Origin of the sequence: Brevundimonas sp. (genome assembly GCF_044336875.1) — a bacterium.
Taxonomy (GTDB): domain Bacteria; phylum Pseudomonadota; class Alphaproteobacteria; order Caulobacterales; family Caulobacteraceae; genus Brevundimonas.
Map to the genome: position 1 here is coordinate 1 of NZ_JBIIOP010000006.1, position 109,523 is coordinate 109,523.

At 68.4% G+C, this 109,523-nt stretch carries 111 protein-coding genes, 1 tRNA gene and 1 pseudogene (1 of these 113 running past the window's edge); 60 read left to right on the forward strand and 53 right to left on the reverse strand.

Annotated elements, in window-relative coordinates:
- Positions 1-132 precede the first annotated feature (132 nt).
- The 4 genes from ACIQ1T_RS09325 to ACIQ1T_RS09340 all read right to left on the reverse strand — a co-directional run bounded on the left by ACIQ1T_RS09325 (position 133) and on the right by ACIQ1T_RS09340 (position 3,423).
- Positions 133-1,338, reverse strand: coding sequence for an acetyl-CoA C-acetyltransferase (locus ACIQ1T_RS09325; protein ID WP_395944271.1), 1,206 nt, complete (start codon positions 1,336-1,338; stop codon positions 133-135).
- 106 nt (positions 1,339-1,444) lie between these two features.
- Positions 1,445-1,834 (reverse strand): VOC family protein, encoded by a 390-nt coding sequence (locus ACIQ1T_RS09330; protein WP_395944272.1) that lies wholly within the window; start codon positions 1,832-1,834, stop codon positions 1,445-1,447.
- 60 nt (positions 1,835-1,894) lie between these two features.
- On the reverse strand, positions 1,895-2,116 hold the full coding sequence (locus tag ACIQ1T_RS09335; protein ID WP_395944273.1) for a hypothetical protein: 222 nt from the start codon (positions 2,114-2,116) through the stop codon (positions 1,895-1,897).
- Between the two features lie 59 nt (positions 2,117-2,175).
- Positions 2,176-3,423: a PQQ-dependent sugar dehydrogenase gene (locus tag ACIQ1T_RS09340; RefSeq protein WP_395944274.1), complete on the reverse strand. Its 1,248-nt coding sequence runs from the start codon at positions 3,421-3,423 to the stop codon at positions 2,176-2,178.
- A gap of 183 nt (positions 3,424-3,606) precedes the next feature.
- On the opposite strand from ACIQ1T_RS09340, the gene ACIQ1T_RS09345 reads away from it, so the two are divergent.
- From ACIQ1T_RS09345 to ACIQ1T_RS09355, 3 genes and pseudogenes are all read left to right on the forward strand, one after another.
- Positions 3,607-3,683 (forward strand) — tRNA-Met (locus ACIQ1T_RS09345).
- A gap of 60 nt (positions 3,684-3,743) precedes the next feature.
- Positions 3,744-4,202 (forward strand): annotated as a pseudogene (locus tag ACIQ1T_RS09350) (NUDIX domain-containing protein); the annotation flags it as partial.
- 175 nt (positions 4,203-4,377) lie between these two features.
- Positions 4,378-4,686: a hypothetical protein gene (locus ACIQ1T_RS09355; protein WP_395944275.1), complete on the forward strand. Its 309-nt coding sequence runs from the start codon at positions 4,378-4,380 to the stop codon at positions 4,684-4,686.
- A gap of 9 nt (positions 4,687-4,695) precedes the next feature.
- Here the strand turns inward: ACIQ1T_RS09355 and ACIQ1T_RS09360 are convergent, their stop codons facing one another.
- Positions 4,696-5,352, reverse strand: a complete 657-nt coding sequence (locus ACIQ1T_RS09360; protein ID WP_395944276.1) for a TlpA family protein disulfide reductase — start codon at positions 5,350-5,352, stop codon at positions 4,696-4,698.
- On the opposite strand from ACIQ1T_RS09360, the gene argH reads away from it, so the two are divergent.
- The 5 genes from argH (at position 5,351) to ACIQ1T_RS09385 (ending at position 10,088) form a co-directional block, all read left to right on the forward strand.
- Positions 5,351-6,787 carry an argininosuccinate lyase gene (argH, locus tag ACIQ1T_RS09365; RefSeq protein WP_395944277.1) on the forward strand — a complete coding sequence of 479 codons (1,437 nt, stop codon included), beginning with the start codon at positions 5,351-5,353 and terminating at the stop codon, positions 6,785-6,787. The two genes, ACIQ1T_RS09360 and argH, sit on opposite strands and share 2 nt — an antisense overlap.
- Positions 6,784-7,026: a hypothetical protein gene (locus ACIQ1T_RS09370; protein WP_395944278.1), complete on the forward strand. Its 243-nt coding sequence runs from the start codon at positions 6,784-6,786 to the stop codon at positions 7,024-7,026. Before argH ends, ACIQ1T_RS09370 begins: the two co-directional genes overlap by 4 nt.
- Positions 7,027-7,032: 6 nt before the next feature.
- On the forward strand, positions 7,033-8,307 hold the full coding sequence (gene lysA / locus ACIQ1T_RS09375) for a diaminopimelate decarboxylase (protein WP_395944280.1): 1,275 nt from the start codon (positions 7,033-7,035) through the stop codon (positions 8,305-8,307).
- 73 nt (positions 8,308-8,380) lie between these two features.
- The gene (locus tag ACIQ1T_RS09380; RefSeq protein ID WP_395944281.1) at positions 8,381-9,010 is read left to right on the forward strand and encodes a hypothetical protein; all 630 of its coding nucleotides are present in this window, start codon (positions 8,381-8,383) and stop codon (positions 9,008-9,010) included.
- 91 nt (positions 9,011-9,101) lie between these two features.
- Complete coding sequence (locus tag ACIQ1T_RS09385; RefSeq protein WP_395944282.1) at positions 9,102-10,088, forward strand: cation diffusion facilitator family transporter; 987 nt, start codon at positions 9,102-9,104, stop codon at positions 10,086-10,088.
- A gap of 166 nt (positions 10,089-10,254) precedes the next feature.
- Here the strand turns inward: ACIQ1T_RS09385 and ACIQ1T_RS09390 are convergent, their stop codons facing one another.
- Positions 10,255-11,112: a glutamate racemase gene (locus ACIQ1T_RS09390; RefSeq protein WP_395944283.1), complete on the reverse strand. Its 858-nt coding sequence runs from the start codon at positions 11,110-11,112 to the stop codon at positions 10,255-10,257.
- Positions 11,113-11,230: 118 nt separating this feature from the next.
- Here ACIQ1T_RS09390 and ACIQ1T_RS09395 point away from each other — a divergent pair, with 118 nt between their 5' ends.
- Positions 11,231-13,417, forward strand: coding sequence for a M3 family metallopeptidase (locus tag ACIQ1T_RS09395; protein ID WP_395944284.1), 2,187 nt, complete (start codon positions 11,231-11,233; stop codon positions 13,415-13,417).
- Positions 13,418-13,534: 117 nt separating this feature from the next.
- Complete coding sequence (locus ACIQ1T_RS09400) at positions 13,535-14,500, forward strand: magnesium and cobalt transport protein CorA (protein ID WP_395944285.1); 966 nt, start codon at positions 13,535-13,537, stop codon at positions 14,498-14,500.
- A 37-nt stretch (positions 14,501-14,537) separates the two neighbouring features.
- Here ACIQ1T_RS09400 and ACIQ1T_RS09405 read toward each other — a convergent pair whose 3' ends face one another.
- Together ACIQ1T_RS09405 and ppc are read right to left on the reverse strand one after the other, a co-directional pair.
- Entirely contained in the window at positions 14,538-14,879 is a 342-nt protein-coding gene (locus ACIQ1T_RS09405) for a UrcA family protein (protein ID WP_395944286.1), read from the reverse strand.
- A gap of 139 nt (positions 14,880-15,018) precedes the next feature.
- Positions 15,019-17,718 (reverse strand): phosphoenolpyruvate carboxylase, encoded by a 2,700-nt coding sequence (ppc, locus tag ACIQ1T_RS09410; RefSeq protein ID WP_395944287.1) that lies wholly within the window; start codon positions 17,716-17,718, stop codon positions 15,019-15,021.
- 286 nt (positions 17,719-18,004) lie between these two features.
- Between ppc and ACIQ1T_RS09415 the strand changes: the two genes are divergently transcribed.
- The gene (locus ACIQ1T_RS09415) at positions 18,005-19,195 is read left to right on the forward strand and encodes a divergent polysaccharide deacetylase family protein (RefSeq protein ID WP_395944456.1); all 1,191 of its coding nucleotides are present in this window, start codon (positions 18,005-18,007) and stop codon (positions 19,193-19,195) included.
- 100 nt (positions 19,196-19,295) lie between these two features.
- On the forward strand, positions 19,296-19,772 hold the full coding sequence (locus ACIQ1T_RS09420; protein WP_395944288.1) for an RNA pyrophosphohydrolase: 477 nt from the start codon (positions 19,296-19,298) through the stop codon (positions 19,770-19,772).
- Positions 19,773-19,824: 52 nt separating this feature from the next.
- On the opposite strand, the gene ACIQ1T_RS09425 is transcribed toward ACIQ1T_RS09420, so the two are convergent.
- Positions 19,825-20,313, reverse strand: coding sequence for an Hsp20 family protein (locus ACIQ1T_RS09425; RefSeq protein WP_395944289.1), 489 nt, complete (start codon positions 20,311-20,313; stop codon positions 19,825-19,827).
- Between the two features lie 259 nt (positions 20,314-20,572).
- Here ACIQ1T_RS09425 and ACIQ1T_RS09430 point away from each other — a divergent pair, with 259 nt between their 5' ends.
- From ACIQ1T_RS09430 to ACIQ1T_RS09440, 3 genes are all read left to right on the forward strand, one after another.
- Positions 20,573-21,376, forward strand: coding sequence for a class I SAM-dependent methyltransferase (locus ACIQ1T_RS09430; RefSeq protein WP_395944290.1), 804 nt, complete (start codon positions 20,573-20,575; stop codon positions 21,374-21,376).
- Between the two features lie 89 nt (positions 21,377-21,465).
- A complete protein-coding gene (locus ACIQ1T_RS09435; protein WP_395944291.1) occupies positions 21,466-22,389 on the forward strand; it encodes a class I SAM-dependent methyltransferase in 924 nt (307 codons plus the stop codon).
- Positions 22,386-23,441: an alpha/beta fold hydrolase gene (locus ACIQ1T_RS09440; RefSeq protein WP_395944292.1), complete on the forward strand. Its 1,056-nt coding sequence runs from the start codon at positions 22,386-22,388 to the stop codon at positions 23,439-23,441. The genes ACIQ1T_RS09435 and ACIQ1T_RS09440 overlap by 4 nt, the downstream gene beginning before the upstream one ends.
- Here ACIQ1T_RS09440 and hisN read toward each other — a convergent pair.
- Positions 23,438-24,223 (reverse strand): histidinol-phosphatase, encoded by a 786-nt coding sequence (gene hisN, locus ACIQ1T_RS09445; RefSeq protein ID WP_395944293.1) that lies wholly within the window; start codon positions 24,221-24,223, stop codon positions 23,438-23,440. The genes ACIQ1T_RS09440 and hisN overlap by 4 nt on opposite strands.
- A gap of 55 nt (positions 24,224-24,278) precedes the next feature.
- The gene (locus ACIQ1T_RS09450) at positions 24,279-24,656 is read right to left on the reverse strand and encodes a helix-turn-helix domain-containing protein (RefSeq protein ID WP_395944294.1); all 378 of its coding nucleotides are present in this window, start codon (positions 24,654-24,656) and stop codon (positions 24,279-24,281) included.
- Positions 24,657-24,846: 190 nt separating this feature from the next.
- Between ACIQ1T_RS09450 and ACIQ1T_RS09455 the strand changes: the two genes are divergently transcribed.
- The gene (locus ACIQ1T_RS09455) at positions 24,847-25,089 is read left to right on the forward strand and encodes a GlsB/YeaQ/YmgE family stress response membrane protein (protein ID WP_395944295.1); all 243 of its coding nucleotides are present in this window, start codon (positions 24,847-24,849) and stop codon (positions 25,087-25,089) included.
- Between the two features lie 180 nt (positions 25,090-25,269).
- On the opposite strand, the gene ACIQ1T_RS09460 is transcribed toward ACIQ1T_RS09455, so the two are convergent.
- Positions 25,270-25,767, reverse strand: a complete 498-nt coding sequence (locus tag ACIQ1T_RS09460) for a hypothetical protein (protein ID WP_395944296.1) — start codon at positions 25,765-25,767, stop codon at positions 25,270-25,272.
- A gap of 157 nt (positions 25,768-25,924) precedes the next feature.
- Here ACIQ1T_RS09460 and ACIQ1T_RS09465 point away from each other — a divergent pair, with 157 nt between their 5' ends.
- The gene (locus ACIQ1T_RS09465; protein ID WP_395944297.1) at positions 25,925-27,580 is read left to right on the forward strand and encodes a GNAT family N-acetyltransferase; all 1,656 of its coding nucleotides are present in this window, start codon (positions 25,925-25,927) and stop codon (positions 27,578-27,580) included.
- A 39-nt stretch (positions 27,581-27,619) separates the two neighbouring features.
- Positions 27,620-28,780, forward strand: coding sequence for a class V aminotransferase (locus tag ACIQ1T_RS09470; protein ID WP_395944298.1), 1,161 nt, complete (start codon positions 27,620-27,622; stop codon positions 28,778-28,780).
- A 53-nt stretch (positions 28,781-28,833) separates the two neighbouring features.
- On the opposite strand, the gene ACIQ1T_RS09475 is transcribed toward ACIQ1T_RS09470, so the two are convergent.
- The 3 genes from ACIQ1T_RS09475 to ald all read right to left on the reverse strand — a co-directional run bounded on the left by ACIQ1T_RS09475 (position 28,834) and on the right by ald (position 32,281).
- A complete protein-coding gene (locus tag ACIQ1T_RS09475; RefSeq protein WP_395944299.1) occupies positions 28,834-29,805 on the reverse strand; it encodes a hypothetical protein in 972 nt (323 codons plus the stop codon).
- A gap of 118 nt (positions 29,806-29,923) precedes the next feature.
- Positions 29,924-30,970, reverse strand: a complete 1,047-nt coding sequence (gene obgE, locus ACIQ1T_RS09480) for a GTPase ObgE (RefSeq protein WP_395944300.1) — start codon at positions 30,968-30,970, stop codon at positions 29,924-29,926.
- Between the two features lie 192 nt (positions 30,971-31,162).
- Positions 31,163-32,281, reverse strand: a complete 1,119-nt coding sequence (gene ald / locus ACIQ1T_RS09485) for an alanine dehydrogenase (RefSeq protein WP_395944301.1) — start codon at positions 32,279-32,281, stop codon at positions 31,163-31,165.
- A gap of 147 nt (positions 32,282-32,428) precedes the next feature.
- Here ald and ACIQ1T_RS09490 point away from each other — a divergent pair, with 147 nt between their 5' ends.
- From ACIQ1T_RS09490 to ACIQ1T_RS09500, 3 genes are read left to right on the forward strand one after another with little or no spacing between them, the layout of a single operon-like run.
- Positions 32,429-32,905 carry an Lrp/AsnC family transcriptional regulator gene (locus ACIQ1T_RS09490; RefSeq protein WP_395944302.1) on the forward strand — a complete coding sequence of 159 codons (477 nt, stop codon included), beginning with the start codon at positions 32,429-32,431 and terminating at the stop codon, positions 32,903-32,905.
- 46 nt (positions 32,906-32,951) lie between these two features.
- Positions 32,952-33,446: a hypothetical protein gene (locus ACIQ1T_RS09495; protein WP_395944303.1), complete on the forward strand. Its 495-nt coding sequence runs from the start codon at positions 32,952-32,954 to the stop codon at positions 33,444-33,446.
- Positions 33,447-33,482: 36 nt separating this feature from the next.
- On the forward strand, positions 33,483-33,890 hold the full coding sequence (locus ACIQ1T_RS09500) for a hypothetical protein (protein WP_395944304.1): 408 nt from the start codon (positions 33,483-33,485) through the stop codon (positions 33,888-33,890).
- Positions 33,891-33,893: 3 nt separating this feature from the next.
- On the opposite strand, the gene ACIQ1T_RS09505 is transcribed toward ACIQ1T_RS09500, so the two are convergent.
- From ACIQ1T_RS09505 to ACIQ1T_RS09525, 5 genes are all read right to left on the reverse strand, one after another.
- Positions 33,894-35,348, reverse strand: coding sequence for an NAD-dependent succinate-semialdehyde dehydrogenase (locus ACIQ1T_RS09505; protein ID WP_395944305.1), 1,455 nt, complete (start codon positions 35,346-35,348; stop codon positions 33,894-33,896).
- A gap of 90 nt (positions 35,349-35,438) precedes the next feature.
- Positions 35,439-35,576: an entericidin A/B family lipoprotein gene (locus tag ACIQ1T_RS09510; protein ID WP_008264300.1), complete on the reverse strand. Its 138-nt coding sequence runs from the start codon at positions 35,574-35,576 to the stop codon at positions 35,439-35,441.
- An 80-nt stretch (positions 35,577-35,656) separates the two neighbouring features.
- A complete protein-coding gene (locus ACIQ1T_RS09515; protein ID WP_395944306.1) occupies positions 35,657-37,435 on the reverse strand; it encodes a sensor histidine kinase in 1,779 nt (592 codons plus the stop codon).
- A gap of 6 nt (positions 37,436-37,441) precedes the next feature.
- Complete coding sequence (locus ACIQ1T_RS09520) at positions 37,442-38,053, reverse strand: sigma-70 family RNA polymerase sigma factor (RefSeq protein WP_395944307.1); 612 nt, start codon at positions 38,051-38,053, stop codon at positions 37,442-37,444.
- Complete coding sequence (locus tag ACIQ1T_RS09525; protein ID WP_395944308.1) at positions 38,050-38,253, reverse strand: NepR family anti-sigma factor; 204 nt, start codon at positions 38,251-38,253, stop codon at positions 38,050-38,052. Before ACIQ1T_RS09525 ends, ACIQ1T_RS09520 begins: the two co-directional genes overlap by 4 nt.
- Positions 38,254-38,452: 199 nt before the next feature.
- Between ACIQ1T_RS09525 and ACIQ1T_RS09530 the strand changes: the two genes are divergently transcribed.
- A complete protein-coding gene (locus ACIQ1T_RS09530) occupies positions 38,453-39,247 on the forward strand; it encodes a response regulator (protein WP_395944309.1) in 795 nt (264 codons plus the stop codon).
- A gap of 71 nt (positions 39,248-39,318) precedes the next feature.
- Here the strand turns inward: ACIQ1T_RS09530 and ACIQ1T_RS09535 are convergent, their stop codons facing one another.
- Positions 39,319-39,636, reverse strand: coding sequence for a hypothetical protein (locus ACIQ1T_RS09535; protein ID WP_395944310.1), 318 nt, complete (start codon positions 39,634-39,636; stop codon positions 39,319-39,321).
- A 332-nt stretch (positions 39,637-39,968) separates the two neighbouring features.
- Here ACIQ1T_RS09535 and ACIQ1T_RS09540 point away from each other — a divergent pair, with 332 nt between their 5' ends.
- Entirely contained in the window at positions 39,969-40,997 is a 1,029-nt protein-coding gene (locus ACIQ1T_RS09540; protein WP_395944311.1) for an NADP-dependent oxidoreductase, read from the forward strand.
- A gap of 8 nt (positions 40,998-41,005) precedes the next feature.
- Positions 41,006-41,413 (forward strand): acyl dehydratase, encoded by a 408-nt coding sequence (locus ACIQ1T_RS09545; RefSeq protein ID WP_395944312.1) that lies wholly within the window; start codon positions 41,006-41,008, stop codon positions 41,411-41,413.
- Positions 41,414-41,474: 61 nt separating this feature from the next.
- Here the strand turns inward: ACIQ1T_RS09545 and ACIQ1T_RS09550 are convergent, their stop codons facing one another.
- A complete protein-coding gene (locus ACIQ1T_RS09550) occupies positions 41,475-42,251 on the reverse strand; it encodes a SapC family protein (RefSeq protein ID WP_395944313.1) in 777 nt (258 codons plus the stop codon).
- Positions 42,252-42,499: 248 nt separating this feature from the next.
- Positions 42,500-44,521 (reverse strand): TonB-dependent receptor, encoded by a 2,022-nt coding sequence (locus ACIQ1T_RS09555; RefSeq protein WP_395944314.1) that lies wholly within the window; start codon positions 44,519-44,521, stop codon positions 42,500-42,502.
- 108 nt (positions 44,522-44,629) lie between these two features.
- Between ACIQ1T_RS09555 and ACIQ1T_RS09560 the strand changes: the two genes are divergently transcribed.
- The 11 genes from ACIQ1T_RS09560 to rimM all read left to right on the forward strand — a co-directional run bounded on the left by ACIQ1T_RS09560 (position 44,630) and on the right by rimM (position 54,300).
- Entirely contained in the window at positions 44,630-45,121 is a 492-nt protein-coding gene (locus ACIQ1T_RS09560; protein ID WP_395944315.1) for a transcriptional repressor, read from the forward strand.
- Between the two features lie 2 nt (positions 45,122-45,123).
- Positions 45,124-46,014, forward strand: coding sequence for an alpha/beta fold hydrolase (locus ACIQ1T_RS09565; protein WP_395944316.1), 891 nt, complete (start codon positions 45,124-45,126; stop codon positions 46,012-46,014).
- Positions 46,015-46,306: 292 nt separating this feature from the next.
- A complete protein-coding gene (locus tag ACIQ1T_RS09570) occupies positions 46,307-46,915 on the forward strand; it encodes a nicotinate-nucleotide adenylyltransferase (RefSeq protein WP_395944317.1) in 609 nt (202 codons plus the stop codon).
- A 144-nt stretch (positions 46,916-47,059) separates the two neighbouring features.
- Positions 47,060-47,494, forward strand: a complete 435-nt coding sequence (rsfS, locus tag ACIQ1T_RS09575) for a ribosome silencing factor (RefSeq protein ID WP_395944318.1) — start codon at positions 47,060-47,062, stop codon at positions 47,492-47,494.
- Positions 47,495-47,498: 4 nt separating this feature from the next.
- Positions 47,499-47,963 carry a 23S rRNA (pseudouridine(1915)-N(3))-methyltransferase RlmH gene (gene rlmH / locus ACIQ1T_RS09580; RefSeq protein WP_395944319.1) on the forward strand — a complete coding sequence of 155 codons (465 nt, stop codon included), beginning with the start codon at positions 47,499-47,501 and terminating at the stop codon, positions 47,961-47,963.
- Between the two features lies 1 nt (position 47,964).
- A complete protein-coding gene (locus ACIQ1T_RS09585; protein ID WP_395944320.1) occupies positions 47,965-49,044 on the forward strand; it encodes a murein hydrolase activator EnvC family protein in 1,080 nt (359 codons plus the stop codon).
- 288 nt (positions 49,045-49,332) lie between these two features.
- Positions 49,333-50,706 carry a S41 family peptidase gene (locus ACIQ1T_RS09590; protein ID WP_395944321.1) on the forward strand — a complete coding sequence of 458 codons (1,374 nt, stop codon included), beginning with the start codon at positions 49,333-49,335 and terminating at the stop codon, positions 50,704-50,706.
- Positions 50,707-51,002: 296 nt separating this feature from the next.
- Positions 51,003-51,146 (forward strand): hypothetical protein, encoded by a 144-nt coding sequence (locus ACIQ1T_RS09595; RefSeq protein ID WP_395944322.1) that lies wholly within the window; start codon positions 51,003-51,005, stop codon positions 51,144-51,146.
- A 257-nt stretch (positions 51,147-51,403) separates the two neighbouring features.
- Entirely contained in the window at positions 51,404-52,957 is a 1,554-nt protein-coding gene (ffh, locus tag ACIQ1T_RS09600; RefSeq protein ID WP_395944323.1) for a signal recognition particle protein, read from the forward strand.
- Positions 52,958-52,981: 24 nt separating this feature from the next.
- A complete protein-coding gene (gene rpsP, locus ACIQ1T_RS09605; protein WP_395944324.1) occupies positions 52,982-53,524 on the forward strand; it encodes a 30S ribosomal protein S16 in 543 nt (180 codons plus the stop codon).
- A 245-nt stretch (positions 53,525-53,769) separates the two neighbouring features.
- Positions 53,770-54,300 (forward strand): ribosome maturation factor RimM, encoded by a 531-nt coding sequence (gene rimM, locus ACIQ1T_RS09610; RefSeq protein ID WP_395944325.1) that lies wholly within the window; start codon positions 53,770-53,772, stop codon positions 54,298-54,300.
- On the opposite strand, the gene ACIQ1T_RS09615 is transcribed toward rimM, so the two are convergent.
- Positions 54,297-54,473 (reverse strand): YegP family protein, encoded by a 177-nt coding sequence (locus ACIQ1T_RS09615; RefSeq protein ID WP_395944326.1) that lies wholly within the window; start codon positions 54,471-54,473, stop codon positions 54,297-54,299. The two genes, rimM and ACIQ1T_RS09615, sit on opposite strands and share 4 nt — an antisense overlap.
- 182 nt (positions 54,474-54,655) lie before the next feature.
- Between ACIQ1T_RS09615 and ACIQ1T_RS09620 the strand changes: the two genes are divergently transcribed.
- Positions 54,656-55,357, forward strand: coding sequence for a glutathione S-transferase N-terminal domain-containing protein (locus tag ACIQ1T_RS09620; protein ID WP_395944327.1), 702 nt, complete (start codon positions 54,656-54,658; stop codon positions 55,355-55,357).
- A gap of 70 nt (positions 55,358-55,427) precedes the next feature.
- Positions 55,428-55,826, forward strand: a complete 399-nt coding sequence (locus ACIQ1T_RS09625) for a DUF3597 domain-containing protein (RefSeq protein ID WP_395944328.1) — start codon at positions 55,428-55,430, stop codon at positions 55,824-55,826.
- Between the two features lie 140 nt (positions 55,827-55,966).
- Here ACIQ1T_RS09625 and ACIQ1T_RS09630 read toward each other — a convergent pair whose 3' ends face one another.
- The 7 genes from ACIQ1T_RS09630 to phnC all read right to left on the reverse strand — a co-directional run bounded on the left by ACIQ1T_RS09630 (position 55,967) and on the right by phnC (position 63,098).
- The gene (locus ACIQ1T_RS09630; protein WP_395944329.1) at positions 55,967-57,148 is read right to left on the reverse strand and encodes a benzoate/H(+) symporter BenE family transporter; all 1,182 of its coding nucleotides are present in this window, start codon (positions 57,146-57,148) and stop codon (positions 55,967-55,969) included.
- Positions 57,149-57,190: 42 nt separating this feature from the next.
- Entirely contained in the window at positions 57,191-57,988 is a 798-nt protein-coding gene (locus ACIQ1T_RS09635) for an enoyl-ACP reductase (protein ID WP_395944457.1), read from the reverse strand.
- A 269-nt stretch (positions 57,989-58,257) separates the two neighbouring features.
- Positions 58,258-59,136, reverse strand: coding sequence for a UTP--glucose-1-phosphate uridylyltransferase GalU (galU, locus tag ACIQ1T_RS09640; protein WP_395944330.1), 879 nt, complete (start codon positions 59,134-59,136; stop codon positions 58,258-58,260).
- Between the two features lie 85 nt (positions 59,137-59,221).
- Positions 59,222-60,292: a substrate-binding domain-containing protein gene (locus tag ACIQ1T_RS09645; protein ID WP_395944458.1), complete on the reverse strand. Its 1,071-nt coding sequence runs from the start codon at positions 60,290-60,292 to the stop codon at positions 59,222-59,224.
- Between the two features lie 99 nt (positions 60,293-60,391).
- On the reverse strand, positions 60,392-61,261 hold the full coding sequence (phnE, locus tag ACIQ1T_RS09650) for a phosphonate ABC transporter, permease protein PhnE (protein ID WP_395944459.1): 870 nt from the start codon (positions 61,259-61,261) through the stop codon (positions 60,392-60,394).
- A 17-nt stretch (positions 61,262-61,278) separates the two neighbouring features.
- Positions 61,279-62,292: a phosphate/phosphite/phosphonate ABC transporter substrate-binding protein gene (phnD, locus tag ACIQ1T_RS09655; RefSeq protein WP_395944331.1), complete on the reverse strand. Its 1,014-nt coding sequence runs from the start codon at positions 62,290-62,292 to the stop codon at positions 61,279-61,281.
- Positions 62,289-63,098 carry a phosphonate ABC transporter ATP-binding protein gene (gene phnC, locus ACIQ1T_RS09660; protein WP_395944332.1) on the reverse strand — a complete coding sequence of 270 codons (810 nt, stop codon included), beginning with the start codon at positions 63,096-63,098 and terminating at the stop codon, positions 62,289-62,291. Before phnC ends, phnD begins: the two co-directional genes overlap by 4 nt.
- Before the next feature lie 436 nt (positions 63,099-63,534).
- Between phnC and ACIQ1T_RS09665 the strand changes: the two genes are divergently transcribed.
- Positions 63,535-64,800, forward strand: coding sequence for a type III PLP-dependent enzyme (locus tag ACIQ1T_RS09665; protein ID WP_395944333.1), 1,266 nt, complete (start codon positions 63,535-63,537; stop codon positions 64,798-64,800).
- Positions 64,801-65,008: 208 nt separating this feature from the next.
- On the forward strand, positions 65,009-66,064 hold the full coding sequence (locus ACIQ1T_RS09670; protein ID WP_395944334.1) for a deoxyhypusine synthase: 1,056 nt from the start codon (positions 65,009-65,011) through the stop codon (positions 66,062-66,064).
- Between the two features lie 194 nt (positions 66,065-66,258).
- On the opposite strand, the gene ACIQ1T_RS09675 is transcribed toward ACIQ1T_RS09670, so the two are convergent.
- The 3 genes from ACIQ1T_RS09675 to ACIQ1T_RS09685 all read right to left on the reverse strand — a co-directional run bounded on the left by ACIQ1T_RS09675 (position 66,259) and on the right by ACIQ1T_RS09685 (position 69,918).
- Positions 66,259-67,386: a CobW family GTP-binding protein gene (locus tag ACIQ1T_RS09675; RefSeq protein WP_395944335.1), complete on the reverse strand. Its 1,128-nt coding sequence runs from the start codon at positions 67,384-67,386 to the stop codon at positions 66,259-66,261.
- Between the two features lie 41 nt (positions 67,387-67,427).
- A complete protein-coding gene (locus tag ACIQ1T_RS09680; protein WP_395944336.1) occupies positions 67,428-67,652 on the reverse strand; it encodes an alkylphosphonate utilization protein in 225 nt (74 codons plus the stop codon).
- Between the two features lie 223 nt (positions 67,653-67,875).
- Positions 67,876-69,918, reverse strand: coding sequence for an NAD(+) synthase (locus ACIQ1T_RS09685; RefSeq protein ID WP_395944337.1), 2,043 nt, complete (start codon positions 69,916-69,918; stop codon positions 67,876-67,878).
- A 220-nt stretch (positions 69,919-70,138) separates the two neighbouring features.
- Between ACIQ1T_RS09685 and pelA the strand changes: the two genes are divergently transcribed.
- Positions 70,139-71,443 carry a pectate lyase gene (gene pelA, locus ACIQ1T_RS09690; protein WP_395944338.1) on the forward strand — a complete coding sequence of 435 codons (1,305 nt, stop codon included), beginning with the start codon at positions 70,139-70,141 and terminating at the stop codon, positions 71,441-71,443.
- A 173-nt stretch (positions 71,444-71,616) separates the two neighbouring features.
- Here the strand turns inward: pelA and map are convergent, their stop codons facing one another.
- A complete protein-coding gene (gene map / locus ACIQ1T_RS09695) occupies positions 71,617-72,384 on the reverse strand; it encodes a type I methionyl aminopeptidase (RefSeq protein WP_395944339.1) in 768 nt (255 codons plus the stop codon).
- Positions 72,381-72,593: a ParD-like family protein gene (locus tag ACIQ1T_RS09700; RefSeq protein ID WP_395944340.1), complete on the reverse strand. Its 213-nt coding sequence runs from the start codon at positions 72,591-72,593 to the stop codon at positions 72,381-72,383. The genes map and ACIQ1T_RS09700 overlap by 4 nt, the downstream gene beginning before the upstream one ends.
- Before the next feature lie 209 nt (positions 72,594-72,802).
- Here ACIQ1T_RS09700 and ACIQ1T_RS09705 point away from each other — a divergent pair, with 209 nt between their 5' ends.
- The 4 genes from ACIQ1T_RS09705 (at position 72,803) to ACIQ1T_RS09720 (ending at position 76,241) form a co-directional block, all read left to right on the forward strand.
- A complete protein-coding gene (locus ACIQ1T_RS09705) occupies positions 72,803-73,771 on the forward strand; it encodes a hypothetical protein (protein WP_395944341.1) in 969 nt (322 codons plus the stop codon).
- 108 nt (positions 73,772-73,879) lie between these two features.
- Positions 73,880-74,815, forward strand: coding sequence for a signal recognition particle-docking protein FtsY (gene ftsY / locus ACIQ1T_RS09710; protein ID WP_395944342.1), 936 nt, complete (start codon positions 73,880-73,882; stop codon positions 74,813-74,815).
- 1 nt (position 74,816) lies between these two features.
- Positions 74,817-75,476, forward strand: coding sequence for an inner membrane-spanning protein YciB (locus ACIQ1T_RS09715; protein WP_395944343.1), 660 nt, complete (start codon positions 74,817-74,819; stop codon positions 75,474-75,476).
- Between the two features lie 150 nt (positions 75,477-75,626).
- Entirely contained in the window at positions 75,627-76,241 is a 615-nt protein-coding gene (locus tag ACIQ1T_RS09720) for a MarR family winged helix-turn-helix transcriptional regulator (RefSeq protein WP_395944344.1), read from the forward strand.
- Positions 76,242-76,294: 53 nt separating this feature from the next.
- On the opposite strand, the gene ACIQ1T_RS09725 is transcribed toward ACIQ1T_RS09720, so the two are convergent.
- From ACIQ1T_RS09725 to ACIQ1T_RS09745, 5 genes are all read right to left on the reverse strand, one after another.
- Positions 76,295-76,642: a phasin family protein gene (locus ACIQ1T_RS09725; RefSeq protein ID WP_395944345.1), complete on the reverse strand. Its 348-nt coding sequence runs from the start codon at positions 76,640-76,642 to the stop codon at positions 76,295-76,297.
- Between the two features lie 128 nt (positions 76,643-76,770).
- Positions 76,771-77,532 (reverse strand): creatininase family protein, encoded by a 762-nt coding sequence (locus ACIQ1T_RS09730; RefSeq protein WP_395944346.1) that lies wholly within the window; start codon positions 77,530-77,532, stop codon positions 76,771-76,773.
- Between the two features lie 63 nt (positions 77,533-77,595).
- Positions 77,596-78,201 carry a TetR/AcrR family transcriptional regulator C-terminal domain-containing protein gene (locus tag ACIQ1T_RS09735; protein ID WP_395944347.1) on the reverse strand — a complete coding sequence of 202 codons (606 nt, stop codon included), beginning with the start codon at positions 78,199-78,201 and terminating at the stop codon, positions 77,596-77,598.
- Entirely contained in the window at positions 78,201-79,823 is a 1,623-nt protein-coding gene (locus tag ACIQ1T_RS09740) for a DHA2 family efflux MFS transporter permease subunit (protein ID WP_395944348.1), read from the reverse strand. Before ACIQ1T_RS09740 ends, ACIQ1T_RS09735 begins: the two co-directional genes overlap by 1 nt.
- On the reverse strand, positions 79,820-80,920 hold the full coding sequence (locus tag ACIQ1T_RS09745; RefSeq protein ID WP_395944349.1) for an HlyD family secretion protein: 1,101 nt from the start codon (positions 80,918-80,920) through the stop codon (positions 79,820-79,822). Before ACIQ1T_RS09745 ends, ACIQ1T_RS09740 begins: the two co-directional genes overlap by 4 nt.
- 156 nt (positions 80,921-81,076) lie before the next feature.
- On the opposite strand from ACIQ1T_RS09745, the gene ACIQ1T_RS09750 reads away from it, so the two are divergent.
- Positions 81,077-82,378, forward strand: a complete 1,302-nt coding sequence (locus ACIQ1T_RS09750) for a flavin monoamine oxidase family protein (RefSeq protein WP_395944350.1) — start codon at positions 81,077-81,079, stop codon at positions 82,376-82,378.
- Positions 82,375-83,133, forward strand: coding sequence for an endonuclease III (nth, locus tag ACIQ1T_RS09755; protein WP_395944351.1), 759 nt, complete (start codon positions 82,375-82,377; stop codon positions 83,131-83,133). Before ACIQ1T_RS09750 ends, nth begins: the two co-directional genes overlap by 4 nt.
- On the opposite strand, the gene ACIQ1T_RS09760 is transcribed toward nth, so the two are convergent.
- Positions 83,075-83,617: a MarR family winged helix-turn-helix transcriptional regulator gene (locus tag ACIQ1T_RS09760; protein ID WP_395944352.1), complete on the reverse strand. Its 543-nt coding sequence runs from the start codon at positions 83,615-83,617 to the stop codon at positions 83,075-83,077. The two genes, nth and ACIQ1T_RS09760, sit on opposite strands and share 59 nt — an antisense overlap.
- A 184-nt stretch (positions 83,618-83,801) precedes the next feature.
- Between ACIQ1T_RS09760 and ACIQ1T_RS09765 the strand changes: the two genes are divergently transcribed.
- A complete protein-coding gene (locus ACIQ1T_RS09765; RefSeq protein WP_395944353.1) occupies positions 83,802-85,295 on the forward strand; it encodes a methyl-accepting chemotaxis protein in 1,494 nt (497 codons plus the stop codon).
- Here ACIQ1T_RS09765 and ACIQ1T_RS09770 read toward each other — a convergent pair.
- Positions 85,292-86,164: a RimK family alpha-L-glutamate ligase gene (locus tag ACIQ1T_RS09770; RefSeq protein ID WP_395944354.1), complete on the reverse strand. Its 873-nt coding sequence runs from the start codon at positions 86,162-86,164 to the stop codon at positions 85,292-85,294. The two genes, ACIQ1T_RS09765 and ACIQ1T_RS09770, sit on opposite strands and share 4 nt — an antisense overlap.
- Before the next feature lie 92 nt (positions 86,165-86,256).
- Here ACIQ1T_RS09770 and ACIQ1T_RS09775 point away from each other — a divergent pair, with 92 nt between their 5' ends.
- Positions 86,257-87,273 (forward strand): adenosine kinase, encoded by a 1,017-nt coding sequence (locus ACIQ1T_RS09775; RefSeq protein ID WP_395944355.1) that lies wholly within the window; start codon positions 86,257-86,259, stop codon positions 87,271-87,273.
- Positions 87,274-87,439: 166 nt separating this feature from the next.
- Here ACIQ1T_RS09775 and ACIQ1T_RS09780 read toward each other — a convergent pair whose 3' ends face one another.
- A complete protein-coding gene (locus ACIQ1T_RS09780) occupies positions 87,440-88,552 on the reverse strand; it encodes a Rieske 2Fe-2S domain-containing protein (RefSeq protein ID WP_395944356.1) in 1,113 nt (370 codons plus the stop codon).
- Positions 88,553-88,728: 176 nt separating this feature from the next.
- Here ACIQ1T_RS09780 and ACIQ1T_RS09785 point away from each other — a divergent pair, with 176 nt between their 5' ends.
- The 3 genes from ACIQ1T_RS09785 to ACIQ1T_RS09795 all read left to right on the forward strand — a co-directional run bounded on the left by ACIQ1T_RS09785 (position 88,729) and on the right by ACIQ1T_RS09795 (position 92,505).
- On the forward strand, positions 88,729-89,688 hold the full coding sequence (locus ACIQ1T_RS09785) for an alpha/beta fold hydrolase (protein WP_395944357.1): 960 nt from the start codon (positions 88,729-88,731) through the stop codon (positions 89,686-89,688).
- Positions 89,685-90,302 carry a methyltransferase domain-containing protein gene (locus ACIQ1T_RS09790; RefSeq protein WP_395944358.1) on the forward strand — a complete coding sequence of 206 codons (618 nt, stop codon included), beginning with the start codon at positions 89,685-89,687 and terminating at the stop codon, positions 90,300-90,302. Before ACIQ1T_RS09785 ends, ACIQ1T_RS09790 begins: the two co-directional genes overlap by 4 nt.
- A 106-nt stretch (positions 90,303-90,408) precedes the next feature.
- Entirely contained in the window at positions 90,409-92,505 is a 2,097-nt protein-coding gene (locus tag ACIQ1T_RS09795; protein WP_395944359.1) for a PBP1A family penicillin-binding protein, read from the forward strand.
- Positions 92,506-92,677: 172 nt separating this feature from the next.
- Here ACIQ1T_RS09795 and ACIQ1T_RS09800 read toward each other — a convergent pair whose 3' ends face one another.
- Both ACIQ1T_RS09800 and ACIQ1T_RS09805 read right to left on the reverse strand, forming a co-directional pair.
- Complete coding sequence (locus ACIQ1T_RS09800; protein WP_395944360.1) at positions 92,678-93,394, reverse strand: M48 family metallopeptidase; 717 nt, start codon at positions 93,392-93,394, stop codon at positions 92,678-92,680.
- A gap of 134 nt (positions 93,395-93,528) precedes the next feature.
- The gene (locus ACIQ1T_RS09805; RefSeq protein WP_395944361.1) at positions 93,529-94,773 is read right to left on the reverse strand and encodes a polyhydroxyalkanoate depolymerase; all 1,245 of its coding nucleotides are present in this window, start codon (positions 94,771-94,773) and stop codon (positions 93,529-93,531) included.
- Between the two features lie 147 nt (positions 94,774-94,920).
- Between ACIQ1T_RS09805 and ACIQ1T_RS09810 the strand changes: the two genes are divergently transcribed.
- Both ACIQ1T_RS09810 and ACIQ1T_RS09815 read left to right on the forward strand, forming a co-directional pair.
- Positions 94,921-95,298 carry a hypothetical protein gene (locus ACIQ1T_RS09810; RefSeq protein WP_395944362.1) on the forward strand — a complete coding sequence of 126 codons (378 nt, stop codon included), beginning with the start codon at positions 94,921-94,923 and terminating at the stop codon, positions 95,296-95,298.
- 110 nt (positions 95,299-95,408) lie between these two features.
- Positions 95,409-96,632: a hypothetical protein gene (locus ACIQ1T_RS09815; RefSeq protein WP_395944363.1), complete on the forward strand. Its 1,224-nt coding sequence runs from the start codon at positions 95,409-95,411 to the stop codon at positions 96,630-96,632.
- Between the two features lie 159 nt (positions 96,633-96,791).
- Here ACIQ1T_RS09815 and cysQ read toward each other — a convergent pair whose 3' ends face one another.
- Positions 96,792-97,619 carry a 3'(2'),5'-bisphosphate nucleotidase CysQ gene (gene cysQ, locus ACIQ1T_RS09820; RefSeq protein ID WP_395944364.1) on the reverse strand — a complete coding sequence of 276 codons (828 nt, stop codon included), beginning with the start codon at positions 97,617-97,619 and terminating at the stop codon, positions 96,792-96,794.
- Positions 97,620-97,715: 96 nt separating this feature from the next.
- On the opposite strand from cysQ, the gene chpT reads away from it, so the two are divergent.
- The 3 genes from chpT (at position 97,716) to ACIQ1T_RS09835 (ending at position 99,701) form a co-directional block, all read left to right on the forward strand.
- A complete protein-coding gene (chpT, locus tag ACIQ1T_RS09825) occupies positions 97,716-98,420 on the forward strand; it encodes a histidine phosphotransferase ChpT (RefSeq protein WP_395944365.1) in 705 nt (234 codons plus the stop codon).
- Between the two features lie 91 nt (positions 98,421-98,511).
- Positions 98,512-98,889, forward strand: a complete 378-nt coding sequence (locus ACIQ1T_RS09830) for a response regulator (protein ID WP_395944366.1) — start codon at positions 98,512-98,514, stop codon at positions 98,887-98,889.
- The gene (locus tag ACIQ1T_RS09835) at positions 98,886-99,701 is read left to right on the forward strand and encodes a CheR family methyltransferase (protein ID WP_395944367.1); all 816 of its coding nucleotides are present in this window, start codon (positions 98,886-98,888) and stop codon (positions 99,699-99,701) included. The genes ACIQ1T_RS09830 and ACIQ1T_RS09835 overlap by 4 nt, the downstream gene beginning before the upstream one ends.
- A 22-nt stretch (positions 99,702-99,723) precedes the next feature.
- Here ACIQ1T_RS09835 and ACIQ1T_RS09840 read toward each other — a convergent pair whose 3' ends face one another.
- The 5 genes from ACIQ1T_RS09840 to fliQ form a co-directional block, all read right to left on the reverse strand.
- On the reverse strand, positions 99,724-101,529 hold the full coding sequence (locus tag ACIQ1T_RS09840) for a DUF885 domain-containing protein (RefSeq protein ID WP_395944368.1): 1,806 nt from the start codon (positions 101,527-101,529) through the stop codon (positions 99,724-99,726).
- 84 nt (positions 101,530-101,613) lie between these two features.
- The gene (gene cckA, locus ACIQ1T_RS09845; protein ID WP_395944369.1) at positions 101,614-103,665 is read right to left on the reverse strand and encodes a cell cycle histidine kinase CckA; all 2,052 of its coding nucleotides are present in this window, start codon (positions 103,663-103,665) and stop codon (positions 101,614-101,616) included.
- 63 nt (positions 103,666-103,728) lie between these two features.
- The gene (flhB, locus tag ACIQ1T_RS09850) at positions 103,729-104,805 is read right to left on the reverse strand and encodes a flagellar biosynthesis protein FlhB (RefSeq protein WP_395944370.1); all 1,077 of its coding nucleotides are present in this window, start codon (positions 104,803-104,805) and stop codon (positions 103,729-103,731) included.
- Positions 104,798-105,583, reverse strand: a complete 786-nt coding sequence (fliR, locus tag ACIQ1T_RS09855) for a flagellar biosynthetic protein FliR (protein ID WP_395944371.1) — start codon at positions 105,581-105,583, stop codon at positions 104,798-104,800. The genes flhB and fliR overlap by 8 nt, the downstream gene beginning before the upstream one ends.
- Positions 105,583-105,846 (reverse strand): flagellar biosynthesis protein FliQ, encoded by a 264-nt coding sequence (gene fliQ / locus ACIQ1T_RS09860; protein WP_054764003.1) that lies wholly within the window; start codon positions 105,844-105,846, stop codon positions 105,583-105,585. Before fliQ ends, fliR begins: the two co-directional genes overlap by 1 nt.
- A 66-nt stretch (positions 105,847-105,912) precedes the next feature.
- On the opposite strand from fliQ, the gene ACIQ1T_RS09865 reads away from it, so the two are divergent.
- The 4 genes from ACIQ1T_RS09865 to ACIQ1T_RS09880 all read left to right on the forward strand — a co-directional run bounded on the left by ACIQ1T_RS09865 (position 105,913) and on the right by ACIQ1T_RS09880 (position 108,871).
- Complete coding sequence (locus ACIQ1T_RS09865; protein ID WP_395944372.1) at positions 105,913-106,179, forward strand: hypothetical protein; 267 nt, start codon at positions 105,913-105,915, stop codon at positions 106,177-106,179.
- A 37-nt stretch (positions 106,180-106,216) separates the two neighbouring features.
- On the forward strand, positions 106,217-106,801 hold the full coding sequence (gene folE, locus ACIQ1T_RS09870) for a GTP cyclohydrolase I FolE (RefSeq protein WP_395944373.1): 585 nt from the start codon (positions 106,217-106,219) through the stop codon (positions 106,799-106,801).
- A gap of 71 nt (positions 106,802-106,872) precedes the next feature.
- Positions 106,873-108,030 carry an acyltransferase family protein gene (locus ACIQ1T_RS09875; RefSeq protein ID WP_395944374.1) on the forward strand — a complete coding sequence of 386 codons (1,158 nt, stop codon included), beginning with the start codon at positions 106,873-106,875 and terminating at the stop codon, positions 108,028-108,030.
- A 160-nt stretch (positions 108,031-108,190) separates the two neighbouring features.
- A complete protein-coding gene (locus tag ACIQ1T_RS09880; RefSeq protein ID WP_395944375.1) occupies positions 108,191-108,871 on the forward strand; it encodes a sugar transferase in 681 nt (226 codons plus the stop codon).
- Between the two features lie 63 nt (positions 108,872-108,934).
- Here ACIQ1T_RS09880 and ACIQ1T_RS09885 read toward each other — a convergent pair whose 3' ends face one another.
- A protein-coding gene (locus ACIQ1T_RS09885; protein WP_395944376.1) for a DNA polymerase III subunit gamma/tau crosses the window boundary here: on the reverse strand, positions 108,935-109,523 show its 3' portion. It continues 1,262 nt past the right edge of the window; only the last 589 of its 1,851 coding nucleotides appear in the window; the start codon falls outside the window, past its right edge; it ends in the stop codon at positions 108,935-108,937.

Below are 109,523 nucleotides of genomic sequence, written 5' to 3' on the forward strand. Positions count from 1 at the left end.
ATCACCCTGACCCCCCCCCGGGGGGGGGGGGGCCCGCGGAGGGGGTGGGGGGCCCCCACCGCAGACACCGGCGATGGGGCCGGCCCCCTCAGTCAGCTTCGCTGACAGCTCCCCCAATGGGGGAGCAATGGATCAGACGCGTTCGATGACGGTGGCGGTGCCCATGCCGCCGCCGATGCACAGGGTGACCAGGGCGGTCGACTTGTTCGAGCGTTCCAGCTCGTCCAGGGCGATGCCGGTGATCATGGCGCCGGTGGCGCCCAGGGGGTGACCCATGGAGATGCCGCCGCCGTTCACATTCATCTTGGCGTGGTCGATGTTCAGGGCCTGCATGTAGCGCAGCACGACGGCGGCGAAGGCCTCGTTCAGCTCCCACAGGTCGATGTCGTCGGGCGTCATGCCCAGCTTGCCCAGCAGTTTGCGGGTCACATATTCCGGACCGGTCAGCATGATCGACGGCTCAGAACCGATCGACGCGCCGCCCAGGATCTTGGCGCGCGGCTTCAGGCCCAGGGCCTTGCCGGCCTCCAGCGACCCGATCAGGACGCCGGCCGAACCGTCGACGATGCCGGACGAGTTGCCGGGGGTGTGGACGTGGTTGACCCGCTCGACCTCGGGGTAGCGCTGGTTGATCACGCTGTCGAAGGCAAGCTCGCCCAGCATGGCGAAGGAGGGGTTCAGGCCGCCCAGGGCCTGCATGTCCGTGTTCGGACGAATGGTTTCGTCATGATCGAGGATGGTCAGGCCCAGCTGGTCCTTGACGCCGATGACGGAGTTCTTGAACCGGCCCTCGGCCCAGGCCTTGGCGGCGCGCTTGTGGCTCTCGACCGAATAGGCGTCCACGTCGTCGCGGCTGAAGCCGTATTTGGTGGCGATCATGTCCGCCGACACGCCCTGGGGCACGAAATAGGTCGGGAAGGCCGCCGCCGGATCGGTCGGCCAGGCGCCCATGTCCGAGCCCATGGGCACGCGGCTCATGACCTCGACGCCGCCGCCGACGGCGAAATCGGCCTCGCCGGACTTCACCTTGGCCGTGGCGATGTTCACGGCTTCCAGGCCCGAGGCGCAGAAGCGGTTGATCTGGACGCCCGCCGTGTCCTGCGACCAGCCGGCCGAGAGGACCGCCGTGCGGGCGATGTCGGCGCCGAGCTCGCCCACGGGGGTGACGCAGCCCAGGATGACGTCGTCGACCTTGGAGGTGTCCAGGTCGTTGCGGTCGCGCAGGGCCTCCAGAACCTGGGTGGCCAGGCTCAGGCCGGTGATCTCGTGCAGAGACCCGTCCTTCTTGCCCTTGCCGCGCGGGGTGCGGACGGCGTCGTAGATATAGGCGTCAGCCATGGGAGTCGGTCTCCAATAAGGACGGTTCCAAGCGTGGAGGCCAAGAACCCTACGTTTACGTCAACGTCAAGTAATAAGCCGTGTGACCGGGCGCCAGACCGCCCGGTCATTCCGTCGCGTGGCAGACCGCCTCGACATTGAACCCGTCGGGATCGAACACGAAGGCGGCGTAATAGTTCGGCCCGTATCGGGCGCGCAGGCCGGGCGGGCCGTTGTCGCGACCGCCGACGCCCAGGGCGGCGGCGTGGAAGGCGTCGACGGCGGCGCGGCTGTCGGCGCGGAAGGCGACATGATTGCCCTCGCCCGGTCTTTCGTTGTCGGCGATGACGAAGTCGGGTTCGCCGTCCACGCCGAACATCACCGCCGTCCCGCCGGAGCTGTTGTCCTCGGGCGGAATGACGGCGACGACCGCGTAACCCAGCGGCGCGAGCGCCGTTTCATAGAAGGTCCGGGACCGGGCGATGTCGCGGACGGCGAGGCCGATATGGTCGAGCATGGGGCGTTCCTCCGGCTCTGGAGAACGCCCCATCTCATGTTCGGTGGCGCCGTGCGGCGATCAGTTCTGGGGAATCCGGCTCGCGCCGCCGGTGATCCGGCAGGCGTGGTCGCGGGCGGGAAATCCGCTCTGCGTCCCCGTGGCGATCAATATGCCCTGCCGGGCCGTGCACTCCGCCTCGAGGCGGTTCAACTCGGCGCCATAGGTATTGGTCTTGTCGGTCGCGCCGGTCGCACAGGCGGCGAGGGCGAGCGACGCCATGGCCAGAATGAAGAAACGCAAAACAGTCTCCTGATGCAAGGACGACGACAGATCGTCTCAGGCCCCCCGGCGTCCTCAGCTTACTGCGCGACCGCCAACCTGACCAGCTTGCCGTTCGCCTCGTCGGTGATGGCCCAGACGGCGCCGTCCGACCCGATCGCCACGTCTCGGACCCGTTCGCCCAGATCGGTCAGCAACCGCTCCTCGCCGACCACGCGGTCGTTCTCGATCACCAGGCGGGCGATGTGTTTCTCCTTCAGTCCGGCGACCAGCAGATCGCCGTCCCAGCCGGGGAACATGGCGCCCTGGTAGAAGGTCGCCCCGCCCGGCGCGATGACCGGATCCCAGTAATAGACAGGCTGTTCCGTGCCGTCCTTCCGGGTGGCGCCGCTGTTGATCTGGCCGCCCGCATATTCGACGCCGTAGGCCGCGTCGGGCCAGCCGTAGTTGGCGCCGGCCTTGTCCAGATTGACCTCGTCGCCGCCGCGCGTGCCGTGTTCGATGGTCCAGATCGCGCCCGTGCCCGGCTGGACGGCGACGCCCTGGACGTTGCGGTGGCCCAGGCTCCAGATCTCGGGCAGGGCGCCGGGGCGGCCGACGAAGGGATTGTCCTGCGGGACCGTGCCGTCGGCGTTGATGCGGATGGTCTTGCCCATATGAGAAGACAGATCCTGGGCCTGGGGCCGCATCGGTCTGTCGGAGCGTTCGCCCAGGGTGATGAACAGCTTGCCGTCCGGGGCGAAGGCCAGGGACGATCCGAAATGCTTGTCGCCGTCATAGACGGGCAGGGCGCGGAAGATGACCTGGACGGCCTCGACCCGCGTCCCGTCGTCGGACAGGCGGGCGCGCGCGACCGAGGTGGCGTTGCCGCCGTCACGCGGTTCCGCATAGCTCCAGTAGATCATCCGGTCCTGGGCGAAGCCCGGCCCTGTGATCACGTCCAGCAGGCCGCCCTGGCCGCGCGCATCGACGGCGGGCAGGCCCTGGATCGGTTCGCCGACCTGGCCCTGGGCCGAGACGATCCGCATCCGGCCCGGCTTTTCCGTCACCAGCCAGCGACCGTCCGGCAGGGCCGCCAGGCCCCACGGATGCTCCAGTCCCGAGGCGACGACCGTATGGGTCAGGGCCTGTGCGGTCCTGACGCCCGGCGCGCGGGTCTGACCAGGGAAGGCCGGCTGCTGTTCGGGATTGTTGGCGGGACGGGTCTCCAGCGGCGCGCCGGTCTGGTCCTGGCTCTGGCCCTGGGCGGGGGCGCTTTCTCCACTGGCCCCGCAGGCGGCGGCGAGGACGAGAAGGGAGGTCGAGGCGGCGGCGGCGAACAAACGCATGATGACAAGCTCGGGCAGGGGAACGGGCGGCGCGGAAACGCAGGCTTCCCGGTTACCGTTCCGGTTCGCGCCCGTCTTGCGCCCAATCGCCGCACAATGAGGCGAGACACGACTTGAACCGCAGGCCCGACGGCGATATAGGCACGCCTCTTCGCGCTGGACCTCGGTCGCGCGAGTGCCCGGGACTGGGTAGCTCAGATGGTTAGAGCGGTGGATTCATAACCCACAGGTCGGCGGTTCGATCCCGCCTCCAGTCACCACCTTCCTCTTCGCCCCGGCCGTGCTAAGCCGACGCCATGGCCAAGATCCTCTCCTTCAAGATGCTGCATTCGGGCTGGTCGACCTTTCGTCAGGCGACCATCGAACTGGATGACGGAACCCAGGTCGTGCGCGAGATCGAGGATCACGGCGTGGCGGCGGCCGTCCTGCCCTATGATCCGGAGCGGCGCACGGCCCTGCTGGTGCGCCAGCTGAGAAACGGCGTCCTGTTGTCCGGCGCGCCGGATCCGCGTCTGCTGGAGGCGCCCGCCGGCCTGATCGACCCGGGCGAGGACGCCGAGACGGCCGCACGACGCGAGGCGATGGAGGAGGTCGGCGCCGCACTGACCGAACTGGAGCTGGTCGGGAATCCCTTCTCCATGCCGGGCGTCTCGACGGAACGGCTGGCCCTGTTCGTCGGCGCCTATTCGCAGGCGGCCCGCACCGGCGCGGGCGGCGGCCTGGCCAGCGAGTACGAGAATATCGAGGTGGTCGAACTGTCGCTGGCCGAACTGGCGCGGATGGCGGACTCCGGCGAGCTTACGGATCTGAAGACCCTGGCCCTGGTCCTGCACCTGCGGCTGAAGCGCCCCGATCTGTTCGGCGCGGCGACCTCACGCGGGCGACCGGCGTTCGCGCAACCCGGCGCCGCCTGCGGCGTTCTTCGGCCGACGATCAACAGACCGGAGAAACGCCGTGACCATCCGTACGAAGGCCCTGCTGGCCGCGACCGCCGCCCTCGCCCTGGGCGCCGCCGCCTGCACCCAGTCCGAGCAGGACAAGGCCGAAGTCCATGCCGAAGCCGCCGCCGACCGGACCGGCGAGGTCGCCGCCCAGGCGGGCGAGGTGATCGAGTCCGGCGCGATGAAGGCGGCCCAGGCGGTCGAGACCGGCGCCGGCAAGGCCGCCAACGAACTGGAAGAGAACCAGGCCGAGGCCGCCGCCCAGGGCAAGCCGGGCGCCGTCGATCCGGCGACCGACGAGCGGGTTCCCGACAGGCATTAGACCCTTGGTTCAGGCGGCGGGCGTGCTCGGCGCGCCTTCCGCCAGGACGGCGTCGATCAGGGCGTGGGCCTCGGGACTGTTCCAGTCCGCCTCGCCCGAGAAGGTCGCGCGGATATTGCCCCGGCGGTCCAGCAGTATGGTCTGGGGCATCTTGCCCTTGCCCGGAAACTCGAACGGCAGCTGGAACTTGACGTCGGTATAGAGCGGCAGGGGCTCGTGGACGTCGATGAAGCTCTTGGCGTCGGCCTGGGCGTCGGCCGAGGCGTCGACATTGATCGGCAGGACGATCAGATCCTCGTTGGTCTGATAATGCCGGGCCAGGGCCGCCAGGGTCGGCATTTCGGTGCGGCAGGGCGCGCACCACATGGCCCACAGATTGACCAGGACCACCTTGCCCTGGAAGGTCGAGAACCGCACCGCCGTGCCGGTCCGGTCGCGGAAGACATGATTGGGCGCACGGGTCAGCGCGACCGGCGTATCCAGCGCGGCCAGGGGGCCGACGGCGAACCGGGCCAGATCGCTTTCTTCGACGGGGGCCGACGAGGGTTGCGCGTTCTGGCGATGATTGGCGTATAGCGAAATCGCCATTCCGCCGGCGCCGGCGATGGTGCTGATCGCCACGACCGCGCCGACGACCGCCCAGATCGCCTTTCTCGAGCCCTTCATGACAGACGCCGCCTCCGATATCGCCCAGACCAATGCTTCTAAGGCCCCGGCGAAGCCTGCGGGTCAAGACATGTGGGGCGGTCGCTTCTCGTCCAAGCCGGCCGAGATCATGCAGGCGATCAACGTCTCCATCGGCGTGGACAAACGTTTGTGGGCCCAGGATCTGGCCGGATCGCGGGCCCATTGCCGCATGCTGGCCAAGCAGGGGATCGTCGCCCAGGCCGACGCCGAGGCCATTCTGGGCGGGCTGGATGCGATCGAGGCCGAGATCCTGGACGGGACCTTCCCCTTCCGCGACCAGTTCGAGGACATCCACATGAATGTGGAGGCGCGCCTCAATGAGTTGATCGGCGAGCCCTCGGGCCGGCTGCATACGGCGCGCAGCCGCAACGACCAGGTGGCGGTCGACTTCCGCCTGTGGGTCCGCGACGCCGCCGATCGCAGCGTGGCCCAGCTGAAGGCGCTGCAGGCGGCCCTGCTGGACCGGGCGGAACAGCACGCCGGCGACCTGATGCCCGGCTTCACCCATCTGCAGACGGCCCAGCCGGTGACCCTGGGTCACCATCTGATGGCCTATGTCGAGATGTTCGGCCGCGACGCCGGCCGGTTCGCCGACGCCCGCGCCCGGATGAACGAAAGCCCGCTGGGCGCGGCGGCCCTGGCCGGTTCGCCCTTCCCCATCGACCGCCATATGACTGCGGCGGAACTGGGCTTCGACCGGCCGATGGCGAACTCGCTGGACGCCGTGTCGGATCGCGACTTCGCCCTGGAGAGCCTGGCCGCCGCCTCGATCACGGCGGGCCACCTGTCGCGGCTGGCGGAAGAGATCGTGGTCTGGATGACGCCGATGTTCGGCTTTGCGACCCTGCCCGACGACCTGACGACCGGCTCGTCGATCATGCCGCAGAAGCGCAATCCCGACGCCGCCGAACTGGTGCGGGCCAAGACCGGCCGGATCATGGGCTCGCTGGTCGCCCTGTCGACGGTGATGAAGGGCCTGCCCCTGGCCTATTCCAAGGACATGCAGGAGGACAAGCCGCCGGTGTTCGAGGCCTTCGACGCCCTGGACCTGGCCCTGGTCGCCATGACGGCCATGGTCTCGGCCCTGCAGCCGAACACAGAGCGGATGGCGGCGGCGGCCGGCGCCGGCTTCTCGACCGCCACGGATCTGGCCGACTGGCTGGTGCGCGAACTGAACCTGCCCTTCCGCAAGGCGCACCATGTGACCGGGGCGGCGGTGAAACGGGCCGAGAGCCTGGGCGTGGACCTGTCGCAACTTCCGCTGGAAGAAATGCAGAAACTGGAGCCGGGGATCACCGAAGCGGTTTACAAGGTCCTCACCGCCAAGGCTTCGTGCGAAAGCCGCCAGAGCTTCGGCGGCACCGCGCCGGAACAGGTCCGCGCGCGTATCGCCGACTGGAGGCAGCGCCTGTGAAAGCCCTTGGGAAAAAGACCCTGATCGTCGCGGGCGCGCTCGCCCTTCTGACCTCGGCCTGCGGCCGCATGGCCGACCTGGAATCGCCGGTGCGAGAGACCGAGCGGGCGCCGCGCGGCAGCCGCGCCCCCGGCCTGCCCGAACCGGCCACCATCAACCGCCCGTCCAGCAGCATCCCGATCGACGGCGGCCCCTCCAATCCCATCGGCGGCACGGCCGCCCAGAACGATCCCCGCTAGGCCGCCTTGCACCATTTCGACCTGAAGGACGGCGCCCTCCATGCCGAGGGCGTGCCGCTGGAATTGATCGCCGACGAGGTGGGCACGCCCGTCTATGTCTATTCGACCGCGACGCTGAAGCGGCATTACGGCCTGCTGCGCACGGCCGCCGACGCCCACCGCGACGCCCTGGGCGAGGCCCTGATCGCCTTTGCGGTCAAGGCCAACTCCAATCTGTCGGTCCTGGCCACCCTGGCCAAGCTGGGGTCGGGCGCGGACACGGTGTCGGAAGGCGAGATCCGCCGGGCCCTGGCGGCGGGAATTCCGGCCGACCGGATCATCTTCTCCGGCGTGGGCAAGACCGATATCGAGATGGCCTTCGCCATCAGCGTCGGCGTGCGACAGATCAATATCGAATCCGGCGCCGAACTGGACCGGCTGATCGAGGTCGCGGCCCTGATGGACGCCTCGCCGGCCGTGGCCGTGCGGGTCAATCCGAACGTCGGCGCCGGCGGCCACGCCAAGATCACCACCGGCGGCAAGGGCGACAAGTTCGGCGTGCCGGTCGAGGAGGCGATGGAGCTCTACGCCCGCGCCTCGGCCTCGCCCCATGTGACCCCCGTGGGCCTGGCCTGCCATATCGGCAGCCAGATCACCGACCTGACCCCGCTGGAATCCGCCTTCAGGGTGCTGGTCGGCATGACCCGCGACCTGCGCAGCCAGGGTCACGCTGTGACGCGTCTGGATCTGGGCGGCGGTCTGGGCGTGCCCTACTCCGGCGGGACCGAACCGCCGTCGCCGGCCGAATACGTCGCCATGGCGGCGCGGGTGCTGGACGGTCTGGACGTCGAGGCCGCCTTCGAGCCGGGCCGTCTGCTGGCCGCCAACGCCGGGGTGCTGCTCAGCCAGGTGATCCAGGTCAACGAACGGTCCGACGGGCGCCGCTTCCTGGTGCTGGACGCGGCCATGAACGACCTGATGCGTCCGGCCCTCTACGACGCCTTTCACGACATCCAGCCGGTCAATCCGCGCGGCGGGGACCTGCTGCCGCATGACGTGGTCGGACCGGTGTGCGAGACCGGCGACACCTTCGCCCGCGACCGCGACCTGGCGCCCCTGGAGGCCGAGGATCTGGTCGTCTTCACCGGCGCCGGCGCCTATGGGGCGGTGATGGCCAGCGAATACAACTCTCGTCCCCTGGTCCCCGAGGTCCTGGTCGACGGCGACCAGTGGGCGGTGATCCGGCCGCGTCCCACCTATGAGGAGATGCTGGATCGGGAGCCCTTCGCCGACTGGCTGTGACGAATTCGGCTCGACCGTTATAAAGTAACACGCTATAGGGCCGCTCATGTCGCCCGTCCCCGAACAGTCCGTGATGCTTTCCCTGCTGGGGGGCGGCTTCGTCGCCGCCTTCCTGCACGCGGCCCTGCCGACCCACTGGCTGCCCTTCACCCTGGTCGGGCGGGCGCAGGGCTGGCGGGCGCCCAGGGTGCTGACGGCGGTCGTGGCGGCCGGTCTGGCCCATATCGCCACGACGGCGGTGGTCGGCGGCCTGATCGTGGCGGCGGGTCTGGCGCTGGACCAGTGGATCGAGGGTCTGCTGCCCCATCTGGCGGCGGTGCTGCTGTTCCTGTTCGGCGCCTTCTATCTGGCGCGCGCCACGCTGAAACGGCCGGCGACGGCGGGCGGGCCAGCGATGGATGTCGCCGATCCGGCCGTGTCGGACAAGACGGCCTTCCTGGGCCTGGTGGCCATGATGGCCGTGTCGCCGGGCGAGGTGCTGCTGCCCATCTATCTGTCCTCGGCGTCCGAGGGTTTCGCCGCCCTGGCCCTGCTGACCCTGGTCTTTGCGGTCGGCACCATCGCCGGCATGGCGGTGTTCACGGCCCTGGCCAGCGCCGGCGCCTCCATCCTGCGGCTGGAGCGGTGGGCGCGCTATGAAGGGGCGGTGCTGGGCGTGGCCCTGATCGGCCTGGGGCTGATCGTCGCCATGCACCAGCACTGACGCCCGTGTCGGCGAATATTATACGATAACATTCAAGGCGTTATCATGTAGCGGCTTGGCCGTTCCTCGAAAGGGCGTATAGCCGAACCCCATGAGCGCCTCGCACGATCACGCCCACGACCACCACGATCATGGCCACCATCATGATCACGGCCAGGGTCATTCGCATGGGCATCATCACGGTCACGGCCATCATGGCCACGCCCACGGTCCGGTGGACACCGGCGACTGGCGCTACGCCGTCGGCCTGGTCGTCAATCTGGCCTTCGTCGCCTGCGAGTTCGGCGCCGGCCTGATCGCAGATTCCACCGCGCTGCTGGCCGACGCGGGGCATAATCTTTCGGACGTGCTGGGTCTGGCCATGGCCGGAGGCGCGGCCTGGCTGGCGCGGCGCGGGGCGCACGGCGCGGCGGGCGGCCGTCGCACCTACGGCTTCGGCAAGGCGACGGTGCTGGCGGCCCTGGGCAACGCCCTGCTGCTGATCTTCGCCTGCGGCGCCATCGCCTTCGAGGCCGTGCGCCGCTTCGCCGAGCCCGCCCCGGTCGGGTCGGGCCTGATCATGGCGGTGGCAGGGATCGGCTTCGTCATCAACCTGGGCACGGCCCTGCTGTTCATGAAGTCCCAGCACGACCTGAACGCCCGGGGCGCCTATCTGCACATGATGGCCGACGCCGGGGTGTCGCTGGGCGTGGTCCTGGCGGGCGGCCTGATCATGATGACCGGCTGGTCGCTGGTCGATCCGATCGTCAGTCTGGTGATCGTCGCCGTCATCCTGTGGTCGACCTGGGGCCTGCTGAAGGACTCGGTCAATCTGGCCATGGACGGCGCCCCGGCCGAGGTGGATGTGGCGGGGCTGGAGGTTGCGCTGACGGGGCTGCCCGGCGTCCGGGCGGTGCACGATCTGCACGTCTGGGCCCTGTCCACGACCGAGACGGCCCTGACCGCCCATCTGGTCCACGACCGCGAGGACGGCGCGGCCCTGCTGATGGAGGCTCAGGCCGTGGCCAAGCGCCATTCCATCGGCCACACGACGCTTCAGCTGGAGAGCGAACCCCTGCCGGATTGCCCGGGCTGTTGAGAGTGGCGCATCTCTCTTTATCACGTCGTCATCCTGGGCCCTGCGCCTAGGATCCATACGCCCGGTGCATGATTTGGAAGACCGGCGTCGCCGTTCTTCTTCGCGCGGGTAGGTCCGCGTCTCTGGATCCTAGGCCCAAGGCCTAGGATGACGGACGACTAAGAGATCAGGCGCGCTCGAACGTCAGGGGCGCGCCCCAGAACTGGGCCACCATCTCCGACTGCGGTCCGGCGGCGCCGGTGGTCAGGAAGTCGCGGCGGCCGCTGTCGCCCAGTTCGTATTCCGGGTGTGCCGCGAAATAGCGTTCCAGGGCGTCGGCGACGGCGGTCGGCTGGTTGATCAGCACCGTGCCGGCCGGCAGGGCCTGAGCGAACAGTTCGGCGACGATCTCGTAGTGGGTGCAGCCCAGAATGGCCTTGTCCGGATGACGGCCGATGCGACGGCGCAGGGCGTCGACATGGTCGTCGACCACCACCTTCAGCTCCTCCGGCGGGGCGCCCAGTTCGATCAGGCCCGCCAGACCGGGGCAGGGCTCGCTGAAGACGGCGATGTCCTCGCGGCGCTTGTCGATCTCGATCTCATAGACGCGGCTGATGGCGGTGGCGGCGGTGCAGAAGACGCCGGTGACAGCAATGGCCTCGACTTTTTCCCCTTCCACCGGGCGCTCGGCCTCGAAGCTCCAGGGCTTGCCGGTGGCGGCCTCAATGGTCGGGACGATGATGCCCAGAATATTGACCGGACGGCCCAGGCGTTCGCGCAGGCCGGGCAGCCAGGTCTGCTGCAGGCGACGCAGGGCGATGGCGCTGGCGGTGTTGCAGCCCAGGACGACCAGGGAGGCGCCGGCCTCGAACAGGCGCTCGCACCCGGCCTTGGTCAGTTCGACGATATCCTCGCCGCCGCGCCCGCCATAGGGGGCGTGGGCCTGGTCGGCCAGATAGATGAAGTCGCGTTGCGGAAAGCGCCGCGTCAGTTCGCGGTGGACGGTCAGGCCGCCCACGCCGGAGTCGAAAACACCAATGGCCATGACCGGGCTTTAGAACAGTGCGACGACGCATCCAACAGAGATTACGGCTCCGTCAGGTGACGATCCTGTTTCGGGGGCCTAAGTGTATATCCGACATGATTTTCCTACGGAGCATTCCATGCACAGACGCCAGCTTCTCATCGCGGGCGGCAGCCTGATGGCCCTTTCCGCCTGCGCTACGACGGGGGCCTCGACCGGCGGGACCGCCACGGGCGGCGCCGCCCCGATGGACATCGCCGAAGAGGCCCGTCTGGCCCGCGCCGTCTTCCCGGCCGCCACGCCCAAGGCCGAACTGCTGCAGCCCTGGACCGGCTCGTATGACGGCACCCCGCCGTTCGACAAGGTGACCCCGGCCAAGCTGCGCGAGGCCATGCTGGAAGGCATCGAGCTGCAGCGCGCCGACATCGCCGCCATCGCGAACAATCCGGAAGCCCCGACCTTCGCCAACACCATGGCGGCGCTGGAACTGGCCGGCGAGCCGCTGGACCGCGCGTCGAACATCTATGGCGTGATGACCTCCAACATCGGCGGCGAGGCCTATGACGCCGTCGACACCGAACTGTCGCCGATCCTGTCGGCCGCCTCGGACGAGATCACCTTCAACGAAGCCCTGTTCCAGCGCATCAAGACCGTCGCCGACACCGCCGATGCGGCCGGCCTGAGCGCCCAGCAGAAGCGTCTGGCCGAGCGTCGCCGCGACGCCTTCGTCCGTTCGGGCGCCAATCTGGACGCCGCCGGCAAGGCCGAACTGGGCCGGATCAACACCGCCCTGTCCAACGCCTTCACCCGCTTCGGCCAGAAGGTGGTGGCCGACGAGAACAGCTGGACCCTGATCGCCGCCGAAGCCGGCCTGGCCGGTCTGCCGGCCTCGAATAAAGCCGCTGCGGCCGGCGCCGCGCGCAGCCGCAACCTGCAGGGCTGGGCCATCCTGAACACCCGTTCGGCTGTGGATCCGTTCCTGACCTTCGCCGACGACCGGGCCCTGCGCGAGCAGGTCTGGAAGAAGTTCGTCAATCGCGGCGACAACGGCGACGCCAACGACACCAATTCGACCATCGCCGAGATCGTGAAGCTGCGCGATCAACGGGCGAAACTGCTGGGCTATCGCAACCACGCCGAACTGCGGATGCAGGACACCATGGCCAAGACGGCGTCCAACGCCCAGGCCCTGATGGACCGCGTCTGGGCCCCGGCCAAGGCCCGCGTCGCCGAGGAGGTCGCCGATATGAAGGCGATCGCCGGTTTCGACATCGAGCCGTGGGACTACCTCTATTTCGCCGAGAAGGTCCGCAAGGCCAAGTACGACCTCGATCAGAACCAGTTGAAGCCCTATTTCGAGCTGAACGCCGTCCGCGCCGGCTCCTTCGCCATGGCCGAACGCCTGTACGGCTTCACCTTCAAGAAGCTGCCGAAGGGGACGATCACCACCTTCGAGCCCGACGTCGAGGTCTATGAGGTCCACGACAAGACCAAGGGCCGCCAGATCGGCCTCTATTACACCGACGACTACGCCCGTCCGGGCAAGCGTTCGGGCGCCTGGATGACCACCTACCGGTCCTTCTCGACCCTGGACGGCTCCAAGATCATCCTGGGCTCGAACAACAACAACTTCACCAAGCCCGAGCCGGGCGAGCCGGTGCTGATCTCGCTGGACGACGCCGAGACCCTGTTCCACGAGTTCGGCCACACCCTGCACTACTTCTCGTCGGTGGTGACCTATCCGTCCTACGGCAACACGCCGCGCGACTTCGTCGAATATCCGTCGCAGGTGCACGAACACTGGGTGCTGAGCCGGCCGATCCTGGACGGCTATCTGAAGCACTATCAGACGGGCGCGGCCATGCCGGCCGAACTGGTCGCCAAGATCGAGGCGTCCAACACCTTCAACCAGGGCTATGCGACCGTCAGCTATCTGTCGTCGGCCATCGTCGACATGGATCTGCACACCCAGGCCGTGCCGCCGACCGACATCGACGCCTTCGAGCGCGAGAGCCTGGCTCGGATCGGCATGCCCAAGGAGATCGTGATGCGGCACCGCCTGCCGCAGTTCAATCACCTGTTCACGAGCGACGCCTATTCGGCCGGCTACTACTCCTACCTCTGGTCGGAGACGATGGACGCCGACACCTGGGCCTATTTCGAGGAGTCGGGCGACGTCTTCAATCCGGACATCGCCGGTCGCTTCAAGTCGATCATGCTGGCGCCGGGCAACACCACGGACCGGGCCGAGGCCTATCGCGCCTTCCGCGGTCGCGACCCGGATGTGGCGGCCCTGCTGAAGGTTCGGGGCTTCCCGGTCTCCTAAGAGGGGTTGAGGCTCGAGAGCTTCATCTGACAGACGGCCGGCGGAGCGATCCGTCGGCCGTTTCGTTTGACGACGATCTGCCCTAAGTCTGGCGCAGCAATCGCCGTGAGATCGCCCATGACTGTCGTCGCCTCCTACGTCTATGCCGACGGCCGCCGCGTGCGCGAGGCGACGCTGACGGACGAAGGGCTGAAGCTGGGGCGGGGCGAGTTCGTCTGGATCGGCCTGTACGAACCGACCGACGCCGAGTTCGACATCCTGGTGAAGCGATTCAAGCTGCACCCCCTGGCGGTCGAGGACGCCCTGTCCGCGCACCAGATGCCCAAGGTCGAGGTCTATGGCCACGAACTGTTCGTCGCCGCCCGCACCGCCGAGAAGATCGACGACCATATCAGCTACGGCGAGACCCATATCTTCATCGGCGACGACCACGCCATCAGCATCCGCCACGGCTCGGCCCGGTCGCACAAGGCGCTGCGGACCCAGCTGGAAGCCTCGCCCGAGCAACTGGCCGCCGGGCCGGACTTCGTGCTGCACGGGGTGCTGGACTTTATCGTCGACGCCTATGTGCCGATCGTCGATCATTCCGAGGACGCGGTGCTGGAGATCGAACAGAGGGCGCTGGAGGCCTTCCTGTCGCGCCACGAGATCAAGCGCCTGTTCACCCTGCGGCGTGAACTGCTGAAGTTCCGCCGCATCCTGGGGCCGATGGAGGAGGTGGCGGGCAAGCTGCAGTCGCTGGACCTGCCCTGTATCGACCCGAATGTCCGCCCCTATTTCCGCGACGTCGGCGACCATGTGCGGCGGGTCAACAGCCGGTTGAACGGGCTGACGGAAATCCTGTCCTCGGTGTTCGAAGTGGCCAATCTGCTGGAGCAGCAGAGGCAGGGCGTGATCACCCGCAAACTGGCGTCCTGGGCCGCGCTGCTGGCTGTGCCCACCGCCATCGCCGGCATCTACGGCATGAATTTCGAATTCATGCCGGAGCTGCATTGGCGCTACGGCTACGCCTATGTGCTGGGCCTGATCGCGGTGGTCTGCGCGGGTCTGTATGTGACCTTCAAGCGCACCAAATGGCTGTAGGCCGGCGAAGGACGAGCGCCCTTCGCCGGACCCGAGATCAGCTCTGGACGTACAGGCCGACGACCTGGGCGACCTGACGGGCGCCGCGCGGGGCGCGGGCGTAGTCGATCTGACGCGAACGCGGCAGTTGCTGCATCACTTCGGCCTGAACCGCGGCGCGGCAGGCCTGGCGGTTGATGATGCGGCTGCCCGGTGCGGCGTAGTTGCGGCACAGGTCGGCGGCGGCCTGGTCGATGCGGGTGTCGAGTGCGGCGGCGCCGGCGGCCGAGGACAGGTCCAGGTCCCTGAAGGCGATCCGGGCTTCCTGAGCCATGGCGGGGGCAGCGACGGACGCGGACAGGGCGGCGACGGCGAAGAGAACGCGGGGGAGAACCTTCATCACTTTGCTCCTGGTGTGAAACATAATCGCTCGAGGCGGCGACGAAGGCGCAATAGACGTGTTGTGCGACAGGGGCGTGAGGGTTCGACCGCTGATCCGAGACAGGCGGATTAAATCTCCGTTAGAGTTGTGTCTCGGATTAGCCGCTGTTGCGCAGTCCCGCCGCCACGCCATTGATGGCCAGCAGTATGCCTTCGCGGACGCGCGGGTCCTCGTCCCCGGCGCGACGGCGGCGGATCAGCTCGATCTGGACGTGGTTCAGCGGCTCGACATAGGGCATCCGCAGGCGGATCAGTCGGTCCAGCTCCGGCTGGCCGCCCAGCAGGGCGTCATGGCCGGTGATGGCCAGGATGGCGTCGTGGGTGCGCTGCCACTCGTCGCGGATCTCGCCGTAGATGCGGGCCGCCAGCGACGGATCGGGCACCAGGGTCGAATAGCGGCGGGCGATGGTCATGTCCGACTTGGCCATGACCATTTCCATGTTCTGGACCAGGGTGCGGAAGAAGGGCCAGGCCTCGGCCATGCCCTTCAACTCGGCCATGTCCTTGCCCTGGACCGCCGAGCCGAAGCCGAACCAGCCGGGCAGCATGACCCGGCTCTGCGACCAACTGAACACCCAGGGAATGGCGCGCAGATCCTCGATCCGGGTCGAGGCGGTCCGCGACGACGGGCGCGAGCCGATCTTCAGATCGGCGATCTCGGCGATGGGGGTGGCGGCGCGATAATAGTCGACGAAGCCCTCGGTCTCGTAGACCAGCCGGCGATAGGCGGCCATCGACCGGGCCGACAGGTCCGACAGGGTGGCGCCGTGTTCGGCGGTGAAGGCCTGGTCCTTGCCCTTGCCGAGCGAGGCCAGAACGGCGCCGCAGGTCAGGGCGTCGAGGTTGCGGTGGGCGATCTCGGGCTCGCCGTATTTGTTGGCGATGACCTCGCCCTGTTCGGTGGTGCGGATCCGGCCCTGGACCGTGCCCTCGGGCTGGGCCAGGACGCCGGCGAAGGACGAGCCGCCGCCGCGCCCGACCGTGCCGCCGCGACCGTGGAACAGCTGCAGCTTCAGCCCGGCCTTTTGCGTCACCTCGACCAGGGCGCGCGAGGCCTCGTGCAGCTCCCAGCCCGAGGTCAGATAGGAGCCGTCCTTGTTGGAGTCGGAATAGCCGATCATCACCTCCTGCACGCCGCGCGCCTGGGCCACGGTCAGGGCCGAGGGTTCCTGCAGCAGGCGTTCGAGCGTCGGGCGGGCGGCGCGCAGATCCTCGATGGTCTCGAACAGGGGGGCGGCCTGGATCGGGCAGGCGGCCGGATCCTCGGGGCGATAGAGGCCGACCTCCTTCAGCAGCAGATAGACCTCCAGCAGGTCCGAGGCCGCGTCGGTCTTGGAGACGATATGGGTGCGGATGGCCTGGGGGCCGAAGGCGGCCAGGGCGGCGGCGGCGGCCTGGAGGATGCCGCGCTCCTTCAAGGTCTCGTCGGCGTAGTCGGCATAGGGGCTGAACAGCAGCCGGCCCGAGGCCAGTTCGGCGGCCAGCACCTTCAGCCGGCCTTCCTCGTCCAGGGCGCTGTAGTCGGGGCAGACGCCCGCGACCTTCAGCAAGTCGCCGACGACCCGTTCGTGGACGTCGGAGTTCTGGCGCAGGTCCAGGGTGGCCATGTGGAAGCCGAAGATCTCGACCGCCGTGATCAGGTCGCCCAGCCGGTCGTCGACGAAGACGCCGCCGTGGTGGGAGACCAGACTGTCGTGCAGGATCTTCAGATCGGCCTCGAAGGCGTCGGGGCCGGGATAGGGGGCGGCCTCGACGGCGGCGCGGCGCGGCGGAGGCGTGCCGCCCAGTTTTTCGTAGGTGGCGGCGAGGCGGGCGTAGACCCCGGTCAGGGCGCGGCGATAGGGCTCGTCCGCCCGGTGCGGCGACGGGTCGTGGGCGGCGTCGGCCAAGGCCGCCAGTTCCGGCGAGACCTGGGCCAGTTCGGCGGCGAGGCTGAGCTCGGCGCCCAGGGCGTGGGTCTCGTCCAGATAATAGGCCAGGACGGCGCGCGACTGGGTGCGGAAGGCGGCGGTCAGGACCGAACCGTCGACGTTCGGATTGCCGTCGCGGTCGCCGCCGACCCAGGTGCCGACGCGCATGAAGGGCTGCAGGTCCGGCGCCTCCAGCAGGCGGCGCCAGGCCGACAGCTGTTTCGGCGCGACCCGCAGGAAGATGCGGTCGAGGAAGGAGACGACAGTGTCGATCTCGTCCTGCACCACCAGCCCCTGGGTGCGGACCAGGCGCGTGGCCCACAGGATCAGGATCTGGCGACGCAGCGGGGCGTCGAGCAGGGCGGGGGAACAGGCGTCGCCGGCCCGGTCGCAGGCGTCCAGAATTTCAGAGATGGCGGCGATCCGGTCGATGACGCTCTTGCGCCGCACCTCGGACGGGTGGGCGGTCAGGACCGGCGAGATCAGGGCCTCGTCCAGCAGGGCGCGAACGGCGGCCTTGTCGATCTTCTGTTCCGCGAGACGCTGAAGGGCGCCTTCGGGGGTGTCGGGGCGGGCGCCGGCCTCGGCCTGGTCCTGGGCGCGCCTGCGGGTGGCCCGGTCCTCGGCGATATTGGCCAGCAGGGAGAACAGGGCGAAGCCGTGGGCCAGACCCGCCGCCTGATCGACCGACATGGCGGTCAGCAGCTTCTCCAGTCGTTTGGCCGGATGGGAGGCGGGGTCGCGGTGATAGGCGATGGAGGCCTGACGCACCGCCTCGACATGGTCGAACAGCTCCTGCCCGCCCTCGTCGCGGATCACGTCTCCCAGCAGTCCGCCGAGCAGGCGGACCTCTTCGCGCAGGGCGTCGTCGGCGACCGGGTTCATCATGTGGAACGTCCTGAAGCTTGGCGGGAGAAATCGCATCTGGAACGGTCGAAACGCCCCGCGTCAACGCACGATCCGTGACAGCCGCCGATAGGGACGGTGGCGGGTGGAGCGCCAGGGGTGATGAGTGCTAGTGCTAGTGAGTCGAAAGGCGTGGGCGCTGCTGGCCGTCTCGAACGACTCACCAGCACCAGCACTCCTCACCGACCCGAGATCATGGTGAATCCGCGTTAGGCTTTCTTAACCGGCTCGGCGCCACAATGGGGGTGAAGGATTCCGCCCCGTGCCCATGTTCGCCAAACGCCAGTCCGCTCTCGCCGCCACCGCAGGCTCCGCGCCTTCGGCGCGCGGCAAGCCGAGCCTGAAGCCCGTCGTCGCCGCGCTGAAGAAGCCGCCGGTCATTGCGGGCCTGGCCGGTCTGTTCCTGCTGTCGACCAGCGCCCTGTTCCTGACGGTGCTGGGCGATCCGCGCGCCGGCACCCCCTCGGCCCGCATCGCCCTGCATAGGGAAGAGGCCGCGCCAGCGCCGGCGCCGACCGGGTTCGAGGCCTTCTCCATGGGAGCGATGGGCCTATATCAGGACCTGACCGGAACCGGCGATCCGTCCGGGGCGGCGGGCGGCGAGGCCGTCATCACCCTGCCGGACGGGGCGACCGTCGCCGGCGGCGCCAACTACACCGCCCCGGTCCACGTCGCCTCGCCCCTGACCAAGGCGCCGATCGCCGGCCTGTCCCAGCCCGGACCCAGCGGCCCCCTGCCGATCATCGCCCCGGACGGCCGCGTTCCGGCCCAGGCCTATGCCCGGCCGTTCCGCTCGAACGGCAAGCCGCGCGTGGCCCTGATCGTCGGCGGCCTGGGCCTGAACGCCGTGACCACCCGCGCGGCCATTGAACGGTTGCCGCCGGAAGTGACTCTCAGCTTCGTGCCCTATGCCGACAATCTGCAGTCCTGGATCGACCAGGCCCGCGCCCAAGGCCACGAGGTCATGCTGGAAATGCCGATGGAGCCGAGCGGCTATCCCGACAATGATCCCGGCCCCTACACCCTGCTGGTCAACGGCGGGCCCGACGACGTCAACGCCAAGCTGGACTGGCTGCTGGGCCGGGCGACCGGCTATTTCGGCGTGACCAACTATCTGGGGGACCGGTTCGCGACGTCCGACGTCGGCATGGGCGCCTTCCTGACGGCGCTGCGCCAGCGCGGCGTGGCCTTCCTCGACGACGGTTCGTTCCAGCGCCGCCCCGGCGCCTGGGCCAGGGCCAGCGCCGACAAGGTCATCGACCAGACCCAGTCGCCCGCCGCCATCATCGCCGCCTTGAACAGTCTGGAGGCCCAGGCCAAGCTGCGCGGCTCGGCCCTGGGGACCGGCTTCTCCTATCCGGTGACGGTCGAGGCCGCCGCCCGCTGGACCGCCGGTCTGGAGCAGCGCGGCCTGCAGCTGGCGCCCGCTTCGGCCATGACCCAGCGTCCGGGACGGTGACGGGATTGGGGTGAAGAGTGCTAGTGCTAGTGAGCGCTGACATAGATCCGCCCCATCCTTGCTCACCAGCACCAGCACGCTTCACTGACGCCCCACCGCCATGACCGACCTGACCCTCTATCGCCCCAACGTCGGGGTCGTGCTGTTCAATCGCGACGGCCTGGTCTGGTACGGCCAGCGCCACGCCACGCCCGGCCCGCATAACTGGCAGTTCCCGCAGGGGGGCGTCGACGAGGGCGAGGATTTGGCGGCCGCCGCCCTGCGCGAGCTGAAGGAGGAGACCGGCGTGACCTCGGTCGAATTCCTGGCCCGGACCGAGGACTGGATCCTGTACGACTTCCCGCCCGAGGCGATGAACAACGCCAAGGCCTGGCGCGGCTTCGTCGGCCAGAAGCAGCAGTGGTTCGCTTTCCGCTTCACCGGCGACGAGGCCGAGATCGATCTGGGCGCCGACGACGAGATCGAGTTCGACGCCTGGCGCTGGGGGCCGCTGACGGACGCCTGCGACCTGATCGTGCCGTTCAAACGGCCGGCCTACGAGCGGGTGGTCGCCGCCTTCGCGCACCTGGCGGCATAGAAAAAGGGCGGCGCGAACGCCGCCCTTTCCGGTCGTCTGGCCTGAAGACGGCTTAGGCCGCCTTGGCCTTCTTCTCGGCCTTGGCCTCGATCAGGGGCTGACCCGTGCCGATCTCGACGCGGCGGGGCTTCAGGGCCTCGGGCAGTTCGCGCTTCAGGGAGATCGACAGCAGGCCGTTGACCAGATTGGCGTCGGTGACGATCACATAGTCGGCCAGCTGGAAGCGACGCTCGAAGTCGCGCTCGGCCAGGCCGCGATGCAGATAGGTCTTCTGCGGCGTCGTCCCGTCTGCGTTCACGTCGTTGGCGGTCTTGCGGCCGGTGACGGTGAGCAGGTTCTCCTTCACCTCGATGTTCAGCTCGTCGGAGGTGAAGCCGGCGACGGCGATCTCGATGCGATAGGCGTTCTCGCCCGTGGTCTCGATATTATAGGGCGGATAGCCGCCTTCCGAGCTCGTGCGCGCGGCGCTTTCGAGCAGACCGGCCAGACGGTCGAAACCGACGGCCGAACGGTACAGCGGCGAGAAATCATAGGTACGCATCAGCATCCTCCTGAGGATCAGCAAGGTTGAGCCGCCCGGCGATTCAGCCCGGACGGTGGGAGTGCGGATGGACGGCCCGACATCGGCCCCGTCTGTCCGGAGAGCCCGGGATCGGCGCTCTCGAATGATCAGATGGGAAGCGGAAACGCCGCTTCAAGGGGCGATTTTCGGGGTGACAAATCGTCGGCGTCTCGGGATCGTCATTTGCCTGAGCGGCGACGCCCCCTAAGGAGGATCGACCCTGAACGAGGAAAACCCCATGCGTCTCGCCGTCGGCCTCGCCCTGCTGCTTTCGACCGCCGCCGTTCCGGCGCTGGCCCAGACCCAACCGCCCCAGACCGAGGGGAACTGGACGCCGCCGCGTTCCGCCCTGTCCAGCGCCATCCCGACCTTCGCCGAGGATACCGCCCTGCAGGCGGCCGTCGCCGCCGACAGCCGTCCCGCCGCCGACCGCGCCCGCGACGCCGCCCGCCATCCCTATGAGAGCCTGACCTTCTGGGGGCTGACGCCGGGCATGACGGTGGTCGAGATTGAACCGGGCGGCGCCAGCTGGTGGCGGCATATTCTTGAGCCCTATGCGGCGGCGACCGGCGGCCGCTATGTCCCGGTCAACCGGCCTCTGGAGGGGATGGGGGTCGAGCCGGGCTCGGCCGACCTGATCCTGGTGGCCCGCGCCTTCCACAACTGGTCGCGCGACGGCCGGGTCGAACCCTATCTGAAGGCCTTTTTCGCGGCCCTGAAGCCGGGCGGGATCCTGGCGGTCGAACAGCATCGCGGCGCCGAGGGGATGAACCCGGCCGTGACGGCGCCGACCGGCTATGTGTCTGAATCCTATGTGATCAAGGCCGCCCAGGACGCGGGCTTCGTGCTGGAGGCGCGCAGCGAGCTGAACGCCAATCCGAAGGACGATCACGACCATCCGTTCGGCGTCTGGACCCTGCCGCCGGTGCGCCAGTCGCAGAACCGCGACGGCTCCGGCGCCCTGACGCCGGCCCAGCGTGCGGAATATGACGCCGTGGGCGAAAGCGACCGCATGACCCTGCGTTTCCGCAAGCCGGAATAGTCCCGTTTTGACCCGCGCGACGAACCTGAGTAAGCCCGTTCGACCAAGGTTCGTCGTCGTGGGGCGCGGCGCGCCGACGGGGTGTGTCCATGACTGATTCTTCTGCGACCTTCGGCGGTTTTTCACGCCGGTTCCTGCTGGCCGGCGCCGCCGGGCTGGCCCTAACCGGAACCATGGCCAGCATGGCCGCCTGCGGGCGCAAGGAAGAAGCCGCGCCCGAAGCGCCGCCCGCCCCCGCCGGACCGCCCGAAGGTTCTCTGGAATGGGCCGTCGCCGGTCCCTGGCGCGCCCAGGACCGGCCGCGCGACCCCTTCCGCCATCCGATGGAGACCCTGCGCTTCTTCGGTCTGCAGCCGAAGATGACGGTGGTGGAGTTCTGGCCCGGCAGCGGCTGGTACACCGAAATCCTGGCCCCCTATCTGGCCAAGGGGCAGGGCGTCTATGTCGCCGCCCTCTTCCCCGAAGGTCCGACCGCCGACCCGGCCCAGGCCGCGCTGAACGCCGCCTTCCAGACCCGGTTCAGCGCCGACAAGAAACTGTACGGCGAGCCCCAGTTCAGCTTCTTCGGCGCGGGCACCGGCCCGGTGGCGCCGGCGGGCACGGCCGACCTGTGCCTGTTCATGCGCACCCTGCACGGCTGGATGGCCGCAGGAATCGCCGAGAAGGCCTTCGCCGACGCCTTCGCCGCCCTGAAGCCCGGCGGCGTCCTGGGCGTCGAACAGCATCGGCTGGCGCCCGAGGACGATCAGGATCCGGTGGCGGCGAACGGATATGTCCAGGAAGCGTTCGTCCGTCAGTTGGCCGCCGAGGCCGGCTTCGTCTATGTGGCCTCGTCCGAGGTCAACGCCAACGAGAAGGACACCAAGGACCATCCGTTCGGGGTCGACACCCTGCCGCCGATGCGTCTGACGGCCCCCCGCGGCCAGCCCGCCGACCCTGCGTTCGACCGCTCGAAATTCGAAGAGATCGGCGAAAGCGACCGCATGACCTTGAAGTTCAGGAAGCCCGAGTGAACCGCGCCCAAGCCTTCGCCGCCAACGCCCCCCTGATGGGGGTTCCCGGCGCTTCCTCCCCGCCGGGCGGCAAGGGCGACTGGTATCGCGGCGCGGGCGGAATGCGGCTGCGCGCCGCCCTGTGGAAGCCCTCGGCCCTGATGGCGGACAAGCCGCGCGGCACGGTGGTGCTCAGCCCCGGCCGCACCGAGCCGATCGAGAAATATTTCGAGATCATCGGCAATTTCCTGGCGCGCGGCTGGTGCGTCCTGACCCACGACTGGCGCGGCCAGGGCCTGTCGGCCCGCCTGCTGCCCGACCGGCTGAAGGGCCATGCCCGGGCGGTCGAGGAATTTCTGGACGACTACGGCCGGCTGCTCGACGCCTTCGAGGACCAGTGCCCCAAGCCCTGGATCATGGTCGGCCATTCGATGGGCGCCTGTCTGAACCTGCTGACGCTGGAAGCCGGCGAGGACCGGTTCGCCGGGGCCGTCCTGTCCAGCCCCATGCTGCGGATCAAGACCGGCAAACGGTCGATGTGGTCGGTCAAGCTGGCGGTGCGCTGGAACATCCGCCACGGCCATGCCGGCGACTATATCCTGGGCGACCCGGACGATCCGTTCGACCACAGCTTCGTCGAGGACGCCCTGACGTCCGACGAGACCCGCTACGAGATGTGGCGTCAGCAGCTCTACGCCTGCCCCCACCTGGCCATCGGCGGTCCAACCTACGGCTGGCTGGCCTTCGCCCTGGATGCGGGCGAGCGGGCGTTGAAGCCCAAGGCGCTGAAGACGGTCAAGATTCCGGTCTCCATCGTCCAGGCCGACAACGACGACGTGGTGTGGAAACAGACCAGCCGCTGGGCCGCCAAACGGCTGGGCCGGGGCCGCTATGTCGAGGTCGCCGGCGCCCTGCACGAGGTGATGATGGAGGCCGACGACATGCGGGCCGTCTTCCTGCGCGAGTTCGACGCCATGGCGGACAGCGTCTCGCCGGTTCAGGATCCGATGATCATCGCCGACCCTTCGGCCCGGACCGAGGACGTGACGGAAGAGGCGCCCTCGGTCGCCTAGACCGCAGCCCGTTTCAGCGTCACCAGGGCCTGGTCGATCAGGCGGGCGTCGCCGACGGCCAGGATCTGGCCGTTGTCGTCGGGCGCGGCGCCGCGCCAGTTGACCACCTTGCCGCCGGCGGCCTCGATCACCGGGACCAGGGCGGACCAGTCCCAGGGCTTCAGACTGGTCTCGGCCACCAGGTCCATCCTGCCCGCCGCCACCATAGCATAGGCATAGGCGTCGCAGCCCAGGCGGGCGAGGCGGGCGGTGGCGCGCACCTGGGTCCAGGCGCCCAGTTCGGCGCCGTTGAAGATTTCGGGATCTGTGGTCGAGATGACCGCGTCGGTCAGTTTCTCGCACGACCGGACGGCCAGGGGCGTCTCGGTCTCGCCGCGCAGCAGACGGGCGCCGGACGGGCCGCCGATGAAGATCTCGTCCAGATAGGGTTGGGCGATGACGCCGACGGTCGGCTTGCCGCCGACGCGCAGGGCGATCAGGGTGGTCCACAGCGGCAGGCCCGAGATGAAGGCGCGGGTGCCGTCGATGGGGTCCAGAACCCAGACGTGATCGGCGTCGGGTCTGTCCTCGCCATATTCCTCGCCGATGACGCCGTGGTCGGGATAGCGGGCGGCGATCAGTTTCCGGATCGCGGCCTCGGCCTGTTTGTCGGCCTCGGTGACGGGATCGAAGCCCGCCGCCCCGCCCTTGTCCTCATGCCCGATGTCCGAGCGGAAGAAGGGCAGGGTCACGCGCGCGGCTTCTCGCGCCAGTTCGACGGCGAAGGATTCGAATTCGGTCATGCAGGGCTCTTAGCGCGGATCACCGCGTCGCGAGAACCCCGTATGCCGGATCGGATCAGGCGGCCACGTCGGTGTCGTGCAGGGACTTGGCCAGGTCCAGCAGGCGGCGGCGCGGACGTTCGCCCAGCTGGTAGTAGGCCTGGATCAGATCCAGGGTTTCCTTGCGCGAGAACATCTCGCCGCCGGCTGCGGCGGCGTCGGTGCGTTCCAGAGCTTCGGTCACGCCGTCGTAGAAATAGCTGACGGGCGTCTCCAGCGCCTCGGCCAGCTGCCACAGGCGGGCGGCCGAGATGCGGTTGGCGCCGCATTCGTACTTCTGGATCTGCTGGAAGCGGATGCCGACCTGTACGGCGAGCTGCTGCTGGGTCAGGCCCAGCAGGCGGCGGCGGCGACGCAGGCGGCGGCCCAGGTGGAGATCGATGTCGGTGGCCATGGCCCCCAATTCCTCATCTGACGCCTGTCCCGACGTGGGACGGCTCGCCTGATACGTCGCAATCCGCATGCCGGGATCGCGCTTTAGGGGAGTTGCGTAGTTCTTCGAACCTCGCGCGACGGCGGGCGCAACCCGATGACGCGGCGCGCATTTAGTCCGCAGCTTGGCTTTTGAAGGAAGGGAATACACCATGGGCATTATCGCCTGGATCATCATAGGCATCGTCGCGGGCTGGCTCGCGGAACAGATCATGGGCCGCAACCACGGCCTGATCACCAATCTGATCGTCGGCGTCATCGGCGCCCTGATCGGCGGCTTCATCGCCGGCGCCCTGGGCATCAGCTGGGGCGGCTGGATCGGTTCGACCATCATCGCCACCATCGGCGCTGTGATCCTTCTGTTCCTGCTGGGTCTGGTCAAGCGTCGCGCCTGATCGACTTTCGGGTCATTCGACACCAGAAAGGGCGGCTCGCGAGAGCCGCCCTTTTTGCGTCGTCCGATCATCCCCGGCCCTGACGGAGGCGCTGCCGACATGGGAAAGGCGGCCGGGGCATCCCGACCGCCTTCCAGAGTTCAGCATCCGTGGACGTCGCGTCCGCGGGTCAAGCCGTGATCAGGCCTGGGGCTGGTCGCCGGTCGGCGGCGCCATCGGGTCGCTGCTGCCCGACGGATCGACCGGTTCGGTGGTGGCGGGGTCGGTCGCCGGCATGGTCGCCGACGGATCGGCGACAGGCGCGGCTGCGGGCGCAGCAGGGGCGCCCGGGATCGGGGCGGCGGCGTCGAACTCGACCTTGGTGTAGGCCACGACCACGTCGGCGCCGTCCTGGCGGATGCCGCCCAGCGGCACGGCCTTAAGGGCGCCGGCGGCGTCGCGCACGGTCAGCTCCTGGCCCGAAGCGCCGTTCTGGACGCCTTCCAGCTTGCCGAGCTCGCCATCAGGACCACGAACACTGGTGCCGGGCGTCAACGAAAGGCTCTGCTGGGCCGGGGCGGCCGTCGACGGGGCGGCGGCGGGATCCTGGGTCGCGGGCGCGGCTTCCTGGGCAAGGGCGGGCGAGGCGATCAGGAAGGCGGCGGCGGCGCTGGTCAGAAAGGCGGTCTTGAAATTCATCTGGGAATATCCCCGGGTTGCGCGGGCCCGACGCCCGCAAAGACCAAACTCGCGATGTTACGGATTGTTTCGCCTGCCCCGAAATGACCTCGAAGCCGCCCCGGATGGACGATTCCTGGTCTATGATCCGACCCTCACCGAATCGGCAGGAGGCCGCTTGAACCGCCGAAACGCCTATGTTCCCGGATTGCTGCGCAGGCTGATGGGGCTCGCCTACGAGCTGACGCCCCAGGTCTTCGCCGTTCTGGCTTTCGGCGCCGGCGCGCTGATGCTGACTTCGGCGGTGACGCCCGAGTTCGACGGCCGCTTGCGGCAACTGACGGGCGTGGTCTCGCCGGTCCTGATCGACCTGTCCCATTTCGTGGCCAGCATCGCCGGCTTCGTACTGATGCTGCTGTCGGCGGGCCTTTGGCGAAGGCGACGCGGCGCCTACTGGGCGGCGCTGGCCGTGCTGGGGGTGGGGGCGGTCTTCTCCCTGCTGAAGGGACTGGATTGGGAGGAGTCGATCGATCTGGTCATCGTCGCCGCCTTGCTGGCGCCCTGCCGCACGGCCTTCAACCGCCGTTCGCGCCTCAGCGAACCATTGCGGCCCAGCTGGCTGCTGCTGCTGATCGCCGTGGTCGGATCGATGCTGTGGCTCGGCTTCTTCGCCTATCGCGACGTGGCCTATTCCGACGAGTTGTGGTGGCGGTTCCTGGTGGATCGCCAGGCCTCGGGCTTCCTGCGGGCGGGCCTGGTCCTGGCCATACTGACCCTGCTGGTCGCCGGTCGGTCCCTGCTGAGCTCGCCCGGCGCCCACAGCCACGGCCCGGCCTCGCCCGAGGAGATCGACCGCGCCCGGCTCGCGCTGGAGGCGGCGGACGAGGCGACGCCCGAGGCCTGGCTGGCCATGTTGGGCGACAAGGCCCTGCTGTTCAGCCCCAGCGGACGCACCTTCCTGGCCTATCGCGTCCAGGGCCGGCGCTGGATCGCCATGGGCGAACCGGCCGGCGCGCCGGAAGAGCGTCAGGAGCTGTTGTGGGCCTTCGCGGAAATGGCCGACTCCTATGGCGGGGCGGCGGTCTTCTATTCGGTGGGCGACGACATTCTCAGCGAGCTGGCGACCATGGGCCTGGCCATGCGCAAGGTCGGCGAGACGGCGGTGATCCGCACCGAAGCCTTCAGCACCGAGGGCAAGGGCAAGCAGAACCTGCGCACCGCCGTGAACCGGGCCGAACGCGAGGGCGCGCGGTTCGAGGTCCTGCCGCCCGGCGCGGCCAAGCCGCTGAAGGCCGAGTTGAAGGCCGTGTCCGACGCCTGGCTGGCCATGCACAACGGGGCGGAGAAGTCCTTTTCTCTCGGTCGGTTCGACATCGACTATCTGGACATGACGCCGCTGGCCCTGGTGCGCGAGGGCGACCGGATCGTGGCCTTCGCCAATCTGCTGGTCACGCCGGGCGAGGCGGCGGTCGATCTGATGCGCTACACCCCCGACGCCCCGCATGGGGTGATGGACTATCTGTTCATCCGCTGCGTCCAGTGGGCCAAGGCGGAAGGGATCGCCACCTTCGACCTGGGCATGGCGCCCCTGGCGGGTCTGGAGGACCGCCGCATCGCCCCGGTCTTCGCCCGCGTCGGCGCCCTGGTGTTCGAGGAAGGGGGCGCCCTTTACGGCTTCCAGGGATTGCGCAGCTACAAGAACAAGTTCGGGCCGGACTGGAAGGCGCGCTTCATCGCCGCTCCGGTCTCGACCCCCCTGCCTCTGGCCCTGCTGGACGTGGCCCTGCTGACCAGCGGCGGCTGGCTGGGGATGTTGGGGCTGCGCAAGGGCTAGGCGGTCGACGGGCGGGGCCGAAGTCGCCATGGTGCGTCCATGTCGTTCAAGTCTCTCTTCTCCCGCGCCCTGGCCCTCGCGCCGGATCGGCTGCATTTCGCCGCCCACAGCCACCACCTGTGGCCCGACGCCAGTTTCGAGGCCCAGCAGCAGGCCTGGCTGGACGCCAATCTGCACGCCGACCGCAAGTGGGACCTGATCTTCGGCGAGACCATCCCCAGGGCCCAGGCCCATGTGGTCGCCGAACTTGGGCTGGCGTCGCCCGACAGTCTGGTGTTTTCCTCCAACACCCACGACCTGCTGCTGCGGGTCTTCTCGGCCTTCGAGCGGCGGCCGGTCCGCATCCTGTCCACCGACGGCGAATTCCACTCGTTCCGGCGCCAGGCGGATCGCTGGGGGGAGGCGGGCGAAGCCGTGGTGACGCGCGTGCCCCTGGCGCCCTTCGACAGCTTCGCCGAGCGGTTCGTGGCCGCCGCCCGGGCCGGGGATCACGACTGGATCGTGGTCAGCCAGGTCTTCTTCCGCACCGGCGGCCTGTTCGACCGGATCGAGGACCTGGCGGCCCTGGCCCGGCCCGAGGGGCCCTGGGTGCTGGTCGACGGCTATCACGGCTTCATGGCGACCCCGACCGACCTGTCGGCCGTCGCGGACCGTATCTTCTATGTGGCCGGGGGCTACAAATATGCGATGGCGGGCGAAGGCGCCTGTTTCCTGCACGCCCCGGACGGGTTCGCGCCCCGACCCGTGATCACCGGCTGGTTCGCCGAGTTCGGGGATCTGTCCGGTCCGCCGGGCGGGGTCAAGTACCGGTCCGACGGCGGTCGGTTCTGGGGAGCCACCTTCGACAGTTCGGCCCTGTACCGCTTCAACGCCGGGCGCGAAATGCTGGCGGACCAGGGCCTGAGCACGGCCGACGTCGCCGACTATGGGCGAACCCTGGCGATCCTGTTCGAGGCGGCGGTGCGGTCGGGTTCGGCCGGGGTTCTGGCTGAGGTGGAAATCCTCAACCCGGTCGAAGGCGACGGTCCTCGCGCCCGCTTCCTGGCCCTGCGCCATCGCGACGCCCAGGCCTGGCGAACGAAACTGCTGGCGGCCGGCGTGGTGACCGATGTGCGCGACGACGTGATCCGCTTCGGCTTCGGCCTGTACCAGGACGCCGAGGATGTGGACCGGCTGATCGCGGCGTGCCGGAGCATCTGACGCCCTCTCCGTCCGTCCCCGCAAGAGCGGCGGTGCGTGGCTCGCGATGAGGCTCAGAAGAAGGTCGTGTCGTCCTGCTTCTTCGGCACGGGCGCGGCGCGGGGTGTCGCCGGTTGCTGCGGCCGGGTCTGCTGTGGGCGGCTTTGCTGTTGCGGACGCGAGGGGGCCGGTCGGCTCTGCCCGGGCGCCGCATAGGGCGGCTGGCTCGGTGACTGACCGTTCGCGGGCGGAATGGCCGGCAGGGTCGGATAGGGCATGGCCGAGGGCTGGCCCGGAATCTGGACGGGGCCCTGGGGATCGGCCGCATCCGCCGGCGTGCCGTCGCCGGAATAGGTCTCGGGCGCTGTGAAGTCTCCGGCGGGCGCGCCCGGATCGATGCGGTCCGGCGCGTTCAGATCATCGCGAATGAAGGCCCAGGACCGGCTGTCGGCGCAGCCGCAGGCCTTCAGGAAGCCGTCCCTGTCGCGCCACAGGATCAGCGGATAGGTGATCTGGACGCCGGCGTCCCTGAGCAGTTCGGTCAGACGGGCGTCGAACTGTCGACTGGCGTCGACCACGGCCGATCGGGCCAGATTGCCGTCCGCCTGGGGAATGCCGGCGGCGGTCCAACTGCGCGCCGGGGTGGCGGTCCAGCGCTGATACAGCGACCAGTCGCGGGTCAGCCACAGTTCGGCGACCGTGGCCCGTTCGGCGGCGGTGGACTGGGCCAGACCCTCGCGGTCGGCGCGGGCGAAGACCACCAGGCGCGGGTCGACCCCGGCGGCGCGCAGCTTGTCGGCCTCTTCGCGCTCGTAGCGCTGGCTGGAGGCGCTGTCGCGATAGCCGATGATATACAGGGGTTCGCCGCCCCCGCCGCCGGACACCCAGGACGCCTCGTCGAGCAGCTGCTGGATCTGCGCCTGGTTGCGGCCGACGAGCACGGGCTGGAACCGCGAATAGAAGTTCCAGTAGGCCCAGTAGCCCACTCCCGCCAGGATCAGGCCGACCAGGGCGGCCAGGGCGGACCATATGAAGAATCGACGCATCGGGGAGGAGTGCTCCAGCTTCACCGTTGGCACAGGTTAACGCATAGCATCGAAAACCGTTGTCCGCTCAATCGCGGAAGGATTTCGCCCGCCTGTGTCCCGGTTGCGTCGGGCGGCCTTAGGGCTGCCAGCCCGAGACCTGATCGACCTCGCCTTCGCCGGCCAGGGCGCCCCGGGTCTTCTTGACCTCGGCCCAGGCAGCGCGCAGCAGGGCGGGCACGCCCTCGCCCGACACGCCCGAGACCAGCATGGGCCGGCGACCGGCGACGGCCTCCAGTTCGGCCGCCTTTTCCTCGCGGGCCTCCGGCGTCAGGGCGTCGATCTTGTTCAGGGCCAGGATTTCGGCCTTGTCCGCCAGGCCCTCGCCATAGGCCTCCAGCTCGCCCCGGATGATGCGATAGGCCTCGACCACGTCGTCCTGGGTGCCGTCGATCAGGTGGATCAGGCTGGCCGAACGCTCGACATGGCCCAGGAAACGGGTGCCCAGGCCGGCGCCTTCGCTGGCGCCCTCGATCAGGCCGGGAATGTCGGCGATGACGAACCGCTCGGACGGCGACAGATCCACCATGCCCAGGTTCGGCGCCAGGGTGGTGAAGGGATAGTCGGCGATCTTGGGCTTGGCGGCGCTGGCGGCCGACAGGAAGGTCGACTTGCCGGCGTTGGGCAGGCCGGCCAGGCCGATGTCGGCGATCAGCTTCAGCCGCAGCCAGATCCAGCGCTCCTGACCGTCCTGGCCGGGGTTGGCGTAGGCGGGGGCCTGGTTGGTCGGGCCCTTGAAACGGACATTGCCCCAGCCGCCGTTGCCGCCCTTCAGCAGCAGTTCGACCTTGCCGGCCGTGTCCATGTCGAGGAGCACGGTCTCCTTGTCCTCGTCCAGCACCTGGGTGCCGACCGGCACCTTCAGATGGACGTCGTCGCCCTTGCCGCCGTGCATCTGGCGGCCCTGGCCGTGGTGGCCGGTCTGGGCCTTGAAATGCTGTTGGTAGCGATAGTCGATCAGGGTGTTCAGCCCGTCGACCGCCTCGATCCAGACGTCGCCGCCCTTGCCGCCGTCGCCGCCGTCGGGGCCGCCGTTGGGAATGAATTTCTCGCGTCGAAACGACACGGAGCCCGCGCCGCCGTTGCCGGAGCGGATATAGATCTTGGCCTGGTCGAGGAACTTCATCGCGGGCTTATGCCGCAGATGCGCGGAAATTTACAGACGCCCTCTCCCCTTGCGGGAGAGGGAGACCGCGCACGGCGGCGCAGCCGTCGTTCCGGCGCGGTCAGCTGAGGGGTTTCGTCGAGGTTCAGGTCCACGTCACCCCTCATCCGGCCCTGCGGGCCACCTTCTCCCGCAAGGGGAGAAGGAAAAGACTTACCCCTTGGTCCAGACGCCGAACGGATCGCTGTATTCGAGCCCCAGGGCCTCGGCGACGGCGGGATAGGTGATCTCTCCCTTCAGCACGTTCAGGCCGCGCGCCAGGTGCGGATCCTTCTTCAGGGCGTCCAGGCCGTGATCGGCCAGGGCCAGACCGAAGGGCAGGGTGGCGTTGTTCAGGGCTTCGGAGCTGGTGCGCGGCGCGGCGCCCGGCATGTTGGCGACGCAGTAGTGGACCACGCCGTCGATGACATAGGTCGGGTCTTCGTGGGTGGTCGGCTTGGAGGTCTCGAAACAGCCGCCCTGGTCGATGGCCACGTCGACCAGAACCGAACCCGGCTTCATCTTGGACAGATGCTCGCGCTTGACCAGTTTCGGGGCCGAGGCGCCGGGCACCAGGACCGCGCCGATGACCACATCGGCCTTGACGATCTCTTCCTCGATCGCGCCGATCGAGGAATAGCGGGTGATGACCCGGCCGTTGGTGACCTCGTCGATATAGGCCATGCGCGGGATCGACCGCTCCAGCACAACGACTTCAGCGCCCAGGCCCATGGCCATCCGCGCCGCGTTCAGACCGACGACGCCGCCGCCCAGGACCAGCACCCTTGCAGGGGCCACGCCGGGCACGCCGCAGAACAGCAGACCCATGCCGCCGTTGTGCTTCAGCAGGGTCTCGGCGGCCGAGAAGACGGCGATCCGGCCGGCGACTTCCGACATGGGCGCCAGCAGGGGCAGGCCGCCCCGCACGTCGGTCACGGTCTCATAGGCCACGGCGGCGCATTTGGACGCCAGCAGGCCCTTGGTCTGTTCCGGGTCGGGGGCCAGGTGCAGATAGGTGTAGAGGATCTGGTCCTCGCGCAGCATCTCCCACTCGACCTTCTGCGGCTCCTTGACCTTCACGATCATGTCGTTGTCGGCGAAGACGGTCGCGGCGTTGGCGACGATGGTCGCCCCGGCCTTCTGATAGTCGGCGTCGGTGAAGCCGGCGCCCAGGCCGGCGCCGGTCTGGACCGACACCTGATGGCCGTGGGCCACATATTCGCGCACCGCCGTCGGCGTCAGCCCGACCCGGTGTTCGTTCTTCTTGATCTCGCTGGGAACGCCGACGCGCATGGGAACCTCTCCGTGGATGTGTGGGAGACGCCTACCTCTCCGGGCGGTCGCCTTGGATCGACATATAGCGCCGAGCGGAACGCAGAATCCTGTTCATTTCGCGATCTGATCGCCGTACATGCGCAGCATCTGCGAAGGATCGTCACGATGAAGACCGTTTCCGCCGTCGAACTGGACGGAACCGACAGAAAGATGCTTCGCCTGCTGCAGCAGGACGGGCGTATCACCAACGCGGACCTGGCCCGTCAGGTTGCGCTGTCGGAAAGCGCCTGCCTGCGACGGTTGCGCGCGCTGGAGGCGGCGGGGGTGATCGGCCGCTACGCCGCCGTGATCAATGAACGGGCCGTGGGCCTGCCGATCAGCGTCTTCGTCACCGTGACCCTGTCGTCCCAGTCCGAGGCCGTGCTGACCGCCTTCGAACAGGCGGTCGCCGCCGCGCCGGAGGTGATGGAATGCTATTTGATGACCGGGGGCGCCGACTATCTGCTGCGGCTGGTGGTGCGCGACGTGGACGATCTGGAGCGGATCCACGCCAAGACCCTGACCCGCCTGCCGGGCGTGCACCGGGTGTCGTCCAGCGTGGCCATGCGCTCGGTGGTCAAGCGCGGGGCCTTGCCGGTCTGACGAGCGGTCCCCAGATCGAACGGCGACGCTGGGTCTGGGGGACAGGATGAATCGCGACGCTCTTCTCTGGTTCGGCTTAGGCCTGATCGCCGCGCTTGCCGCGACACCGGCCCTGCTGGCGGGCGGATTTCCCTGGCTGCTGCTGTTTGCTGCGGGCGTGGGCCTGACCTGCGCCGTTCACGGCGGCAGTCGACGGCTGGTGCTGGAGAGCGGCTTGCGGCTGCTGTCGCGCGGCGTCCTGAAGACGCTGTTGATCGTGTTCGGGGCCCTGATGCTGATCCAGCTTCTGCCGCTGGAGATCGCGCTGCTGATGGCCGGCGACGTCCTGGCCTATGTCGAAGTCGTCGCGGCGGTCGGCCTGATCGCCGCCAATACTCGTCTGCGCGTGATCCGCACGGTCGTGACCGAGAAACTCGGCGGCTGGATCATGGTCTTGCGCCTCCGTCCCGGCCGGAGGGCGGCGCGATCCGTTCGCTCGCGCGCGCCGCGTCGACCGCCTGCCGCCGACGATGACCCGGCGGGAGCCTGGGCCTTGGCCTGATTTGACTCGCCGGACGGAGCGTGGATCATACGACCTATGGGTGTCGAAGAAAGCATCGCCGTCTGGACCGATCGCGAGCCCACGCTCGACGAGGAATTGAACGCGCTCGGAGAGGAGGATGTCTTCGAGATGGCGAACCTCGGCGAGGATCAGACCGGCGTGCCCGGCGTGATCATGATCTCGACGGCGATGGGCCAGCACGGCCCGCGCGTGAAATACTTCCTGAAGCCCGGTCGCCATCAGCCCAGCTTTTCGGTGGCGGTTTCCGCCGAGCCCCGCGTGGTGGCCAACAGCCTGCCGGATCGTGACATGACCCGGATGGCGCCCGTTGTGATCGCCTGGGTCGCCGCCAACCATGTCGACCTGACCCGGTTCTGGTGGGACGGCCCGGATTGGATGCACGCAGAGGTCGAAGCCTTCATCGCCGAGCTGAAGCGCGTCTGACCCCTATTTCAGCGCCAGGGTCACTGTCTTCACGTCCACATATTCGTCGATGCCGTGGATCGAGCCCTCGCGGCCGTAGCCGGATTGCTTGACCCCGCCGAAGGGGGCGACGGCGGTGGAGATCAGGCCGGTGTTGACCCCGCACATGCCCGCCTCGATGCGGCGGGAGAACCGCATGGCCCGGTCCAGGTCGCGGGTGAACAGATAGGACGCCAGACCGTAGTCGCTGGCGTTGGCCTTCTGCAGAACCTCCTCCTCGGTGTCGAAGGGGAAGACCGGGATCATCGGGCCGAAGGTCTCCTCCTCGCGGAACAGGGCGTCGTTTCCGCCCAGGGTCACGGTCGGCTGGAAGAAGCGGCCGCCGAGCGCGTGGCGCGCTCCGCCGGTCAGGACGCGGCCGCCGTCGGCCTGGACCGCCGCGACGTGTTTCTCGACCTTGTCTATGGCCTTGTCCTCGATCAGGGGGCCGACCTTCACGCCGTCTTCGAAGGCGTTTCCGACCGGTATCTTCGCCACCTCGGCCGCCAGTTTTTCGGCATAGGCCTCGGACACCGAACGCTCGACATAGACGCGGTTCGGGCAGACGCAGGTCTGGCCCGAGTTGCGGAACTTGCCCTTGATGGTCTCGGCGACGGCCAGATCCAGATCGGCGTCGGCGAAGACGATCAGAGGGGCGGCGCCGCCCAGCTCCATCGACACCCGCTTCAGGGTCGGGGCGCATTGCTCCGCCAGTTTCCGCCCCACCCCGGTCGAACCGGTGAAGGACAGTTTGCGGATCAGCGGGCTGTCGGTCAGCACCTTGCCGATCACCGCCGCCTCGCCCGTCACGATGGACAGGGCGCCGACCGGCAGGCCGGCCTGATAGGCCAGTTCGGCCAGGGCGATGGCGGTGAAGGGGGTCTGGCTGGCCGGCTTGACCACGGCGGTGCAGCCGGCGGCGAAGGCCGGGCCCAGTTTGCGCGTCAGCATGGCGGCCGGGAAGTTCCACGGGGTGATCAGGGCGCAGGGGCCGACCGCCTCGCGGTAGGTCAGCAGCAGGTGGCCCAGGGGACTGTCCTGGGTCTCGCCGATCAGCCGCTCGGCCTGGCCCGCGAACCATTTGATGAAGCCGTTGGCGTAGACGACCTCGCTCTTGGCCTCCTCGAACGGCTTGCCGTTCTCCAGCGCCATCAGGGCGCCCAGACCCTCGACATTCTCGTCGATCAGCTCGGCCCATTGGCGCAGGAAGGCGGCGCGCCTGTGCGGATCGGATCGCGACCAGCCGGGGAAGGCGTCGGCGGCGGCCTGGATGGCGGCTTCGGTTTCCGCCACGCCCAGGTCGGGGATGTGACCGATGATTTCGCCCGTCGCCGGATCGTCAACCGCGATCCCGCCGCCGTTGGCGGGGATGGGTTCTCCGGCGATCAGGGCGTGCTGGCGCAGCAGGGCGAGGCCGGCGTTCCGGGCGGTCTGGTTCACGGAAATCTCCTGATGAGGTCCTGAAACGAACAAGGCCCCGACGAAGCGGGGCCTTGCAAGCGTCGTCTGTGCGGCCAGAGCCGCGGACGATCAGTTCTTGGCGTCTTGGGCGGCGCCCGAAACGGCCGAGCCGGCGGCCTGGGTGTCGCGGCCGACACCCTCGACGGTGTTGCAGGCGGCGGTGGTCAGGGCGGCGGCGGCGGCGACCAGTACGAAAATCTTGCGCATGAGAAAGCTCCGGTTGAGCCGACATGGGAGTGTGTCGGTCTTGCCGTATCAACGCGACGGCACTGCTCCGGTTCCGTGCTTCAGGCGCCGGCCTTGTCGGTCGGATCGACCGGCGACAGGGCTTCGGGCGTGGCGAAGGTCATGCGGGCGATGGCGCCGCCGCCCGGAGCCTCGACGAACTCGGCCTCGCCCCGCAGCTGTTTGGCGAAGGCGCCCATCAGGGTCCGCCCCACCCCGGCCTCGGCTCCGGCGGAAGCGCCCGGCCCATCGTCCTCGACCTCCAGGGTGGAGGTGTCGCCGTGGACCCGGAACCGCACCCTCAGCTCGCCGCCACGGCCGGCGAAGGCGTGCTTCTGGGCGTTGGTCACGGCCTCGACCAGCCACAGGGCCAGGGGCGCCAGCTTGTCGGGATCGACGTAAAGGGAGTCCGCATCCACCGAACTGATCACCACGGGACCGCGCCCCGCCTCGCTGGCGATCAGCTGGCCGACCAGCTCGTTCAGGAAGTCGCGGGCGTCCGCGTGGCGGATGTCGTCGCTCTGGTAGAGGGTGCGATAGATCAGGGCCAGGGCCGAGATCCGCTGGCGCGTGTCGCCCAGGGCCGCCTTGGCCGGGGCGTCGGTCAGGGCGCGCTGCTGCATCGACAGCAGGGACGAGATGATCTGCAGATTGTTCTTCACCCGGTGGTGGATCTCGCGCATCAGCGCGTCCTTCTCCGCCAGGGCGTCGGTCAGCTCGCGGTCGCGGGCGGTGATGGCTTCGGCCATCTCGTCGAGGGTCCGGGCCATGGTGCGGATTTCAGACGGGGCGTTCATCGCCTGCAGAGGCCGCACCGAGAACCGGCCCCGGGCGTAGATGGCGGCGACCCGCTCCAGATAGTCCAGCCAGCGGATGAAGATGCGTTCCGACAGCAGCATGACGGCGGCGAAGGCCGTCAACCAGGCGCCCAGGGGCAGCAGCAGGGTGCCGATCGGATTGAGCCGCGCCCAGGACAGCAGGCCCGGCGCGGGGGCCGACAACAGGGCGTAGAGGTCGCCCCCCGCCAGCACGGCGCCGGCATAGTCGCGACGCTGATTCCGGCTGTCCTTGGCGCCGAAGACGGCCGAGCCCTGGTCGCGGGCGCGCGCCACCCAGCCGGCCACGTCGCCGCCGCCCGACAGGCGGAAGGCGGCGGGATCGCTGGCGACCAGAATCTGTCCGGCGCCGTCGGTCAGGGCGGCCTCGGACGCAGCGGGCAGGGCGGGGTCCCGGGTGTCGGGCTGCAGCGCGGACAGGGGAATGACCGCCGCCATGGCGCCGTCGAACCGGCCCATCGGCCGTTCGGCGCGGATGGCCACGATCAGGGCCGCCGGATAGCCGGCGCCGGCAGGGGCGCGGACCACGACCAGATCCTCGCCGCGTCGCAAACGCTGGAACCAGTCCGAACGTGTGGCGGGCGCCACGCCCGAACGCAGGCCGTCGGGCCGGCCGGATGAACAGACGGCGTCGCCCGTCGGGCTGAGGCGATAGAGGCCCTCATAGCCTTCGAGCTGGTCGACCAGGGCGGTCAGACGGGGCGCGCAATAGGGACCGAGGGCGTCGGGACTGAGCGCGCGCAACAGGACCTGGGCGCTGTCCAGTCGCGCCTTGGCGCTGCTGGCGCTGCGTTCCGCGGCCAGCTGCAGGCCGACCTGACGCGCCTCGGCCTGCTGGCTGAAGTCGGCCTGGGTCTGGATCAGGCTGAGGATGAAGATCGGCAGCAGGGCCAGACCCATGGCCATGCCCAGGCGGAAGCGGATCCCCTGGAACCGAGCCGTGTTCCATTTTCGGCCGAGACGAATCCGCGAGGCGGCGTCGCCGGATCTGGTCCCGTCCGTCACTCTAGGTCAGGACCGGGCGCCGGCCAGCCTGTCGGCCTCGCCCAGGATGGTGCGCATCGCGTCGCCCGCCGCCTTGCCGTCGCGGCCGTAGCCGCCCTTTTCCAGCGTGGCCTGCAGGGCCCGGCGCGCGCGGCTGACGCGGCTCTTCACCGTGCCGACGGCGCAGCCGCAGATCTCGGCCGCCTCTTCATAGGCGAAGCCGCCGGCGCCGACCAGGATCAGGGCTTCGCGCTGTTCTTCCGGCAGGGTCTTCAACGCCTGGCGCAGCTCGTCCAGGGCGACCGGCGCCTCGGGATCGTCCACGGCGACCAGGGTGCGTTCGGCGGCCTCCTGGTCCAGTTGCGACTGGCGCCAGGACCGGCGTTTCTCTGAATAGAACTGGTTGCGCAGGATCATGAAGGTCCAGGCCTTCATATTGGTGCCCATCTGGTACGAGGCGCGCGCGTCCCAGGCCTTCATCATGGCGTCCTGCGCCAGATCGTCGGCCGCGGTCGGATCGCCGGTCAGGGTCCGCGCGAAGGCGCGCAGATGCGGAATCAACTGCACCAGTTCGCGCTTGAAGCCTTCATCGTCAGCCGACGGGGGCTTGGGCGCTGCGCCGAGACGAGACGTGCTCATGCGCCACCGCCCGACGCCTTGGCGTCGGCGCGCTTCAAGATCTCCAGGAATTCGTCAGGCACAGGTTCGTTGACGACCTCATCGAACATGTGGCGCAGTTTCACGCCGATAGCCTGTTGACGGAGCCGAGCTTCCTCGAGCCCCGCCTCCCCCTTCTTGTCGGCGTCTTTACGCCGCGAGGAGTCGGAAGAATCAATCATAGACAGAACACCGCCCACCCAACTGCAGTGCAGAAATGCGGACTGGATAACGTCGCCCCCTCTCGCGGGTTCCCCTCGCAGAGGGATTTAATGCTCAAGCTTTTGTCGAGGATGCGGAACCGTGATGCATTTGATACGTTTGCATCTCCTGTAGCGCTGCGCCTCCTTGGGCGAGCGAATTTGTCGGGGACTACCTAGAATGAGCCTTCTGGCCAGACTTGCGCCGCATCTGCCGTATGTCCGTCGCTATGCGCGGGCGCTGACCGGCGACCAGGCGACGGGCGACAACTATGTCCGCGTCGCGCTCGAGGCGCTGGCCGCCGGCGAGCAGCAGCTGTCGCCGGACATGACGCCGCGCGTCGCCCTCTATCATGTCTTCCACGCCATCTGGTCCTCGACCGGCGCCCAGCTGGAAGACGGCAGCGGCGTCGAGGCCCGCGACGACGCCTCGCGTCGCCTGATGCGCATCGCCCCGCGTTCGCGACAGGCCTTCCTGCTGACCGCCCTGGAAGGCTTCACCCCGTCCGAGGCCGCCCAGATCCTGTCGGCGGATCCGCGCGACGTCGAACGTCTGATCGCCGACGCCCAGTCCGACATCGACGCCGAACTGGCGACCGACGTCCTGGTCATCGAGGACGAGGCCATCATCTCGGCCGATATCCAGAGCCTGGTGAAGGAACTGGGTCACCGCGTGACCGGCACCGCCACCACGCACGACGAAGCCATCGACGCCGTCGCCCGCCACAAGCCGGGCCTGGTCCTGGCCGACATCCAGCTGGCCGACGGTTCGTCGGGCATCGACGCCGTGAAGGAAATCCTGAAGGGCATGGACGTGCCGGTGATCTTCATCACCGCCTTCCCGGAGCGTCTGCTGACCGGCGAGCGTCCCGAACCGACCTTCCTGATCACCAAGCCCTTCCAGCCGGAAACGGTGAAGGCGGCGATCAGTCAGGCGCTGTTCTTCCATCCGTCGCGCCAGAAGGAAGCGGCGTAAGCCGCCTTTTTCCCGCGACACTGCACGGGCCCCGGTCGCGCAAGCGGCCGGGGCCTTTGTCTGTCCGTCGTCTAGTTGGACGGCGTGGTCGGGGCGTTCACGTTCGGCGTCTCGCCCGTCGGCGTGGGCTGGGGCTCTCCGGTCGGACCCGTGGGCGCATCGGCGGCGGGCGGCGTCTGGCCGTCGCCCTGGAAGGCCTGGGCGTTCGCGGCCTGTTCGCCCAGGGTGGGGTCGGTCTTCGACAGACTGTCCTGACTGAACAGCCACAGCGCCGTCAGCAGAACGACCGCAGCGCCCGCCGAAATGATCAGCAACCACAGGATTCGCGTGCCGGGACGGCCCTGGCGCACGTCCTGCGGCGTCTCTGACTGCGGGTCTTGATGGGTCATCTTCGGGCCTCCCGCCCCTTTGCTTTTTGCTGGCGGGATCAACGCCGGGGCGGCTGCGCCGTTCCGATTCGTGTCGGACGCGAAAAAAATGCGAAAGTCGGGGAACCACTGTTCGGACGTGCCGTTATCGGCTTGCGGAGGCGGCGACGCCCCCCCGACTTGAGATTGGCGACAGCCAATCTGTCGCCTCCGCGCCTCATTCTCGATGATGCCACTTCAAGGGCGGCCCACATGGGTCGCCTTTTTCTTTGACCATTCCCCGTGCGGCCTCTCGACCGTCGGCTCAGGGCGGGCCAGGATGGTCTCCAAAGAAAACCCAGGGAGAAGGACGCATGGCTGCGAACGGCAAGATCAATCGTCAGTGGGTGCTGCGCCAGCGGCCCAAGGGTCTGATCCAGCCCGGCGATCTGGAGCTGGTCGAGGCGCCGATCCCGGACCTGAAGGAGTCGGAGGTTCTGGTCCGCACCGTCTATCTGTCGCTGGACCCGACCAACCGCACCTGGATGAATGATTCCGAGGGCTATCTGCCGCCGGTGGGCCTGGGCGAGGTGATGCGCGGCCTGACCCTGGGCGTGGTCGAACACAGCCGGTCCGACCGGTTCAGGGTCGGCGACGTGGTCATGCCCGCCTCGGGCGGCTGGGCCGACTACGCGGTCGTGGCCGAGGGTGGTCTGCGCCCGGTCCACCGCGCGCCCGGACTGCCGCTGACGGCCAATATGTCGGTGCTCGGCATGACGGGACTGACGGCCTATTTCGGCGTCACCGACGTGCTGAAGGCCCAGGCGGGCGAGACCCTGGTGATCTCGGCTGCGGCCGGCGCCGTCGGCTCCATCGCCGGCCAGATCGCCAAACAGCGCGGCTGCCGCGTCATCGGCATCGCCGGCGGGCCCGAGAAATGCGCCTGGCTGACGGGCGAGCTCGGGTTCGATGCGGCGATCGATTACAAGAACGAGGATGTCGGCGAGGCCCTGGATCGTCTCGCCCCCGACGGAATCGATCTCAATTTCGAGAATGTCGGCGGCGACATCATGATCGCCGTCTTCAACCGGCTGAAGGTCCACGGCCGGATGGCCGTCTGTGGCCTGGTCTCCTCCTACAACGCCACCAAGGCGCCGCCGTCGCCGAACTTCGCCCGCATCATCACCCACCGGCTCGACGTCCAGGGCTTCCTGGTGCTCGACTACGCCCATCGCGCCCGGGAAATGGTCGCCGAGATGGGCCCGTGGCTGGCCGACGGCAAGGTGAAGTGGAAGGTCCATGTCGACGACGGCCTGGAAGGCGCGCTGGACTCGTTGAATCGCTTGTTCACCGGCGATCACGACGGCAAGCTGCTGGTTCGCGTCTCCGAAGAACCGGCCTGAGGATTTCCATGAGCGACCCCTTGCTCGTCCATTTCGAGGATCTGGAAACGGGACAGGTCGTGCCGCTCGGCGCCTGCGCGGTGGACCAGGCGGCGATGGACCTGTTCGTCGAACGGTTCGCGCCCGGCTGGGACGCTTCTTACGGGGCGCCGGACGCCATGGTCTACGCCCTGTGGAGCCGGCTGGCGGCGGAGAAGGCCGGCGGCTGGGCTCAGACCAAGGTCCTGGCCGTCGACGGGCTGCGCTACATGCGCAATCCGCCGCCGGGCGAACTGCTGCGCGGTCGGATGACGGTGATGGGCAAGGATCCGGTCGGGGACGAGAAGGGCATCGTCATCGCCTCGCACGACCTGTTGGACGAAGGCGGGCGGCTGGTCTTCTCCTGCCTGACCCGAGCCGTCTTCTCGCGTCGCTGAAACGACAAACGCCCCGCCGGCGAACCGGCGGGGCGTTTGTTTTCGACCGGATGATCGCGGTTTAGTTCACCGTGCCCGGCGCCTGGCGCAGGAAGGCCAGGGCGATCAGGCGGTCCCAGCCCAGCAGCGACACCAGGTGGGCGTAGATCTGGCCCAGGGCGCCGTTGTCGCGCAGTTCCGCCAGTTTTTCGGCCGGCAGCAGCTTCAGCTTGTCTTCCGAAACGGCGTAGTATTCGGCCAGCTTCTGCGGCGTGCCCGGCGTGCCGTCCGGGTTGCGCGGGGTGAAGACGGCTTCACGCACGTCCAGCAGATCCAGGTCGGTGACCAGTTTGACGAAGGCCTCGGTGCGCTGACGCTCCTGCTCGAAGTTGTTGCAGAACTCCATCGCCATATTGGTGTAGTCGCTGGCCTGGCCGTCGACGAACAGGGGGTTCTGGCCGCCTTCCGTCACGATGGACGCGCCGCGGTCGATGCACAGGATCAGGCGCTGGTTCTGCTTGTCGTCGGCGAAGACGAACGGATAGCGGCGCACATAGGCGGGGATGTAGGCGTCGGGACGGAACTCGCCGTCCGCGGCGACGAACAGGTTCTCACCCTGGCGCAGGCCCATGACCACGACCGGCTGCTTGTTCTCGCCGGTGAAGATGACCGGATAGGACAGGGCGGCGGCGGCGAATTCGGTCACCGTCAGCGGCACGATATTGGTCTGGCCCACGAAGGCGTAGGGCTTGTCCGCCGGATTGACGCCCAGGCCGCCGTGCAGGGCGGGATCGAGCGGCTCGGGGTTCGTGTAGAAGAGGACGTTGCCTTCGAGCGGCGAATTGTTCGTGTCGGTCATGAGTAGCCAGGCACTCTGGAATGGATTGAGGCGGGCCTTCTAACCCAAGCCCGCCTCAGCGGCAAACGGCGTGACGGTTGGGGGGAATGGCCGTCACGCCGCCGCCGATCTCCTGGAGCCTGATCGGCTGAGCAGGAATCGCCTCGCGATTCCGCAGATGCCTTGAACTCAGGCTCCAGCATGAATCGAGAGCCCGATTCACGCTTCAGACGGAGCCGTTGAGCGGCTCCGTCCAGAACGATCATGCTCTAGAAGGCGTAGGTCACGCCCACGCGCAGGTTGCGTCCCGGCAGGGGCGCGATGTCCTTCAGGAAGGAGGTGTGCTCGCGCGCCTCCTCGTCCGTCAGATTGTGCGCCTCGGCGAAGACGGTGACGTCGCGGTTCTGGAACGGACGGATGGCGCCGCGCAGATTGACCATCGTGTAGTCCTGGGTGCCCAGCTCGCCCTCGGCCAGGCGGTCCTGTTCGCCGACGTGGCGGACTTCGCCGGCCAGATCCCACAGGGTCGAGGTCCAGGCCAGGCGGGCGGTGGCCGACCAGGGCGGGATGCGGGCCGCCGGACCCAGGTCCGTCTCGGCGCGGACATAGTCGGCGGCGCCTTCCAGCGACAGCTTGCGGTCGCCGTCCTGCCACAGGGCGTAGGCGGCCTCGGCCTCGAAGCCGTGGAAGTCGGCGTCGGTCTGGACGAACTGATAGACGGGGAAGGTGTCGCCCTCGTCGGTGGTGAAGTCGGCGCCGGTCAGGCGCTCGTCGATGAAGCCGTCGTACCAGGACTTGTAGACGTGCAGGTCGCCGGTGAAGCGGCCGCGGTCATAGTGGACCGTGCCCTCCAGGGTGGTGACCTTCTCGCTGTCCAGGTTCACGTCGCCGGTCTCGTAGGCGGCGGTGGCGATATGGACGCCGTCGGCGAACAGTTCGACCTCGCTGGGCGCCCGTTCGGTGCGCGACAGGCTCAGGCCCAGGAACAGGCCGGCCTGCGGACGCAGGAAGGCGGCGGCGCTGGCCGACCAGTTGTCGAACTGGCGCTCGACCTCGGCCGTTTCGCCCAAGGGGGTGGCGGTCAGGGTGCGGCGGTCGTAGCGCAGACCGCCCTCGAAGCCATAGCGGTCGCGGTCGTAGCGCTGGATGGTGTAGAGGCCCTGCTCCTCGATCTTGACGGTCGGGACGAAGGCCTCCTCGCCGATGGCCTGGAAATTCCGCTCCAGGGCCTGGACGCCGATGGCGCCGTTCCAGCCGTCGCGGGCGCGCTGGACCAGTTCGCCGCGCGTCTCCCAGCCGTCCGAGTTGAAGATGGTGCCCGGTTCGCCCGGTCCCTCGAACTCGGTGTGGGTATAGTCGGCATGGCCGTAGGAGCCGCGCACCTTGGCGAAGGGGCCGCTGTCGAACCGGTATTCGCCGCGCGCGTCCCAGCGTTCCTGTTCCAGATCGATGAAGACTTCGGGCTCGGCCACCGTGCCGTACTGGCTCTCGGTCGACTTGTAGGAGACGCCGGCGAAACCCTTGTCGCCGATATAGGAGCCGCCCACGCCCCAGGCGTTCAGTTCGGACCAGGAGTTGGGCTGTTTGCCGCCCTCGCCGCGTTCGATCCCTTCGGCGTTGGCCAGGGTCGAGGAGATGGCGGGGGAGGGGATGTCGTAGTCGTCGGTCTTGCGGGTCACGCCGCTGACGTTCAGGGCGAAATGGCCCGCGCCGATGGTGGCGTGGCCCGAGGCGCCGCGTCCGTCGTCAACGCTGGAATACTGGGTCGAGACCCGGCCTTCGAGGCCGCCTTCCGGCAGGGCTTCGGGGATGCGGTCGTCGATGATGTTGACCACCCCGCCGATGGCGGAACCGCCATAGACCAGGGTCGCCGGGCCGCGCACGATCTCGATACGGTGGGCTTCGCCGGGATCGGTGGCGACGGCGTGGTCGGGCGAGACCGAGCTGGCGTCGATCTGGCCCAGGCCGTTGGTCAGGACCTGGACGCGCGGGCCGGACAGGCCGCGGATCACCGGACGGCTGGCGCCGGGGGCGAAGTCGGTCGAGCGGATGCCCGGCATGCCGTTGACCATGTCGCCCAGCGACACGGCCGGGGCGACGGCCAGCTTCTGCTCGTCCAGCACGTCGGTGGCGATGGTGGTGGCCCGCTGGGTCACGCCGAACGGGGTCGCGGTGACGATGACGTCGTCCAATTGAGAGGCCGGAGACTGGCTCTGGGCGAAGGCGACGCCGCCCAGCGCCGTCCAGGCGACGGCGGACAGGAGCAGCGGGCGGGTGACGTTCTGACGCATGGACACGCTTCTTTTCGGGGAGAGAGGATTATCTGTTATGAGATAACATCACTTGTCGTCAAGCCGTCATCGGTTGCGACGAGGGCGCTCTGCCATTAGCTGTGGCCCATGAGCTCCGCCTGCGATCACGATCACGACCATTCGGGCCTGCACGGCGGGGCGCTGGAACGCGCCCTGGCGGCGGCGGAGGCGCGCATGGTCGAGGCGGGCGAGCGGATGACCGCGCCGCGCCGCCGCGTCCTGTCCCTGCTGCTGGAGACCGGCGGGCCGGTGAAGGCCTATGACCTGATCGCCCGCTTCGGCGAGGACGGCCAGGCCGCCAAGCCGCCGACCGTCTATCGCGCCCTGGAGTTTCTGGAGCGTCAGGGCATGGCGCACCGGATCGCCTCGATCAGCGCCTATGTGGCCTGCGCCGGGCATGAAGACGAGGCGGCCCACGCCGCCGCCTTCCTGATCTGCGACTGCTGCGGCTCGACCAAGGAGATCACCGGCCCGGATCAGGCCGCCATGGCCGCCGCCGCCGCCCAGGCCGGCTACGCCATCGCCCGCACCACGATCGAGGCGCACGGCCGTTGCGCCGCCTGCCGCGAGGCCGCGTGATCATGGACGCCGCGCTGATGTCGCCGCCGCGTCGGCTCAGCGTGCCGATCCATAACCGCTGGGGCGCGGGCCGGATGGCGGTGATGGATTTCGGCGATCCGAAGCGGCCGGTCGATCTGATCTTCTCCCACGCCAACGGTTTCAACGCCGCCACCTATCGCAGCCTGTTGTCGCCCCTGTCGGCCTCGCTGCGCATCTGGGCGCCCGATCTGCGCGGCCACGGCGGTTCGGACCTGCCGGTCTTCGCCCGGCCCAAGACCAGCTGGCTGGACCATCGCGACGACCTGCTGGCCCTGATCGCCACAATCGACGGACCGCCTGTGGTGCTGGCCGGCCATTCGATGGGTGGGACGGCCTCACTGCTGGCCGCCGCCGAACGGCCCGACCGGGTGTCCAGCCTGGTCCTGTTCGATCCGGTGATCTGGAAACGGTCGGCGGTCCTGGCCTTCAACCTGCCCTTCGCCCATCGCTTCATGACGGCCATCCCCATCGCCAAGGCGACGCTGCGCCGCCGCAGCCTGTTCGAAAGCCGCGAACAGGCCCTGGCCGCCTATCGCGGACGCGGCGCCTTCAAGGGCTGGCCCGACATGGTGCTGGCCGACTACCTGTCCGAAGGCTTGGCCGAGACGCCGGAAGGTCTGACCCTGACCGCGACCCCCGTGTGGGAGGCCGCCAACTACGCTTCGCAGGCGCATAATCCGTGGCGGGCCCTGCGCCGCTATCCCGGACCTGTCCGCATCCTGAAAGCCGAGCACGGCGCCTTGACCAGCGTGCCGGCCGCCCCGCGCGGCCTGCCCAATGTCACGGTCGAGGTCGTGTCCGGCGGCGGCCACCTGTTCCCCATGACCCACGCCGACGTCGCCCGCGACGCCCTGTTCGAGGCCGCCGTCTAGGCGCCGCTCTTCTCCCTCCCCGGCACGGGGAGGGTGGTCGAGCCGCAGGCGAGACCGGGTGGGGACGGCCCGGCGACACGCATCGGGTATAAGCGACGACCCATCGCGCGGCCGCCCCCACCCGACTTCGCTTCGCTCAGCCGCCCTCCCCTGAAGGGGAGGGAGAAATCGGTATGCGGACCATCGCCGCCCATGATAAGGGCGCCGCTGAGCATAACTCCCCGAGACGCCCCGCTTGTCCTTCTTTCACGCCGGTCCCGCGCCCAGAGGCGCCGGTCCCCGCCCAGGGGGCTTGCGTGACGGCCTGATCCTGGCGCCGGGGATGAAGGTCGGCCTGTTCGGCGGCTCGTTCAATCCGGCCCATGACGGACACGCCCATGTGGCCGAGACGGCGATGCGTCGCCTGGGCCTGGACCGGGTGGTCTGGCTGGTCTCGCCGCAGAACCCGTTGAAGGACGCCCGCCACAGCGCGCCGCTGGACGACCGCATGGCCTCGGCCCGCGACCACGCCCACGGCCCGTCGATGATCGTCTCGGATTTCGAGACCCGCGCCGGCGTGGCCTGGACCGTCGACACCCTGCGGCTGCTGGTCGCGCGGCACCCCGGCGTCCATTTCGTCTGGCTGATGGGATCGGACAATCTGGCCAGCTTCCACCGCTGGAGGGGCTGGACCGACATCATGCGGCTGATGCCTGTGGCGGTCATCGCCCGGCCCGGTTCGCTGCTGGACAGCCGCACCGCGCCCGCGGCCGCGCGGTTCGCCCCCTTCCGCGTTCCGGCCGAACAGGCGGGCCTGCTGCCCACCCTCGAAGCCCCGGCCTGGACCTATCTGACGGCGCCGCTGAATCCCCTGTCCTCGACGACGATCCGGGCCGGCAAAGGGCGACGCTCGGTCTCGTGATGGGCGGGTGAGTCGGGCGCCGGTTCACGTTCCGGCCCATCCGTGCTAGAGGGCTGCTTTAGTCAATGCTCCCGGAGCCCTCCGCTGACCCCCTCGCCCGCGTATGATACGCAAGACGCCGCCGTCTCGAACACGGCGCACGAGATGGACCCTATCGAACCTCTCCATTCCGAAGACGGCTATGATAACGACGACGCGATCCCCGCGTTCGGCGACGCCGTTCCGCGCCCGATCGGCGCGACCCCGCTCGAAGAAGCCCTGCTGAGCCGCCTCGACGAGGACAAGGCCCAGGACATGGTCCTGATCGACCTGAAGGGCAAAAGCGCCATGGCCGATGCGATGATCATCGCCTCCGGCCGCTCGCATCGTCACGTCGGCGCCATCGCCGACCACCTGCTGCGCACCCTGAAGGAACAGGGTCTGGGCAAGGCCAAGGTCGAGGGCCTGCCGCATTGCGACTGGGTGCTGATCGACGCCGGCGACGTGATCGTCCACCTGTTCCGCCCGGAAGTCCGCACCTTCTACAATATCGAGAAGATCTGGGCGGTCGATTCCGCCCACCGCACCCCGCGCGACTGACACCATGAAGCTGAGCATCGTCGCCATCGGCCGACCGGGCCGGGGGCCGGAAGCGACGCTCGCCGACGACTACGCCCGGCGCGCCACCCTTGCGGGACGCGCGCTGGGCCTCGGTCCCCTCGACCTGATCGATCTGGAAGCCCGCAAGCCGGGCAAGGCGCCGGAGGCCGAGTTGATCCTCGCCGCCGCAGAAGGCGCACACCTGATCGCCTGCGACGAGCGGGGCAAGACCTATTCCTCCCGCGCCTTCGCCGACCATGTGGCGAAGCTGCGCGACCAGGGCGAACGTCGTCTGGTCTTCGCCATCGGCGGGGCGGACGGGCTGGACGAGAGCGTGCGCGCGGCTGCGTCCTCGACCCTGGCCTTCGGTCCCCAGACCTGGCCCCACGCCCTGGCCCGCGCCATGCTGGCCGAACAGCTGTATCGGGCCGTGACCATCCTGGCCGGATCGCCCTATCATCGCGACTGAGATGCGTCGCACAACCGTCCTATCGCTCGCCCTGCTGACGGGTTTCGTCTGCGCCGCCCCGGCTGTCGGTCGACAGGCGCCGGAGAGCGAGCTGTCGCGCATCCAGGCCGAATATCGCGACGAGGCCGTGCGCGCCCGTCGCCTGCGCGCCGACGCCGAGGCCGCCAAGGACGAACTGGCCCAGCTGGAGCGCCGTCTGGCCTCGCTGCGCGCCGACGAACGGACCGACGACCGCCAGATCGACGATCAGCGCGCCCGGCTGCAGCAGCTCAGCGAACGCGAGGCCGAGCTGGTCACCGAGATGGCGCGGGATCGCGGCGCCCAGGGCCGGTTGCTCAGCGCCCTGCAGATGATGAGCCGCCGTCCCCCGCCGCCCCTGCTGGTCCCGGCCGACAAGGCGGTGGACACGGTGCGCGCCTCCATCCTGCTGAAGGCCATGACTCCCGATCTGGAGAAGCGGGCCGAGGCCTTGGCCGAGCGTCAGGCCGAGATCATGCGGATCCGCCGTCTCGCCGTCCTGTCGTCCGAACGTCTGCTGACGACCGAGAGCGCCCAGGGCGACCGTCGCGCCGAGATCGAGGGGCTGACCGCCCGCAAGACCGCCCTGACCGCCGTGCTGAACGCCGAGGCCCGCGCCGCCGAACGCGCCGCCCGGGTGCTGGAAAACCGTATCCGCGAACTGGGCGGAACCGTCCCCGCCGCCGAGGCGCCCGAGGCCCAGACCGCCCGCCTGCCTGCCGGGCGCAACCGGCTCAGCGCCCCGGTCCAGGGCGACCCGACCCAGACCTGGGCGCCGGGAACCTCGGGCTGGCGCTGGCGCGCCGACCGGGCGGCCGTGGTCGCCCCCGCTGACGCCAAGGTGGCCTATGCCGGCCCCCTGACCGGCTGGGGCCAGGTGGTGATCCTGGACCTGGGGCCCGGCTGGCGCGCCGTGATCGCCGGTCTGGAAAGCGTCGACGTGGCGCCCGACGCCCGCGTCTCCGACGGTCAGGCCCTGGGTCGCAGCGGCCCCGACGGCGACGTCTATTTCGAGCTGCGGCGCGAGGAGCGGCCTATCGATCCAGGGCCGTGGCTGAAATAGTCCATTCAGCCGTCATCCTCGGCCTTGTGCCGAGGATCCATAATCCCGGTGTTTGGCGTTGAGCCCGGCTTTCGATACCGGGCGTCTGGATCCTCGGCACAAGGCCGAGGATGACGAATAGGGAGAGGGACGGCGGGAGTTTGGAACCCAAGGCTGCGATAAGCCTTGCTTTCCCCTCTGACGCTGATTTTATCGGCGTGACGCTGCGTCGCCACGATTTCGTCGTGACTGCGAGGCCTTACCTCCCAACGGGCGCCTTCCATGATCGGCCCGACCGAAAGAGACCGAATGCGTAAACTGCTCCTCGTCGGCTGCGCCGCCCTGGTTCTCGGCGGCTCGGCCGCCGTCGCCACCAGCCAGACGCCCCGCAACGAAACCTTCCGAATGCTGGAGCTGTTCGGCGACGTCGTGGGCATAGTCGAACAGGCCTATGTGGTCCCGGTCGACAACAAGAAGCTGATCGAGGCGGCCCTGGCCGGCATGATGACGGCGCTGGACCCCCACTCCAACTATCTGCCGCCGTCCAACTATGACGAACTGCGCGAGCGGACCGAAGGGCAGTATTCGGGCGTCGGCCTGACCATCACCTCGGAAGGCGGCCTGGTGAAGGTCATCTCGCCGATGGACGAAAGCCCCGCCGCCAAAGCCGGGGTCCAGGCCGGCGACGTCATCTCCTCGATCGAGGGCCAGAACGCGGCGGGCCTGACCGTCAGCCAGGTGTCCGAGAAGCTGCGCGGGACCGTCGGCACCAGCATCCGCGTCACCTTCCTGCGTGACGGCGAGGAGCCGCGCGAGGTGGCCCTGACCCGCGAGATCATCAAGGTCCAGTCGGTCACCGGTCGGGTCGAGGGCGACTTCGGCTATCTGCGCGTCTCGACCTTCAACGAGAACACCGGCCGCGAGCTGACCGAGGCCATCAACAAGATCAAGGCCGAGAAGCCGGGCGTGAAGGGTTATGTCCTGGACCTGCGCAACAATGGCGGCGGCCTGCTGAACGCCGCCATCGACGTGTCCGACGCCTTCCTGGAACGCGGCGAGATCGTCAGCCAGCGCGGCCGCAAGCCCGAGCAGATCCAGCGCTATTCCGCCAAGCCCGGCGACCTGACCGGCGGCCTGCCCGTGGTGGTCCTGGTCAACTACGGCTCGGCCTCGGCGTCGGAAATCGTCGCCGGCGCCCTGAAGGACCACGAGCGGGCGACCATCGTCGGCCTGACCAGCTTCGGCAAGGGATCGGTCCAGACGGTGATCCCGCTGCGCCAGGGCCAGGACGGCGCCCTGTCGATCACCACGGCCCGCTACTACACCCCCTCCGGCGCCTCGATCCAGAAGATCGGCATCGAGCCGGATCTGGAGGTGGCCCGCTCCGAGGCCGAGGCCCGGATCGTCTCGCGCTCCAGCTTCATCTATTCGGAAGCCGCCTACGCCACGGCCCTGGACTCCTCCATCGGCGCCGAGCGCAAGGGGCCGCACACGCCGCGTGAAGCCCCCGGCGAGGGCTTCGACAAGGAGAAGGACTACCAGCTGCAGCGCGCCCTGGATGTCCTGCGCGCCGGCGGCGACCTGTCGAAACTGTCCGCTCCGCCGGAGAATGTCGTCGTCACCGAGCCGGGCTCCGCGCCCAAGCCGGACGAGACCCCGGCCGAGACGCCCGAAGAGCCCTGATTTCGGCATACGGGTTGCAGTCTCTTCCTGCAGGGGTCGCCGTCGCGATCCTTGTGGGAGGAGATTGTCATGTCGATTTCGTCCGTTAGCGGTTTTCTCGGCGCCATGGGCGTGGGGGAACGCCCTATCTTGCCCGGCAGGAAAAGCCGCCCTCGACCCTGGATCGCGATCTGGACCAGATCCGCGAGAAGGGATTTCAGGCCTGGGCGAAGGAACAGCAGCTCGAGAAGCTGAAGGAAAAGCTTCGCGCCGACGTCCTTGAGGACAAGAACCTCACGGAAGATCAGGTGGCGGCGATGCCGGAGAAACAACGTTTGTCGATCGAGGCGGAGGTCGAGCAGATCATCGCCAAGATGATCGAGGAGGCGATCCGCACCGCCGTCGAGGAGGGCGCCAAACAGGGCAAGACCCAGGGCGTCGTTCTGGATATCTCCGTTTGAAGGTCTTTCTTCCCGTCATCCTCCGGCTTGACCCGGGGACGACGGAGGGGAGTGGGGCGGGGCGCGACTCGTCCGAGTTGCCTTTCCCCCTGTTTTCCTTCATAAGCCGCCGCTTCCGACGCAAGTGAACCTCGCGTCTCCACCAGCACGACCCCATCTCTGATGGACGAGGCTGGCGAGAACCCTCCGCCGACGTGATCGTCGCCGGGGGCCGTTGTCGTATGGAGCCGTTTCACCTGCGCCACACGAGGTAGTGAATGTTCGAGGCTCTGAACGAGCGGCTGACAGGCGTCTTCGACCGGATCACCGGCCGCGGCGCCCTGTCCGAAAAGGATGTCGCCGAGGCGATGCGCGAAGTGCGCGTGGCCCTGCTCGAGGCCGACGTCGCCCTGCCGGTCGTCAAGGAATTCATCGCCTTCGCCACCGAGCGCGCCACCGGCGAAGAGGTCATCCGTTCGGTCAAGCCGGCCGATCAGGTGGTCAAGATCGTCTATGACGGCCTGATCGAAATGCTGGGCGGCGAGGAGCCGGTCCCGCTCAACACCAACGCCAATCCGCCCGCCGTGGTGCTGATGGCCGGCCTGCAGGGCTCGGGCAAGACCACGACCTCGGCCAAGCTGGCGCTGCGCCTGACCAAGTTCGATCGCAAGAAGGTCATGATGGCCTCGCTGGACACGCGTCGTCCGGCCGCGATGGAACAGCTGGCGACCCTGGGCAAGCAGATCGAGGTCGCGACCCTGCCGATCGTGGCGGGCGAGAGCGCGGTCCAGATCACCCGCCGGGCGCTGCAGTCGGCCAAGCTGCAGGGCTTCGACGTCCTGATCCTCGACACCGCCGGCCGCATCACCCTGGACGAGGGGCTGATGAACGAGGTGGCCGAGGTCGCCGAGATCTCCAAGCCCGTCGAGACCCTGCTGGTCGCCGACAGCCTGACCGGCCAGGACGCCGTCCGCACCGCGGCCGCCTTCCATGCGCGCCTGCCCCTGACCGGCCTGGTCCTGACCCGCGCCGACGGCGACGGGCGCGGCGGGGCCATGCTGTCGATGCGGGCCGTCACCGGCCTGCCGATCAAATATCTGGGCGCCGGCGAAAAGGTCGACGCCCTGGACGTGTTCGACGCCCGCCGCGTCGCCGGCCGCATCCTGGGTCAGGGCGATATCGTCGCCCTGGTCGAGAAGGCCAGCCAGGACCTGGACCAGGCCAAGGCCGAGAAGATGGCCCGCAAGCTGGCCAAGGGTCAGTTCGACCTGGACGATCTGGCCGGCCAACTGCAGCAGATGAAGCGGATGGGCGGTCTTCAGGGCATCATGGGCATGTTGCCCGGCGTGGCCAAGATGAAGAACCAGATGGCCGACAGCGGCATCGACGACCGGATGATCCTGCGTCAGGAAGCCATCATCTCGTCGATGACCAAGGCCGAGCGCAAGAAGCCCGACCTGCTGAACGCCAGCCGCAAGAAGCGGATCGCCGCCGGCGCCGGCGTCGACGTGCAGGACGTGAACCGGGTTCTGAAACAGCACCGCCAGATGGCCGATGTGGTCAAGTCGATGGCGCGCGGCGGACCCAAGAAGATGCAGCAGATGGCCGCCATGCTGGGCGGTCTCGGCGGCGGCGGCGGCATTCCCGGCATGGGGGGCGGCGGCCCCGACATGGCCCGCCTCAAGGCCCTCGGCGGCGGCAAGATGGCCGAGCCCTCGGCCGACGAACTGAAAGCCATTCAGGACCGGCTTGCCGGCCTTGGAAACCCTCTCGGGGGCGGCGGACAACTCCCGGGAGGCCTTCCGGGTCTGCCCGGACTTCCCAAGAAATAACGACTTCCTAGAAAGAGACCTGAAATGCTGAAGATTCGTCTGGCCCGCGGCGGCGCCAAGAAGCGCCCCTACTACCACATCGTCATCGCCGACTCGCACTCGCCCCGCGACGGCAAGTTCATCGAGAAGGTCGGTTCCTACAACCCGATGCTGCCGAAGGACGGCGCCACTCCGCGCGTCGCCCTGAAGGTCGAGCGTATCGCTGAATGGCTCGGCAAGGGCGCTCAGCCGACCGACCGCGTCGCCCGCTTCCTGTCGCAGGACGAGACCCTGGGCGCCAAGGTGAAGTGGACCCAGTCCAACAACCCGAACAAGGCCCAGCCGGGCAAGAAGGCGCAAGAGCGCGCCGCCGAACGCGCCCAGCGCGAAGCCGACCGCCTGGAAGCCGAAGCCGCCGCCAAGGCCGAGGCCGCTGAAGCCGCCGCCGCCGCCAAGGCTGAAGCCGAAGCCGCCGCCGCCGCTCCGGCCGTCGAGGAAGCTCCGGCTGAAGAGGCTCCGGCCGCTGAAGCCGCCGCCGAAGAAGCCCCGGCCGCCGAAGAAGCGACCGAGGAAAAGGCCGAAGGCTAATCCCTTCGTCTTGACGATGATCAGGGCGGCGTCTTCCGGCGCCGCCTTTTTCATGCGCTAACAACAGACCCTCTCCCGCTTGCGGGAGAGGTGGCCCGTCGATCGGCCCAGCCGATCCAGGGTCGGAGAGGGAGTGTTCTTCCAAGTAAGAGGACTTCCCCCATCGTCAGGCGTGCCGCTTCGCGTCACGGCCTGACACTTCCCCCGCAGGCGGGGGAAGGTCTCAGGACGACGGACGCAGAACAATGACCAACGACAGCAGCAGACTCATCCTCGTCGGCCAGATCGGCGGCGGTTTCGGGGTGCGGGGCGAGGTGCGGGTGACCGCCTTCACCGCCGATCCCCTGGCCCTGACCGCCTATGGCCCGCTGCTGCGCGCCGACGGCACGGTCGCCCTGACCCTGACCTCGACGCGGCCCGACAAGAACGGCGTCGTCGGCCGGGCCAAGGAGATCGAGACCAAGGAACAGGCCGACGCCCTGCGCGGCCTGAAGCTGCACGTCCCCCGCGACCGCTTCCCGGAGCCGGAGGAGGACGAATTCTACCTCGCCGACCTGATCGGCGTGGAGGCCCGCGACACGGCGGGCGTCGTCATGGGGAAGGTCAAGTCGGTTCAGAACTTCGGCGCCGACGATATGCTGGAGATCGCCCCGTCGACCGGCGGTCCGACCTGGTATCTGCCCTTCACCAAGGCGGCCGTGCCCGAACTCCACCTGGCCGACGGCTGGCTGGTCGCCGCGCCGCCGACCGAGGTGGGCGAGCGAGAGCCCGACTAGCTGTTGTCTTCGACGGGGGCGTCGGGGCCGTTCTTCTTGATCGAGTCGATGGCGTTCTGGGCCGAGGCCTTCGAACTGTAGCTCTCGGTCGAGAACATGGTCTCGGAATTGTATTTGAAGCGGACGCGGAACTCGCCCGCCTTGTCCTTGTAGATTTCGAACTTGTGCGCCATCGCGGGCGTCTCCATCCAGCGACCCGTGATCGGGCCAGGGTCAAGCTGGCACGACCACGCGGATCGTCAATCCTTGAAAGTACGGTGCGCGACACAAGACCGCGAGAGATCCTTGAAACGGACGCGGTTGCGGAACCGGCGGGGCGAACCACATAGGGCCATCACTCCACGGGGCTCCGACCATGACCGACCTGTCCGCCTTTCCGATCACCACGCGCTGGCCCGCTCAGCATCCCGATCGGATCCAGCTCTATTCGCTGCCGACGCCGAACGGGGTGAAGGTCTCGATCATGCTGGAGGAGGTCGGTCTGGCCTATGAGCCCCACCTGGTCGACATCACCAAGAACGAGACCTGGGGGCCGGAATTCCTGTCGCTGAACCCCAATGGCAAGATCCCCGCCATCCTCGATCCGAACGGTCCGGGCGGCCAGCCGCTGGCCCTGTTCGAATCCGGCGCCATCCTGATCTATCTGGCCGAGAAGACCGGTCAGCTGCTGTCGGCCGATCCGGCGACCCGCTACGAGACCCTCCAGTGGGTCATGTTCCAGATGGGCGCGATCGGCCCGATGTTCGGCCAGCTGGGCTTCTTCCACCGCTTCGCCGGCAAGGAGTACGAGGATAAGCGACCGCGCGACCGCTACGTCGCCGAGAGCCGCCGCCTGCTGGGCGTGCTGGAGACGCAGCTGGAAGGCCGCGACTGGATTGTCGGCGACTATTCCATCGCCGACGTCGCCACCCTGGGCTGGGTCCGCAATCTGATCGGCTTCTACGAGGCGGGCGAGATCGTCGGCTTCAAGGACTTCCCGCGCGTCGCCGCCTGGCTGGAACGCGGCCTGGCCCGTCCGGCCGTGCAGCGCGGTCTGAACATCCCGGCGCGGGACTGATCTGAACTCCCAATTCTGAACCCTGGCCCATCGGTCGCGTTGTCTGCTGACACCAACAGGAGCGCGACCAATGGGCATCTTCTCTTCGATCTGGAACAAGATCACCGGCCACAAGCCGAAGACGGTCCCTGCGCCGACTGCGGCGCCCGCAGGCGTTGCGCCGACGCCCGCTCCGACCGCGGCCGCGACAGTCGCCAGCCCCATCCTGCCGCCGGTCGACGTCGAGGCGGTGCTCGGCGACCTGGCGGACTCCAAGGGCGGCGGCGGCAACTGGCGCACCTCTATCGTCGATCTGCTGAAGCTTCTGGACCTCGATTCCAGCCTGGCCGCCCGCAAGGAGCTGGCTGAGGAACTGAACGTCCACGCCGGCGAGCATGGATCGGCGGAACAGAACATCGCCCTGTCCAAGGCGGTGTGGACGAAGCTGGCTGAGAACGGCGGTCAAGTGCCGGCCTCGTTGCGCGACTGATCCGCCTCAAGTCATGAGCCTCAAGCAGCGCGAAGCGCGGTAGGCGACAGGTCGAGCCTCAAGCAGCGTGAAGCGCGGTAGGCGACAGGTCGAGCCTCAAGCAGCGCGAAGCGCGGCAGGCTCAAAAATGAACCGCTGGGTCAGGCCTTCGGTCGGATCCAGCGGCCCGCAGCCAGGACCGCGAATCCGACCACCAGCCCCCAGAAGGCCGAACCCACACCGAACAGGGCCAGGCCCGAGGCCGTCGCCGCGAAGGTCAGGACGGCGGCCTCGCGTCCGGCGGTCTCGACCATCATCCCTTGCAGCGCGCCGGTCAGGGGGGCGACCAGGGCCAGGCCCGTCACCACCGCCAGAACGGCCGGGGGCATGGCGATGAACAGGCCGGCCAGGGGCGCGGCGAACAGGGCGACGATCAGATAGAAGCCGCCGTAGATCACGCCCACGACCCAGCGCCGGTTCGGATCGGGATGGGCGTCGGGCCCGGTGCAGATGGCCGCCGTGATGGCCGCGAGATTGACCCCGTGGGCGCCGAAGGGGGCGGCGACCAGACTGGCGATTCCGGTCGACAGGATCAGCCTGCTGGCGGGCGGCGGATAGCCGGCGGTCTGCAGCACCACCAGGCCCGGAAGGTTCTGGGCGGCGAGCGTCACCAGGAACAGCGGGAAGCCCAGGCTGACGGCCGCCTTCCAGTCGAACGTCGGGACCACAGGCTCCAGATGGCCGAACAGGCCGGTCCCGGCAGGCAGGGCCAACTGGCCCCTTGCCGCCAGAACGGCGAAGGCCGCCGCCAGCACGGCGGGCAGGGCCCAGACCGGCCACAGCCGGCGGAAGACCAGAAAGATCGCGATCAGACCCACCACCAGCAGGGTCTCGTCCGGCACGACCTTGAACAGGCGCAGCACGAAGGGCAGCAGCACCCCCGCCAGCATGGCCGAGGCTATGGCCGGCGGGATCCGCCCGGCCAGACGCCCCAGGGCCGGGATCAGGCCGGTCAGCACCATCAGGACGGCGGCGAAGACGAAGGCCCCGATCGCCGTCGCCCAGGACAGGCCCAGCGTCGAGGCCGCCAGCAGGGCCGCGCCAGGCGTCGACCAGGCCAGGACGACGGGGATCCTCAGCCGCCAGCTCAGCAGGGCGCCCGGCAGGCCGATGGCCAGACACAGGGCGGTCACCATGGACCCGATCTGTCCGGCGTCGGCGCCCAGCGCCTGACCCGCCTGCACCACCAGGGCCACGGTCCCGCCGAAGCCGATCACCGTGGCCACGGCGGCGGAGGAGAAGGCGGACGGGGGCGTGCGCATGGAAAAGGCCGGAGCGGTCATGCCCCGGCCTTAAACCTTAGCCTTGGAAGGCGGAAGGGCGGATCAAGCCTCGACGTCGTCCGGCAGGCCCACGGCGTGGAAGCCGGCGTCGACATGGACGACCTCGCCCGTGGTCGAACGCCCCAGGTCCGAGCACAGCCACAGGGCTGCGCCTGCGACGCCCTCCATCGAGGTCTCTTCCTTGATCAGCGAGAACTGGGCCGACTTGGAGTGCAGGCCGCGCCCGCCCGAGATGCCGGCCAGGGACAGGGTGCGCATGGCGCCCGCCGAGATGGCGTTGACGCGGATGTTCTTCGGACCCAGGTCGCGGGCGATGTAGCGGGTCGCCGCCTCCAGCGCCGCCTTGGCCACGCCCATGGTGTTGTAGTTCGGAATGACCCGCTCCGACCCCAGATAGGTCAGGGTGATCAGGCTGCCGCCGTTCGGCATCAGCTTCGATGCGCGCTTGGCCACGTCGACGAAGCTGAAGGCCGAGATGTTCAGGGCCAGCAGGAAGCTGTCGCGGGTGGTGTTGTCGACGAACGAGCCCTTCAGCTCGTCCTTGTTGGCGAAGGCCACCGAATGGACGACGAAGTCGATCGTGCCGAATTCCTTCTCCAGCTCGGCGAAGGCGTGGTCCATCGAGGCGTCGTCGGTGACGTCGGCCTGGATCAGCAGCTTGGCGCCGACGCTTTCGGCCAGGGGGCGCACGCGGCGCTCCAGGCTCTCGCCCAGATAGGTGAAGGCGAGTTCGGCGCCCTGGGCCGCCAGTTGCGAAGCAATGCCCCAGGCGATGGAGCTGGAGTTCGCCACACCCATGATCAGGCCCTTCTTGCCCTTCATGAGGTCGCCGGTCGGCATGTCCCAGCCTTCGGAAGTGGCCATGGTTCGTCTCCTGATGATTTGCGCGGAGGGTTAGCAGGCGGAGGAGGCGCACTCAACGCCTCTCCCTCCCCCAGCGGGGGAGGGTGGTCTCGCCGTAGGCGAGACCGGGGGGGGGAGGGCAGGGCGAAACCCACAGACTTGCGTGAAGTCAGGTCGGTGCGGCCTTGCCTGGCCGCCCCCACCCGACCTCGCTTCGCTCGGCCACCCTCCCCGAACGGGGAGGAAGAGGCATCGTCCTTCGTTTCTTAAAGCAGGGCCGAAACGGCCGCCCGCGCGGCCTCGCCCAGGTCGGGGCGTTTCAGGGCCAGGGCGACATTGGCCTTCAGCAGGCCGATCTTGTCGCCGCAGTCGTGGGTCACGCCCTCGTATTCGACGGCGGTGAACAACTGGTCGGCCATCAGTCGGGCCATGGCGTCGGTCAGCTGGATCTCGTTGCCGGCGCCCCGCTCCTGCGTCGCCAGCAGATCGAAGATCTCCGGCTGCAGGATGTACCGGCCCGAGATCGACAGGTTCGACGGCGCCGTGCCCTTGGCGGGCTTCTCGACCATGCCCTTCATGGTGATGCGGCGGCCGTCGCGGGCCGACGGGTCGACGATGCCGTATTTGTGGGTCTCGCTCTCCGGCACGGCCTCGACGCCGATCAGATTGCCGCCGACCTCGTTATAGGCGTCGATCAGTTGTTTCAGCGCGCCCGGCTGGCTGTCGACGATCACATCGGGCAGCAGGACGGCGAAGGGTTCGGCGCCGATGATGTCGCGGGCGCACCAGACGGCGTGGCCCAGGCCCTTGGGCGACATCTGGCGGGTGAAGCTCATCTCCCCCGGCGTCGGCAGTTCGGCGCGCAGCTGGTCCAGGATCTCGGTCTTGCCCTTGGCCTCCAGCTGGGCCTCCAGCTCGATCTGGTGATCGAAATAGTCCTCGATCGCGCCCTTCGACCGGCCGGTGACGAAGACGATGTGCTCGATCCCGGCCTCGCGGGCCTCCTCGACGATATACGAGAGGATCGGCCGATCGACGACGTTCAGGAGTTCCTTCGGCGTGGTCTTCGTGCCTGGGAGGACGCGGGTGCCGAGGCCGGCGACAGGCAGCACGGCCTTGCGCAGACGCGCGGGCTGAGAGGTCATATGGTGTTCCTGATTGCTATCCCGCCCCATCATAGCCGAGGGATCGGCCGGGGAAAGGGGCGGGATGGCTTTCTGGAAAGCGTCGTTACTTCGCGGGGCGCTGCATCGGCGTCATGGCCGAGGCCAGGGCGCGCTGGGCGACCAGTTGATCTTCCGGCAGCGGGATCAGGCCGCGATCCTGCAGATAGCCGCCCTTGCCGGCCGAACCTTCCGACAGGAACTCCTGCACGAACTGCTGCAGGCCCGGGATGACGCCGATATGGGCCTTCTTCACATAGATGTAGAGGCTGCGCGACAGCGGGTATTCGCCGCTGGCGATGGTGTCGGCATTGGGGGTGACGCCGTCGATGGTCTCGGCCTTCACCGTGTCGAGGTTCTGCTCCAGGAAGGAGTAGCCGAACACGCCCAGCGAGCCGGGGGTGCGGGTCAGGGTCTGGACGATGGCGTTGTCGTTTTCGCCGGAATCGATCCAGGCGCCGTCCTCGCGCAGCGTATGGGCCAGGCCCATGAAGCGGTCGGTGTCGGATGCGATCGCGGCGACGGCCGGAACCAGCTTGGCGCCCGGCTCCATGCCCAGTTCCAGGAAGGCGTCGCGCGTGCCCGAGGTGGGCGGCGGGCCATAGACCTGGATGCGTTGGTTCGGTAGGCCGGCGTTGACCTGGTTCCAGGTCTTGGACGGGTTGGCGACGAACTGGCCGTCGGCGCCCGGCACTTCCTTGGCCAGGCCCTCATAGAGGTCGTTCAGTTCGAAGTTGAAGCCGTTGCCGTTGCGGGCCGTGGCGATGACGATGCCGTCGAAGCCGATCTTGATCTCGACGATGTCGGTGACGCCGTTCTTGGCGCACAGGTCGAACTCGGACGCCTTCATCGGACGCGAGGCGTTGGCGATATCCGGAGTGGTCGGGCCGACGCCCTGGCAGAAGGCCTGGATGCCGCCGCCGGTGCCGAGGGATTCCACGCGCGGGGCGGCGCCGCCCGAGGTGCGGGCGAAATTCTCGGCCACGCGGGTCGAGAAGGGGAAGACGGTCGAGGAGCCTGCCGCCCAGATGCCCGAACGGGCGCCGGAGCTTGCGCCGCCGCCGGATCCGCCGTCGCCGCAGGCCGCCAGGGCCAGAAGGGCTGCGGCCGAGGTCGCGAGTTTCAGTATGCGGATCATCATGCGCTCTCCCTGAGCATCGTTTTCACGACGCTTAGACCAGAGGATTGTGAAGGTTTTTCCGGCGCCGGGATGTCGGGAACAGGGCGGTTGAAACCGTTACAGCAGGCGTTTGCGCATCACCTGGGACAGGGTGTCGATCAGGGTGACCGCGACCACGATGACGATGGCGATGGCGGCGACACGGCTGTAGTCGAAGGCCTGGATGCTCTCGAACAGGGTCTGGCCGATGCCGCCCGCGCCGATCAGGCCCAGGACGGTGGCGGCGCGGCTGTTCGACTCGAACCGGTACAGGGCGAACGAGGTCCACAGCGGGGCCACCTGGGGGAAGACGCCCCAGACGATCTCGTGCAGCTTGCCGGCGCCGGTGGCGCGCACGCCCTCGACCGGTCCCTTGTCGATCGACTCGACGGCTTCCGAGAACAGTTTGGCCAGGACGCCGCCGGTGTTCAGGGCCAGGGCCAGGACGCCGGCCAGCGGGCCCAGGCCCACGGCGACGATGAACAGGGTGGCGATGACCAGGTCGGGAATCGAGCGCAGCAGGTCCATGACCCGGCGCACGCCGAACACCATCCAGCCCGGGGCGATGTTGCGCGAGGCCATCAGGCTGAGCGGCAGGGCCAGGAAGACGGCCAGGAAGGTGCCCCACAGGGCGATCTGCACCGTCAGCCACATCTGGCCGGCCAGGCTGGTGGTCGGCTGGGTGAAGATGTGGGTGAACGAGGTCCAGAAGTCGCCGGCCGGGAAGATGGCGCCCCAGTCGGGCCGCAGCAGGTCGGCGCCATAGGTGGAGATGTTCGACGAGCCCGAGAAGAGCCGGCCGAAATTCTGCATGTCGACCTTGCCGAAGCTGGCGATCAGGATGATCGCCAGACCGCCCCACAGCATGACGTCGAACAGGGTCGAGGACAGCGACTTCTTCGGCGCCGACGGGATGGCCCCCAGGGCCACGCCGCCCTTGGCCGCCATGTCTACGGTGGCGTCGCTCAAGGCTGGACCTCACGCTTGGCGCGCAGAGCCGCCAGGTCGCGCTCGGCGGCGGCGACACCGGCCTGGTCGTTCTTGGCCTTGGCCTCGGTCAGCTTCTGGTCGGCGACCATCTCGCGCACCGGATCCAGGTAGGAATCATCGGCGGCGCGGAACATCGAATAGTTCAGACCGGCCAGAACCTGGCGCTGGCGGTCGGCCTCGGGGCCCTGGCCCTGGCCGTAGGTCAGGAAGAAGCTGCGCAGTTTTTCCTTCAGCGCCGGGTCCAGATCCTCGCGGATGACGATGCCCGATTCCGGGATCGGCGGCGAAACCCAGATGTCCTCGATCTGGGCGGCCAGCTGCGGGTTCTCGCGACGCATGAAGACGGTGTTGACCGAGTTCGAGGTGGCCACGTCGACCACCCCGGTCGCCACGGCGAAGGCGTTGGCCTGGTGGCTGGCCGAGCGGACGGTCTTGAAGCACTGGTTCGGCACGATGCCGCGCGGATTGAACAGGAAGGTCAGCGGGGCCAGGGTGCCGGACGTCGACTGGGCGTCGCCGATGCCGAAGTCGTACTGCTTGCCGCAGGCCAGCACCTTGTCCAGCGTGACGCCCGATCCCTTACGCACGATCAGGGTCGAGGTGTAGCTGTCGCGGCCCTCAGGGTCGACGATGCGGGCGATGACCTCGCCCTGGGCGCGGTCGACGGCTTCCAGCGCCGGCTTGGCCGAGAACCAGGCCACCTGGGTCTGGTTGAAGCGCATGGCCTCGATCAGGACGTTGTAGTTGCCCGCGAAGAAGGGCTTCACCGGAACGCCGACGGCCTTGGACATGTCGTCCAGAAGCGGCTGCCACAGCGGGCCCGACGAGGCCTGGCCCTCGGCCGACAGGATCGAGAAGGTCAGTTCCGACGGGGTGGCGCCGGCGGCCTTCTTCTCGTCGCCGCCGCCGCATGCGGCGAGGCCCATGAGCATGGCGGCGCCCAGGGCGGCGGCGCCGGCCCTGGAGATGAAACGACGGGACAGGCTCATGCCTTGGTCTCCCAGAACGCGTCCTCGAATTCGGGACCGTAGATTTCGATCAGGCGCTGTTGATCCAGGCCCGTGGAGGGACCGTCATAGACGATCTTGCCGCCCTGGAGCGCGATGACGCGGTCGCAGTAGCGGATGGCGTAGTCGACCTGGTGCAGGGTGACGATCACGCCCATGCCGTCGCGCTTGTTCAGCTCGACCAGCAGCTCCATCACCTTGCGCGCGGATACCGGGTCCAGCGAGGCGACGGGTTCGTCGGCCAGGATGGCCTTGGCGCCCTGCACGATGGCGCGGGCGATGGCGCCGCGCTGCTGCTGGCCGCCCGAAAGCGTATTGGCGCGCTGCCCGGCGTAGTCGGACACGCCGACGCGGTGCAGGGCGGCCATGGCCTTGTCCTTGTCGGCCTGGGGCCAGAGGCCCAGCAGGCCCTGCCACGACGGGATACGCCCCAGGGCGCCCAGCATGACGTTTGAGAACAGGCTCAGCCGGCCGACCAGATTGAACTGCTGGAAGATCATGCCCAGCTTGCCGCGCGCCTTGCGCACGGCGCCGGTGACGCGACCGTCCTTCTGCACCGTCTCGCCGAAGACGGCGATCGTGCCCTTGCCGCCGTCGATCGACTGCAGGCCGGTGATGGAGCGCAGAAGCGTGGACTTGCCCGATCCCGACGGGCCGATCAGGGCGACCATCTCGCCCGAGGCGACGGAAATCGAGACGCCGTCCAGCGCCTTTCGCGATCCGAAGGTCTTCGACACGTCACGCGCCAGGACTAGCCCGGGGGCGACGGCGGCTGCGGATGAACTCATGAACTCGCTAGGAGGCTGTGGCGAAAGGGGCGCCGCATGACGCGCCGGAGGCGTTTGGGCAAGTCCTTAATCGCATGGCGGGCGCGATCTCGTCCAGACCCGACCCGATTCTGTCGCAGTCGGTCGTGACTCGCGCGGAGACGCCCCGACGCTACAGGCCGTCGAGGGCGGCGCGGCGGCGCTTGCGGCGGCAAGGGCGGGCGAACATGATCATCCGTGTGCGGCGTGACTTCGTGCTTCGATGGACGGGTCGTTGCAGCCTCTCACGGGCTTCGGGGGATTTGTGACAGTCCAAACCCAGGCCCCGCCACGAAAAAACCCCTTTACATGACAGTCCGATGCCCCCATATCGCGCCTTCCGGCGGACCCCGTGGTCTAACCGTTAAGCGCTGCTAACGCCGGTCTGGGTTTAACAATTAGCAGGGGGTTACGTGAATTGCGCACGTACCAACTTCCCCTGGACCTGGTCCGTGAGCGGTCCCCTGAACGTCCCGTCGCCCTCGTGCGGCCGCGTTCGGTTTCCGTAGCGGCGCGCTGGTTCCAGGATAATCTGAACGCCGACGTCTTCTATGCCGTGAAGGCCAACCCGTCGCGCTGGGTCATCGAGACCCTGATCGAGACGGGCGTCCGCAGCTTCGACGTCGCCTCCATCGCCGAGATCGAACTGGTGCGTTCGGTCAGCCACGACGTGCGGCTGGCCTTCATGCATCCGGTCAAGAGCCGTTCGGCCATCACCAAGGCCTATTTCGACCACGGCGTGCGAACCTTCTCGCTCGACTGCGTGGACGAGCTGAACAAGATTCTCGACGCCACCGGCGGCGCGGACGATCTGAACCTGATCGTGCGCATGGCCGTCTCGGCCGACGGGGCCGCCTACACCCTGTCGGGCAAGTTCGGCGTGCCGACCGACCAGGCGCCGGCCCTGCTGCTGGCCACGCGCCAGGCGGTCAAGAACGGCCTGATGGGCGTCAGTTTCCATGTCGGCAGCCAGTGCATGCGTCCGACCGCCTTCCAGGCCGCCATGGCCCAGGTCGGCCGTTCGATCAGCCGCGCCGGCGTGATCGTCGACATCGTCGATGTCGGCGGCGGCTTCCCCTCGGTCTATCCGGGCATGGTCCCGCCGGACATGAGCGAATACGCCGACGCCATCCACCGCGGCTTCAACGAGATGCCGGTGTCCGAGACGACCGAACTGTGGTGCGAGCCCGGCCGGTCGCTGGTCGCCGAATCCTCGTCGATCCTGGCCCGCGTGGACCTGCGCAAGGGCGACGCCCTGTATCTGAACGACGGCTCCTACGGCTCGCTGTTCGACGCGACCCACTCGCGCTGGCCCTTCCCGACCAAGCTGGTCCGGGACGGCGAGGCTTCGGGCGATCTGAAGGCGTTCCAGTTCTACGGACCGACCTGCGACTCGATCGACCATATGCCGGGACCCTTCTGGCTGCCGGCCGATGTGCGCGAAGGCGACTTCATCGAGATCGGCATGCTGGGCGCTTATGGTGTCGCCATGTCGACCGGCTTCAACGGCTATGGCGAACACGACATCGCCATCGTCGAGGACGCCCCGATGGCCTCGCTCTACGGCCTGGCCCCGCGCTCCATCCCGACCGTGCGCACCACGGCCGAGGAGAACGCCCGCAAGGTCGTGCGCCTGTCACGTCCGAAGGGTAAGGCCGGCCAGCGCAAGTCGCGCCGGAAGTAGGTATCCCTATCCGTCATCCTCGGGGCTCGACCCGAGGATCGGGGCCGTCCGCGACTCCCTTGCGGGAGGTTCGCGACGGCGCGTCTGGCCCTCGGATCAAGTCCGAGGGTGACGGGTTGATGCTGGGAGTCTATCGGTCCTGTCGGTCGCTCCGTCCCGGCATGTCTGTGTGTTCGACGGGCGCTCAAATCACAGGGAAACCTCCGAAATGAACGCACCCGCCATGTCCAACACCAAGGCCCAGCTGCTGCAGAATGTCGTCGAGCACGTGGACATCACGTCCTTCGATGCCCGCCCGATCATCGACTCGATGCGCAAGATGAGCTTCTCGTCGCGCGACACCGCTCGCGCCGCCGACATCTTTTCCATGGCCATTGAGGATGCGGACTGCTCGCCCTGGCTGATCCTGGCCGGCTCGACCTCGGCCGGCGGCTGCATGCATGTGTACCGCGACATGGTGAAGTTCGGCATGGTCGACGCCGTGGTCGCCACCGGCGCCTCGATCGTGGACATGGATTTCTTCGAGGCCCTGGGCTTCAAACACTACCAGGCCGCCGGCGAGGTGGACGACAATGTCCTGCGCGAAAACTACATCGACCGGATCTACGACACCTATATCGACGAGGAAGAGCTCCAGGCCTGCGACCACACCATCCTGGAGATCGCCAACCGTCTGGAGCCGCGCGGCTATTCCAGCCGCGAGTTCATCTGGGAGATGGGCAAGTGGCTGTCGGAAGGCAACGCCAAGAAGCCCGGCTCGCTGATCCAGACCGCCTATGAAGAGGGCGTGCCGATCTTCTGCCCGGCCTTCGTCGACTCCTCGGCCGGTTTCGGCCTGGTCAAGCACCAGAAGGAACGGGCCGCCGCCGGCCAGCCCTATCTGATGCTGGACGCCATCGCCGACTTCCGCGAACTGACCGACATCAAGATCGCCGCCGGCGTCACCGGCCTGTTCATGGTCGGGGGCGGCGTGCCCAAGAATTTCGCCCAGGACACGGTTGTCTGCGCCGAGATCCTGGGCGTCGAGGCCGAGATGCACCGTTATGCGGTCCAGATCACGGTCGCCGACGTCCGTGACGGCGCCTGCTCCTCGTCCACGCTCAAGGAAGCCGCCTCGTGGGGCAAGGTCCAGACCACCCACGAGCAGATGGTCTTCGCCGAGGCGACCACGGTCGTCCCCCTGATCGGCTCCGACGCCTATCACCGCGGCGCCTGGAAGAACCGCGACAAGCGTCGCTGGCAGAAGCTGTTCGAGAAGGCGTAAGCCAAAGAAAAGGCCGCCGGAGCGATCCGGCGGCCTTTTTTCTTACCCTCTCCCGCTTGCGGGAGAGGTGTCGCGTCGATCGCGAAGCGATCCAGTGACGGAGAGGGAAGTCTCGCGAGACTCCCCCCATCGTCAGGCGTCTCGCTGCGCTCGACGGCCTGACACTTCCCCCGCAAGCGGGGGAAGGTCTCTGATCAGGCCGCGCACCCCTCGAAGCCCTTGCGCAGTTCGGCCTCGTCCAGATCGCGGCCGATGAAGACGGCGCGGCTCCAGCGGCGTTCGGCGACGCCCCATTCGCGCTGCAGGTCGCCTTCCAGGATCATGTGAACGGCCTGGAAGACCAGGCGGCGGTCCTCGCCCTTCACGTCGATGATGCCCTTGGCGCGCAGGATGTTCTGACCCTGCTCGCCCAGCAGCTTGTCCAGCCAGGCGGTGAATTTGGCGCCGTCCAGCGGCCGGTCCAGCGACAGGGAAATGCCCTTGATGTCGTCCTGGTGCGCATGGCCGCGCGCCCCATGGCCGTGATCGTGGTGATGATGACCGTGGTCGTGCCCATGATCATGATCGTCGTGGTCGTAGTGATGGCTGCAGGCCTCGTCGTGGACATGCCCGTCCGCGCCGTGCGGCGGGTTCACGAAGTCCGGCTTGACCTCGAGAATCCGGTCCAGGTCGAAGGCGTGCAGGCCCAGCACCTGATCCAGCGGCACGTTCGACCGCTCGGCCCGCACGATGGGGGCCAGCGGGTTCAGCGCCCGCAGACGGGCCTCGACCGCATCCAGTTCGTCGGCCGTGGCCAGATCGACCTTGTTCAGGATGATCCGGTCGGCGAAGGCCACCTGTTCGCGGGCCTCCTTCGAGTCGTCCAGGCGGGCCATGACGTGTTTGGCGTCGACCAGGGCGGTCACGCTGTCCAGCTGGGTCTTGGCCTTGACGTCCTCGTCGACGAAGAAGGTCTGGGCCACCGGGCCGGGATCGGCGAGGCCCGTGGTTTCCACGATGATGGCGTCGAATGCGGGCTTGCCGGGGCGCTGGCGCTTCATCAGGCCGGCGACGACGCGGATCAGATCGCCGCGCACCGTGCAGCAGACGCAGCCGTTGTTCATCTCGAACACGTCCTCGTCGGCGCCGACCACCAGGTCGTTGTCGATGCCGATCTCGCCGAACTCGTTGACGATGACGGCATAACGCTTGCCGTGGTCCTCGGTCAGGATCCGGTTCAGCAGGGTCGTCTTGCCCGCGCCGAGATAGCCGGTCAGCACGGTGACGGGGATCTTGCCGTTGGCGGCGGCAGTCGAGACGGGGGCGGCGAGGGTGTCGGTCATAGGCCGCTAGATGGCGGCTGCATCGCCCGTTGAAAAGGGGGCTATGCCTTCTTCACGAACTCGACGCGCAGGACCAGGCCGCGCACCTTCTCGACGTTGGCCTCGATCTCGTCGGTGTCGCCGGTCAGGCGGATGTTCTTGACCAGGGTTCCGCGCTTCAGGGTCACCCCGCCCGATCCCTTGACCTTCAGGTCTTTGATCAGGGTCACGCTGTCGCCGTCGGCCAGGATGTTGCCGTTGGAGTCTTTGGTCAGGTCTTCGCTCATGGCGAGGCTTCTAGCGAGCGTCGCTACGATTATCCATGCTAAATATGTGGCTATTTACATCGTCTCCTCCCCATCGCAGATGGGGAGGGGGACCGCGAAGCGGTGGAGGGGTTCTTGAAGCCCCACCCACGTCGGTTCTTCGCGCTTGAAGAACCTCTCCGTCTCTCCGCTACGCTCCGAGCCACCTCCCCGCGAAGCGGGGAGGAGACGCCGTGCCTGGCCTTCAGTCCGGCACGTTCGCGTCCAGTTCGTCCACCCAGACCCGCGCAGTCCCGTCCGACGGCGCGCGCCAGTCGCCGCGCGGCGACAGGGATCCGCCGGTCACCACCTTGGGGCCGTTCGGCAGGGCCGACCGCTTGAACTGGGCCGTCTGGAAGAAGCGGAACAGGAATTTCCGCAGCCACCCCTTGATGGTCGTCAGATCGTATTCGACCTTCTCGTCCTCGGGCGTGCCGGCGGGCCAGTCCCCGGCCGCGGCGTCGCCCCAGGCCTGGTGCGCCAGATAGGCGACCTTGGAGGGCTTCAGCCCGAACCGGCTGATGTAGAACAGGAAGAAGTCGTTCAGCGCATAGGGGCCGACCGTCCCCTCGGTCGACTGGATCACCCCGTCCCTGGCCGGCACCAGTTCCGGCGAGATCTCGGTGTCCAGAATGGCGTGCAGGGTCGGGGTCGCCTCGGCGCCGACCAGTTCGCGCCCCGCCACCCAGCGGATCAGATGGCGGATCAGGGTCTTCGCCACCCCGCCGTTGACGTTGTAATGGCTCATATGGTCGCCGACGCCATAGGTGGCCCAGCCCAGGGCCAGCTCCGACAGGTCGCCGGTGCCCAGCACGAAGCCGTTGTGCTGATTGGCCAGACGGAACAGATAGTCGGTCCGCAGTCCCGCCTGCACGTTCTCGAAGGTGATGTCGTGGACCGGCTGGCCCTCGGCATAGGGATGGCCGATGTCTTTGAACATCTGTTCGGCCGCCGGGCGGATATCGATCTCGGCGCCGGTCACCCCCAGGGCCTTCATCAGGGCCCAGGCGTTGGATTTTGTCCCGTCCGAGGTGGCGAACCCCGGCATGGTAAAGGCCAGTATATTGGTGCGCGGCAGGTCCAGCCGGTCGAAAGCGCGGCAGGCGACCAGCAGGGCCTGGGTCGAATCCAGCCCGCCCGAGACGCCGATGACCAGTTTGGTCGCCCTGGTCGCCGTCATCCGGCGCATCAGCCCCTGCACCTGGATGTTGAAGGCCTCGTAGCAGTCCTGGTCCAGCCTTGCCGCGTCGTCCGGCACGAAGGGGAACCGGTCCAGCGGCCGGATCAGCTCGCTCTCGGTCTCGTCCTCGCGCGCCATGAAGGGCACGACCGTCGCCGCCTCGCCCTCGTTGCGGGCGCATTCGCTGAAGGTGCCGTTCCGCAGTCGCTCCAGACCGATCCGGTCCACGTCCACGTCGGCGATCGTCAGATGGCCGTCCAGGGCGAACCGCTCGCCCTCGGCCAGTTTCGCGCCCAGCTCATGGATGGTCGCCTGACCGTCCCAGGCCAGGTCGGTGGTGCTCTCGCCCCAGCCCGAGGCGGCGAAGACATAGGCCGACAGGGTCCGCGCCGAATGGCTGACGCTCAGCATGGCCCGTTCGTCGGCCTTGCCGATGACGATGTTGGACGCCGACAGGTTCAGCAGGATCCGCGCGCCCGCCAGGGCCGCGCGCGTCGAAGGGGGCAGGGGCGCCCAATAGTCCTCGCAGATCTCGACCGAGAAGACGAAGCCCGGCCGGTTCACCGCCTCGAACACCAGACCCGGCGCGAAATCCACCGTCTCGCCGTTCAGCAGAACCGTGTCCTCGGTCCGCGCCGTCGCCGGGGCGAACCAGCGTTTCTCGTAATATTCCCGGTAGTTGGGCAGATAGGTCTTGGGCACGACGGCCAGGACCTCGCCCGCCCCCATCACCACGGCGCAGTTGAACAGGGCGTCGCCGCTGCGGATCGGCGCCCCGATCACCGCCACCAGATCCGCCTCGGCCGTCGCCTCGGCCAGGACCGCGATCTGGCGCTCGACCTCCTCCAGCAGAGCCGCCTGCATATGCAGGTCGTCGATGGCGTAGGCCGACAGCGACAGTTCCGGGAAGACCATCAGGTCCACCCCCTGCTCGCCCGCCTGACGGATCAGGGCCAGATGCTCCTCCGCATTGGCCTTCGGATCTCCGACATGGGCCACCGGCGTCGCCGCCGCCACGCGCACGAAGCCGTGGGTCCGGGGAGAGAAGAAGGGAAGGGGCTCGGCCATCGGATCGTCCTTTGCCCGGCCTGCGCCGGTCGTCGGCCTCCATATAGGCGCGAAAGATGAAGGGACGGAATCCTTCGCCGGGTCGGGAGATTTCATGGAGTTCGCATGACGCTTCGATCAAACCGTTCCGCCCGCCTTGCGAAGGTGATTTCAATATGTAGAGTGACGAACAAATAATGGGACTGACGACAAGGCCGGTCCGCACCTCGGGAAACGCCTCATGAAACACGCCCTTCTCGCCTCCGTCCTGACGGTCGTTCTCGCCACCGGTGGCGCCGCCTCGGCCGAGGTCATTCGCGCCAACACCCCGGCGGTCGGCCTGACCATCGACCGCATCGGCGCCCTGCCGGATGCGGAGCGCGGCGCCTGGGCCGATTATCTGGCCCGGTCCCAGGCCGCCCATCAGGCGGACCGCGCCGCCCTCGCCTCCGAACTGCCCGCCGGCGCGACCCCGCCCCCGCCGCCCCTGGCTATTCGCGGCAACAGTTCGCACATGCCGCTGGATCGCCCGGCCGCCTGGTACGGCTCGGCCGAGGCCCGCGCCGTCGCCGACGCCATCGTGACCTTCCAGACCCCGTCCGGCGGCTGGAGCAAGAACCAGGACCGCTCCATCGCCCGTCTGCCGGGCCAGCGCTTCTCGAACGACGCCGAGACGATGGAGCAGAACCCGGCCAATTTCGACGCCCCCGCCGACCGCTTCTGGACCTTCGTCGGCACGCTCGACAACAATGCGACCTGGACCGAGATGCGCTATCTGGCCAAGGTCGCGGCCCGCGCCCCGGGCCGTCAGGGCGACGCCTGGCGCGCCAGCGTGATCAAGGGCGTCAACTATCTGCTGAACGCCCAGTATCCGAACGGCGGCTGGCCCCAGATCTGGCCGCTGGAAGGCGGCTTCCACGACTCCGTCACCTTCAACGACAATGCGGTCGCCGAGGCGGCCATGATCCTGCGCGACGTGTCTAACGGCGCCGAGGGCTTCGACTTCGTCCCCGCCGATCTGAAGGCCCGCGCCGGCGAGGCGACGCAGAAGGCGATGGCGGTCACCCTGGCGGCTCAGGTCCGCAAGAAGGACGATAACGGGGTCGAGCGCCTGCTGGGTTGGCCGCAGCAGGTCGAGCCGATGCGTCTGGTCCCGGCCAGCGCCCGCAACTACGAGCCCCGCTCGATCGCCAGCGGCGAGACCACCGACATCCTGCTGTTCCTGATGGGCGAACCCGATCCCTCGCCCGAGGTCCAGGCCGCCATTCGCGGCGGGATCGCCTGGCTGGAGGCCAATCGCACCTACGACAAGTCGTTCGAGATGACCGACGACGGCCGCAAGCTGATCGACAAGCCCGGCGCCGGCCCGATCTGGTCGCGCAACTACGACCTGGTCACCGGCCGCCCGATCTTCGGCGACAAGGACCAGACCATCCACGACGACGTCAACGGCATCTCCGTCGGCCGCCGCAACGGCTATTCCTGGTGGCTGGCCCAGCCCCAGACGGCCCTGGACGCCTATGCCGCCTGGTCGGCGGCGCGGTAAGTCCATCGTCTCCTCCCCATCGCAGATGGGGAGGGGGACCGCGAAGCGGTGGAGGGGTTCTTGAAACCCCACCGACTTTCGTTCTTCGCGCCCTAAGAACCCCTCCGTCACGGCGCGAAGCCGCGCCGCGCCACCTCCCCATCTGCGATGGGGAGGAGACTTCGAGGTGCGCCTCACGCCGCCTTCATCTCCTCCGGCCGCAGCGTCAGCACCCGCACCCCGTCCTTCGTCACCGCCACCGTGTGCTCGAACTGGGCCGACAGTTTCCCGTCCTCGGTGACCACGGTCCAGCCGTCGTCCTCGGTCCGTACGGCCCGGTGGCCCTGGTTCAGCATGGGCTCGATGGTGAAGGTCATGCCCTCACGCATGGTCAGGCCGTGGCCGGCGCGGCCGAAATGCAGGATCTGCGGATCCTCGTGCATCTCGCGGCCAATGCCGTGCCCGCAATAGTCGCGCACCACCGAATAGCCGGCCAGTTTGGCGTGGCGTTCGATGGCGTGGCCGATGTCGCCCAGATGGGCGCCGGGCCGCACCGCCCGGATCCCCTTCCACATGGCCTCGTAAGTGGTCCGCACCAGTTTGCGCGCCTGCGGCCCCACGGTTCCGATCATATAGGTCTTGGAGGAATCGGCGATGAAGCCGTTCTTCTCCAGGGTGATGTCCAGATTGACGATGTCGCCGTTCTTCAGCACCTCGTCGGCGTTGGGCACGCCGTGGCAGACGACCTGGTTGCGGGAACTGTTCAGCACGAAGCCATAGCCGTACTGCCCCTTGCTGGCCGGCCGCGCCTTCAACTCATCGACGATGAAGGCCTCGACCCGGCTGTCGATCTCCAGCGTCGACATCCCCTCCAGCGCCAGCCCGTCCAGATGGGTGAAGACCGAGGCCAGCAGACGGCCGGACTCGGCCATCAGCTCGATTTCCTGCTGCGTCTTGGTCATGCCGTCGCGCCGACGGCGATCGGCGCATTCACGCCTGCCGCCTTCAGTTCGCGCGCCACCAGCTCCTGGAAGCTCAGGCCGGGATTCAGTTCGCACAACAGGCCCAGCCTTATCCAGAAGGCCGCCTGTGCGTTGATCGACCGGCAGGACGCCTTGCTGGCGCGGCGTAGCTGCTCATGCAGCTCGTCCTCGATATTGACGATTCCCACGAAGACTCCGGGTGTATACGATACGTATGCGTTTTGTATAATTTGTTCCGGCGCCCTGCAAGCGGCGGCGCGCTTTCGGGGCGCTTGCCTGTCGCCCGGGCGGGGGTTAAGCACGATGTGTGGAGAAATCTCCACACTAGGAGCGGCTCCGAGCGCCGGCTTCTCGCATCACTTGCGCCGTCACGGCGGGAACAGGCGACGTCCGTCAAATGCCGACCTCTCTCGCGGCGCGCCTGCAAGGCCACGACATGGCGTCGGCCGAGCGCCCTGTTTCCGGCCCTGTCGCCGAACTGGGCGTCCGTCTCAGATCCCGTCTGCCCGGCGACCGCCGCTTCGGGGCGCCGATCCAGGCCTGGTATCCCGTGGTCAGGGCGTCGCGCAGCCGAGGAGTCTCTCGTGTGCGGCTGCATGACGAGTGGATCGATCTGCCCGGCGCAAAGGGCGAGACGCCAGGGCTGACCAACTGCGGCCGCTGGCGGCTGACGGAACGGTTCGGCCTGGTCTGGGCCTGTCCGGCCGGGTCGGCCGCGCCCCCGGATCTGCCTTCGCCGCCAGGAGCTCCGCTGACGCTGATCGCCTATTCCGAGGCGCCGGCGCGGGCCGACTACGACCAGGCTGTCCTGGGCCTTCTGGATCCGGCCCATGTGCCGATGATCCATGACTCGTGGTGGTGGCGAAGTCAGGCGCGCCGCACCAAGACCAAGGCCTATACGCCGTCGCCCTTCGGCTTCACGGCCGTCGCCGCCGACGCCTTCGCCTCGACCCCCGCCTATGACTTGGTCTCGACCGACCGCAAGGTGACGATCGAATTCCGCCTGCCGTCCATCCGGCTGGAACGTGTCACGGCGCGGGATTTCGACCTGATCAATCTGACGACCGTCACCCCGCTGGCGGACGGCGAGGTGGTGCTGCGCAATCTTATCCTCTGCTCCGCCGGCGCCTTGCGTTTCGCCATGCCGATGCTGTCCGCCCTGGGCCGGACCTTCCTGCGCCAGGACATCGCCATACTGGAGCGACTCGAGGGGCGAAGTCCGCACCTGCCCCTGGTGTTCGCCGGCGATCCCGACCGGCCCTCGGCCTTCTATTTCGCCTCCAAGGCCGCTCTGTCGAAGGCGCAGCGCGAAGACGGCGACTATCGCAATCCTGTCGCCCCCGAGGTGCTGAAGTGGGTCACGTGAAGGGCGCGTGACCGGACGGAGGCGGTTTTCGGGCCTGGGTCGATCAGTCCGCCCCCTGTTCTTGCGAATGCGGATGACGTTCGCCTCCGCCCCCGCTAAAGCCATCCCATGACCGATACGCCGAAAAAAGGCTGGTTCCAGCGTCTCTCAGACGGCCTGTCCCGCTCCTCGAAACAGATGACCGACCAGGTCGTCGCGACCTTCGTCAAGGAACCCCTGTCCGAGGCCTCGCTGGAGCAGCTGGAGGAGCATCTGCTGGAAAGCGATCTCGGCCCTGCCGCCTCGGCCCGGATCGTCGAACGCTTCCGTTCGCTGAAGTTCGGCAAGGACGCCCAGGAGCGCGAGGTCAAGGAGGCGCTGGCCGAGGCCGTCGCCGCCGAACTGTCGCCGCGCCAGGCGAGCTTCGATCCGCTGAACGGAGCCAAACCCTATGTCGTCCTGTTCGTCGGGGTGAACGGCTCGGGCAAGACCACGACCCTGGGCAAGATCGCCGCCGACCTGACGGGCAAGGGCGCCAGGGTGATGATCGTCGCCGGCGACACCTTCCGCGCCGCCGCCCGCGAACAGCTGAAGGTCTGGGCAGACCGGGCGGGCGCCCATTTCGAGAGCCGCCGCGACGGCGCCGACGCTGCGGGGCTCGCGTTCGACGCCTATACCAAGGCCAAGGCGGAAGGCTTCGACGTCGTCCTGATCGACACCGCCGGCCGGCTGCAGAACAAGTCCGCCCTGATGGACGAACTGCTGAAGATCGTGCGCGTGCTGAAGAAGGTCGATCCGGAGGCTCCGCACGACACGCTTCTGGTGCTGGACGCCACGGTGGGCCGCAACGCCCTGGCCCAAGAACAGATCTTCGGCCGCACCGCCTTCGTCACCGGGGTGGTGATGACCAAGCTGGACGGCACCGCGCGCGGCGGCGTCCTGGTGCCGGTGGCCCAGGCCTCCGACGCCCCCCTGATGCTGATCGGCGTGGGCGAGGGGGTCGAGGACCTGCAACCCTTCGACGCCCGCGCCTTCTCCCGCTCTCTGGTGGGACTGGAAGACTGACATGACCGACGCCGCCAAGGCTGGGCCCGAGCCGAAGAAGAACCGCCAGTGGATCCGTCAGGTCGTCGACTTCGGCGCCCTGGCCGCCTTCATGATCAGCTATTTCGTCACGCGCGACATGATCCTGGCCACCTGGGTCCTGGTCGTCGCCTCCGCGCTCGCCCTGATCGTCGGCTATGCGGTCGAGCGGCGGTTCGCGCCGCTTCCGCTGATCACCGGCCTGTTCGCCCTGGTCTTCGGCCTGCTGACCGTCTTCACCCACGACGACCTGTTCATCAAGCTGAAGCTGACGGTGCAGAACGGCCTTCTGGCCGTGATCCTGCTGGGCTCGATCCCGCTGAAGAAATATCCGTTCAAGATGCTGCTGGGTTCGGCGATCAAGGTCAACGACGCCGCCTGGCGCAAGCTGACCTTCCGTTACGGCCTCTATTTCCTGGCCGTGGCCATCCTCAACGAGATCTTCCGCAGCCCCGCCGCCGTGACCGCCCTCTGGCACGCCCTGGGCCGCGACACGCCCAACCCCAACGATGTCTGGACCAGTTTCCGCGGCGTGCTCTGGATCGCCGCCTCGGTCTTCGGCCTGTCCCAGGTCCCCTTGATCATGAAGAACATGACCAAGGACGAGGAGCCGGGCCCGGTTTCGCCCGACACGGGGATGTAGCGTCCGGCGTCAACCGCGCCCTGACCGAGGGGTTGCTTCTGCATCCGGGCGCGCCCACTGAAAGAATGTCGCGCAACCGACACACTTCTCGCGTCAAATCGTAAAGCACCGCTGATACGCGTTCGGACGAAAGAAATCGGGGGACGTCCTATGGTCAAATCCGGCAAGTCGGTTCGCAAGGTCGGTCCTCTGGCCACCTCGCCCAGCCACCTGATGCACCGCGCCCTGCAACTGGCGCTGGACATATATTCCGAGGAAATGGGCGCCGACGGCCTGACCCAACGCCAGTTCGCCGTGCTCGAGGCCGCCTCGCTGAAGGCCGGTCTGACCCAGACGGAACTGGTCCGGATGACGGGCATCGACCGCTCGACTTTGGCCGACCTCGTCACCCGCATGACCACCAAGGGCCTGCTGGAGCGGGAACGTTCGACCCTGGACGCCCGGGCGAAGGCCGTTCGTCTGTCCACGGAAGGCGCCGCCCGGCTCGAGGCCGCCCGCCCGCTGGTCGAGGCCGCCGACAAGCGGATCATGGCCCTGCTGCCCAAGGGCCAGCGCGACACCTTCCTGGCCCAGCTGGCGGAACTGGCCGCCGCCGCCGACGCCGCCCCCGACGCCGCCAAGGCCGAAGCCAAGGCCGCCAAAAAGGCGCTGAAGCTGGCCGAGAAGGAAGCCAAGAAGGCCGAGAAGGCCGCCAAGAAATCGGTCCGCCCGGCCAAGTCCGCCAAGGTCAAGAAGCCGAAGCTGAAGGTCGTCGAGACGGCCTGACCCGCACATTCCCGTCCTCCTCATAGCGAGGCGGAGAATGACGAATCGGGTGGCTATCCCTTCCTCAGCCGCTTCGCATTGGCCGTCGCCGCCTTGTGGATCGGGGCCAGGGCGTCGGCCTGGGCGCGGGCCATCTCGTCGTTCAGGGCCAGCCACTGGGCGCCGGCCCGGCCCCACCAGCCCATCGCATAGCTGAACTGGGCCTCGGCCGCCTCGGCCGGGGTGCGGGCCTCGGCGACGGCGCGGGCGGCCAGGCTCGCCAGCCGGGTCTCGTCGGCCGTGGCGCGGGCCAGCCGCTCGCCCATGGCCCCGGCGTGATCCGCCAGGACATTGGCGGAGGCGGTCATCGCCTCGGCCTTTTCGGTCCCCATCAGGCTCATCTCCGCCAGGTCCGCCGTCATCGGATCGGCCAGACCCTGGGCGATCAGCAGGCTGCGTGCGGCGATGACCTCGGCCGAGGCGGTCAGCAGTTCCGCCCCGGTCTCGGCCGCCTGTTCGACGCTGGATTTCCGGCGGCCCGGTCGCGGGGTCAGGGCCGTTGCTCCGCCGCGAACTCCGCCACGTCCTTCAGCAGGGCCGGGACCGCCAGGTCGATGATCTTCTGACCCTTCTCCGGGCTGGCCTGGGCCGGGTCCGAGCCGATGCGCCCGTCGGGGAAGCGGGCGCGATAGTCCAGGGCGTCGCGGATCGGCCCGTTGGGCGCGATCTTCGGCTCATAGGCGGCGGTCTTGATCCGGTCGGGATAGGCGGCCTGGGTCACGGCGATCTCGGACGGGGTGGCGTGCGAGCCGTGGCCCGTGGGGAAGATCTGGTTGCAGAGATTGTGCACCCCCGGCAGGTCCCACCAGTTGCGCAGTTTCAGCACGAAGGGCGGGGCCTCCTCGACGAAGCTCCACTCGGCGTAGATCTCCGAGAAGGTCGCCTCGATGGTGGCGACATTGCCGCCGTGGCCGTTCAGGAAATAGATCCGCTCGAACCCGTGCCGCGCCAGGGACGAGACCCAGTCGGTGATGGCCGCCATGAAGGTCGAGGGGCGCAGGCTGATGGTGCCGGCGAAGGCCAGGTGATGCTGGGCCATGCCGATGTTGAAGGTCGGCGCCACGACCAGGCCGTCGTCCGAGGCCTCGGCCGCATGGGCGATGATCTCGGGGCACAGCCAGTCGGTGCCCAAGAGGCCCGTCGGCCCGTGCTGCTCGTTGGAGCCGATCGGCACCACCACCGTCTTCGACAGGGGCTGGCCCGCCGCGATGCGGGCGTCGATCTCGGGCCAGGACGACAGGTGGATCAGCATGGGCGAACCTTGCAAGCTTACGGAACCGAAGCCCTTCCTAGCGCGATTGCGGCCGGGTCGTAATCAGGAAGTCTTCGGAGGATGGGCGGCGACGAAGATCCGGGCCGCCTCACTGGCCCGCGCCGCGCGCTTCTCGGGCGCCAGTTGCGGCACGTCCAGCATGGCGCGCAGATGGCCGTGGCCCAGCACCAGGCCCGAGAACATCTCGGCCGCCTGTTCGGGATCGGCGACCTCCAGCCGTCCCAGCCGCGTCTGTTCGGTCAGCCAGGCCGCCAGTTCCCTCAGGCTGCGGCGCGGACCGGCCTCGTAGATGGCCCGGGCGATCTCGGGCGCCTCGGTCGAGACCAGGGCGACGCCGCGCATCGACCCGACCTTGTCCGCGCTGCACACCTTGTTCAGCAGGGTCAGGGCCAGGGATTCGAGCACAGCCTGCGGATCGCCGGCGCCGCGAAGCGGGGCGATGATGTCCTCGACCCGCTTGTTGGCCAGGGCCTGGGCGATCTCCAGCTTTGAGGCGAAACGGTTGTAGACCGTCTGTTTCGACACCCCCGCCAGCCGGGCGATCTCCTCCATCTTGGCCTGCAGGCCCTTGTCGGCGAACAGGGCGGCGGCGGCGTCCAGGATCGCCTCGCTCTTGCGTTCGTCGACCTGTCCCTGACGACGGGCCATCAGTGGGCGTCCGACGGCGGAGCGCCGGCCTGGGCCTTTACCGGTTGGGCCATCAGGGTGACGAAGGCCGCCAGCCCGCACAATATGCCCAGCAGGGCGAAGGCGTCGCCAAAGGCCATGGTCGTCGCCTGTTTCTGCAACAGACCATAGACCGCCTTCATCGCCGAGGCCGCCGGGTCGATGGATCCGGCGAACCTCTGGCTCATGCCGGCCATCATCTGGCGCATGGCCTGGTCGCCCTCGCCGATCCGGCTGGTCAGCTCGCCCATGTGGATTGCGGTGTTGGTCGTCAGGCTGGTGTTGAGGATGGCCAGACCGAAGGCGCCGCCGACGTTGCGGGCCAGGTTCACCAGGCCAGAGGCGTTCTTGACCATGTGCGGCGGCAGGGTCGCCATGGTCACCTGCTGCGAGGCGATCATGGCCAGCATGACGCCGACGCCGCGGAAGGCCTGGACGGAGGCGAACTGCCAGAAGCCCCAGTCGTCGGTGACGATCCGCGCCTCCCACATGCCCCAGGCGCACAGCATGAAGCCGCCGAACATCAGGACGCGGGCGTCCAGCTTGCGCACCAGCCGCCCGGCGAACGGCCCGGTGGCGAACATGGCCAGGCCGGAGACGACCATCGTCGTGCCCACTTCCGCCGACGAATATTCCCGCACCCGTCCCAGGAACAGCGGCAGCAGGAAGGTGCCGCCGAACAGGGCGAAGCCGACGATGAAGGTCATGATGAAGCCGACCAGGAAGTTGCGGTTGCCGAAGGCCCGCAGCTCGACGATCGGCTGGCGATAGGTCAGGGACCGCCAGATGAAGACCGGCCCGGCCACGGCGGCGACCACCGCCAGCAGCAGGATATGGGTGTCGTCGAACCAGTCGTTCTTGGCGCCTTCCTCCAGCACGAACTGCATCGACATCAGGAAGGCGGCCATGAAGCCCAGGCCCCACCAGTCGAATCCCTTGGCCAGGGACGGGTCGCCCTTGTCGAAATTGCCGTAGCGGCCGACCAGGAACAGGACCAGCAGGCCCGGCGCGACATTGATGAAGAACAGCCAGCGCCAGCTCAGCCACTCGGTCAGGTGTCCGCCCAGGGTCGGGCCGACGGTCGGCGCCAGGGTGACGATCAAGCCCATGACCACGCTGGCCGTGACCCGCTTGTCCGGCGGGAAGGCGGTGAAGGCCACGGCGAAGACGGTCGGGATCATGGCCCCGCCGACGAAGCCCTGGATGGCCCGGAACAGGATCATCATGTCGATCGACGACGACAGGCCGGTGGCGATGCTCATCAGCACGAAGCCGGCGCAGGAGGCCAGGAACAGCCGCTGCGTGCCCCACAGCCGCGACAGGAAGCCGGACAGGGGGATCATGACGACTTCGGGGATCAGATAGGCGGTCTGGATCCAGCTGATCTCGTCGGCGGAGGCGCCGACCCCCGCCTGGATCTGGGGCAGGGAGGCGGCGACGATCTGGATGTCCAGGATGGCCATGAACTGGCCCACCACCATCCCGGCGAAGCCGAGCAGCAGCATGGTCCAGTTGATCTCGGGGTGGCCGGCGACGGGGCCGCCAGCCGCAGCGGGGGCCGCAGCAGGGGCCCCGCCGGTTTCGGCGGGGTTGGCGGCGGTCACTGGCCTGCGGCCTCGTTCGAGGCCATCTGGGCGCCGACGGCGGCTTCGGCGAAGCTCTGGCCGCCCTCGCTCTTCAGGTCGACCTTGACGTCGACCGACAGGCCGGGACGCAGGGCCAGGTTCCGGTCGGCGCCGCCGACGACGATCCGCACCGGCACCCGCTGGGTGATCTTGGTGAAGTTGCCGGTGGCGTTCTCGACCGGGATCAGGGCGAACTCCGAACCGGTGGCGGGGGCGAAGCTGTCGATCCGGCCCTCGATCTTGCGGCCGGGGAAGGCGTCGGCGGTGATCTCGACCGTCTGGCCCAGACGCATCTTGTCCAGCTGCGTCTCCTTGAAGTTGGCGACCACATAGGTCTGGGTCAGGGGCACGATCGACAGCAGCTGGGTTCCGGCGTTGACGTACTGGCCGGACCGAACGCTGCGGGCGCCGACGACGCCGGCGACGGGCGCGCGGATCACGGTGCGCTCCAGGGCGATACGGGCGGTGTCGACTCCGGCGCGGGCCTGTTCGACGGCGGCGACGCTCTGTTCGCGGGTCGAGCCCAGCACGCCGGCGGTGCGTTGCTCGGCGACCAGGGCGGCCTGGGCCTGCTGCACAGTGGCGGCGGCGGTGGCGGCCGAGGCGCGCTCGGTCTGAATCCGTTGCTGCGAAACCCAGCCCTGCTCGGCCAGCTTGCCGTAGCGATCGACCTCGGCGCGGGCCAGGCCGGCCTGGGCGTGGGCCTGGGTCACGGCGGCGGCGCGGGCGGCGATGGTCGCCTGTTCCTGTTCGGCCTGGGCGTCGACATTGCCGACGGCGGCCATGGCGGCCTGAAGATTGGCCTCCGCGCGGGCGAGTTCGGCCCTCTGGTCGGAATCGTCCAGCTTGACCAGGACCTGACCGGCCTCGACCCGCTGGTTGTCGCCGACCAGAACCTCGGTGACCCGGCCCGACAGCTGCGGGCTGACCAGGGTGGTGTCGGCCTGGACGAAGGCGTTGTCGGTCTTCTCGAACCGTTGGCCGTTCACCCACCAGATGACGCCGCCCACGATGAGCAGCAGGCCGACGAGGGCCGCGACGAACAGCGGCAGGCGTTTCTTCAGTTCAGGCGACATGAGAGCGGTTTCCGGGGGAGGAAGAGGTGCGACGTTTTGAAGCGGCCGCTAAAATGGACGCATAAGTCCAAAAATCAATCGGCAATCGTGTGAATCTTTTTGCGGGGCCGCATGGGCTGAGTTCCGGCGACGGATTTCGTGTATCTTTCCCGCAGCATGACCGACATCACCCGCGCTTCGAATCCCCTGCCGTCCGAGGTCGATGTCGTCGTGATCGGGGCGGGCGCCGCAGGCATCGCCGCCGCTCGACGGCTGATGCGCCCGGGGCTGTCCGTTCTGGTGCTGGAGGCGCGCGAGCGGATCGGCGGCCGCGCCTGGACCCTGTGGGCCGAGGGCGAGGGGCTCGACATGGGCTGCGGCTGGCTGCACTCCGCCGACGACAATGTCCTGGCCGGACGGGTCGAGGCCGAGGGTCTGACGCTGGACAAGACCCCGCCGCCCTGGCGTACCCAGGCCTTCAATCACGAGACCACCCCCGCCGACCAGGACGCCTTCCGCGGGGCCTTCGACGCCTTCGACCAGCGGGTGTCGGAGGCGGCGGCGCGGGGCGAGGACCGGCCGGCCTCGGACTTCTTCGATCCGGACAGCGCCTGGAATGCGCGGATGGACGCCATCTCGGGCGCCCTGAACGGGGCGAAGTTCGCCGAGGTCTCCAGCCTGGACTACGACGCCTATGGCGACACCGGCGTGAACTGGCGGGTGCGCGAGGGCTATGGCCGGCTGATCGCGCGTTTGGGGGAGGCGGTCGCGAGGATCACGGTGACCGACTGCGCCGTACGTCGGATCGACCGGTCCGGCCCGGTGCTCCGGCTGGAGACCAGTCGGGGCGAACTGACGGCGAGGGCCGTGATCCTGACCACGCCCAACAGTCTGATCGCGACCGAGGTCGTCCGCATAGATCCGCCGGTTCCGGCCTTGCTGGAAGCGACGGCGGGCGTACCCCTGGGGCTGGCGTCCAAGGTGCATATGACGGTGCGCGGCGCAGGGGACTTTCAGCCCGACACCCAGCTGTGGACCCGGACCGACACGGCCCAGACCGGCGGCTATCATCTGCGACCGTTCGGTCGGCCGATGATCGAGGCCTATTTCGGCGCCGACCTGGCCTGGGGGCTGGAGGCGCAGGGGCCGGCCGCCCTGTTTGACTTCGCCCTGTCCGAACTGGTCGCGGCGCTCGGCTCGGACATGAAACGGCGGCTGGAACCCGTGGCGACGACCGGCTGGGGCGTCGATCCCTGGTCGCGCGGGGCCTATTCCCACGCCCTGCCGGGGCATGCCGCCGATCGGGCGCGACTGAGGGTCGCCATCGAGGACCGGATCTTCCTGGCTGGCGAGGCCACGGCGCCGGTCTATTACGGCACGGCCCACGGCGCCTGGATGGAGGGGTGGCGGGCGGCCGATGCGACCCTGACGGCCCTGGGTCTTGACCCGCGCCGTCACGACGGCGACAGCGAGGCATGAAGCCCGCCAAGGTCCGGAAACCCGCCTCGACGTCCGCCGCCAAGCCGGGCGCCAAACGTCCATCCATCATGACCGGCGCTTCGATCCCCATACTGCGCTGGCCGCCCGACGGGGATCGGGTCGAGACAATCTTCGAGCGTCTGTCCGGCGTCATGCCCGATCCGAAGACCGAGCTGAACTTCTCCAACCCCTATACGCTGGTCGTGGCGGTCGCCCTGTCGGCCCAGGCGACGGACGTGTCCGTCAACAAGGCGACTGAAAACCTGTTCAAGGTCGCCGACACGCCGGAGAAGATGCTGGCCCTGGGGGAGGAGGGGCTGGTCCCCTACATCGCCTCGATCGGCCTCTATCGCGGCAAGGCCCGCAACGTCATCGCCCTGAGCCGGATCGTGCTGGAGCAGCATGGGGGCGAGGTTCCGCTGAACCGCGCCGACCTGCAGGCCCTGCCTGGGGTGGGGCGCAAGACGGCGTCAGTGGTGCTGAACGAGCTGGGGATCGAGGCGGCCATCGCCGTCGACACCCACGTCTTTCGCGTCTCGCACCGATTGGGCCTGGCCAATGCGGCGACGCCGGACAAGGTCGAGGCCCAGTTGTTCAAGGTCGTGCCGGAAGAGTGGCTGCCCAAGGCGCACCACTGGCTGATCCTGCACGGCCGCTACACCTGCACGGCGCGCAAGCCCAACTGCCTGGCCTGTATTATCGCCGACCTGTGCCCGTCGCGCGCAGGGCTTCTGGCTCTGGGTGAGACGCGCTGAGGGCGGCGGACAACAGACCCGGGTCGGTGACCAGCCGCGCCGACAGGGTGTCGAGCACCCTCTGGGTGGCGTCCAGATCAGCCTCCGAAATTCCCTCGAACAGCCGATCGCGCATGGCGGAGGCCATGATGTCCATTTCCAGCAGGGCCTCGCGGCCGGCCTGTTCCATGACGATCAGTCGGGCGCGGCCGTCGCCCAGCATGCGACGCCGGCTGACCAGGCCCAGGGCCTCCAGCTTGTCGAGCTGCCGGGTCAGGCTGGGGCCGGAGATCTGCAATCGCTTGGCCAATTCCGTCTGCGTCAGTCCCTTGGGCGAGGTCTCCAGGAAATAGAGCGCGCTGATCCAGGCGCCGCCCTTGCCTGAGGTGCGTCGAGCGTCTGCGAACAGGCTCTGCCACCGACGCGCCGTCTGGGTGATGGCGAAGGCGATTTTCAGTTGCAGGGCCTGACGGGGGGACGACCCGGCGGAAAGCAGATTGAGCAATGCGAAGCCTTGGGGGAGGGGAAGGATCGTCGTTTACCAACAATCTATTGCGCCGTTTAGTCTGTGCACCAAGTACGGGAAAACCGCAGTATTGGATGCTTGACGGTGCTAAATAGAGCGGCGCCGGGATGTAATGAATTTCCGGCAGATTTGACGCTCCCCCATCTTCGTACAGACGCGCCATATGAAATCCCTCTTCAGGAACCGGCCTTCCACCGATGTGGTGGAGAGCGCGGAGCTGCGCAGCATGCTGGCGGCGGTCCAGCGGTCACAGGCCGTGATCGAGTTCGAGCTGGACGGCACGATCATCACGGCCAATCCGAATTTCCTCGCCGTTGTCGGCTATGGGCTGGACGAGATCCAGGGGCGCCATCACCGCATCTTCATGGATCCGGTCGAGGCGGCCTCGCCCGAATATGCGGCCTTCTGGCGCCGGCTGAACGCAGGGGAATTCATCGCCGACAAATTCACCCGCTATGGCAAGGGCGGGGGACGCGCGGTGATTGAGGCCACCTATAATCCGATCTTCGACGCCGCGGGAAAACCCTACAAGGTGGTCAAGTTCGCCACCGACGTGACCGCCGCCGAGATCGAGCGCGAGCGGCGCGCCGAGGCCGATCATCAAGCGGCCGAGGTGCAGGCGGCGGTGGTCCAGGGCACCGGGCGCGGCCTGTCGGCCATGGCGGCGGGCGACCTGTCCTACCGGATCGGCGAGGCCTTCCCCGGCGATTACGCCCAACTGCGCGACGACTTCAACCGGGCCATGACGGCGCTGGACGAGGCTGTCGGCGTCATTCGCGGCAACGCGGGATCGATGCAGTCGGGGGCCAACGAGATCAGCAGCGCGGCGGAAGACCTGTCGCGGCGCACCGAACGCCAGGCGGCGGCGCTGGAAGAGACCTCCGCCGCCCTGGACCAGATCACCGCCACCGTCCGCAGGACGGCGGAAAACGCCCAGGCCGCCGACGCCGTCGTGGGCCAGACCCGCGGCCAGGCCGAGACCGGCGGCGCGGTGGTCCAGCGCGCCATTTCCGCCATGGGCGAGATCGAGACGTCTTCCGATCAGATCGGTCAGATCATCGGGGTGATCGACGAGATCGCCTTCCAGACCAATCTGCTGGCCCTGAACGCGGGCGTCGAGGCGGCCCGCGCCGGTGAGGCGGGTCGCGGCTTCGCCGTGGTCGCGTCCGAGGTCCGGGCCCTGGCCCAGCGATCGGCGGACTCGGCGCGCGAGATCAAGACCTTGATCTCGACCAGCAGCAGCCAGGTCAAGGACGGCGTGGTCCTGGTGCGCGAGTCGGGCGAGGCCCTGATCGGCATCGCCGCCCGGATCAACGAGATCACCCATCTGATGGGCGAAATCCGCGCCTCGACCCAGGAACAGGCCATCGGCCTGGCCGAGGTCAATACGGCGGTCAACGACATGGACCAGGTTACGCAACAGAACGCGGCCATGGTCGAACAGTCCACCGCCGCCAGCCTGAGCCTGAGCCGCGAGGCCTCGGATCTGGCCGAACTGGTCGGCCGGTTCCAGGTGACCGGCGGCGGGGCGGCCCGCGCCCCGGCCGCGATCCGTCAGGCCCACGCCCGGATCGAGGCCTTCGCCGCCAATCCCCAGCCGCAACGCCCGCGCCTGGCGGCCTTGGGCGGTCGGACAGGCGACTGGCAGGAGTTCTAGGCCGCCAGTCTTTCCCGAACGGCGCGGGCGAAACCGGCGCCGTTCGCCGGGTCGTGGTCCAGATAGAAGTCCGGCTCGATCAGTTCGGCCTCCATCAGCACCCAGGCCCCGGCGTCGTCGCGGGCCAGGTCGATGCGGGCGTAGAGCAGGGGCTCGTCGATGGCCGCCAGCACCTGTTCGGCCAGGGCCGTCGCTCCGGCGTCCGGCGTCACGGTCGTATAGAGGCCGCCGAACTGCATCTGGATGCGGAAGTCGCCGTTTACAGGGCGCTTGTTGACCGCATGGCTGAACCGGCCGCCGAAGAAGAGCAGCGAGGTCTCGCCCTCGGTCTCGATGGACTTCAGATAGGGCTGGATCATCGCCGGGCCGTCCGGCGCCTCGGTCATCGCCTCGCCCGGCGACAGGCGCAGGGTGCGGAAGGCGCCGGCCGAGACGGTCGGCTTGACGATCAGCACCGGCGCGCCCGTGGTGGCGAAGGCGGCGTCCACATCGGCCTGGGTCGCGGCCTGGGTCCAGATCGTCGGCGGAATCGGCACGCCCTTCTGCGCCAGCCGTCCCAGATAGGTCTTGTCCGAATTCCATCCCAGGACGGAGGCGGGATTGGCGATCTTCACGCCGGCCGCCGTCCAGGTCGCGCAGGCCGCCAGCCATTGGGCGTGATCGCGGTGATAACCCCAGGCGATGACCGGCAGGACCAGATCGAAGGCCAGAAGCGCCGAAGCGTCCAACACATGGGTGGTCCACGGCGTGGCGGTGACGACGGCGCCGGCGCCCTCCAGCGTCGTCTTCAGCCGTTCCAGCACCTCGGGCCAGCGGCCGATGTAGGACTTGTCGGTGGGGTCGGGGATCAGGATGGCGATCTGGGTCATGGCGTCTCCTAACCCAGGGCGAGGCAGCATATAAGGTCTTCCTTATATGATTTCGGGTGACGGGGGCGGGCGCGTCGGCTAAGGGCGAAACCATGACCCAGAACACCGCCCAATACGACGTCTGCGCCGTCGGCAACGCCATCGTCGACGTGCTGAGCCCCTGCGACGCAACCTTCCTGGCCGCCCAGGACCTGGCCCCCAATTCGATGCAGCTGGTCGACGCCGAACGCAGCGCCGCCCTGTATGAGGCCATGGCGGCGGGCGTCGAGGCCTCGGGCGGTTCGGCCGGCAACACCGTGGCGGGCGTCGGCTCTTTCGGCGGCCGCGCCGCCTATATCGGCAAGGTCGCCGACGACACCTTGGGCGAAGTCTTCAACCACGACATCCGCGCCGCCGGCGTCCACTTCGACACCCCGGTCCTGAAGGACGGCGCGGCCGCCGGCTTCGGCACCGGCCGCTGCCTGATCAATGTCCTGCCGGACGGGGCGCGGACCATGGCGACCTTCCTGGGCGCCGCCAACCAGCTGTTCGCCGACGACATCGACGAGGCCCTGATCGCGTCTAGCGAGATCGTCTATCTGGAAGGCTATCTGTTTGACCCGGCCCCGGCCCGCGCCGCCTTCGAACGCGCCGCCGCCGCCGCGCACAAGGCCGGCCGCAAGGTGGCCATCACCCTGTCCGACACCTTCGTCGTCGCCCGCTGGCGCGCCGAACTGCTGGACTTCATCACCCAGTCCGCCGACATCGTTTTGGCCAACGAGGCCGAACTGGGCGCCCTGTTCGAGACCGAGGACTTCGACGCAGCCGCCGCTCAGTTGGCCGCCATCGTCGAGATCGCCGCAGTCACGCGCGGCGAGCACGGCTCGGTGGTGATCAAGGGCGAGGAGCGGATCACGGTCGCCGCCTATCCGGTCGCCAAGGTTCTGGACACCACCGGCGCCGGCGACCAGTACGCTGCGGGCTTCCTGCTGGGCGTCGCGCGCGGCCTGACCCTGGAAGAGTCCGGCAAGCTGGGCTCGCTGGCGGCGTCCGAAGTCATCGCCCACTGGGGCCCGCGCCCGATGGTGAAACTGGCCGATCTGGCCAAGGACACCGGGCTGAAGCTGTAAGGCGATAAAGACCTTCCCCCGCTTGCGGGGGAAGTGTCAGCTCGTCGAGCGAAGCGAGACGGCTGACGATGGGGGGAGTTTCGCGAAACTTCCCTCTCCGACCCTGGATCGGCTGCGCCGATCGCCGGGCCACCTCTCCCGCAAGCGGGAGAGGGTCTTCAGAGCCTCAGCTCTTCCACCGCAGCGTGACCGGCTGGATCGGGTTCTTGAACACCCGGTCCTCGGCGCGGCTCTTCAGCCATTCACGCTTCAGCTGCTGATACCATTTGGCCTGTTTGTCGGCGTCGTCGATCCAGATCAGGGCCGGGTCGTAGCGCAGGCCCTCGTTCTGCAGGTTCACCATGCCGCCGTCCTGTTTCAGGAAGGCGACCACCCCCATCCGCAGGAAGGGTTTGGCCAGGTCGAACACCCAGTGGTCGGACCAGAACATCTGGGTGATCCGGGTCTTGGTCTCGGTGATCGGGGTCAGGCAGGTCAGGGCCAGGACCTGTTTCTCGCCGACCTGGATATGTTCCCAGCGATAGCCGGGCAGGCGGAAGGTGATCTCGGTCGCCGGTGCCCCGCCCAGGATCTTGTAGAGGCGGCTGTTCGACGAGGGGGCGTGGCGCACCATGGCCCAGCCGTGCTCGACCGGGGCGAAGGCCTTGGCCTTCTCGTGCATCGAATGTTCGCTGCGCCACCACCATTGCTGGTGGACGTAAGGCCCGTGGGCGGGGTCCATCAGGCCGACGACGGCATGGTCGATATGGCTGTCGAAATCCATCCATTCGACCAGTTTGGCCTCGCCGCCGACCACGCCGGGGAAGACCGGCGGCTCGTGGTCGGGCTCCATCGGATTGCGGGCGTCCGACGCCATCCAGACGAAGACGATCCCCTGGCTCTCGCGCACCGGATAGGACCGGATGCGGATACGCTCGGCCTCGAACGCCTGGTCTTCGACCAGGGACGGGATCTTGGCGCAGACGCCGTCGGGGCGGAAGCGCCAGCCGTGATAGGGGCATTCGACGGTCTCGCCCTCGCCCGGTTTCTCGACCAGCTTCCCGGCCGACAGAGGGGCGGCGCGGTGGGGGCAGATGTCGCGCATCGCATAGACCTGGCCCGCGCGGGTGCGGCCGACCAGAACCGGCTCGCCCATGATCTCGTAGCGCTTCAGGCTGGCGGGGGCGACGTCGCGGCCCAGGGCGACGAAATACCAGGCGTCGGTGACGAAGCCCTTGCCGAAGGCGGTCGGCGGAGCCTTGGCGGCGGGGACGGAGGGCTGGGCGGGTTCGGCGGTCATGACGGCTGTTTATCAGCGGGCGGGGCGACGCCATAGACCCCACGCCGGTTGCAAGCTGGACCGTTTGTCCAATCTCGCGCCGCGCCGGAGCCTTGACGGCTTTCCTCCAACGGCAGGGCAGGGCAAGGTCCCGGTCAAAGAACGCCGCTCGGGTCGTCATCAAGGGAAGTCACGCCATGTTCCGCATCCTCGCCGCCGCCGCAGCCCTCTGCATCGCCCCGGCCGCCCAGGCCCAGGACGGCCACGGGGTTCATTCCGAACACGGCCATGCCCACGGCCACCAACATGCCGACTTCGCCTCGGACCGAATCCATGTTCGGGTGGACGGGGATATGGGCGGGCGCGACATCATCCTGATCCCCGGCCTCAGTTCCTCGCCGGAGATCTGGCAGGAGACGGTTGATCATCTGACGGCTCAGGACGGCGTGGGCTGGCGCGTCCATCGGATCCATGTCCAGGGCTTCGCCGGGGCGCCGGCCGAGGGCAACGCCCAGACAGGCGCGACGCCGGGTCTGGTCGCCGCTCCGGTCGCCGAGGAGATCGCCCGCTATATCCGCGAACAGGGGCTGTCGAAGCCCGCCGTGGTCGGTCATTCGATGGGCGGGACCATCGGCCTGATGCTGGCGGCGCGGCATCCGGATCTGGTCGGCCGGCTGATGGTGGTCGACATGGTGCCCTTCATGGGGGCGATGTTCGGCCCTCCGGGAACGACGGCGGAAGGCGTGACGCCGGTTGCGGACCAGATCTGGGCCGTCCAGTCCAACGCCCCCCGCGACGCCTATGTGGCCCAGGCCGCCACGGCCATCAATGGCATGATCAATACCGAGAGCCGCCGCGAGGCGGCGCTGGAGGACATGCGGGCCAGCGACCAGAAGGTCTCGGCCGCCGCCTTCCGCGAACTGGTGACGACCGACCTGCGTCCCGAACTGTCGCGGATCACCGCCCCGACCGAGGCTGTCTATGTGAAGTTCAACGACGCGCGGATGACGAACGAGGTGACCGACATGATCTATCGGGCGTCCTACGCCACTCTGCCGAACGTGACCCTGAAGCGGATCGACGACAGCGCCCACTTCATCATGTTCGACCAGCCCCAGGCCTTCCAGGCCGAACTGGACGCCTTCCTCGCTCGATGAACCATCCGGCGGCGGATCGGATTGTCGGCCTGTACGACGACAAGGCGGCCGACTGGATTCGCGACCGGGGCGAAGACCTCCAGGTCGGGACCAGCGATCCGGACGAGGCGGTCTGGCTGGACCGGCTGCTGGACGGGTTGCCCGCCGGGGCGACCGTGCTGGACGTCGGCTGCGGTTCGGGCTGGCCCATAGGGGTCGCGCTGTTGCGACGCGGCTTCGGCGTGACCGGTCTGGACGCCTCGCCAGGCCTGATCGACCACGCCCGCACCACTCTGCCGCAGGGCGACTGGAGGCTGGGCGACATGCGCAAAACCCTGCCTGCGGGGCGGTTCGACGCCGTCCTGGCCTGGCACAGCCTGTTTCATCTGACGCCCGAGGCTCAGGCGCGCCTGCTGCCCGAACTGGCGGGCCGGGTCGCGGACGGCGGGCGGCTGATGTTCACCGCCGGCCCGGCGCATGGCGAGACCCTGGGCGAATGGCGGGACGAACCCCTCTATCACGGCAGTCTGGATACGGACGTCTATCGCCGCCTGCTGACCGAGGCCGGGCTGAGCGTCGAGGCGGCGGAAAACGGCGTCTGGCTGGCCCGCCGCGCCTTTCTTTCGGCGAAATAACCGCTCACGGTCGCGTGAAGTCGGCGGGGCCGTTTCGGCGGCGGTTCATACGCGATACAGGTGCGTATGGGTTCACTCCGCCTGAGCGCGGCATCTGAGGATATTCATGGCGGGTCCAGGGTTCGGGGGCGGACAACAGGGCGGCGCGAAGCCGGCCCGCACGCCGTTGCAGCGCGTGCTCTACTGGGGCGCTGTGCTGGCGGTGTGGGGGCTGATCTTCCTGGTCGTCTTCTTCGCCGTCTTCGCCCGCGGCCTGCCGGACACCTCGACCCTCTATAATGTCGATCGCCAGCCCTCGATCACCTATTTGGACCGCAACGGGGCCCTGATCGCCACGCGGGGCACCCAGATGGCGCCCCCGGCCGATCTGGACAGCCTGCCCGACTATGTGCCGGCCGCCTTCATCGCCATCGAGGACCGGCGCTTCTATCACCACCCGGGTTTCGACCCCATCGGCATGATGAGGGCGGCGGTGCGGAACATGCGCGCCGGGCGGGTGGTCCAGGGCGGTTCGACCCTGACGCAGCAGCTGGCCAAGAACCTGTTCCTGACGCCCGACCAGAACATCCGCCGCAAGGTGCAGGAGCTGATGCTGGCCGTCTGGCTGGAGATGAAATTCTCCAAGAAGGAGATCCTGGCCCTCTATCTGAACCGGGTCTATTTCGGCGCCGGCGCCTATGGGATCGAGGCGGCGTCTCAACGCTATTTCGACAAGTCGGCCAAGAACCTGACCGTGGGCGAGGCCGCGCTGCTGGCCGGTCTGCTGAAGGCGCCGTCGCGCTATTCGCCGGTGTCCGAGAGCGAGCGGGCGGCGACCCGCGCCACCGTCGTCCTGAACGAGATGGAAGAGGCCGGCGTCATCACCGCCGCCCAGCGCGAGGAGGCCGTCACCCAGCCGGTCATCGTCTCGCGCACCCTGGCGACCCAGCACGCCCAGTATTTCATCGACTGGCTGGACAAGTCGATCCGCGGCCTGGTCGGCGAACCGACCGAGGACATGGTGGTCGAGACCACCCTGGACCTGACGCTGCAGACCTCGGCCGAACGCTCGGTGCGCCGCATCCTGGACCGGGACGAGGGCAAGGGCGTGCAGCAGGCTGCCCTGGTAGCCCTGGACGGCGACGGCCGGGTGCGGGCCATGATCGGCGGCGCCTCCTATGCCGACAGCCAGTTCAACCGCGCCACCGATGCGCGGCGCCAGGCGGGGTCGTCGTTCAAGCCCTTCGTCTATCTGGCGGCGGTCGAGGCCGGCTATACGCCCCAGACCCCGGTGGTCGACCAGCCCATCACCATCGGCAACTGGTCGCCCAAGAACTATTCCAACACCTTCAGCGGAAACATGACCCTGGCCCAGGCCGTGGCCCAGTCGACCAATACGGTCGCGGCCTATGTCGCCGACCAGATCGGCCGCGACAGCGTGGCCCGCGCCGCCCGCCGCCTGGGCATCGAGAGCCGCATCGGCCTGGAGCCCGCCATGGCCCTGGGCGCGGTCGAGGTCTCGCCGCTGGAAATGGCCACCGCCTATGACGCCTTCTCGAACGGCGGGCGCCGGGTCGAGGCCTATGGCATCAGCCGCATCCGCACGCCCCAGGGCCGGGTCATCTATCAGCGCTCGGGCGCCCAGAACGGCCAGGCGATCAACAATCCCTCGCTCTACTATATGAACGAGATGCTGCGCGGGGTGATGACCTCGGGCACCGGGCGCAGCGCGGCCATCGCCGGGCGCGATCTGGCCGGCAAGTCGGGCACGACCTCGGACTACAAGGACGCCTGGTTCGTCGGCTACACCGGCGGCTTCGTCACCGCCGTCTGGGTCGGCAAGGACGACAACACCGCCATGCGCGGCGTGACTGGCGGCTCGTCGCCCGCCGCCATCTGGAAGGGCTTCATGGAGGCGGCCCTGCCGCGCCTGAACGCGCCCCGCATCCCCAACGGCCCGCCGATGCCCGAAGGCTGGACCCCGCCCGATCCGGTCGGCGACCTGCTGTCCGGCATGGGCGAGGGCGGCGTCCCGGTCGAGCCGGTAGATCCGAACATCGGCGAACCCTATGTCGAACAGTCGGGTCAGCCGATTCCGCAACAGCCGGCGCCCAGGCAGCCGGTGGTCCGTCCGACCTCGCCCCAGCCGGGCCGCGACGCACCGGACCAGCAGCCGGAAGGCCGTCAGCCGGCTGAGAAAAAGTCGGACCCGCTGTTCTTCTGACGGTTGAGATGCATCGTCTCCTCCCCATGAAATGGGGAGGTGGCTCGAAGCGCAGCGGAGAGACGGAGGGGTTCTTCGCGCATCACTGGCGTCTGTGGGGCTTCAAGAACCCCTCCACCGCTTCGCGGTCCCCCTCCCCACTTTGTGGGGAGGAGACGATGCCGGCAGGCGTTTATCGCCCCACGGCGTGCAGGGCAGCGCCGTAGTCTCTCAGCCATTTGCGCCACGGCCTGTGGTCGCCGACCAGGCGTTCGACCACCGACCAGTAGGCCGGGCTGTGGTCGGCGTGGACCAGGTGGGCGACCTCGTGGGCGGCCAGGTAGTCGATGACCGGGGGCGGGGCCATGATCACCCGCCAGGAATAGCGGATGGTGCGGTTGTGCGGGCTGCACGAGCCCCAGCGTGACCTGGTGTCGGCAATCGCCATCTTGACGGGCTTCTGGCCCAGGGCGTGCAGGTGGTGGTCGGTCCGTTCCTGCAGGGTGTCGCGGGCCTCGCGTTTCAGCAGGTTCTCGACCCGGCGGGCGTAGGCCTCGCCCTCGCCGCCCGAGCGGATCACGGTTCCTTCTTCGACCAGCCGCGCCGCCCCGGCGCCGGGCACGGCCTCCAGCCGCACCGGCTTGCCGCGCAGGGAAATGACCTGGCCCGGCTCCAGCGGTCGGCTTTTCGGGCGGACGGCCAGACGTTCGGAAATCCACACGGCCCTGGTGCGGGCGAAGGCCACGGCCTGGGTCAGGCCGCGTTCGGTGGGGGCGATGACCACGGCCTCGCCCGCGCGCGCGTCGATTCGCACCGACAGACGTCGGGCGCGCGGATTGACGGACAGTCTGAGGATGGGGCCGCTGCCCCCCTCGTCAAGCGGCAGCCGCTGACCGTTGTGGTACGCCACTAGAGCCTGATCCGCTGAGGAGTAATCGCTTCGCGATTAAGCTGAAGCGGTGGATCAGGCTCCAGATTAAAGCGAGAGCGTGCTTCACGCTTCTGTCGGAACCGCGAAGCGGTTCCGTCAAAACCGATCATGCTCTAGGCCTCGTTTTGGGCGATGAAATCGCGGACGCGGGGATAGATCTCGTCGCGGAAGCGACGGCCGTTGAAGACGCCGTAGTGGCCCACGCCCGGCTGGACGTAAAGCACCCGTCGCGCGTCGGGGATATTGGGGCACAGGCCGTGCGCCGCCTGGGTCTGGCCGACGCCGGAGATGTCGTCCTTCTCGCCCTCGACCGTCATCAGGCCGATGTCGGTGATCCTGGACAGATCCACCTTGCGGCCGCGATGCTCCAGCAGGCCCCGCGCCAGAAGGTGCTGCTGGAAGACGATGTCGATGGTCTGGAGATAGAATTCTTCGGTCAGGTCCAGCACCGACAGATATTCGTCGTAGAACTCCTCGTGCTTCTCGACCCCGTCGCCGTCGCCGTCGATCAGGCTGTTGAAATAGTCCCAGTGGGCGTCGCGGTGGCGCGCCTCGTTCATCGACATGAAGCTGTAGAGCTGGACGAAGCCCGGATAGACCCGCCGCCCGAAGCCCGCATAGGGCAGGGGGACGGTGTGGATCATGTTCGACCGGAACCAGGTGAAGGGCTTGTCCTCCGCCAGCTGGTTGGTCACGGTCGGCGACAGGCGGGCGTCGATGGGCGAGCCCATGAAGGTCATGGACAGGGGGCGGTTGGCGTCGCCGTCCTCGGCCATCACGGCGCCGGCCGCCAGCACGGGCGGGCCGGGCTGGCAGACGCCGACGACATGGGCGCGGCCGCCCACCTGGGCCAGCATCAGGCGGATGTGGTCGATATAGTCGAAGAAGTCGAACTTGCCTTCCAGCGCCGGCACCTGACGGGCGTTGATCCAGTCGGTGACATAGACGTCGTGGTCCTGGAGGAAGGCTTCGACCGTACCGCGCAGCAGGGTGGCGTAGTGGCCCGACAGGGGGGCGACGATCAGGACGGCGGGGCCGGACGGCGGCTTCCCGACGCGCTTCAGGTCGCCGATGTTGCGGGCGAAGCGGACCAGGCGGCACCAGGGGCTCTGCCAGATCACCTGTTCGACGGTGCGGACCGGCTGACCCTCGATCGTGACCACCTCCAGCCCCCAGTCGGGCTTGCCGTAGCGGCGGGTCATGCTCTCGAACAGTTCGGCCGAGGCGTAGGCGGTGCGGCCTATGGCCGTGTCCGCCGCCGGGTTCAGCGGCGAGGTCCAGAACTGACGGGCCATCTGGGCGCCGACCCGCAGAGGCAGCGCCGACTGGTAGGCGAGTTCGTGAAACGCGTAGAGCATGACGATCCGGTATGGACGCCGCCGGGGCCGGCGGGCCGTTTGCTGCAGAGCAGCATACAGGGTTTCCCCGCCATCCGTCACTTATTCGCAGTTACGTCCAATCCTTGATCTCACGGCGCCTTCTCGCCGCCCCACGGACGTGGTCAGATGGCTGTGGATGTCCGGGGGGACGTCGTGGAGCAATCGATGCTGGTCACCCTGACCATCGCCGGCCTGATGGGCCTTCAGACGCCGACCGTCGGCCTGGTCTCCTACGAGGAGGCGGTGCGCTGCGCCGGCCTGACCCAGGCTGCGTCCGAACTGGAGGGCGGCGAGAGCGCCGAGGGCAAGAGCCTGTATGATTCCGCCCTCTACTGGTCCCTGGCGGCCATGCAGGCGGCGACGGCGGCCGGCAAGCCGACCCGTGTGGCCGAGGCTGACCAGACCCGCGCCCGGATCGAGGCGGTGCGCCAGTTGAACGCAGAGGCGCCGGCCGCCCGCACCGCCCTGCAACGCTGTCGCCAGAAGACGCCGGACCTGGACTGAAGATACCGCCGGTATGGTCAAGCTGAACCGGCCGGGCGGCGTTGCGTTTGCATCAGGACCATGGGGGGACGCGTCTTTCGTCCCGAAGCGGGATTTCAGAGGCGTCTGGCATGTTCGAATTCGGCCGTGATCTTCGCAAGCTGTTCGCCCAGGCGCGCGAGAGCGAGGATCTGGGCTGGATCGAGCTGATCGGCGTCGACTTGCTGGGCGCCGAGGCGCGGCGAGAATCCATCGACGCAGGCCGTGTCTCCTGCGCCCGTCCCTTCGAGACCGAGAGCCGCGCCGCCGCCCTGTGGCGAGAGCACGCCCGCCGCAGCGGCGACGCCGACAGCCTGGACCGGGCCGACCGCTGCGCCGAAAGCCTGTTGCGCGCCGCCGTGGGCGAGGACCAGGTGGCCCTGGCGGCCATGGACAAGGCCCTGGCCCTGATGCTGCGTTTCGACCTGTGCGGCGATCCCGCCTGCCTGGACCGCGCCCTGGCGGCGCTGGAGGCCGGGGGGCGCGTGCGCCGGTCACGCATTTCCGGTGAGATCGCCTCGGTTCACGCCCGGCTGCGCGCGCGCAAGGCGCGACTGTCCGGCGATGGCGCCGCCCTGATGGACGCCCTGGCCCTGATGGACGCGGCCCAGCACGCGACCGGTCCCAGGGATATCGACCTGCGGCTGGACCGCGCCGCCCTGGCGCTGGAGGCCGGGGTGGTGCAGCGTGATCCGCGCCTGCTGGACCAGGCGGGCCGCGACCTGGGCGCCCTGGTCGAGACCGCCTCGCCCGACTATCGTCCCCTGACCCGCGCCCGCGCCCTGGCCCTGTGCGGGGCCGGTCTGTCGGCCCTGGCCGCCGTCGCCGGTCACGCCGAGGCCCAGGCCCAGGGGCGGGTGATGTTCGAGGCCGCCGCCGACCAGTTCACCCCCGATCACAGTCCGCTGGACTGGGCCGCCATCCAGGTGCTGCGCGCCGGGGACGAGGCCCTGCCGCTGATGCTGCTGACCCAGGCCGAGATCCTGACCCAGGGCCATGGCCTGATCGTGGGCGCCCTGGTGCGCGAGCGTCGTTTGGCGCGTGAAGCCGCCCTGGCCGAGGCCGTGCGCGACCTCGCCGGGCTGGATCTGCTGGAGGGGCGTATCCGCGACCGTCTGGCCGAGGCGACGCCGCTGGACTGGACCGCCGATCAGATCGGACTGGGCGAACTGGCCTTGGCCCGCGCCCGCCTGGGCGGTCCCGCGCCGCGCAACCTGGCCCTGATCCTGAACGAGGCCGTCCTAACGGCGCGCGAACTGGGCGTGCCGGCCCTGGCGGACCGGGCCGGGACGCTGTTGTGGAAGTCGGGGCTGTAAAAAATCCCCCGTCACCCTCGGGCTTGTCCCGAGGGCCCACGGTCAGGATCCATGCGAGCGTCGCCGCTGGTCGCGACAGCCTGAGCCGTCCGACATTGATGCGCGCGGAGAGGTAGGCCCTCGGGACAAGCCCGAGGGTGACGGATCAGTGGCGCGGCCTCAACCGCCCATGGCCACGAAGGCGCCGTTCAGGAATTTCGGCTTGCCATAGGCCAGGCGCTGGCCGTCGTCGGACAGGACGCGGCCGCCGGCCGCCTCCAGCACCGCCTGGCCCGCCGCCGTGTCCCATTCCGAGGTCGGGCCGGAACGCGGATAGGCGTCGAAACGACCCTCGGCGATCAGGCAGAATTTCAGCGAGGAGTCCGTGCCCTGCCAGCGGGTGCAGCCGTGGCGGGCGGCGAGACGGGTCGCCTCCTCGTCGGTGACGCTGTGGCTGAGCAGGGCCATGCCCTCCTGCGGCCGATCGCGGACCTTGATCGGACGCCATTCGGTGCCGGAATGGGCCTCGCCCTCCTGCTGTTCGCCATACTGGCGGCGGAAGGCGCCGCCCTCGGGGGCGTCGGTGCGCCAAGTCGTCGCCGTCGCCGGCGCCGTGACCACGCCCGCCACCGGATAGCCCTGGTGCATCAGGGCGATGTTGACGGTGAAGGCCTCGCCCCCGCGCACGAAGCCCTTGGTGCCGTCCAGCGGGTCGATCAGCCAGAACCAGTCCTCGGCCGCGGCCGGGGCGCCGTCGGCGGCGACGGCTTCCTCCGCCACCGTCTGGACGCCGGGATAAAGGGCCGCCAGCCGCTCCAGGATCAGGGCCTCGGCGGCGCGGTCGGCCTGGGTGACGGGGCTGTCGTCGGACTTGGTCTCGACCGCCGTGCCGCTGCGCCAATAGGGCAGGATGACGCGCGCGGCGTCTTCGGCGATCTCAGCGAGGGCCAGGGACAGGGCGCCGGACTTCAGGTCGCGGGCCAGTTTCTTGGTAGGGGAGGTCGTCATTACGGGCTCGATAGACCATCGCGGCGGTTCCATGAACCGGCAAATCACGTCAGCTTCGCGCGCGACACGAACTGTGACCTGAACGCCGACGAGAGTATGCTGGCCGCCATGACCCCGAACGACGCCGCCCAAGCCCCTATGGACCAGCCTGCGGACCTGTCCGTGGACCTGCCCGTCGACGGAACCGAACTGGCTACCTATGTCGCCGCCAAGCTATGCCACGACTTCATAAGCCCGTCGGGCGCCATCGTCTCGGGTCTGGACCTGATGCGCGATCCGACGGCCCAGGACATGCGCGACGACGCCTTGTCCCTGATCGAGCAGAGCGCCCGCAAGATGGTCGCCCTGGTGCATTTCGCCCGCGTCGCCTTCGGTGCGGCGACCACCAGCGAACGCTTCAACGCCCGCGAGCTAGAGGCCCTGGTCGTCGGCCTGACCGACGGCGGGCGCGCCACCATGGACTGGCGCATCGCCGAAGGGGAATTCTCCAAGCCCCAGGCCCGCGCCCTGGTCAATCTGGCCTATCTGACCATCGGCGCCCTGCCGATGGGCGGCAATGCGGTGATCCAGTCGCGGGTCGAGGATGGAACCCTGGTTCTGGAAGGTCTGGCCGACGGCGCCCGCGCCCGGCTGAAACCCGAGGCGGTGACGGGCCTGGCGGGTCAGCGTCTGACGGAAGGTCTGGCGGGCCAGTGGATCCAGCCCTACTGGCTGTGGCTGACCGTCACCGAGGCCGGCGGCGCCCTGGAGGTGACGGTCGAGGACGGCCGGGTGATGTTCGACGCCAGAATGCCCCTGTGAGGCGTTTCCCAACGACTCGTTAACTGGCATTAGGCGATACTGAGCGACGCGTGACTTCGGCCGGAAGTCCCCGCGGTTCGGGAGCCCCGCCTTGGATTTCAAAACCTGCCTCATCGTCGACGACAGCCGGATCATCCGCAAGGTGGCCCGCCGGATCGTCGAGGGCCTCGGTTATGAGGTCGATGAGGCCGCTGACGGCGCGGAGGCCCTGGCCTATTGCTCCGGCGCCATGCCGGACATGCTGCTGATCGACTGGAACATGCCGGTGATGGACGGGCTGACCCTGCTGCGCCGCCTGCGCGCCCTGCCGGGCGGCGATCAGCCCAAGGTGCTGTTCTGCACCATCGAGACCCGCCCCGACCGCATCGCAGAGGCCCTGGCCGCCGGCGCCGACGACTATGTGATGAAGCCGTTCGACGGCGAGATCCTGCAATCCAAGCTGATGGAGGTCGGTGCGATCGCGGCATGACGCCTGAGGACTTCGACAAGCTCCAGGGTCTATTGGCCACCCGCGCCGGCTATCGGCTGACGCGGGATCGCATCCACCTGGCCGAACATCGGCTGGGCCCGATCGCGCGTCGCGAAGGCTATGCCAATGTCGAGGCCCTGCTGGCCAATCTGTGGGCGCACCCGGTGGCCTCGCTGGGCTGGGCGGTGATCGAGGCCCTGCTGAACGCCGAGACCTGGTTCCGTCGCGACCGCACTCCCTTCACCGTGCTGGAGAAGGAACTGCTGCCGGCCCTGGGCCGGGCGCGGGCCAACGGCCGGGTGCGGGTATGGTCGGCCGGCTGTTCGACGGGCCAGGAAGCCTGGTCCATCGCCATGACAGGCCATGAGATCGGCGTGCCGCTGGATCTGGTCGCCACCGACCTGTCGCAGCGCGCCATCGAGAAGGCCCGATCGGGCGTCTATACCGGGTTCGAGATCCAGCGCGGCCTGACCGCCCAGACCATGTTGCGCTGGTTCGAGCCGATCGAGGACAATTGGCGGGTGCGCGACGAACTGGCCGACACGGTCCGCTTCGGCCGCGCCAACCTGCTGGACGAGCCGACCGACGAGGCTCGTTTCGACGTCATCTTCTGCCGCAATGTGCTGGGCGACATGGAGCCGTCGCGCCGCGCCCGCGTGCTGGACGGGCTGGAGCGCCGCCTGGTCGACGACGGCTGCCTGTTCCTGGGCGCCGACGAACGGCTGGAAGGCGAGACCGTCGCCTTCCGTCCCGTCAGCGGCCGCAAGGGCCTGTATGTGAAGAGCCCCTCGACCCTGCGTCGCGCCGCCTGATCCTCCAGCGCAAGGCGGCCGATCAGGCCGCCATGATCTTCTGCAGCACCGACAGCGGCACGGATCCGTTGGCCAGAATCCTGTCGTGGAAGGCGCGCAGGTCGAAGCCGGGCCGCGCCTGGGCCTCGCGCCGCAGGCCGGCGATGACGGTGTGGCCGATCTTGTAGGAACAGGCCTGGCCCGGCATCACGCAATAGCGGTCGATCTCGCTGGCCGAGGCGTCGCCCGGCTTGGCGCCCGAGGCGAACATATAGTCGATGGCCTGCTGGCGGCTCCACCGCTCGTGATGCAGGCCGGTGTCGACCACCAGCCGCACGGCCCGGAACAGGTAGGAGCCCAGGAAGCCGACCCGTCCCAGCGGATTGTCGGCATAGACGTCCAGATCATCGGCCGCGACGCTCTCGGCGTACAGGGCCCAGCCCTCGTTGAAGGCCGAGAAGCCGCCGGCGCGACGATAGATGGGCAGGCTGTCCATCTCGCGCGCCAGGGCCACCTGCAGGTGATGGCCCGGCGAAGCCTCGTGATAGGTCAGGGTCGGCAGGGCGAATTTGGGCCAGTTCGCGGTGTCGCGCAGGTTGATGTAATAGGCGCCCGGCCGCGACCCATCCAGGGTCGGCGCCTGATAATAGCCGCCCGGCGCCCCGACCTGGATCGACGGCGGCACGCGCCGGATCTCGACCCGCGATTTCGGCAGATGGCCGAAGACGCGCGGCAGCAGGGGCTGCAGGGCCTCGACCTGGGCGTTCAGCGAGGCGATCAGTTCGACCTTGGCCTCGTCCGTGTTGGGCCACAGCTGGGCGGGGTCGGCGTTCAGGGCCGCGATCCGCTCGCCCACCGTGCCCTGGGTCAGGCCCTGGCTCTTCAGGATGGCGTCGATCTGGGCGCTGATCTCGGCGACCTGTTCCAGACCCATCCGGTGGATATCGCCGCCCGACAGGCCAGTGGTCGTATAGGTCTTCAGATTCTGGGCGTAGAGGTCGGCGCCGCGCGGGAAACGCCAGACGCCGGCGTCCTCGGAGGCCTTGGGCTGCAGGGCTTTCAGGGTCTCGGTCTGGCGCGCCAGCGCCGGCTTGACCCCTTCTTCGACCAGGGCGGCGGCGCGGGCGCTCCAGTCTCCGGCGATCCCCTTGTCGGCGGTCTTGCGGCCCAGCGCCTTGACGAAGGCCATGTCTGCGCCGGCCTGGCCGGACAGGGCGTCCAGCTGGCGCAGGGTCTTCTGCATCAGGACGGTGGACAGGATGATGTCCCGGTCGCCGTCGATCCGCACCCGCTCGGTCTCCTGATCCAGCACGCCCCCGAAGGCCTCGACGCGAGACAGGAAGGCCTCGGCGTCGTCCGCCGTCTCGATCCGGTGCTGGTTCTCCAGAAAGTCGGGCACGTTGAAATAGGCGCCGGACATCTGGGTCACGACATAGGCGCCCTGATAGCCCCCGCCGCCGACCGTGCCGTAGTCGAAGTCTGCGGCCCCGGCCGCCGTTTCCGCGTTGAAGGCGGCGATCTCGTAGGTGACGGCCGAGGCGGGGCTGAGTTCGGCCTTGGGGAAGGCCTGCAGCGTGCGCCAGCGTTCGATCGCCTTTGCCTTGTCGCGGGCGACATCGGCGGGGCCGCGCTGCGACAGACGGCCGGACAGCCAGGCCTTGTCGCCCTTGTCCAGGCCCAGACTGGTCGCGCTCTCGGGCCGCGCCTCGACGTCCGCGTTGAACCAGTCGGTCAGCAGGGCGTCCAGCCGCGCATCGGCGTTAGTGTCGGGGGCCTGGGCGAAGGCGGGCAGGGCCGTGACGACGCCCACACCGGCGGCGGACAGCATCAGGCGGCGACGGTCGATCATGGAATAAGCCCCTCACTGGAATCAGAGGAGGCATTGGTCGGCGCCCGGCCCGGTCTGGCAAGTCCGCACGCCGTCGCAGCGGCCTCAGCCCGCGTGCAGTTCCTGTTTGACCCGTTCCGCCAGTGTCTTGATGTCCAGCGGCTTGGGCAGGAAGGAGACGCCGACCTCGTCCTGCAGCAGGTCCGAGAAGTCGCTCTCGGCATAGCCGGAGATGAACATCACGGGGGCGTCGCCCAGGTATTTGCGGGCCTTCTTCAACAGGGACGGGCCGTCAAGACCGGGCATGATGACGTCGGAGATCATCATGTCGATCTGACCCGCGTGTTCCTCGGCCAGGATCAAGGCCTCCTCGCCGTCGGCGGCCTCGATCACCTCGTAGCCGCGCTGACGCAGCAGGCGGGCGGCGATGCCGCGCACGGCGTCCTCGTCCTCGACGAACAGGATGCGGCCGGCGCCGGACAGGTCGCGGGGCGCCTTGACCTTGACCTCGACCGGCTGGACCTCGGCCAGTTCGGCCTCGCCGGCGGCGGGCAGGAAGATGCGGAAGGCCGCCCCCATGCTCATGCCGTGCGGCCCCTCGATATTGGTGACCGAGATATGGCCGCCGGCCTGTTGCGCGATGCCATAGACGGTGGCCAGGCCCATGCCCGTGCCCTCGTTGACCGCCTTGGTGGTGAAGAAGGGCTCGAAGATCTTGTCGACCAGTTCGGGCGGCACGCCGGGGCCGGTGTCCGACACCTCGATCAGGGCGACCTCGTCCGTCGGGGCGTCGATCCAGCCAAGGTCGCGGGCCTGTTCGGCGGTCAGGCGGCGGGTCGAGATGGTCACCACGGCGTCGCCCGGTTCGACCACGCCGCGCATGGCGTCGCGGGCGTTGACCGCCAGGTTCATCACCGCGGTCTCCAACTGGCTCTTGTCAGCCAGGACCACCGGCAGGTCGCGGCCGTAGTCGGTTTCCAGCCGCACGTCCTCGCGCAGCAGGCGGCGCAGCAGGATGGCGAACTCGCCGACCAGTTCGCCTAGATCCAGACGCTCGCGCCGCACGGTCGACTTGCGCGAGAAGGCCAGCAGCTTGCGCACCAGATCGGCGGCGCGGATGGCGGTCTGGCGGATCTCGTTCAGCCCCTCGTAGGAGGGGTCGCCGACCGGATGGCGCTCCAGCAGGCCGGACAGCTGCAACTGGATCGCCGTCAGCAGATTGTTGAAGTCGTGGGCCACGCCGCCGGCCAGCTGGCCCACGGCCTGCATCTTCTGGGCCTGGGAAAGCTGCAGCTCCATCGACTTCTGCGACGAGACGTCGAACAGCCAGATGCGCTTCTGTTCCCCTTCGGGCGCCACATAGAGGTGCAGCATCTTGTCGGGATAGGCGCGGGCGACCAGTTCGATCGGGCCGGACGAGCCGCCGGCCAGTTTAAGCCGCGCCTCGGCCACGCCGCCGGGATCGAACAGATGGCCGAAGGCGGCGTCGCGCGCCGCATTGGGGCCGGTCAGGACGGCGAGGGCGGCGTTGGCCTCCTCCGCCTTGCCGGCGAACAGGTCGGGACCGCCGATCACGGCCGAGCCGAACGGGGCGCCGGCGGCCATGGCGCGCGACTCGCCGGAGGGCGCGCCGTTGGTCGGGGCGGCCGGGGCGGCGGCCAGGGGCAGGACCGCCTCTGGCGCGACCCGCATCAGAAAACGGTTGTCGCCGGCCTTGCCGATGACGACCTCGACCTCGCGCGCGCCGATCTGGACGATGGCGTGGCCCGGCTCGCCCTTCCGGGCCTGGGCGAAGGCCATGTAGAGGGCCTGGGCCGACTTGCCGCGCGGCAGGGCCGTGGTCGTGCCGTTGGCCTCGGCCCAGGCGGCGTTGAAGGCCAGGACCTGGCCCGAATCCCAGACCAGGGCCGCCGGCTCGGCCATGGCGTCCAGCAGGTCGACGGCGACGTCGCTGGACGGTTTGACCGTCTCGGCGCGGCGGAAGCCGAACAGGCCGATCAGGGCGATCAGCCCGGCCGTCACGATCAGGATCATGCCCGGCGCCGAGGTCGGATTGGCCCGGAACGCCGGATAGGCCAGGGCGGCGACGGCCGCCACGACCCCGAACGCCATCGCGGCCGAGAGCAGATCGAACGGAAGGCGTCGGGTGGACGTCATGCGGCCTCGCGAATCAGTGGGCTGATCATACGCTCAAATCCTGCTGCAACCCTTACGGCGGTCTTACCGGCGTTTGCGCGACTGGAAGACGAAGCCGATGATCTTGGCGGCGGCCTCGAAATGTTCCTTGGGTATGACCTCGTCCACCTCGACCGAGGCGTAGAGGGCGCGGGCCAGGGGCACGTTCTCGACGATCGGCACGTCATGTTCCTTGGCCACTTCGCGGATGCGCAGGGCCAGGGCGTCGACGCCCTTGGCGACGCAGATGGGCGCCCCGTCGCCCTGGGTCGGTTCGTAGCGCAGGGCCACCGAATAGTGGGTCGGGTTGGTGACGATGACCGTGGCCGTGGGCACGTTCTGCATCATCCGCTGGCGGCTGCGCTGGTTGCGGATCTGACGCAGCTTGGCCTTGACGTGCGGGTCGCCCTCGGTCTGCTTGTAGTCCTCCTTCATCTCCTCCTTGGTCATCCGCATCCGCTTGGCGAAGCGGAATTTCTGCCAGATGAAGTCGGCGCCCGCCGTGGCGCCCAGAAGGATGATGGCCGCCACGAACAGGGCCACGGCCATGTCCCGCGCCAGGGGCAGTATGGCCAGGGGGCTCATGGCCACCATGTTCTCGAACTCGCGGACGTGCGGCTTCAGCACCATCCAGCAGACGACGCAGACGGCGATCAGCTTCAGGAAGGTCTTCACGAACTGGACCAGGCCGTCCGGGCCGAAGATCCGCTTGAACCCGGACAGCGGGTTCACCATCGACCACTGGGGCTTGAGTTTTTCGGTGGTGAAGATCAGGCCGGACTGGGCCAGGTTGCCGCCCGCTCCGCCGATGATGGTCGCCAGCATGACGGCGCCCAGGAAGGGGGTCATGGCCCACAGGGCCCTGGCCAGAATCTGGTTGCCGGCGCCCGAGTTCAGCACGCCCAGCATCTGATGCGGCGCCGCGATGAAGGGCAGGAATTGTTCGGCCATCGATGAGGCGAACCATCCGCCGCAGGTCAGGATGACGGCCGCCGCCCCCGCCAGGGACAGGACCTGACCGACGTCCTGGGACTTGGCGACATCGCCCTTCTTGCGGGCCTCCTCGAGTTTTCGGGGTGTCGCCTCTTCTGTCTTGGATTCGGGATCGGCGCCTTCAGCCACCGGCGCCTCCCCCGAATGCGCCGGCCGCGAACACCTCGGCGAGGCGGCGGTAGCGGTCGATGAAGACGGTGCCCAGGGCCCCCAGGCTCAGGGCGAAGATCGACAGGCCCAGGATGACGCTCAGCGGGGCGGCGGCGAAATAGACCTGGAAGGACGGCATGACCCGCGCCACCAGACCGGAGGCCAGGTTGAAGATCAGGGCGAAGACCAGCACCGGCGCCGACAACTGGACCCCCAGCATGAAACTGTCGCCCAGGGTGCGGACCGCCATCTCGGTGAAGTCCGCCATCACCAGGGGTTGGGCCGGCGCGATCAGCCTGTAGGAGCCGACCATGCCGGCGATGAACAGGTGATGGGTGTTGGTGGCGAAGATCAGGGTCACGCCGAACAGCATCAGGAAGGAGGCGATGGTCGAGCCCGGCTGGGCCTGCAGCGGGTTGGCCGTCTGAGCGAAGCTGAGGGTGGTCTGCAGGGACACGATCTCGCCCGCCGTGGTCAGGGCCGTCATCATCAGCCGCAGCAGCAGGCCGATCATCAGTCCGGTGACCACCTCGCGGATGACCCAGCCGAACATGCCGCCCAGGCTGTCGGGCAGGCCGGGCAGGCTGGCGCGAACCACGGGCCACAGGACCAGGCTGATCAGCAGGGCCAGGGACAGGCGGATGCGCGGCGGCACATAGGCCTCGCCGAAGCCCGGCATGACCATCAGGATCGAGCCGATCCGGGCCAGGATCAATCCGCCGGCCCAGACCTGGTCGGCGGTGGCCCAGGACTCCACTACATGCCCGCGATGCGGGCCGCGATCTGACGCATGAAGCCGCCGAGCAGGGCGCCCATCAGCGGCAGGAACAGCAGCAGGGAGACGAAGATGGCGATGATCTTGGGCGCATAGATCAGGGTCTGTTCCTGGATCTGCGTCAGGGCCTGGAACAGGCCGATCACCACGCCGACCACCAGGCCGACGATCAGCACCGGCAGGCACAGCTGGATCGTCAGCCAGATGGCGTCGCGGCCCACGTCCAGAACTTCAGCGCCGTTCATCGGCCGCTCCCCAGAAAACTACTGGGCAGAAAATGCCGGGAGGATGGTTAACGGGACGCTAACCGGATGGCTTCAGTTGAAGGCTTTCGACACGTATCGCGTGACGACAGGGAGGTGCGGATGGGATCGGTGTCGATCTATCACTGGCTGGTCGTTCTTGTGGCCCTGGGCCTGATCCTGCTCGCCGTAGGTTTCCCGGTCGCAAGAATCCTCAAACGCATGGGCTTGTCGCCCTGGTGGACGGTGTTGGCCCTGATCCCGTATCTGAATGTCGTCGCGCTCTGGATCGTGGCCTTCGTGCGGTGGCCTAAGGTCGATGGAGACGCGGTTTAGGGCTGGCCCCGGCGGCGTCTCGCGCTATTTAGCATCGATGACCGACGCCCCTGCCTCCAAACTCACCCAGGCCGACGCCGAAGCCGCCGTCCGCACCCTGATCGAATGGGCGGGCGACGATCCCGATCGCGAGGGCCTGCTGGAGACTCCGGCCCGTGTGGCGCGGTCGTATCGCGAACTGTTCCAGGGCTATGAGGTCGATCCGCTCTCCTATCTGGAGAAGACCTTCGAGGAGACCGGCGGCTACGACCAGCTGGTGGTGCTGAAGGACATTCGCTTCGTCAGCTTCTGCGAGCACCATATGCTGCCGGTCGTGGGCAAGGCGCATGTCGCCTATCTGCCGACCGACCGGGTCGTCGGCATCTCCAAGCTGGCGCGGGTGGTCCGCGGCTTCGCCCGGCGCCTGCAGATCCAGGAGAAGATGACCTCCGAGATCGCCGAGGCCATCCAGACCGTGCTGAAGCCGCACGGCGTGGGGGTGGTGATCGAGGCCGAGCACTCCTGCATGACCCTGCGCGGGGTCAATGCGCCGGGCGCCAGCCTGTCGACCAGCCACCTGATCGGCGTGGTCCGCGATGATCCCCGCACGCGTGAGGAGTTCCTGCGCCTGGTGCGCGGCTAGGAACGTCTCCCTTTCGGACGTACGGTCCGGCCCATCTCTTGCGGTCCAGAGGCCGTAGGAGACGCGTTAGTATGCCGTGGACTGTGATTTCGACCCGAAATGAGACAACCCCGATCGCTCGGGGCGGCTGGCTCGACGCGCTTCGGTTCATCGTGGCCTTCATGATCATCCTGCATCACTACCAGGCGGCCGGCCCGGTTCCGCTGGAGGAGGCGATCCATCCGGTGTTCGCGCGCGGCGGCTTCCTGCTGACCAACTTCTTCCTGATCGATTCCGGCTATGTCCTGATGCGGGTCTATGGGGCGGCGGTCGACAAGGGGCGGATGTCGCCGGGCGACTTCTTCCTGAAGCGGTTCCTGCGCGTGGTGCCCGCCCATCTGATCATGGGGCTGTCGCTGGTGGCCCTGGTGCTGCTGAGCACGGCTGCGGGCGTCATGCCGCGCAATCCGGAGTGGTTCCGCTGGGACCAGCTGCCGGCCCAGCTGCTGCTGCTGCAGTCCTATGGCGTGTACGGCGGCCTGGGCTGGAACGCCCCGACCTGGTCGATCTCGGCCCTGATCGGCTGCTATCTGTGCTTCCCCTGGATCATACGGGGCCTGATGCGGCTGGGGCCGTGGGGCGGGCTGGGCCTGGGCGTGATCGTCTATCTGGTCGTCAACCAGCTGTGCTGGAGCTTCCTGGGCTATCCCGTTTACCAGATGCCGATGGGCTATGGCGTCATCCGCGCCCTGCCGCTGTTCTTCCTGGGCATGTGCCTGGCCTGGTTCGCCCAGAACGTCTGGATCGCGCCGCGGCTGGCCGGCTGGGCCGGCGTCGTCGCCTTCGGCGGTCTGGCCGTGGCCCAGTGGTTCGACAAGAACGCCCTGGTCTCGCTGGCCATGATCTCGATCATCATCCTGGCCGCCGGCGCCGTGCCGGTGCGCAGGCCCTCGAAACTGGTCGAGACGGCGGCCATGGTGTCGTTCTCAATGTTTATTTCGAACGAGGTCGTGCGCATCGCCTGGTTCGGCGTCGTCAATGTCCTGGTCGCGCGCTTCGCCCTGGGCGAGGCGGTCCAGTGGCTGCTGTGGGGCGGCGGAGTCATGGCCGCGGTGGCCTTCGCCTTCGCCTTCCATTTCGCCATAGACGACCGAATCCAATCGCGAATCCGCGCCGCGCTGAAGCGTCGCCAGGCGCGCCGCCATCGTGTCGAGCCTGAAGCTGGGCCGGTGATTTCAATCGAGGGGTGAAAGGACGTGCACGGCGAGCGCGCGCGTTCCAGTCGTGTCTGAAGGGTAACAGAACGCCGTTCGTGAAGCGGTGTCACGGCATTTTATCTTGCAATGCAACATAACCCGTCGCTTAACTGATCGTTAGGGGCGTTCTGGATGGGTTAAGGAGGAGTCAGAGATGTTCGACAGCTTGTCCACTCCGTCGCTGGCCAAGGCCCAGGCGACCCAGGCCGAGAAGGTCTGGATTCCCGTGTTCCGCCGTGGCGCCGGCTCCGCCGCCTGCAAACGCGCCATGGATGTGGTCCTGGCCGGGGGCGCGCTTCTGGTGCTGCTGCCCGCCCTGCTGATGATCGCCTTGGCGGTGGTCGTCGAAAGCCGCGGCCCGGTCCTGTTTCGTCAGCGTCGCACCGGTCGCGACGGCAAGGTCTTCACCATTCTGAAGTTCCGCAGCATGACGGTGACCGAGGACGGCGACAAGATCGCCCACGCCTCCAAGAACGACAAGCGCGTCACCCGCGTCGGCGCCTTCATCCGCGCCACCAGCCTCGACGAACTGCCGCAACTGATCAATGTCGTCATGGGCGACATGTCCCTGGTCGGGCCGCGTCCGCACGCCCTGGCCCACGACAATCATTACGGCGCGCTTCTGCCGCGTTACGCAGACCGGTTCGCCGTCCGTCCGGGCCTGACGGGCCTGGCCCAGATCCTGGGTCTGCGCGGCGAGATCCACCAGCTCAGCTGCATGGCCCGCCGGGTCGACGCCGACGTCGAATACGCCGCCGGCTGGACCTTCCGCGACGATGTCCTGATCATCTGCCGCACGGTTCCGATGATCCTGAAGCGCGTCAACGCCTACTGATCCGAAAAAGGCGGGCCGCGCGGCCCGCCTTTTTTCTTTCCGCCTCAATAGTCCAGGCGCCGATCAGTCCTCGTCGTCGTCCTCGGACGCGTCGGGGATTTCCGGCGTGACCACGGTTGGGGCGATGGTCTTGATCTCGCCCAGCTTGGCGCCGGGGAAGGCCAGCAGCACCGCCTTGATGAAGGGATTGGCCTCGACGTCGGCGCGTTCGGCGGCGCGGGTCTTCTTCTGTTGCTCGATCAGGGTGTCGCCGCCGCCCTGACCGTTGGCGGCGATCAGCCAGGTGCGGCCGGTCCATTCCTTCAGTCGACCGGCCAGCCGACGGGCCAGTTCGACCGGCGCGCCCTCGACGCTTTCATAGACGATGGCGCCGGGTTTGAACGAGACCGGCTTCACAAACCGCTCGACGTCCATCTGCAGGCCGACTTCGCGCTTCTGGCCGATCAGGGCGACGACCTGTTCGAAACTCTGTGGATCGGGCAGGGCCGGGGCCATGACCGGGCGGGCCGCCAACTGGGCCGAAGTCCCGCCCCCGCCCCCGCCGCCGCCGCCGCGCGGGGCGGAGCCGCCGCCGAACGGCTCGCCCGACTGCAGCCGCTTCAGCGCCTCTTCCGGGCCGGGCAGATCGGCGGCGTAGGCCAGGCGGACGATG

Coding starts and splice junctions, on each gene's coding strand:
- argH (WP_395944277.1), top strand. CDS start 5,351: ATGACAGACGCCGCCTCCGATATCGCCCAGACCAATGCTTCTAAGGCC.
- ACIQ1T_RS09395 (WP_395944284.1), top strand. CDS start 11,231: ATGCACAGACGCCAGCTTCTCATCGCGGGCGGCAGCCTGATGGCCCTT.
- hisN (WP_395944293.1), bottom strand. CDS start 24,223: ATGACCGAATTCGAATCCTTCGCCGTCGAACTGGCGCGAGAAGCCGCG.
- ACIQ1T_RS09730 (WP_395944346.1), bottom strand. CDS start 77,532: ATGCTGATCCACCTGTCGTCCTGGCCCGAGATCGACGCCCGCATCGCG.
- ACIQ1T_RS09745 (WP_395944349.1), bottom strand. CDS start 80,920: ATGTCGCCTGAACTGAAGAAACGCCTGCCGCTGTTCGTCGCGGCCCTC.
- ACIQ1T_RS09495 (WP_395944303.1), top strand. CDS start 32,952: ATGAATCGCGACGCTCTTCTCTGGTTCGGCTTAGGCCTGATCGCCGCG.
- ppc (WP_395944287.1), bottom strand. CDS start 17,718: ATGATGAACCCGGTCGCCGACGACGCCCTGCGCGAAGAGGTCCGCCTG.
- ACIQ1T_RS09400 (WP_395944285.1), top strand. CDS start 13,535: ATGACTGTCGTCGCCTCCTACGTCTATGCCGACGGCCGCCGCGTGCGC.
- ACIQ1T_RS09420 (WP_395944288.1), top strand. CDS start 19,296: ATGACCGACCTGACCCTCTATCGCCCCAACGTCGGGGTCGTGCTGTTC.
- ACIQ1T_RS09875 (WP_395944374.1), top strand. CDS start 106,873: ATGCCGTGGACTGTGATTTCGACCCGAAATGAGACAACCCCGATCGCT.
- ACIQ1T_RS09775 (WP_395944355.1), top strand. CDS start 86,257: ATGACCCAGAACACCGCCCAATACGACGTCTGCGCCGTCGGCAACGCC.
- ACIQ1T_RS09840 (WP_395944368.1), bottom strand. CDS start 101,529: ATGATCGACCGTCGCCGCCTGATGCTGTCCGCCGCCGGTGTGGGCGTC.
- ACIQ1T_RS09685 (WP_395944337.1), bottom strand. CDS start 69,918: ATGGCCGAGCCCCTTCCCTTCTTCTCTCCCCGGACCCACGGCTTCGTG.
- chpT (WP_395944365.1), top strand. CDS start 97,716: ATGCTGGCCGCCATGACCCCGAACGACGCCGCCCAAGCCCCTATGGAC.
- ACIQ1T_RS09470 (WP_395944298.1), top strand. CDS start 27,620: ATGTCGTTCAAGTCTCTCTTCTCCCGCGCCCTGGCCCTCGCGCCGGAT.
- ACIQ1T_RS09750 (WP_395944350.1), top strand. CDS start 81,077: ATGACCGACATCACCCGCGCTTCGAATCCCCTGCCGTCCGAGGTCGAT.
- ACIQ1T_RS09805 (WP_395944361.1), bottom strand. CDS start 94,773: ATGCTCTACGCGTTTCACGAACTCGCCTACCAGTCGGCGCTGCCTCTG.
- ACIQ1T_RS09460 (WP_395944296.1), bottom strand. CDS start 25,767: ATGAATTTCAAGACCGCCTTTCTGACCAGCGCCGCCGCCGCCTTCCTG.
- ACIQ1T_RS09510 (WP_008264300.1), bottom strand. CDS start 35,576: ATGCGCAAGATTTTCGTACTGGTCGCCGCCGCCGCCGCCCTGACCACC.
- map (WP_395944339.1), bottom strand. CDS start 72,384: ATGACCAAGACGCAGCAGGAAATCGAGCTGATGGCCGAGTCCGGCCGT.
- ACIQ1T_RS09540 (WP_395944311.1), top strand. CDS start 39,969: ATGGCTGCGAACGGCAAGATCAATCGTCAGTGGGTGCTGCGCCAGCGG.
- ACIQ1T_RS09625 (WP_395944328.1), top strand. CDS start 55,428: ATGGGCATCTTCTCTTCGATCTGGAACAAGATCACCGGCCACAAGCCG.
- ACIQ1T_RS09785 (WP_395944357.1), top strand. CDS start 88,729: ATGTTCCGCATCCTCGCCGCCGCCGCAGCCCTCTGCATCGCCCCGGCC.
- ACIQ1T_RS09795 (WP_395944359.1), top strand. CDS start 90,409: ATGGCGGGTCCAGGGTTCGGGGGCGGACAACAGGGCGGCGCGAAGCCG.
- rimM (WP_395944325.1), top strand. CDS start 53,770: ATGACCAACGACAGCAGCAGACTCATCCTCGTCGGCCAGATCGGCGGC.
- ffh (WP_395944323.1), top strand. CDS start 51,404: ATGTTCGAGGCTCTGAACGAGCGGCTGACAGGCGTCTTCGACCGGATC.
- ACIQ1T_RS09590 (WP_395944321.1), top strand. CDS start 49,333: ATGCGTAAACTGCTCCTCGTCGGCTGCGCCGCCCTGGTTCTCGGCGGC.
- ACIQ1T_RS09535 (WP_395944310.1), bottom strand. CDS start 39,636: ATGACCCATCAAGACCCGCAGTCAGAGACGCCGCAGGACGTGCGCCAG.
- ACIQ1T_RS09455 (WP_395944295.1), top strand. CDS start 24,847: ATGGGCATTATCGCCTGGATCATCATAGGCATCGTCGCGGGCTGGCTC.
- galU (WP_395944330.1), bottom strand. CDS start 59,136: ATGACCTCTCAGCCCGCGCGTCTGCGCAAGGCCGTGCTGCCTGTCGCC.
- ACIQ1T_RS09630 (WP_395944329.1), bottom strand. CDS start 57,148: ATGACCGCTCCGGCCTTTTCCATGCGCACGCCCCCGTCCGCCTTCTCC.
- ACIQ1T_RS09765 (WP_395944353.1), top strand. CDS start 83,802: ATGAAATCCCTCTTCAGGAACCGGCCTTCCACCGATGTGGTGGAGAGC.
- ACIQ1T_RS09530 (WP_395944309.1), top strand. CDS start 38,453: ATGAGCCTTCTGGCCAGACTTGCGCCGCATCTGCCGTATGTCCGTCGC.
- ACIQ1T_RS09645 (WP_395944458.1), bottom strand. CDS start 60,292: ATGATCCGCATACTGAAACTCGCGACCTCGGCCGCAGCCCTTCTGGCC.
- obgE (WP_395944300.1), bottom strand. CDS start 30,970: ATGAAGTTCCTCGACCAGGCCAAGATCTATATCCGCTCCGGCAACGGC.
- ACIQ1T_RS09435 (WP_395944291.1), top strand. CDS start 21,466: ATGACTGATTCTTCTGCGACCTTCGGCGGTTTTTCACGCCGGTTCCTG.
- ACIQ1T_RS09430 (WP_395944290.1), top strand. CDS start 20,573: ATGCGTCTCGCCGTCGGCCTCGCCCTGCTGCTTTCGACCGCCGCCGTT.
- ACIQ1T_RS09705 (WP_395944341.1), top strand. CDS start 72,803: ATGCCGACCTCTCTCGCGGCGCGCCTGCAAGGCCACGACATGGCGTCG.
- ACIQ1T_RS09360 (WP_395944276.1), bottom strand. CDS start 5,352: ATGAAGGGCTCGAGAAAGGCGATCTGGGCGGTCGTCGGCGCGGTCGTG.
- ald (WP_395944301.1), bottom strand. CDS start 32,281: ATGCGCGTCGGCGTTCCCAGCGAGATCAAGAAGAACGAACACCGGGTC.
- ACIQ1T_RS09835 (WP_395944367.1), top strand. CDS start 98,886: ATGACGCCTGAGGACTTCGACAAGCTCCAGGGTCTATTGGCCACCCGC.
- nth (WP_395944351.1), top strand. CDS start 82,375: ATGAAGCCCGCCAAGGTCCGGAAACCCGCCTCGACGTCCGCCGCCAAG.
- phnE (WP_395944459.1), bottom strand. CDS start 61,261: ATGGCGGCCAAGGGCGGCGTGGCCCTGGGGGCCATCCCGTCGGCGCCG.
- ACIQ1T_RS09450 (WP_395944294.1), bottom strand. CDS start 24,656: ATGGCCACCGACATCGATCTCCACCTGGGCCGCCGCCTGCGTCGCCGC.
- ACIQ1T_RS09500 (WP_395944304.1), top strand. CDS start 33,483: ATGGGTGTCGAAGAAAGCATCGCCGTCTGGACCGATCGCGAGCCCACG.
- ACIQ1T_RS09555 (WP_395944314.1), bottom strand. CDS start 44,521: ATGCGTCAGAACGTCACCCGCCCGCTGCTCCTGTCCGCCGTCGCCTGG.
- ACIQ1T_RS09585 (WP_395944320.1), top strand. CDS start 47,965: ATGCGTCGCACAACCGTCCTATCGCTCGCCCTGCTGACGGGTTTCGTC.
- ACIQ1T_RS09340 (WP_395944274.1), bottom strand. CDS start 3,423: ATGCGTTTGTTCGCCGCCGCCGCCTCGACCTCCCTTCTCGTCCTCGCC.
- ACIQ1T_RS09720 (WP_395944344.1), top strand. CDS start 75,627: ATGGTCAAATCCGGCAAGTCGGTTCGCAAGGTCGGTCCTCTGGCCACC.
- ACIQ1T_RS09670 (WP_395944334.1), top strand. CDS start 65,009: ATGAACGCACCCGCCATGTCCAACACCAAGGCCCAGCTGCTGCAGAAT.
- rpsP (WP_395944324.1), top strand. CDS start 52,982: ATGCTGAAGATTCGTCTGGCCCGCGGCGGCGCCAAGAAGCGCCCCTAC.
- folE (WP_395944373.1), top strand. CDS start 106,217: ATGACCGACGCCCCTGCCTCCAAACTCACCCAGGCCGACGCCGAAGCC.
- ACIQ1T_RS09595 (WP_395944322.1), top strand. CDS start 51,003: ATGCCGGAGAAACAACGTTTGTCGATCGAGGCGGAGGTCGAGCAGATC.
- ACIQ1T_RS09620 (WP_395944327.1), top strand. CDS start 54,656: ATGACCGACCTGTCCGCCTTTCCGATCACCACGCGCTGGCCCGCTCAG.
- ACIQ1T_RS09525 (WP_395944308.1), bottom strand. CDS start 38,253: ATGATTGATTCTTCCGACTCCTCGCGGCGTAAAGACGCCGACAAGAAG.
- ACIQ1T_RS09330 (WP_395944272.1), bottom strand. CDS start 1,834: ATGCTCGACCATATCGGCCTCGCCGTCCGCGACATCGCCCGGTCCCGG.
- ACIQ1T_RS09725 (WP_395944345.1), bottom strand. CDS start 76,642: ATGACGGCGGACCTGGCGGAGATGAGCCTGATGGGGACCGAAAAGGCC.
- ACIQ1T_RS09520 (WP_395944307.1), bottom strand. CDS start 38,053: ATGAGCACGTCTCGTCTCGGCGCAGCGCCCAAGCCCCCGTCGGCTGAC.
- ACIQ1T_RS09880 (WP_395944375.1), top strand. CDS start 108,191: ATGTTCGACAGCTTGTCCACTCCGTCGCTGGCCAAGGCCCAGGCGACC.
- ACIQ1T_RS09415 (WP_395944456.1), top strand. CDS start 18,005: ATGTTCGCCAAACGCCAGTCCGCTCTCGCCGCCACCGCAGGCTCCGCG.
- cysQ (WP_395944364.1), bottom strand. CDS start 97,619: ATGACGACCTCCCCTACCAAGAAACTGGCCCGCGACCTGAAGTCCGGC.
- pelA (WP_395944338.1), top strand. CDS start 70,139: ATGAAACACGCCCTTCTCGCCTCCGTCCTGACGGTCGTTCTCGCCACC.
- ACIQ1T_RS09615 (WP_395944326.1), bottom strand. CDS start 54,473: ATGGCGCACAAGTTCGAAATCTACAAGGACAAGGCGGGCGAGTTCCGC.
- ACIQ1T_RS09735 (WP_395944347.1), bottom strand. CDS start 78,201: ATGGCCCGTCGTCAGGGACAGGTCGACGAACGCAAGAGCGAGGCGATC.
- ACIQ1T_RS09475 (WP_395944299.1), bottom strand. CDS start 29,805: ATGCGTCGATTCTTCATATGGTCCGCCCTGGCCGCCCTGGTCGGCCTG.
- ACIQ1T_RS09565 (WP_395944316.1), top strand. CDS start 45,124: ATGGACGCCGCGCTGATGTCGCCGCCGCGTCGGCTCAGCGTGCCGATC.
- ACIQ1T_RS09425 (WP_395944289.1), bottom strand. CDS start 20,313: ATGCGTACCTATGATTTCTCGCCGCTGTACCGTTCGGCCGTCGGTTTC.
- ACIQ1T_RS09560 (WP_395944315.1), top strand. CDS start 44,630: ATGAGCTCCGCCTGCGATCACGATCACGACCATTCGGGCCTGCACGGC.
- phnC (WP_395944332.1), bottom strand. CDS start 63,098: ATGAGTTCATCCGCAGCCGCCGTCGCCCCCGGGCTAGTCCTGGCGCGT.
- ACIQ1T_RS09770 (WP_395944354.1), bottom strand. CDS start 86,164: ATGACCCAGATCGCCATCCTGATCCCCGACCCCACCGACAAGTCCTAC.
- ACIQ1T_RS09385 (WP_395944282.1), top strand. CDS start 9,102: ATGAGCGCCTCGCACGATCACGCCCACGACCACCACGATCATGGCCAC.
- ACIQ1T_RS09865 (WP_395944372.1), top strand. CDS start 105,913: ATGGCTTCAGTTGAAGGCTTTCGACACGTATCGCGTGACGACAGGGAG.
- ACIQ1T_RS09390 (WP_395944283.1), bottom strand. CDS start 11,112: ATGGCCATTGGTGTTTTCGACTCCGGCGTGGGCGGCCTGACCGTCCAC.
- ACIQ1T_RS09550 (WP_395944313.1), bottom strand. CDS start 42,251: ATGACCGACACGAACAATTCGCCGCTCGAAGGCAACGTCCTCTTCTAC.
- ACIQ1T_RS09545 (WP_395944312.1), top strand. CDS start 41,006: ATGAGCGACCCCTTGCTCGTCCATTTCGAGGATCTGGAAACGGGACAG.
- ACIQ1T_RS09325 (WP_395944271.1), bottom strand. CDS start 1,338: ATGGCTGACGCCTATATCTACGACGCCGTCCGCACCCCGCGCGGCAAG.
- ACIQ1T_RS09380 (WP_395944281.1), top strand. CDS start 8,381: ATGCTTTCCCTGCTGGGGGGCGGCTTCGTCGCCGCCTTCCTGCACGCG.
- rlmH (WP_395944319.1), top strand. CDS start 47,499: ATGAAGCTGAGCATCGTCGCCATCGGCCGACCGGGCCGGGGGCCGGAA.
- rsfS (WP_395944318.1), top strand. CDS start 47,060: ATGGACCCTATCGAACCTCTCCATTCCGAAGACGGCTATGATAACGAC.
- ACIQ1T_RS09405 (WP_395944286.1), bottom strand. CDS start 14,879: ATGAAGGTTCTCCCCCGCGTTCTCTTCGCCGTCGCCGCCCTGTCCGCG.
- ACIQ1T_RS09635 (WP_395944457.1), bottom strand. CDS start 57,988: ATGCCGACCGGCGACCTCATGAAGGGCAAGAAGGGCCTGATCATGGGT.
- ACIQ1T_RS09490 (WP_395944302.1), top strand. CDS start 32,429: ATGAAGACCGTTTCCGCCGTCGAACTGGACGGAACCGACAGAAAGATG.
- ACIQ1T_RS09815 (WP_395944363.1), top strand. CDS start 95,409: ATGTTCGAATTCGGCCGTGATCTTCGCAAGCTGTTCGCCCAGGCGCGC.
- cckA (WP_395944369.1), bottom strand. CDS start 103,665: ATGACGTCCACCCGACGCCTTCCGTTCGATCTGCTCTCGGCCGCGATG.
- ACIQ1T_RS09790 (WP_395944358.1), top strand. CDS start 89,685: ATGAACCATCCGGCGGCGGATCGGATTGTCGGCCTGTACGACGACAAG.
- ftsY (WP_395944342.1), top strand. CDS start 73,880: ATGACCGATACGCCGAAAAAAGGCTGGTTCCAGCGTCTCTCAGACGGC.
- ACIQ1T_RS09680 (WP_395944336.1), bottom strand. CDS start 67,652: ATGAGCGAAGACCTGACCAAAGACTCCAACGGCAACATCCTGGCCGAC.
- ACIQ1T_RS09780 (WP_395944356.1), bottom strand. CDS start 88,552: ATGACCGCCGAACCCGCCCAGCCCTCCGTCCCCGCCGCCAAGGCTCCG.
- ACIQ1T_RS09810 (WP_395944362.1), top strand. CDS start 94,921: ATGGCTGTGGATGTCCGGGGGGACGTCGTGGAGCAATCGATGCTGGTC.
- ACIQ1T_RS09675 (WP_395944335.1), bottom strand. CDS start 67,386: ATGACCGACACCCTCGCCGCCCCCGTCTCGACTGCCGCCGCCAACGGC.
- fliQ (WP_054764003.1), bottom strand. CDS start 105,846: ATGAACGGCGCTGAAGTTCTGGACGTGGGCCGCGACGCCATCTGGCTG.
- ACIQ1T_RS09715 (WP_395944343.1), top strand. CDS start 74,817: ATGACCGACGCCGCCAAGGCTGGGCCCGAGCCGAAGAAGAACCGCCAG.
- phnD (WP_395944331.1), bottom strand. CDS start 62,292: ATGAGCCTGTCCCGTCGTTTCATCTCCAGGGCCGGCGCCGCCGCCCTG.